Source organism: Flavobacterium sp. GW823-FHT06G12 (assembly GCF_058794775.1).
The window spans coordinates 1,076,302-1,191,644 of record NZ_JBXAHE010000002.1 but is presented as its reverse complement, the minus strand read 5'-3'; the positions used below and the strand labels follow the sequence as shown (position 1 = coordinate 1,191,644).

The window sequence follows — 115,343 nt, the reverse complement described above, 5'->3', positions numbered from 1 at the left end:
TCGATTTGCAAATGTTTTTTTTCTAGGTTCTGAGGTTCTAAGGGACTAAGGTGCTAAGGTTTTTATTTCTTCTTGCTTGCTTTGGCCAAAGGATTAAAATCTAAACAAAGTTGAAGCCAATACTCCATATCCTGATTTCTTGTCCAGCCAATTTCGGTAATAAAAACATGGTTTTTCATTGGCTTTTCTGTATTAGGCATTGGCAATACATCATCTCTTTCTATGGCCTTTAAATAAGCCGAATCATCTATTCTGCATAGCAAAAGATTTTCTCCAACTTTTTTATCTAAACGAGTTCCACAGCATAATTTGTTATCTACCATGAAAACAATACCACCAAACATTTTCTTTTCAAAAAAGTCTGCTTCTTTATATTGGAGAAACGTTCTAATTCTCTTTGCATTATCTTCGTCGAAAGCCATATATTTATATTCTAAGATTCTGAGTTACTAAGATACTGAGTTTAAAATTCTGTTCAATAAAAAAGCTCAAACTAAAAGTTTGAGCTTTGTATATAAAAACCTTAGCACCTTAGTCCCTTAGAACCTCAGCACCTCAGATTAAACAATCGCCTTCACAACTGCTTTTGGAGCTTCTTTACGAGTTCCGTCGAAACCGTCTACACCAGAAACTGTTGTATATTTCAATACATATTTTTTACCTGGGTTGATGATTCCGTATGCAGCCTGGCACATTAAGGTTGCTTCGTGGAAACCGCAAAGGATTAACTTTAATTTTCCTGGGTATGTGTTTACGTCTCCAATGGCAAAGATTCCCGGAATGTTAGTTTGGTAATCTAATGCATTGTTTACTTTGATGGCATTTTTCTCGATTTCTAATCCCCAGTCACCGATTGGACCTAATTTTGGTGTTAATCCGAAAAGTGGAATGAAATAATCGCATTCGATTTTTCGGTGTGCTCCGTTTTCTTCGATATCTAATGATTCAACATGCTCAGCACCGTTGATTCCGATAACTTCTGCTGGAGTGATTAATTTGATTTTTCCAGCTGATTTTAATTCCTGCACTTTTTCTACTGAATCAAGAGCTCCTCTAAATTCGTTTCTTCTGTGGATTAAAGTTACTTCTGAAGCTACATTTGCCAAGAAAATTGACCAGTCTAATGCTGAATCTCCTCCTCCTGCAATTACAACTCTTTTGTCTCTGAATTTCTCAGGATTCTTGATGAAGTATTTCACTCCTTTATCTTCATAAAACTCGATATCTTCGATAAGTGGTTTACGAGGCTCGAAACTTCCTAATCCTCCAGCGATTGCGATAACCGGTGCGTGGAATTTAGTTCCTTTGTTTGATGTTACAATGAAAGTTCCGTCTTCTTGCTTTTCAACTGTTTCAGCACGTTCTCCTAAAGTAAATCCTGGCTCAAATTGTTTGATTTGTTCCATTAATCCGTCAACTAAGTCTCCGGCTAATACTTCTGGGAATCCAGGAATATCATAAATTGGTTTTTTTGGATATAACTCTGATAGCTGTCCTCCTGGTTGTGGAAGAGCATCTAAAATGTGGCATTTTAATTTTAACAATCCTGCCTCAAATACGGCAAATAAACCTGTTGGGCCTGCTCCAATTATAAGTATATCTGTTTTAATCATTATGTTGTTGTTTATAATCATTCTTAATAACGCAAAGAAACGAATAAATCCTTGTACTTTCAATGATTTTTATCATTAATTTCTTTCCGAAACCTTTTTTACTCTTTATTTTTTAATCTCATCGTTCATCGGGTTAAAACCCGACACTACAATATGAAACGTTCCTCTGGAACTTTTACGATTCTTTATTTTTTAATGAAGAGGTAATCTCATTCATTCTTTTAACCTTTTCTTCAAAATTACCTTTTAGGGTCTTTCGATATTCATTCAGATTCTCAACCATTTGATTGATATCTTCAGGAATTACTTCTTCAAAAAACTCGCGCAATCTCTTTGCTGTTGTTGGCGATTTTCCATTTGTTGAAATGGCGATTTTTACGTTTCCTTTCGTGACGATTCCGCCCAAATAATAATCACATAAATCTGGCGTATCGGCAATGTTGCAAATCAAATAACGCTTTCTGGCTAAATCGTAAACCCTTTTATTTACTTTCAAATCGTCTGTGCAGGCAATTACCATGTGACGCTTTTTGAGCATTTTCTTTTTGAACTTTTTTTCCGTCAATTTAATTGAAGGATGTTTTTCTGCTAAAACCTTAATTTCTAAATGAAAATCAGGTGCAACTACCTCAACATTAGCATTCGGACTTGATTTTAGCAAGAAAGAAAGCTTTTCCAGACCTACATTTCCTCCACCTACAATCAAGACATTTAAATTGTGAAGCTTTAGAAATATTGGATATAATTCGTTTTGTTCCATTTTAATCTTTTTTCATCTAAACAAAATTAGATGATTTACCAACGAATTGTTCCTAACGGAACATATAATTCTAATGAATGATTTCTTTTGATAGAAATTCTTCGTAAAATCCTTTTAGTTTATTGCTTTCTCTGACAACTTCCCCTAGAACAATAATCGCTGGAGAACCTAATTCTTTTTGTTTTACAACTTCTAAAATTGAATCTACTGTTCCAACTCCAACTTTTTCTTCTGCCGTTGTTCCGTTTTGGATGATTGCAACTGGTAAATTTCCTTTATCTTCTTTTTGAAACAAATCGATTATTTGAGGCAATTTGTGCATTCCCATCAAAATCACGACTGTTGCAGAAGATTGTGCAGCCAAAGCTACATCTGACGATAATTTTCTATCAGAAGTCGTTCCTGTAATTACCCAAAAGCTTTCTGAAACTCCCCTTTTTGTGATTGAAATTCCCTGACTTGCGGGAACGGCAACGACTGATGAAATTCCTGGAACTACGATAGTTTCAATTCCGAAGCTTTCTGCAAAATCAATTTCTTCTCCGCCTCTTCCGAAAATAAATGGATCTCCGCCTTTTAGTCGAACTACATTTCCGTAAGTCAAAGCATTATCCACAATCAATTGATTGATTTGATCTTGTGTGTAAGCATGATTTCCGATTCTTTTTCCAACAAAAATCCGAATCGCATTTTTAGGTGCATAATCCAGAATTTCTTCGTTGGCCAAGGCATCATACAAAACCACATTTGCTTCAGCCAATGCTTTTACAGCTTTCAGCGTCAGTAAATCGGGATCGCCCGGACCTGCACCGACTAAAGTTATTTTAGGTTTTATATTATGCATTTGCTAATTCCTGTGCTCTGAAAGTTTCGATTTTATCAAAGAAAACTGTTGCTTGTGCAATGTAATCTTTAGCGAAAGCTTCAGACGGTTCATTTTTATTGATTTGGTAAACCAAGTCTTTAAAAGTTGAGTTTAATTCGATTTTACTAGTTTCAATAAAAACAGTATCAAACAAGTCTACAATTCCTGCGTGGTGGTTTGTTTTTTGATTTTCTGCCAATAACAATGCTTTTGCACCATTTACAAATCCTGCGTAAGCATGGTAAATTGCATCTGACCATTTTTTCTCGTCGAAAGATTCCTGAGCCAAAATCAGTTTCTCTTTAGCTTCAAACAATAATGTCGCTACTAAATCAATCACAACTCCGGCACATTCTCCAACTCCAACCGCTTTTACGTAATTGTCTGCATTACCCCAATCTACAAAATCAGCTTCTGTTAAATTGGTTACATCTGCGTAAGGTTTTAAGATTTCGTAGAAATACTTTTCTCCTTTTGTATCATAATAATCAAGGAATTTTTGTCCGCTTCCATTCGCATCAAAATCATTTAAGATGGTACGTAATGCATCAGGACCTCTACGACTCGGTACTTTGATTACTTTATCAGCAAAACGTCCTGCTCCGTTTCCTAATCTTCCTCCTCCTAATAAAACTTGTAAAGCCGGAGCTACTAGTTTTCCTGAGTTGATAGACATTCCCTGGAATCCAATTGCAGACATATTGTGTTGTCCACACGCATTCATACAGCCTGAAATTTTAATTTCGATTTCGCGGTTGTTTAAATACTGAGGATATTCCGCACTTAAAACTCTTTCTAATTCTTCTGCAATACCGGTACTACTTGCAATCCCCAAGTTGCAAGTATCAGTACCCGGACATGCCGTAATATCTCCAACTGAATTATATCCTAATTGAACAAAGTCAAGTTTGGCTAATTCTTGATAAAAGAAAGGAAGATTCTCTTCTTTTACGTGACGTATTACAATATTTTGACGCAATGAAAAACGTAGTTCGTTTGCTGCGTAATTTTTAATTAAAGCAGCTAATAATCTCGCTTTATCAGTATAAAAGTCTCCTAATAGAACTTTAATTCCAATAGCATAATAACCGTCTTGTTTTTGTTTGATTACATTCGATTTTTTCCATGCTTCATAAGCTTCTGTATCTTCGATTGTAACTTGTGGAACTTCTAAAACTGGTTCTGGAATTGGTCCGTCAAAAGCGGTTGTATCAATTTCGTATGTTTCAAAAGCGATCGCTTTTTTCTCTTTTTCAACCAAATCAAGGAAAGCATCTTTCCCCATTTCTTTGATTAAGAATTTCATACGCGCTTTCATTCTTTTGGCACGTTCTCCGTATCTATCAAAAATACGGATGATTCCTTCTGCTGTTGGAATGATTTCGTTTACCGGAACAAACTCCGAAAGCAATTCAGCATGCGCTGGCTGAGATCCTAAACCTCCACCAAACATGATTTTGAAACCTTTTTGTCCGTCTTTAATTTTCGGAATAAATCCTAAATCGTGTAAGTAACTCAAAGCCGTATCTTCGTCTGAAGATGAGAACGAAATTTTGAATTTACGTCCCATTTCCTGACAGATTGGGTTTCTCAACAAATATTGAAAAAGTCCGTGTGCATAAGGCGAAACATCAAATGGTTCGTTTACGTCAACACCCGCTAATTCGCTTCCTGTAATATTTCTAACTGTGTTTCCACAAGCTTCACGAAGTGTAATATCGTCTTTAGCCAAATCTGCCCAAAGTTCTGGTGTTCTGTCTAAACTCACATAGTGAATCTGGATATCCTGACGCGTTGTAATGTGTAAACGTCCTGTAGAATATTCATCAGAAACCTGTGTAATACGCACTAATTGCTCGCTGGTCACTTTACCGTAAGGCAATTTGATACGAATCATCTGAACGCCTTCCTGACGCTGACCGTAGATTCCACGCGCTAAACGAAGGCTACGAAAACGCTCATCATCAATTTTTCCTCCACGGAATAAGTGAATCTTTTTTTCTAATTCGATAATCTCCTTCTGAACTACCGGATTTTCTATTTCTGTTCTAAAACTTTCCATTTCTCTTTAGTTGTTGGTTGTCAGTTGCTGGTTGTTGGTTTGCTGGCAGATAACTATCAACCAAAAACCATCAACTATCAACTAGCGAATGAATCCTACTCCTGCTGTTGTGTTAGTTGCTGTATCAATTAAGATGAAAGCTCCGTTTGATTTGTTTTCGTTGTATGAATCAAAGTATAACGGTTTGCTTAATTTGATCGTTACTTCTCCAATTTCGTTGATTGCCAATTGAGAAGCTTCTGTCGTTCCTGAGTAATCTGTAGCAATTGTATTTTTAATGCTTTCTACTTTTGCTAAAACTCTGTTTGTATTATGCTGAACTAAATATTTAGTTCCTGCAACCAGTTTTTTACTGTCCATCCAGCAAACTGTCGTTGTAATGTCTTTTTCAATTTTTGGAAGCTCGCTTGATTTTACAATCATATCACCTCTTGTTACATTGATATCATTTTCTAATTCGATTGTGATTGAAGAACCTGCAACGGCTTCATCAAATGTTTTATCGAAAAAGTGAATTTTAGATACTTTTGATTCTGTTAAAGATGGAAGAACTGTTACAGCATCTCCAACTTTAATTGAGTTTCCGTATAATTTTCCTGCGTAACCTCTAAAATCGTGGTATTCTTCTGTTTTTGGACGAATAACGGTCTGAACTGGGAAACGTGCTTTTCCAGCTTCGTAAACATCATGAGAATGTAATCCTTCTAAATGTTCTAAAACTGTTTGTCCGTCATACCAAGGCATATTTTCAGATTTATCAACTACGTTTCCTCCATTAATTGCACTTAACGGAATGTAACTTACGTTTTGTTCCTTGAAAGTACTTTTTGCATTTAATGCCTGAAAATCAGCTTTGATTTTATTGAAAACTTCTTCTGAGTAATCCACTAAATCCATTTTGTTAATCGCAACAATTACTTCTTTTACTCTCAATAAATTATTAATGAAGAAGTGACGGTAAGTCTGCTCAATTACACCTTTTCTGGCATCAATCAAAATGATAGAAACCTGAGAAGTCGAAGCTCCTGTAACCATATTTCTTGTATATTCTACGTGACCTGGAGTATCGGCAATAATGTAACTTTTCTTTGCAGTCGAAAAATAAATATGCGCAACATCAATCGTAATTCCTTGTTCTCTTTCTGCTACTAATCCGTCAGTTGCCAAAGAAAAATCAAGATAATCGTATCCTTTTTGTTTACTGCTTTTTTCGATTGCTTCTATTTTATCAGTCGTCAATGATTTTGTATCGTACAATAATCTTCCGATCAAAGTACTTTTTCCGTCATCTACACTTCCTGCTGTTGCTATTTTTAAAACGTCCATTCTGTAATATTTTGTTTCAGGTTTAAAGTTTCATGTTTTGTGCGAAACTTAAATCTGTATGTTTTTGTTTTCTTGATTTTACTTTTAAACTTCGTTTCGAATTGCATTCATAATTCAAAACTCATAACTCATAATTATTAAAAGTATCCTTGTTGTTTTCTCTTTTCCATTGCAGCTTCAGAACGTTTGTCATCGATTCTGGCACCTCTTTCAGAAATGGTTGATGATCTGATTTCTCCAACTACTTCTTCGATTGTTGCTGCGTAAGATTCAACAGCTGCTGTACAGCTCATATCTCCAACGGTTCTGAAGCGAACAATTCTTTCTTCGATTTGTTCGTCTTCTTCTTGGTACACAAAAGGAGAATGCGACCAGATTAAACCGTCTCTCAAAAAAACTTTTCTTTTATGCGAGAAATAGATTGACGGAATCTCGATTTTTTCTTTTTCGATATAACTCCAAACATCCAATTCTGTCCAGTTTGAAATTGGGAAAACACGAACGTTTTGTCCATTTTCTATTTTTCCATTTAAGATATCAAACAACTCAGGTCTTTGATTTTTTTCGTCCCATTGTCCGAAATCATCACGAACAGAGAAAATACGTTCTTTAGCTCTTGCTTTTTCTTCATCACGACGCGCACCACCAATACAAGCATCAAACTTAAATTCTTCAATTGCATCCAAAAGTGTTGTAGTCTGCAAGCTGTTTCTACTAGAATATTTCCCTGTTTCTTCAACCACTTTTCCTTCATCAATAGCATCCTGAACATTACGAACGATCAACTCTAAACCTAATTCTTCTACCAATTTATCTCTGAAAGCAATGGTTTCAGGGAAATTGTGCCCTGTATCAACGTGTAATAGAGGAAACGGAATCTTAGCAGGGAAAAATGCTTTTTGCGCTAAACGCACCAATGTAATAGAATCTTTTCCTCCTGAGAAAAGTAAAACCGGTTTGTCAAACTGTGAAATTACTTCTCTGAAAATGTATATCGCTTCACTCTCTAAAGCGTTTGTTTTTAATACTGAACTCATTGTTTTTTTGTTTGATATTTTTTAGTTTCAAGTTTTAGGTTTCAGGTTTCCTGGTCTAAAAATCTCCACTCTTTATTCTATTTTCTTTATTCTCTCTTCAACGGATAAAAATCTATTGTTTTTACCACATCTTCCCCGGATTAAAATCCGGTGCTACAATATGAATCGTTCCTTCGGAACTTTAAATCTAAATTCTCTATTTTCTTGCTTCTTGTATCTTGTTTCTAAAAATCTAGACTTACTCTTTCTTAGCACTGTGAAGCCCGCACTCTTTATGGCTTGATTCCCACCACCATCTTCCAGCTCTGATGTCTTCGCCAGGAAAAATTGCTCTTGTACAAGGCGCACATCCAATACTTACGAAACCTTGTTTGTGTAAAGCGTTCTGCGGAACATTATTTTCTGACAAATACGTTTCAACTTCTTCTAAAGTCCATTTTAATAACGGATTGAATTTGATGATTTCGAAACCTCCGTCGTATTCAAACAAACTTAAATCTTGTCTGTTTTCCGATTGTTCTGCTCTCAATCCCGTAATCCAAACTGAGTTTCCTGCCAAAGCTTTTCTCAACGGAACAACTTTTCGAATAAAACAGCATTCTTTTCTGTTTTCAACTGAATCGTAAAAGCTATTTGGACCTTTTGTTTTCAGAAGATTTTCTACCGAAGCTGCTTCTGGAAAAAAAACTTCAATTGGTTTTTTATATTTTTTTAATGTTTTATGAAAAACATCGTAAGTTTCCTGAAATAATCTTCCTGTATCTAAAGTAAACACCGTAATATCTGTGTTACTTTTTGCAATAAAATCGGTAATTACTTGATCTTCCTGACCAAAAGATGTCGAAAAAATTACTTTTTCTGGAAACTCTTTTGCTAAAAAAACTAAGGTTTCGTCAAGCGAAAGAGCTGCCGTTTTCTCTAATAATTCTTGTACAATAATCGCACTCATAATTCTTTTCCTTTCTAAAACTATCTTTTACAATAATTTAGATAATGTTTTTAAACTCAATAATATAATCAGAATTCCAACTGCAACCATCATTGGTTTTCTTTTGATTTTATTTACCAAATAAGCTGCTATTGGTGCTGAAATAACTCCTCCTAAAATCAATCCGATAATGATCTGCCAGCCGTGAATTCCGCCAAAAAGCATGAAAGTAATTCCGCTAGCAAACGAAATCGCAAACTCAGCTGCATTTACTGACCCGATAGTATATTTCGGGTTTCTTCCTCTTCCTAATAATGTTGAAGTTACAATTGGCCCCCAGCCTCCTCCTCCAACAGAATCCATAAAACCTCCAAACACTGCTAAAATTCCTAGTTTCTTAGTTTTCTTTTTTACAACACTTTTTCTAAGAGCCTTTCTGATAATTACAACTGCCAGAATAATCATGTAAACCGCAATAAATGGCTTAATAATATCTCCGTCAATAACATCTGATAATAAATAAGCCCCTGTGATCGATCCTAAAACTCCAGGAATCAATAGATGCTTTACCAGTTTTTTATTGATGTTTCCAAAGCGGTGGTGCGAAAGCGCCGATGCTCCAGTTGTAAACATCTCTGAAACGTGAACTGCCGTACTACTCAAAACTGGCGAAACTCCATAAGCCAATAAAAATGATGTAGAAGTTGCTCCATATCCCATTCCTAAAGCGCCATCTACTAATTGTGCAAAAACACCAATTAAGAAAAACACTAAAAGGTTTTCATCAAATCCCTGAACGAAACCATCCCATGAAAATTCAGCGTGATGATTATAAATTAATGTAATTGCCAAACCTAACAACAAAACAACAGGTATTACGACCCACAATTTTTCCTTTAATAAAGAATCAGACTTTACTATAGTGTTTTCTAACTTAAGTTCATTTTCCATATTTCTAAGAATGTTTTTTATTCTCAAAAATCCATTACCCTATCGGCTTAGTAGATTACTTTGCAAAAGTACTATATATTTCGAAATATCAAAACAATATATTTACTTTTTTACATCAGCTATCATCTTATAAACCAAGATAAAAGACATTCAAAAAAGAATTAGTGATTATTTTAACAAATTAAATGTTGCGACTTATTATTTTAACAACACATTCAAATTTTGTGATTCACAAAAATACATATTTAATCTCTACAAAATCTATAGGATAATTATAAAATTGTTTTTACTTTAGCGGCAAATATTTTTTCATGGATTTTCAGATTGGTCTCGTAATAGCAGGTTTAGTAGTTGGTTTTATTGTTGGGTTAACAGGTGTTGGAGGAGGCTCTCTTATGACTCCTATTTTATTGTATTTTGGAATTCCGCCAACAAAAGCAGTTGGAACAGACTTGCTTTATGCTGCTTTCACAAAAGCCGGAGGAATATTTGTACACAACAAAAAAGGAAACATCAACTGGAAAATTACAGGCTGGCTGACTTTAGGAAGTGTCCCTGCAGCTTTAATTACATTATGGGTTTTAAACAGCATTAAAACGGATATCGAAACTATCAATAACGTTATTAAACACAGTTTAGGCTGGGCTTTATTGTTTACTTCGGTAGCTATTATATTCAAAAAGAAGCTTTTAGTATTCTCTCAAAGACATGCTGGAGATAAATTTCACAACGAAAGCACAACTCAAAATATGCTTACTATAGGAATTGGAGTTTTATTAGGAGCAACCGTAACTTTAACTTCTATCGGCGCTGGGGCATTAGGAACAGTGACTTTATTTTTCCTTTATCCATTATTGCCAACGCCACGTTTAGTCGGAACTGAAATTGCACACGCTGTTCCCTTAACTTTAGTTGCTGGTCTTGGACACGCTTCTATGGGAAATTTAGATTTAGGTTTATTAGGACAATTATTAATGGGGTCGCTTCCTGGAATCTATATGGGAAGCATGCTAAGCGGAAAAGTTCCCGATCAATTTCTTAGAAATGCAATTGCTGTAATGCTTTTTATGGCTGGGTATAAATTGATATTTTAATATAAACAGAAATAAAAAAAGACCATTTCTAATTGAAATGGTCTTTTTTTATTGGTTTAAAGCAAATTTCTAAAACGCAATATCTGCTAAAGAATTACTTTCTAATATTTTAAGCGTATTATCACGAACTTCTGTCATTAAACGTCTTGCGGCACAGGTAGTTTCATCATCGCAGTCATCACATCTTTCGTAGAAATTATGGCTCGCACAAGGCAGTAAAGCGATTGGACCTTCTAGAATTCGATAGACTTTCGCCATGCTAATATCTTTTGGATCTTTGATTAAATAATAACCTCCTCCTTTTCCTTTTTTAGCACCAAGAAAACCTGAATTTCTTAGCAACAACAAAATACTTTCTAGAAATTTAATTGAAATATGTTCACTTTTCGCAATTTCAGCTATTTGTACTGGCTCATTGTTTTCGCGTCTGGCTAAATAAGTTAAAGCTTTAATTCCGTATTTTGTTTTCTTTGAAAGCACTAATGTAAAATTTTGATTGCAGAATTTAATTTCAAATCAAACTCTTGCAAATTATTGAATAACAAAAGTATGCTTTTTGTTTGAACTATCACAAAGAATAAAGTTAAATTCTACTAAATCTATCAGATTACTTCCTTTTGTCCAATTAAATCTAAAGAATAAAAATTTTCCATATCTTGTTCTAAATCTTTTTTCTCCACAACATAAGTTTTAGAAAAAGAGTCATGCCAAAATCTTGCTGATTTACTTAAAAAAGATAATGCCTCAAAAGGGATTAAACGACATAACGTTCTAATGAAAATAATCTTGAAACTTGGTTTTAGTCCATTTTCATCTACTACAACACTTCCTGTAACAATTTTTCCAATTGTTCTTCCAAAAAGACCTTCAAAAAATAAATAATAAATTATTGCAAAAGAAAGATAAGTTCCTACTACTCCAAGGCTTATCATAATTTCTACCCAAGCATCATAAGTGTTCCATTGAAAAACATTTCCCATAATTACAATCAGAAGTGTAAAAACAAATATGCCTACTGAAATAAAAACAAAATCAATAATACCATTAAAGAAACGATCACGATCAGACGTTAACAATTTCTTTTCCAGCAAATATGTAGGGTTAGACATTTTTCGTTTTAATTATTTAATTTTCTAGGTTCACAAAAATATATCTTTTGCGGAATTAATTACAAAAAATTACTACAAATAAGAAAAGCATTTTCTTTTTCTTGATACAAAAGATGATCCTGATTTTCAAAAATTAAATTTGAAATTCCGAGTTCTGAAAACCATTCACATTTTGGAATATTTGAATCCTTCTCTCCAAAATAAAGTTTGATTTTACAATTGGGAACTTCATTTTCAAAACGCAATCTTGTCGAAGAAACAGCTACTAACTCTGTAACTTTTAAACCTCTTAAGCAAGCTTTCCAAGCAATTGTTCCACCAATGCTAAAACCTAAAACCGAGACATTTTCCCTCTCAAAATCCAATAAGTTATTTACTGCTTTTTCAATTCCGCCATTCAAAAATTGATTATGGATTTCCTTTTCATCACTTGAAGAATCAATCTGAGCTAATTTTAAAACATCATAATATTGAACATCAAATTTGGGTTCTAAAATTTCGATATAATTCTGAATCCATTCAGGATTGCCTCCAAACAAATCTGACAGCAAAAGCAATCTTGGTTTTTTCATATGTTGCAAAACTAAATTAAGAAAAGTGGTTCTTTCAATAACAAAGAAAGGGCTATTTCAAAAAAAAATAGCCCTTCAAAAGTATTATATTTTATGTTTAAGCCAACGCTTGTTTTAAATCTGCAATCACATCTTCAACAGTTTCTAAACCAACAGAAACACGAACAAGACCTTGTGTGATTCCAACTGCTAATTGATCTTCTTCAGATAATTTGCTGTGTGTTGTAGAAGCTGGATGCGTTACAATTGTTCTTGTATCTCCAATATTTGCCGATAATGAACAAAGTTGAATTGCGTTCAAGAATTTTCTTCCTGCTTCGATTCCGCCTTTAATCTCAAATGCAATGATATTTCCACCAGCTTTCATTTGTTTTTTAGCAATTTCGTATTGTGGATGCGATTTCAAGAACGGATATTTTACGCTGTTTACATTCGGGTGACTTTCTAAAAACTCAGCGACTTTTAATGCATTTTCGCAATGCCTATCTACACGAACAGCTAAAGTCTCTAAACTTTTTGACAGAACCCAAGCATTAAAAGGTGATAAAGCTGGACCTGTGTTTCTAGAAAACAAATAAATCTGTCTGATTAATTCTGCATCTCCAACTGTTACTCCACCTAAAACACGACCTTGTCCGTCAATTAATTTAGTTGCTGAGTGAATTACTAAATGTGCTCCAAATTTAATTGGCTGCTGTAAATATGGCGTTGCAAAACAATTGTCGATAATTAAAATCAAGTTGTGTTTTTTAGCAATATTTCCCAACAATTCTAAATCGATTACATCTACTCCAGGATTTGTTGGAGATTCGGCGTATAATATTTTGGTATTTGGCTTAATGAAACTTTCGATTGTTTCGGGCTTATTGATTTCAAAATAAGAAGTTTCGATATTCCATTTTGGAAAATAAGTCATAAACAAAGCGTGAGTAGAACCAAAAACACTGCTCGCAGAAACAATATGATCTCCAGAGTTTAACAAGGCGGCAAAAGTAGAATATACTGCTGCCATTCCTGTTGCAAATGCATAACCAGAATCGGCACCTTCCATTTTGCAGATCTTGTCCACAAACTCTGATGTGTTCGGGTTACTGAAACGGCTGTAAATATTTCTTTCTTTTTCTTCTGTGAAAGAAGCTCTCATATCTTCAGCATCTTCAAAAACGAAGCTTGATGAAAGGTACAAAGGCACCGAATGTTCTAAATATTGAGATCTTTCTAATTGTGTTCTGATGGCTTGTGTTTCAAAACCAAATTCTTCTGTATTCATTGTGTGTTGTTTTTTTGTTTTTTTGTTTGCTTCGCCAGTTCGGCTTCCAGCCTCGTGTCAAGTCTCAGGTTTCAAGTTTTAAAAACTGAAATCTAAACCAAAAACAAGTCAATTATTTATGCGCAATCTGAGCATTTTCTAATTATCTAATTGACTAATTATCTAATTTATAAAGCTTCGTTGTTCAAGACAACTTTGTATCTAATTGTCGCTGTTGGCTCAACCGTTTTGGCTACCGAACAATATTTCTCAAAAGAAAGTTGCGCTGCTTTTTTTGCTTTATCAGGATTGATTTCTCCTTCTAAATAAAAAACCACATCGATTTCTTTAAAAGGTTTTGCCTCTTCGATTTGCACTCTTGTTCCTTCAACCTCAGCGTTGAAAGAAGTGATTTCTTGACGCTGTTTTTTTAAGATCGAAATCATATCAATAGCGCTGCAACCCGCAACTCCCATCAATACCAATTCCATTGGGCTTGCACCCAAATCGCTTCCGCCAAATTCGGCTCTGCTGTCAACGTCAACTACGTGTCCGCGTTCATTTTTTACTTTAAAATGAAATGCGTCATTTACTCTGTTTAAAGTTACTTTCATTGTGTTGTTATTTTTTTTGTTTTTTTATTCTGTATTTGAATCAATGTTTTTTATTCTTTCAATAACATTGATTTTGTTTTCTATATCAATATGAAAACAGTTAGATAGCAAAATGACAAATCCCAAAATCCATATAACTGCTACCCCTAAAACCATTTTCTTATATGAAAATTTTGATTGGGAATTTTCATCTAAATCTTTAAAAAAAGGAGCAAAAAAAAAGACTCCTACAAATGAATTCCAGATTAAAGAAAAAATCAACATAAAAGTAATTGAATCATTCCATCCAGGAACAATAACAGCTTCGCTCTTTTTATCTGGATTCACGTATATACCAATTATTCTACTGTTTTTTAACTTAGAAAACAATTCTTCTTGACCTTCAAGATTACTGCCTCCGTATCCAAAATAGATTCTATCCCCTAAATATTTCCTTCCCTCAATTTCATAGGAATATCTGATAGCAATTTCATAAACGTCTGTTCCTTTGCGTGAGTGAACATCAAAATCTGTTTGCTCAATATGAGCCAAAATTTTAGTCCATTTTTTTGCCTGCTCATTCCTAGCAAAACAATATAATGTATATGCCAAAACTCCCAAACCAACTATTAAAAATGGAAATGTAAATAAGCTGATACAGCCTCCTCTTTTAAAAAATTCTTCAATTTTCAATAGCTAGCTTTTTCTAGTTTAAAATCCGTTTACCCTTTATCAGATAATCTCAAAATATCTCCGAAAACTCCCCTTGCTGTTACCGCAGAACCTGCACCAGCTCCTTGAATAACGATTGGACGATCTCCATAAGACTCTGTATAGATTTCGAAGAAAGAATCTGAACCTTTTAATCCGCCTAATGCAGTATCTTTTGGCACTGAAACTAATTTAACTTCTAGATTCCCTTTGTCATTCTGCAAATCTCCAGACAATTCACCAATGTATCTTAAAACATGGTTTGGCTGTTGTTCTGCTTTTATTTTAGCATAAATTGGATCGAATTCTTTTAATTTCGTCAAGAAATCGGCAGCGCTTCCTTCACGTAAGTGCTCTGGAATTAAGTTTTGAATTGAAATTTCTTCAAACTCGTTTTGCAAGTCTAATTCTCTAGCTAAAATTAATAATTTTCTACCAACGTCATTTCCGCATAAATCTTCGCGCGGATCTGGTTCTGTATATCCGTTATCAATTGCTTCCTGCAAAATTTCGCTAAATGGAGCATCTTTCGCAGAGAAATTATTGAATAAATAACTCAATGTTCCAGAGAAAACTCCTTTAATTTTTGTGATATTTTCTCCTGAAAGGTGCAATAATTTAATGGTATCAATTAATGGTAATCCCGCACCAACATTGGTTTCGTATAAATAGTTCTTTTGGTTTTCTGCCAAAGCTTTTCTCAATTCCTTGTAGAAACCATAACTCAAAGTATTAGCCACTTTATTTGAAGAAATCAAATCGAAACTGCTTTCTACAAGTGGAATATAATTCTCAACGAAAGTCGCACTTGCGGTGTTATCAATCGCAATTAAGTTTTCTAAGTGATGTTCATTCGCGTAAGCAATAATATCTTTGATTGTATAAGCCTCACCTTTAGTTGCAATTTCATTCTTCCAATTACTGTTAACACCGTATTTGTTTAAAAGCAATTTTTTAGAATTCGCTATAGCGAAAACATTCAGCTTAATGTCTTTACGTTTTTCGATTGCTGCAGCCGATTCTAAAATCTGATTGATTAAAGTTCCACCAACTAATCCGTGACCAAAAATCGCAATATTGATTTTCTTCGAAACTCCAAAAATCTCTCCGTGAATTACGTTAAGCGCTTTATTTAATTCCTCTTTTTTAACAACCAAACTCACGTTTTTACCCGTTACCGTGTTGTTGAACAAAATCGGAACAATTTTATTTTTGATTAAAGCCGTATATGGTTTGTGAAAAGTACTCAAATCCTGACCAATAATCGAAATTACAGATACATTATCTGTAACTGTGATTTGATTTACATCTTTAGAATAAAAGTCATTTTCAAACTCTTTTTCTAATTCAACCATCGCAAGAGTAGCTTTTTCTGTTGCTACCACAAGTCCAATTCCTCTTTCTGAAGAACCTTGCGAAATGATACTCACACTGATATTGTGATCACCCATTACTTTAAAAATTCTGGCATCTACTCCAGCTTTTCCAAGCAGTCCGCGTCCTTCAAGATTTACAAGAGAAACATTTTCTAAAACAGAAAGTGTTTTAATTCCTTCTTTAGAAGAATCTGATGTAATTAAAGTTCCGCGATTTTCGTGGTTGAAAGTATTTAAAATTCGTAACGGAATGTTTTTTTCTAATAACGGAATAATCGTTTTTGCATGCAAAATTGTAGCTCCAAAATTTGCCAGCTCATTTGCTTCATTAAACGATAAATATTCAATTTTCTTAGCATCGGCAACTAAATCTGGATTTGCCGTATAGATTCCATCTACGTGCGTGAAGTTCTGTAATTCTTCTGCATTTAAATAATTTGCAATTAACGAAGCGGTATAGTTACTGCCATTTCTACCTAAAGTAGTTGTGTCGTTGTTGTTGTTTGAGCCAATGAAGCCTGTAACTATATTAACCGTTTCGCCGTTATGTTCTTTAAAATAATTTACTACGTTTTTCTTTGAAAGCTGCTCTAAAGGCTGTGCATCACCAAATTTAGAATCGGTTTTCAGCAAATCTCTTGTATCTACAAAATTGGCAGGAATTCCTTTTTCCTGTAAAATTGCTGTCAATAATTTAGCTGAAAGCAATTCTCCTTTTGACAAAATCTGATCTTTGATTTTTTTGCTGTAATCTCCAATTAAGCTTACACCTTCAAAAAGCTTGTCTAAAACGCTAAATTCTTCAGACAAATCAACTTGTGGGTAATCTGATATTTGATATTTTTTAAAATTCTCTAATAATTCTTTGTAACTGCCGTTTTTAGCAGCAATGCTTAAGATAAATTCTAATTCGTCAGTAGCATTTCCTCGTGCAGAAACTACAACGGCAATTTTTTCACCTTGATTTACTTTATCAGAAATGATTGAAACAACTTTGTTAAGTCCTTCTCCGTTTGCTAACGATTTACCTCCAAATTTTAATACTTTCATTTTATTTCTTTATTGTTTCTGCCTTAAAAATGTCGGCAAGTAAATGATCTAATTGTTTGTACTCGATTAAAAAAGCGTCATGTCCGTGAACCGAATCAATTTCGCTATAGAAAACATTGTCTTTAAACTTCTTCAATTCTTCGTAGGTTTCTACATTTTCTTTTGCTGTAAAAAACAAATCTGAATTGATTCCGACAATGTGAATTGAAGCTTTTGTTTTAGACATTAAGTTTTCAAAACTTTCACTATTTCTAGTAATATCAATTGTTTTAAGCAACTGATTCATTAATTTATAAGAAGACAATTGAAATCTTTTCTGCAATTTTTTTCCGTGATGCGCCAGCCAGCTTTCGATATTAAAAATCAAAAGGTCTTGATTAATCGTGCGCTGAAATTTTTCTTTGAATGATTCTGGCGAACGGTAGCACAGCATTGCGTGAATTCTGGCATCTTCGATTGGTTTTGAAGAATTGTTTAGAATTTGCTCTTGTAAAAAGCAATTGGCAATAAGCCAATCAGTCGATTTCCAGTCACTCGCAATCGGAATAAGATTTTCTGTAATATTTGGTGCTAATGCTAAAATTTCCCAAGCAATTCCGCCACCAACAGAACCTCCGATAACTGCAAAAAGCTTTTCGATATTTAACGTTTTTACGCCCTCGATAAAGATTCTTGCAATGTCTCTGGCTGTAAAATCTAAATAGTTGTCAATTAAAAAGGAATTGCTTCCGTTTCCTGGAATATCGAAAGCCAAAATGGTATAAACAGCAGTATCAATGGTTTTGCCTTCACCAATCAAGTCATTCCACCAGCCGTTTTCGCCAGTAACTTGCGAATTTCCAGTTAAAGCATGGTTAACCAAAACAATAGGCGCGCTGTGCAAAGGTTGTCCTGCCAGCGTAAAACTTAATGGTATAGAATGATAAGTTGCACCACTTTCTGTGATGAAATCTTGAATTATAATGGGATTTGGTATATTTTCCAATTTCAAATCTGTTGTATTATTGATTTGTATATGGAAATATTAGAAAGAAAAACTAGGTTTAACTAGAAAAAATCTTGTTGTTATCTTTCCACGTTTGGCGTGGTAGAATGTAGCACCTTCTTCGTTTTACCGAAGGGTTGCTAAGGCTTCATCGGGTCTAATCCCTCGTCCTTTCTTTATAACATTTCAATACGTGTTTGAACTTAACGGTGCAAATTAACTACTAATTTCTCAAACAAACAAATTTTATCTAAAAGTGTTTGTTAAATTTCTGAGACTTATTTTAGCAAAAACTATTATACGCAAAAATTTACCGAACAAAAATGCCCAGTAAAATTAAGCAGGTTTTACCCTAAATTTATGATGCTTTTCCGTTTAGATAAAAAGCGTTTCATTTTCTTTTGAATACATCAAAAACAATAAAGAATTTGGCACTTTTTTCTCAGCGCTTTTATCTTCCTCTGTGATTCCGAATCTTGGATGAGCCAATTCATTTGTTGGCGGCGGATTACTATTTTTTGTCCTTCTGTTTTTCAATTTAGAAATTTTTTCTGCGAAGTAGTTCAATTTGCTCATGATATTAAGTTTTAGTTAAGTTGTGTTTTATAATCTTTATTTCTCGTTTATCTTTTTGTTAAGTCATTTTCTAGAATAAAAAAACCCTTTTGGATTTTTAGATACCAAAAGGGTTTAAGTTTTTAAACTCATTTATACTTTTAGTATCAACAGACGTTCACGCAAATAAGCGCGACAGCAAACATCTTAGTGTTCATCTGTAAGGATTTATTCATCTGTGATTTATATTGTATTTTATTTAAATTCTGCATTTGTTGTAAATTAAAAAGCCTCCTAAAATATTTCTTAGGAGGCTTTTACTATATTATTATTGTATTCTTACAATTTTTTAGCAATAGACACCCCCGCCTCGGTCTTAACCGAAATGGCACAAAACATTTTGTTGACTTTTAAGTTCATTTGATTTCTAGTAGTTTTTGGGTATAACAAATATGCAAATATTTTTCTTATTACACAAATAAAATTCAAGAATTTAATTACAAAATCCGTTGAAAATGTGTTTTTTAACGTTAAAAAACATCTTACAAAAACGAAAACGAAATAACACAAGTAAAAAACTTACAAAACAAGCCAATTTTCCTTCATAATTCCATTTGACAAATCAATTTATCAAAGAACTTTTTTCTCTTTTATATTTTTTTTAACTAAAAAATTACAGCCAAACGGCTTCTTTACTCCTAATTCGCTCCGCAATTTTCAGAATATCGGTTATAATTCCTCTAGAAATTGCTTGTTTGCAAGGTGGAGCGCTCTGAATTACGATTGGAATATCTGCATAAGATTTAGTGAAAATTTCAAAAATGGTATCAGAACCTTTTAATTGTCCTATTGGAGAATTTATTGGTTCCGAAATTAATTTGACTTCTAAAGTGCCTTTTTCTACATCAAACTCTCCTACATATCTCAATACATGATTTTCTGCTTGAGTAATTTTGGCGATTTTAAAAGATTTATCGACAGCATCTTTGTTTAGCACTCCATTTTTCTCCAAATGCTCTTCGGTTATAAAGGGCTTGATTGTAATGTCTGAAAACTCAAAATCTTTTCCTATTTCTCTGGCCAATATCAGAAGCTTTCTTGCAGAATCGTTTCCAGACAGATCTTCTTTAAAATTAGATTTCATTAAACCTAAAAGGCTCGCATCTTTCAAAACAGACGAAAACGAAACATCTTCTGATGAAAATCGATTAAAGACATAACTCAAATTATCAGAGAAAACCCCTCGAATCGTAGTGATTTTTTCTCCAGAATAATATAGATCTCTTAAGGTCTGCAAAACAGGAATTCCAGTTTCAACCGACGTTTCGTACAAAAACTCCTTGTCATACTTTTTAAGATCTGCTCTTAGTTCTTTATATAAGTCAATCGGAAGCGTATTGGCTTTTTTGTTTACTGCTACAATATTGAATCCGTTTTTAATTAACGTATTGTAATGCTTCACCAATTCATCGCTGGCTGTTGCGTCTACAGCAATCAAGTTTTCGAATTCATTTTCTTGTGCAAATTCGACAATATCTTCTACTTTAAAAGGAACAGCCAATTGTCTAAAATTGGTTTCCCAAGCATAACCAACACCTTCTTTCTCAAAAAAGGCAACCGTCGAATTGGTTATTATTGGAAAATGAAAATCGACGTTTTTACTTTCCAGAAAAAACTCTTGACTTTCAATAATTTGATTAATCAAAGTACTTCCGATATTTCCAATTCCGAAAAGGATAATGTTTATTTTAAGCTTTGACATAATTTCTAACATTTTAATTTTTTAAAACCATATAAGTGATGTAAGTTCATTTAATATCCAAACGTTTATCAAGGTAGACGCACTGCAGTGCGTCTCTACAAAATGCACTTATATTCCCTATATGGTTTAAATTTTATAATGGTGTTTTTCATAAAAAATTACCTTTAGCAAAACCACTCGCTAAAGGCAATTTTTCAAACAAAAAACAAAAAAACCTAATTTTTATTGATGCTGAATTGAGAAAGCGAAACGTTCTCAAAAACAGTCTGAAGATCAGCAATTAAATCTTCAATATCTTCAATTCCCACAGACAGACGAATCAAATCTTTAGAAACTCCAGTTTCTATTTGTTCTGCTTCTGTCAATTGCTGGTGTGTTGTACTTGCTGGGTGAATAATCAGTGATTTTGTGTCACCAATATTGGCCAGCAAAGAGAACAATTTTGTATCGTCTACCACTTTCTTAGCTGCATCAAAACCTCCTTTTAATCCAAAAGTGATAATGCCGCTTTGACCTTCTGGCAAATATTCTTTAGCCAGATCAAAATATTTATTTGATTTTAAACCTGGATAATTTACCCAGACTACCTCATCTTGTTTTTCTAACCATTCAGCTAGAGCCAAAGCATTTTCACTGTGTTTCTTGATTCGAATTGGAAGTGTTTCTAGTCCCTGAATAATCTGAAAAGCATTAAATGGACTCAAAGCAGAACCAAAATCACGCAGACCTTCTATTCGAGCTTTTGCTATAAAAGCCGCATTTCCTAAGGCTTCATGATATACTAATCCGTGGTATCCTGCAGATGGCTCGGTAAATTCCGGGAATTTTCCGTTTGCCCAATCAAAGTTTCCAGCATCAACGATAACGCCTCCTAATGAAGTTCCGTTTCCTGCGATATATTTAGTTAAGGAGTGAATTACAATATCGGCACCATATTTAATTGGGTTTAATAAATAAGGTGTCGCAACTGTATTGTCTACTATAAATGGTACTTTGAATGCTTTGGCTTCTGCCGAAATTGCTTTTAAGTCTAATACATCTAATTTTGGATTTCCTAGAGACTCAACAAAAAAAGCTCTTGTGTTTTCTTTTGCTGCTTTGGTGAAATTTTCTGGTTTTGAAGGATCTACAAATGTGGTAGTAATTCCTAATCTTGGCAAGGTAACTTTTAGAAGATTATAAGTTCCTCCGTATAAACTATTTGACGCTACGATATGATCTCCTGCTTTTAGCAAAGTCAATAAAGTTGTAGAAATTGCCGATGCTCCAGAAGCCGTAACAACAGCTCCAATTCCGCCTTCAAGCGCTGCAAGACGCTGTTCTAAAATATCGTTTGTCGGGTTGTTTAATCTCGTGTAGATAAATCCAGCTTCGGCAAGACCAAATAAATTGGCTGCATGATCGGCGTTATTAAATACATATGATGATGTCTGATAAATAGGCACGGCTCTTGTTCCTGCGTTTTTAGTTACGTCGTGTCCTGCGTGTAATGCGTTTGTTGCAAATTTTTGTGTGCTCATGATTTCTTAGTTTTTAGGTATTTTTAATACGTTTTATATTGTAATTGATATTGATTTTTAAAATTGATTTAAGCTAAAATATCTTCAGCTTCTTCTTCAAGATCATATAAATGAAATAGTAATGATTTTTGTGTTTTTGTCTGCTGTGCAGGATCATATTTTAGCGTTTCAGTCGATGTCTCTTCCGAATTATTATTTCTTAATAAGTATTGAAATGCGATTGTATTTATATCTAGTGTATTCATGATTTAAAATTTAAAATGTTGGAAATAAAAAAGCCCTTTCGGATGGCGACCAAAAGGGCTTATAGTTTAACTATAACAAAGATTGTCTCTTTCACTTTTGGCAACAGCAAATTGGGATGCACATTTGCATCATCTTACAACACATCATATTTCTTTTTGCTATTGTTTTCATTTTTATTTAAAATTTGAATTCTACTATTTTTTAAATTCGACTAATTCGATAGAGTAAATGTAATAAGTATTTTTTTAACGACCAAATTAAAATTGAAATTTTGTAATATTTTTTTTTGAAATTTCTTTCAAGCCTTTCAAATAAAGACTTGAAAGAAATTTATTTAATTAGAATTTAAAGCTCAAACGAGCAAAACCAAATCTTCCGTTTAATCCGAATTGAGAAACTGCTCTTGAATACGCAAACTGATTCGCATTTGTCAAATCTGTACTTGGCGCTGGCGACAAAGTTGGCGTTGTGTTTGTAAATGCAGGAGTTGCAGGATTATTTCTGTCTGGATAAACATCTCCTATATTATTAACTCCAATTGTAGCTCTAAAATGCTTGTTGATCTGATATCCTAAAGATAAATCTGTAACCAATTTTGCGCTGTATTCCGGATGTTCGTACACAGAAGAAAATCCGTCTAAATTCACATCTGTTGCTCCTGGGTCTGTAACTTTTCCGAAATAGCTGTTTCTTAAATAAATATCCAGTTTTTTAATGCTGAATGTTGTCATCAAATTGGCCTTTACTTTCGGAATTGCTTCTTCTAAATATACTCGGCTTGATTCTGGAAAGAATGAATAAATATACGGTTCTCCACCTGCATCTACGATAGATTTTGGAATATGCAAATCGCCTACTCTTTTGGTTTCGTTGAAACTAAATGCAAAATCGTTTCTAATTGTGAAATCCTGAATTACATCGTATTTCTGAGAAATTACCAAATCAATTCCTTTTGTTTCAGAATCAATTCCGTTTGTCCAGAATGAAGCTCTTTCTACTCCTTTCAAATCAAATGCTTGCTGAAATAAAGTCAACGCCTCTGCCTGTTCTGGCGAAGTTGCAGCACCAATTTGCGCATCTGTTGGTCTAGAATATTGTCCAGACAATACAATTCTGTCGTTGATTCTTGTAAAATAAGCATCAGTTGCAATGGTTATGTTAGCTTCAGGAATTTTGAATGTAAATCCTGTACTGATGCTTTTTGATTTTTCTGGTTTTAAACTTTCAATTCCAATGCTTTTTGCTGCTTGCGAATCGTTTGTAAAATACCCCACTTGATATGGAGAACCGTTTATAAACTGAGTAGAACTTGACTCAAAATATCTTTGCTGTAAAGACGGCGCTCTAAAACCTGTCTGTCCAGAAATTCTCCAATTGATATTATCATTTAATTTTAAAAGAGAAGCCAGTTTAAAAGTGACCGTATTTCCAAAATCCGAATAATTTTCATAACGCGCAGCTCCATTTATAAGCCATTTTTCAGTGGCATTCAATTCTAAATCAACATAAGCAGCACCACTTTTTCTGTTTTTTTCTTTAGCATCCGAAGGCTGAAATCCTGAAAATCCTTGCGCTCCTGCTCCACGTTTGTTTCCAAAGAAGTCAGTTACTATCAATGGTGAATTGCTTGGCAAAATTCCAGAAACTAAATTTCCGTTTACATCATACAATCCGTAAGAAGCTTCTTCTCCTGCTTTAATTTCGTAGTTTTCATATCTGAATTCACCTCCAAAAGCAACATTCAGTCCAGAAAGAACGTCTAGTTTTTTACTAAAATCCAAATTGGTTGTGCTTTGTAAAAACGAAACTTTTCCTGCATCAAAACTAAAAGGAGAATTTGTCCCTAAAGTTGCATTGATGGAATTATTTACATCATAATTAAAAGAGTTTGTTCCTAAATTTGTGCTTAAATCAGTATCAAATCCAAATAATTGCGTAGTTACACCAACTGCTGCAGAAGCATCTAAAATTTTTGATTCAATTTCCGGCAAAAATCCGTTTTGGTACACTTGAGTGAAAGTTCCAGAACCATTTGGCAATCTATTAAAGGCATATGATTTTCCGCTTCTATACGATATTCCACCAAAAGAATACAAAGAAGTTGTTTCTGTTAAAGGATATTTTGCATTGTAATATGCTTGTCCTGAAGCCAATTCTGACTGACCAACACTCATATTATAATCACTTCTCTGCTGTCCTCTGTAAGCTAATTCATTATTAGTAACATCAAAATTCAAAGCGGTCTGCATCTGCGCAATTGTCGATGCCGATGCAATAGCACTTTGTTGAGCTGTTGTAAAATAACCTACTTGTGGAGCATATTGTTTTAAAGAAGACAAAATCTGAGCTGAATTTGTAGTCGTATTAATGTTGCTAAACAAAGAGTTAATTTCTACACCATCTTGTGCCGCTCTATTTTCTACTGCATTGTAAGCATTAAAAATAGCATTGCTTCTAATTCCTGCTCTGCTTGTTGCTTGTCTTGTTACGGCAGTTCCTGTAATGTTCAAGAAACTTCCTGGTTTGCCTAATGAAGTTCCGTAGTTTAAATCGATTTGGGCAGTTTGTCCGTCTGCTCCTCCTTCAAAATTATTTGATCCCGAAGATAAATTTGCTCCATATTGAATTCCTCCTGTTAGATAATTAGCGTTTTTCTTTAGAACAATATTAATAACTCCCGCAATCGCATCAGAACCGTATTGTGCGGCAGCTCCATCTCTTAAAACTTCAATTCTTTCTATGGCAAAAGACGGAATGGCATTTAGGTCTGTTCCAACAGATCCTCTTCCTGGCGATCCGTTTATGTTTACTAAAGCACTTGTGTGTCTTCTTTTTCCGTTTACTAAAATCAGAACCTGATCTGGCCCTAATCCTCTTAATTGTGCAGGATCTACGTGGTCTGTTGCATCTGCTGTAGATGTTGGGTTACTCGTAAACGACGGCGCAACATAATTTAAAATTTGAGTTACGCTTGTTTGCGGTGCTCCTTTTGTTATTTCTGATACATTAAAAACATCAACCGGAACTGGCACATCTGTTTTTACTCTGTTTTTACTTCTTGATCCAATAATAGTAACTTCAGACAGTTCGTTGTTTTTTAAACTATCCTGCTCTTTTTTATTGTCCTGAGCATAAAGTCCTGAAAAAGTCACAAGACCTAAAACGATTAGTACATTTTTCTTCATTTCTTTTTTTACTGATTAATTATTGTTTTTGGCTTAAAAAAAATCTTACAGGTTTGTTTTTGGCATAAAAAAAACCTCTGCGGTTCGGCAGAGGTTCTATTTATATTTTATTGAAAAATAATTACAATAGCGTCTCTGCGGATAACTCCGGCATCTTACAAGACATCATATTGCAAACTGTAAATTTCATTTGTTTCTTTTATTTTAACGGGGCAAAGTTGCAAACTATTTTTTAATCGACCAAACAAAAAACAAATTATTTTCTATTACCCTATCAAAATAGTATGTTATTGTTAAATTTCTGCTAGAAAAAATAAAAAAAGTTGAACTTTAATTTGCAAATCAAAATGGTTTCATACCTTTGCACCCGAAACAGAGGAAAAATTTGAACTGATTGCAACCTCTTCATAATGAAATGGTTTCGTTATGAATGCTGAAAGATTTGTTTCAGCAGTAAAAAATGCTAAAGCAGAAACTCTCCTTTAGCCCTTTTTAGCAATTATTTTTCCCGCTTAATTTTAAATTAAAACATTATTATTACATTATTATGGCTTATTTATTTACGTCAGAATCTGTTAGTGAAGGGCATCCAGACAAAGTTGCAGATCAAATTTCGGATGCATTAATTGACAACTTTTTGGCATTTGATGCTGACTCAAAAGTAGCTTGCGAAACGTTAGTTACAACTGGTCAGGTTATTTTAGCAGGTGAAGTAAAATCGAATACTTATCTTGATGTTCAGCAAATTACACGTGAGGTAATCCGTAAAATTGGATATACTAAAAGTGAATATATGTTTGAAGCGAATTCTTGTGGAATTCTTTCAGCTATTCACGAGCAGTCTGCAGATATTAACCAAGGTGTTGACAGAGCTAAGCCAGAAGAACAAGGTGCTGGTGACCAGGGAATGATGTTTGGTTATGCTACAAACGAAACTGAAAACTACATGCCATTGGCATTAGATTTATCTCATAAATTATTACAAGAGTTAGCAATTTTAAGACGTGAAAACAAAGAAATCACTTATTTACGTCCGGATGCTAAATCTCAGGTAACTTTAGAATACAGCGACGATAACAAACCAACTCGTATTGATGCGATTGTTATCTCAACTCAGCATGATGATTTTGATGAAGAAGCTGCAATGTTGGCTAAAATCAAAAAAGATATTATCGAAATCTTGATTCCAAGAATTATCGCTAAAAATCCAGAGCACGCTCATTTATTTAACGATAAAATCAACTACCATATTAACCCAACAGGAAAATTCGTAATTGGAGGACCTCACGGAGATACTGGTTTAACAGGAAGAAAAATCATTGTTGATACTTACGGTGGAAAAGGTGCTCACGGTGGTGGTGCATTCTCTGGAAAAGATCCAAGTAAAGTAGACAGAAGTGCTGCTTATGCAACTCGTCATATCGCTAAAAACTTAGTTGCTGCTGGTGTTGCTGACGAAATCTTAGTTCAGGTTTCTTACGCAATTGGAGTTGCTGAACCAATGGGAATCTTCATTGAAACTTACGGAACTTCTAAAGTAAACTTAACTAACGGTGAAATCGCTAAAAAAGTAGAAGCTATCTTTGATATGCGTCCTTACTTTATTGAGCAAAGATTAAAATTAAGAAATCCTATTTATAGCGAAACTGCTGCTTATGGACACATGGGACGTAAACCAGAAACTGTAACTAAAACTTTCTCTGCTCCAGGCGGAAACGAAAAAACAGTTACTGTTGAATTGTTTACATGGGAAAAACTTGATTTTGTTGACCAAGTAAAAGCTGCATTTGGATTGTAATTCAATCTAAATTTTAAATACTAAAAAGGCTGTCTAAAAATTTTTAGACAGCCTTTTTCTTTACTTCTATACTTCCTAAAACTAGTAAGTTCCGTTACTCATTTTAGTTAAAACTTCTTTCATTTGATTTGCAGTTTCTTCATCAACATCACTAGTAATATATTTTACTGCTAAAACCTGTGTTTCGATAGCTTTTTGTGCCTGTCCATCTTTATAATACAATTGTGCTAAAGTGTCTAAATAGTATGGATTGTTTTTAGATATCACCAAGCTATATTCAGACCATTTAATAGCGTCTTTAATAAAGTTTGAATTCTGTGGCTTTAATACTACTGTCCATGCTGCATTATTACAAATATCTGAGTGGTAAAGTTTAAACGAATTCCAACCATCATAAGAATAACTTGAGCTAGAATCTAAACCTGAAAAAATAGCGTCTAATTTTTCTATTGGACTTACTCCAGCCAAAGTTGAATCAAAATAAGCATTAAACTCTCTTAAGTAAGTTGTATTCGAACCATCTTTTTCTTCAATCTGACCTAAATAGTAAAAGTAATTTCTATAAACATCAAAATTACCTTTTCCAGATGCAATAATTCTTTTATAAAGCGAATTAATTTTTTCTTTATTTATTTCTCCCGAAACGCCATCTTGAGAAAGATAAATGTTTTGCTGTAAGGCATCTGAAATTTCAGAAACTACGTTTCCAACACTGTGAATTTCTCCTTGTTTATTATTAAAATCTGTACGATTGCTTTCAATATCTTCTGAGTGATTTAGCAAATAATCAATTGCTAAGAAATCTGTATCGTTTAGAATTCTATCTGTACCGAAAAGCTGTTTTGTAAATCCTTGGTTTTTGATTTCTTTAATAATCGTTTCTACCAAATACATATTTGCAGCTTTATCTTTTTGATGTGATTCAATTAACTTTTTCCAAGTTTCAGTCACCTCTTTTTGGTTTAAAGCCGTTTTTGTAATTACAAATTCAGTCGAATTAGGATCGTTTACTGAATAATCTGAATCATAATCATAAGATGTTTCTAATAAGGCTGCCTTATTAAAAGCTGCGATTAAATCTGAGTCTGAAGCTTTTTTGTTCTTTAACACTTTGTCTATAGAAAGGAAAGCATTTGCTTTTTGAAGTTTTCTATAAAAATCGCCATAATAGCTAAACTGATATTGCTGTGCTGTTAAATCTGATTTTGCAGCGGCAAGTACATCACCGTTTCCGTTTAAAACCAATACGCTTGGATCATTCGTAATTTTATTATTTTTTAGCCATTTTTTATCATCGGCTCCAGCCAAATAATAATTGTAAGTATCATACAGTGCATTATACGAATCGTACATATTATATCCTGTCTGAGTTTCCTGTTCTTTTACAAAAGCATTAAAACCTTCCTTAGCCGATTTATTCTTGCTGTCAACCACAACTACCAAAAATTTATTGTTAGCTGTTTTTGTCGATTCTAGAGCCTTTTTTAGATTGTCTTCGATTTTTAGTTTAAAATCGTATTTGGTATAAGAAGCAGGAGTATCAAGAGGATATTCTGCTGCTGGTACCGCAGTAGTATCAACTGGCAGACTATTATATATACTGTCTACTACAGCGCTTCCATAAGAATCATAAAGCGAATCTTTCCCTGGATAAGTCCAGTTTGAAATACTTTCAGTTTGTATTGGAACCACTGTTGGAGCTTTAACAGGCTTTTCCTCTTTTTCATTTACAAATACCAAAGGATCTTTTCCTGCTTGATCAGAAATTCTCAATTCTTTCGTATTCTTATCAAAAGATCCTGCAAGATTCAAATCGCTAAGAATTGCCAAATCATAGTTGATCGTTACTTCTGAAACATCTTTTGGCAATGTGTATTTATTAACATCACTTTTTCCATTATAATCTTCGTAAACCAAATAAAGGAAATCCGTTTTTTCTATTTCAAAATCTAAATCTGTTTTGATATATTCAGGATCTACTTTCGTTTTTATATCTGAAAGCCTCTGATATTGAACTGCTTCTGTTCCTTTTTGAGTTCCTATATAAAAAGAATAATAAGACGGATTCAAAAACTTAATCTTAATTTTTTTTGCTTTTTTATCCTTAACAAAAGAAAGATCAAATCTATTATCGACGGTATTTTTACTTTTTAAGAAAACCAAAGAATCACCTTTAATTTCATATCCTCCCGAATAAAAAACCAATTCGTATTTATTATCATCCAATAAATTTAATTTGATTTTTCCTCCTTTATTTGTAGATAAATAAGTTCCCTTTTCTAATCCATTTGTTTGGGCAAAAGAGATAGAAATTCCAGCAAACAGGAGTGATAAGCTCCAAATAAAATTGCGCATAACTACATATTTTGTTGTTAATAATATAGCGCAAAGATATCTGATTCTCCTTTAAACAAATCACAAAAAATCATAATATTTGCAGTTAAAATACTACAAATTGTATTTCATAGAAAATATGATGTAACGTGGCTGTACAGTGTATTGTGAGACTCTTGTAGAGAACTGCGAGAAGCTGTCATCATTAAGATATTTTGTGTTCAACAAATTGGTTGCCGAAATTTTATATTCCCATTTGCTGTTTTTCTTTTGATAAATTAAACTGGCACTTAAGAAATCATATTCGTTATCGACTGTTTTATCTCCATTATAATAGTGATAGAATTCATATTCTGAAACAAAAGAGAAACTATCTAAAAAATAGTAATCTAACTTTGCAAAAGGCTTGTCGGTATAAAAAGTGGAACCACTATATTTATTAATTAAAAGATTATATCCAAATTCGATATTGGGAAGGTTTTTATAATTAGTAGAAGCTTTTACAGTATAGCTCTGAACAAAACTTTCTGTTGTTCTCAAGTCATCATTTTGAATGTTATTAAACTTTGACCAGTTTAAACTTGCATTAACAGAAGCTTTGTAGTTTTTTAAAAATGAACGTCCATAAGCTCCCATTCCTGAGAAAGTTTCATCTGCCAAATTAGAATTATATGGAACAGAAGATTGATTGATTCCGTCAAAATCTGCTTTTGTTTTAATCGCATCTACCTTTTTTGTATAAGTCGCATTGGCAAAAATGTTCTCAAAATTAAACATGTTATATTTGAAATAACGAAGCGTATGCACTTGCGAAGTTGCATTTTCTAAGAAACGATTTCCATGAAATAAACTACTGTAATCAGACAAAACATATCCCGCAGCTAATTGGTTAATATCTGTAAAATCATTCGTTAAAGAGAAATTATAAGTAAGCGTTTCAGATTTTTTAATTTGGTACAATGCAAAGAAATCTGGCAGTATTTTGCTAAAACTTTGAGAATAATCTGTTCTCTCTTGTCCGTTTGTCATTTGATACGTATGCAGGCTTACTCCTGGCGTCAATGTAAATTTTCCAGTTAGAATTTTATAATGAAAACCTACGAACGCATCATTGAACCTATAATCTACATCATTATTATTTTCAGGATTATTTAAATCATTTCTGCCTCCATTATCTAACATTTGAAAAATATGAGAATTGAAATTCTGATAAGAATAGGTGTTTCCTAAAGTAACATTGAAATTACTTTTGGGAGTTACCATGTAATAGTAATCCAGTTTAGCATCGAGCTTATTCGTTTTTACAAAACGATCCTGATTGTAATCATTTCTAGATTGTGTAACATCATATCCTGACAAGGCAAAAGGAAGTGTTTGCAGGTTAGCATTATAAAACGGATTCTCATCTTGATACAAATGCTGCATTTCAAAAGCAAAAATATTTTTAGCGCTTTGCGTGTAATACAAATTCAAATTCTGATTAATTGAAGTCGGATCTTGTTTTTTAGTGGTAAAAATATCTTCCGAAGTTGCTACATTCTGCACAATTTGCTCTCTAAACAAATCTGAATATTCTTCTTGTTTAGTAAGTTTGGTCAAAATATCATAATCAAACTGAAATTTGTCGTTTGGCTTATAGGTTGAGCTTAATTTAAAAAGTCCCAAATTATTTTTTTGACTTGTATTTTCGTTATTTTTCTGCTGATCTCCAGAATCTAAAATTGTGGTTTGCGATTTGGTTTCCAATTCTGTTTTTGAAGTTGATAGAATTCCAAAACCGCTTATATTCCAAGCTTTATTAATCGAATAAGCAAAGTTTGTAGCTCCGAATTTAGTTTCAATTTCTTTTGCACGATTATTTCGAAGCAATGAAATTCCCAAATCATTTGAAGAAACATTAAAACTGCTCCCTCCTTTTTTCATCAAGTTTTTAAACCCACCCGTAAACTTAAAATAATCTTGTGCCGTAAGAGGCAATTCGCCAATATTATTAAAATTGGTAATTAAATTAATGCTGTATTTCGGGCTGTAATAAAACAGTTTCGGATTAATGATATATCGGCTATCCAATTCTGCAACACCAATTCCTGCGGTAACGTCTCCAAACCAAAAATTCTTTTTCCCTTCTTTCAGTTTAATATTCATTGCCACATTATCCTGATCGTTTTCAAGTCCTTTTAATTGACTAATTTCATTATAATTTCTTAAAACCTGAACTTTATCAATAGCATCAGCAGGAATATTTTTTACGCCTAATTTTGTATCTCCGTCAAAAAAGTCTTTTCCTTCCACCATTAATTTGCTGACTTTTTTTCCTTCTACTTCTATTTCTCCGTCAGCATTTACCTCAACTCCTGGCAGTTTTTTTAGAACATCTTCAAGCTTTTTTTCTGTTCCAGATTTAAAAGAATCAGCATTATAAACAATCGTATCTCCTTTTATAGAAACGGGCATTTCGCGAACAATTTCTACTCCTTCCAACTCTATTCCTGCTCCATCCAAAACAATATTCTGAGTCATGTTTTCAGCTTTTGTAGATACAGCAATTTCCTTAGATTTCATTCCCAAATAACTCACTTTAATAGTATAAGCAGTATTTGGCTTTAAAGTGAGCTGAAACTTTCCTTTGTCGTTCGTAATTCCATACGAATCCATTGCTTTGGTTCCGTTATTAATAGCCATGATATTAGCCATTTCTAACGGATTTTTCTGTTCATCTTGAATAAGACCGTCAAAACGAACACTTTGTGCAAAAGAAAAAGAAGTAATTAAAAAGGCGACGAAAAAATATAGCTTGTTCATTAAAAAAGGATGCTTAGAATAAATAATAAAGGCTTTGAGTTATCTTCCTGGGGGAGGAGGAGGTCCGCCAGCACGACCGCGGTTCATCTCTCTAAATTCTTCCATTTTTTTAATTACTGTTTCGTCATATTCTTTTTGAGAAATTACTTTTCCTTTTTTAGAAGGTTTTATATCCACTTTCTCTTTAGCATTCAAAACAATTTTCGAGCATAAAATTGTAGTTGTTCCATCATTAATTTCTAAAATTAAACCAGGAAGCCCCCAATAATTTTCTGGCCCTTGATTAATCGGAATTTCTGGTGTATACCAAGCCGTTACCACAATTTCTTTTGGCATTTCAAAGTTGTCTGCAAAGTTGGTTTTAGTATCTCCTGACGTCTTTTTAGCTTCGTCCTTTTTATCATCGTTATTCTTAGGTCTAAAGTTTCTAAAATCGGTTTTGCTTGCTTGTTTTACTGCTGTCGCTTTATAACAATTATATCCTCCAATTTGTTTGGTTTCTTGTTCTAATTTCCAGTTTAGCTTTGGCAGCGAATCAACAACAAGAAATTCTTTGCCCATAAATTCTTTATCTACGGTATACGTTTTTGTTTTTACGTCTTTATAAAAAGTTCCTCCGCCTCCCGTAAGAGAGCCAAACATCATTCTAAAACCTCCTTGCTGTTGGCCAGGCGCTTCTAGTTTTTCTTCTTCTTTATAAATTGATGCTGCTTTATCGAAATTTAATATGAATGTTTTTTCTAGCATTTTTTTCATGCGCTCCTCCATGTTTTTCTGCATCTCTGGCGTGATGTCTCTATTTCCGCGCATTCCTTCAAATTTTGGCGCTTGAGTTTTCGATTCGTAAACAGCCATTCCTTGAAAATCTTTTTGCGCTTGAATTTGTGTTGAAACAAGCATCAAAGTCATATAAAAAAATATCTTTTTCATTTCGTTTTTCTTTAAGTGAGCAAATTCAATAAAACTTACATTCAAATGTATTATTAATTTTAAAATTCAAAAAACTAAATATATTAATCGCATGATGGTATAGATAGAATCGTCTATTTTTTAGACTATTAGTATAAAAAAAGGTTTAAGCCTTAAAATTGATGTTTTAATGCGAGTTTTTTGTAATTTGGTAATCTTGTAAATCAATTTTCTAATCTGTAAAACCGTGCAAAAAATTTTATTCTCCATACTTCTTTTCTGCACTTTTCATGCGCTTTCGGCTCAGGATTTGAAAATAAATCCGACCTTAATTTCGCAGTACAAAAATACTTCAGATGAATTTTTAGGATATGATTCATTTGGGTATTCTTATCAGATAACAAACAACGTTTTTAGTAAAATTAAAGGAAAAGAAATTTTCGAATACAAGAATGTATCTTTGGGAAAAATCACAAAAGTTGATCTTCAGAATCCGTTAAAAATTGTTTTGTTTTATGAAGATTTTAATAGCGTTGTCTTATTAGATAATCAATTAAATAAAATGACTGAAATTAACTTTTCGCAGAATACAACCCCAATTGTAGTAAGCGCAATCGGAATGTCAACACAAAATCAACTATGGATTTACAACACTTTAAATCAGCAGATTGGTCTATTTGATTATTTGAAAAATGAATATAAAACGGTTTCAATTCCGTTGACTGAACCAATTCAATATTATCAAACCGATTTTAATGCTTTTTATTGGATTGATAAGAAAAACAACTGGTTCTCTTGTGATATTTTCGGAAAAATCACTTCGTTAGGAAAAATAACCGATTTTGATAAAATTGCCATTGTTAATTCTTCGCAATATCTTTTCAGTAAGGATAATTTATTGTACTTTAAAGGGTTTAACAAAGTAAATTCAGATGTAATTTCTGAGATTAAAATTTTAGAAAAAAGCTTTGACAATTTTTATTACAAAGACCAAATTTTATCTATTTTTACAGCTACAGATATATCAAATTATAAAATCGTAACACCGTAATGCACATAGCAATAGCAGGAAATATAGGCGCAGGAAAAACTACTTTGACCAAATTATTGGCGAAACATTTCAAATGGGAACCTCATTATGAAGATGTAGTTGATAATCCGTATCTAGATGATTTCTACCATCAAATGGAACGTTGGTCATTTAATCTTCAGATTTATTTCCTTAATAGCCGTTTTCGTCAAGTGCAGCAAATTCGCGAAAGCGGAAAAAAGATTATTCAGGATAGAACGATCTATGAAGATGCACATATTTTCGCACCCAACTTATATGCAATGGGATTAATGACAAGCCGTGATTTTGAAAATTATACGTCTTTATTCGAATTAATGGAATCTTTAGTTAAAGCTCCAGATTTGTTGATTTATTTAAGAAGTTCTATTCCTAATTTAGTGGGGCAAATTCACAAACGCGGACGCGAATATGAAAACTCTATTTCTATAGATTATTTGAGCCGTTTGAACGAAAGATACGAAGCTTGGATTCAGACTTATAGTAAAGGGAAATTACTAATCATTGACGTTGACAACATTAATTTTGTTGACAATCCTGAGGATTTAGGAGATATCATTAATAAAATTGATGCTGAATTGAACGGATTGTTCTAAAAATATAGTTTATATACGAATACGAAAAGCCTCTAAAAATATTTTAGAGGCTTTTTCTGTTTTAAGAAACTTTGTCAAAGTTTTAAACTTTGACAAAGTTGTTATTTTGCAGCTTCAACTTTTGCTAAAACTTCTTCTTCAGTTCCTTCAAAAACTTCAGTTGTTGTTTTTCCGTCTACTGTTTTAGTAACAGTTCCCGTAGTTTTTCCGTTAATATTTTTAACCTCAACACGAACCGATTGGCTTTCTGTATGAGCATATTTTCCGTTTGCATCAAAATGAGCCAGACATTTTGCTGTTTCTTCTTCAGAACAACCTTTTTCTTTACACATTTTAATACATTCTTCTTTTGTCATTCCAGACATATCGCCACATTTAGACATTCCTGCATGCATTTCTGTTTTAGCACAGCAAGAAGCTTTTCCAGCGATATCTGATGATTCGTGGCCTTCTCCTAAAATTGGAGCAATTACCAATCCAATCAAGCAAGTTAATTTGATTAAAATATTCATTGATGGCCCAGAAGTATCTTTAAACGGATCTCCAACTGTATCTCCGGTTACCGCTGCTTTATGTGCATCAGAACCTTTATAAGTCATTTCTCCGTTGATCATAACTCCTGCTTCAAAAGATTTCTTAGCATTATCCCAAGCACCTCCAGCATTGTTTTGGAAAACTGCCCAAAGCACTCCAGAAACCGTAACTCCTGCCATATATCCTCCTAACATTTCAGCAATTAACTGATTGTTGTCTGAGTAAACTAATTTTCCTAAAAGAACAATTAAAATTGGGAAACCAATCGTTAAAATCCCTGGAAGCATCATTTCTCTTAATGCTGCTTTTGTAGAAATTTCAACACATTTTCCGTATTCTGGTTTTCCTGTTCCTTCCATAATACCAGCAATTTCTTTGAACTGGCGACGAACTTCATACACCATATCCATTGCTGCTTTTCCAACAGAATTCATTGCTAAAGCAGAGAAAACTACCGGAATCATTCCACCAACAAATAACATCGCTAAAACTGGCGCTTTAAAAATATTAATTCCGTCGATTCCTGTAAAAGTTACATACGCAGCAAATAAAGCCAATGAAGTTAAGGCTGCAGAAGCAATTGCAAATCCTTTTCCTGTTGCTGCAGTTGTGTTTCCAACTGAATCTAAAATATCTGTTCTTGTACGAACTTCTTTTGGTAATTCGCTCATTTCTGCGATTCCTCCAGCATTATCAGAAATTGGTCCGAAAGCATCGATTGCCAATTGCATTGCTGTTGTAGCCATCATTGCAGAAGCTGCTAAAGCTACTCCATAGAATCCTGCTAAAGCATACGAAATCCAAATTGCCACCGCAAACAATAATACGGTTGGGAAAGTAGAAATCATTCCGGTTGCCAAACCTGCAATTACGTTTGTTCCCGCTCCTGTAGATGATTTTTGAACAATTGCCATAACTGGTTTTGTTCCTAATCCTGTATAATATTCTGTTACTGATGAAATAGCGCCACCTACAACTAATCCGACTAATGTAGCGTAGAAAACACGCATTGATGAAATCGCTTTAGAACCTTCTCCAAAGAAAGTCATTTGCATTGTTTCAGGAAGCATGTGCTGTACTAAGAAGAAACAAGCCACAGCGGTTAAAACAATAGAAACCCAGTTCCCTATATTTAATGCTTTCTGTACTTGTGCTTCTTTAGCATTGTCATCTGAGATTTTTACTAAAGTTGTTCCGATAATTGAAAATAAAATTCCGAAACCGGCAATTGCCATCGGAAGTAAGATAGGTCCAATTCCGCCAAAAGCATCATTGATACTTCCACCCATATCTTTTATCACATAGTTTCCAAGAACCATTGCAGCCAAAACAGTTGCTACATAAGAACCAAATAAATCGGCTCCCATACCTGCAACGTCTCCCACGTTATCTCCTACGTTATCTGCAATTGTAGCTGGATTACGAGGATCATCTTCTGGAATTCCAGCTTCAACTTTCCCAACTAAATCTGCTCCAACATCGGCTGCTTTTGTGTAGATTCCACCACCAACTCTGGCAAACAAAGCGATTGATTCTGCACCAAGCGAAAATCCCGCTAATGTCTCTAAAACAACTGTCATTGTATCTGTATCTTTCCAAACTCCACCAGAGAATAAATGAAAGAAAATGATGAAAAATGATGTCAAACCTAAAACGGCTAATCCGGCAACGCCTAATCCCATTACGGTTCCACCGCCAAAAGAAACTTTTAGAGCTTGCGGTAAACTTGTACGAGCCGCCTGTGTAGTTCTAACGTTTGTTTTTGTTGCGATTTTCATTCCCATATTTCCTGCTAAAGCAGAAAAGAATGCACCAAAAATAAAAGCAATTACGATTAATAAATGTGTTTTTACTCCTGGAATAAAAGTAATTCCTGCCAAAGCTAAACTGGCAATAATTACAAAGATGGTTAATAGTTTATATTCGGCTTTTAGAAAGGCTAAGGCTCCTTCGTAAATGTAATCTGAAATCTCTTTCATCTTACCGTCTCCAGCGTCTTGTTTTAAAACCCAAGTCCTTTTTATTCCCATGAAAAGTAATCCTAAAACTGCCATTATAATTGGCAGGTAAATCATAAATGCATTCATAATATATTAATGGTTTTGGTTAATAGTCAACAATCTAACTGAAACGAATTTAAACAAAAAAGCAATACTCCTGACGGCAGTATTGCTTTTTTTATAATAGAATAAGGTTAAAATTATTTAATGCTAAATAATCCAGCCGGTTTATTTTCAATGTCATCAAAACGTTTTGTACACTCAGCGATAATGTCGTAAGCTTCTTTTACGTCTCCCCATCCTTCTACATCTACTTTTTTATTTTCAAGGTCTTTGTAAACTTGGAAAAAGTGCTCGATTTCTTTTAATAAGTGAGCGTTAATATCAGAAAGATCGTTTAATGAATTCCAGATTGGATCTGAAACTGGTACACAAATAATTTTCTCGTCTGGTCCCTTATCATCTGCCATGTGGAATACACCAATTGGTTTCACTTCCATAACACATCCAGGAAAAGTTGGTTCGTTTACCAAAACTAATACGTCAAGAGGATCACCATCTAAAGCTAAAGTTTCTGGAATAAATCCGTAATCAGCTGGGTACATCATTGAAGAGAATAACATTCTGTCAAAACGCATTCTTTTAATTTCAAAATCGTACTCATATTTATTTCTGCTTCCTCGTGGTATTTCGATTAACACATCGAAAGTCGTTAATTTGTCTGCGGTCATTTTCGTTTTTTAATGTTTCTATAATTTCGGTTGCAAAAATAACTAAAGAATCTAGTTTTACAATAAAAAACAAGGTTAAATTATGCGCATTAAAGTTTAAAAAACAAGCATTTAATAGGTAATACTTCGATTTCTCTTCTTTAAATAATAATGCCAAAGTAAATAAGTTGCATAAGATCGATACGGACTCCACTCTTCTGCGTGAATTTCCATTTCTTGTTTGTCATGAATATCTAGCAATTCTTTAATCGTATTTATTACTGCTATATCGCCAAGAGGAATTAAATCGGGTTCTTCTAAACAAAACATTAGATAAATATCAATTGTCCAATTGCCTATTCCTTTTAGTTTAATGAGCTCTTCGCGAACTTGTTTTGCTGATTTTGAAGCTAAACTTTCGATATCTAATTCTTTGTTTAAAACCGCTTCCGCTAAAATCTTAATGTATTTTGTTTTCTGGCGACTTACTCCCAAATTTCTAAATTCCTCATCGGTCAAAACAGCCATATTTTCGGGATTGCAAGTTTTGTAAGCTTTGATTTTTAAAAATGTGGCCTTCGCCGAATCTATAGAAACTTGCTGTTCAAGTATTAATAAAACCAAAGTTTCAAATCCAGGAGGACGTCTTGGAATTGGAGGCAATCCGTATTTTTCAATAATTTCTAGAAATACAGGATTTTTATTGGTTAAAAAATCGATGGCTTCTTGCATGGTGTTAGATTTCGAAAGTAAATCAAAAATAAGAAAAATGAAATTAGTTCTCGTAAAGACGCCAAGTCACTAAGTTTTTTTCACACAGATTTTGCGGATTTAAGCAAATTTATTTTTTCAATCTAAAACAATTATAATCTGCGTTTATCAGCTCAAATCCGCAAAATCTGCGTGAAAAAAAATATTAGATAAAAAAAGTCGCAAAGATTTAAAACCTTTGCGACTTTGTAACTTTGAGCCTTTGCACCAAAAAACAATTAGAAATAAAACCCGAAAGATCCTTTAATTGCAAATTTATGTGCATCTGGCATATCTAGATAATTTCCTCTCCAAGAGAAATCAAGACGGAAAACTTTAAAGATATTTCCAATTCCTGCATTATATTCCCAGTATACTTTTTCAGGAGCGTTATAAGGCAATCCTGAAGCATTGATGGCGCGATTGGCATCAGAAATAGTTCCGTGAACGGCTCTAATTCCAATAAACTCTCTCCAGTTCAGTTTTCTCATAAATGGAATTCTGGCAAACAATCTTCCGCCAAAATCATGATTCCACTGCAAGGTTGTATATTGATCTGTAACGAATTCATAGAAATTCAAGTTACTGAATGTATTTTCGATTGTAAAATAAGTCTGGTTACCCGGAATTACACTCATCAAACCTAACGGAATTGTACCAAAAGTTTTTCCTGTTTCGATTGTAATATTTGTTCTTCCTAAAGGCCCGATAATAATTGGCTGTCTATAGAAAACTTGAATTTTTTCGTACGCAAAATCACTATCGAAAACTCCTTTTAATCCGTAACTGAAATTCACGAAGAAATGGCTAAAAGGACTATCAACTAAACTCCTTTCTACACCATAACCAATCGTTTTTCTGTTTGGCATAAACTCAAACTGAATATTGGCCTCAGATTGTTTTACCATACTTTCAACAACTCCTGCTGGATTTGCTGCAGTTGGTAAAGTTGTATAATAATCTAAACTAAAGGTCTTCGATGCCGATTCTAATGTTCGATATGAAAGTCCTGCCGAGACAATAAAATTCTTTTTAGGCTCCATTTCTACAGAAATGTTACTCAAATTAATATTGGTCAATTTCCCATTACTTCCAGTCGTAAACAATGCCGAAGAGGCAAAACTTCGTCCTAAAACGTCATTTGTAGTGGTTAAACTGGCACCAATCTGCTCGATGTCACGCCTGTTTCCTCCAGAAATGATAACTCGGTTTTTCTTGTCAACCATCCATTTTCCGGAAACTCCGTATTTGAATTTATTATCATCAAATCCGTAAGCGGTATAAGCTTGAAGACGCCATGGATCATTTGGTCCAAAATAGGTTCTTCCTCCTACTCTCAATCTCAAACCTTCGACTTCGTTATATCCAAAAGTTGAAAATATTGGTCCGTAATCGAAGTTTTTAAATTCGATGTAACCACTTCCTAAAATAGAGACCAAGTTATACAGCTGCTTAAATCGCTTGACGGTCTGCAGTGTATCAAGCATTTTATAAATTCCCTGCTCGTCTTTATTTAGCTTTTCGAAACGATTTTCTTCCCAGAACTCAGGCGGTCGTTCGTAAACGGCATTATCAATAAAATTGACTTCTTCTTTATAAAACTTCTCTGGCTTCTGAATGTTGAATTTATGATTGCGGTATAAAGTGGTTCTTTTACCATAAACTCCTTTTGATTTTTCTTTTTTATTTAAAGCAAAATCAGACATCATGTAATCACGTGTCAAAAGGAAAACTGAATCATTTTCTACTTCAAATTCCTGTTCAATATAAATATCTTTTACCCAGTTAATATTGGCGCTTTTCGTCACACCCATATTAATTTTCTTGATCGCAAAAGTGGTATCGTTAACCCAAAAATCTCCCTTAAAAGTTAATTCGTTTTTACGTCTAGGATAAAAAACAATATTGTAGCACCATTTTTTGTCTATAAAAGCACTGTCTTTTAAAACATAATTATAGACATCGATTCCTGTTCTTGAAAGCGGACTTGTAAAACTCTTATCAAAGAATTTCAGGTGATTGTCATAAATATTATAGTCAGAATAAAGGTCTTTAACGAAAGATAAAATCTGCTGATTTCCATTGAAACCAGACATTTTATTTCCGGTAAGATTTTCTTTTACCTTTTTTAACTTATTATCTCCGTAAACATCATAAACCGATTCGTTGATAAAAATCGGTAAATAGGTTTTTCCAGTAACATCTGAAGTATCAACGTGATTAAAGATAAACTCCATTCCTTTAAAAAGCTTATTCTTCATGAAGGCACTATCAATAGTGTTCATGTCAAATTCCACTTTTTCATACTTCTGCATTTGATATTGATTAAACAGGTATAATCCGTTTTTACGTTTTCTTTCCCAGATTTTTCGCAAAATATCCAATGCCGGATTATTCTTCTTAGAAGTTTTTCCAGTATAAATTACAACTTCGTTAAGCACTTGCTCTTCGAACAAAATAATTTTAAAATTATAATTAACTGCTTTGTCTAAAGGAACTTCTTTATCTGAAAATCCTGCTGAAGTAACCAAAAGTGCGGTATAAGTATTTGGTGATTCTAAATAAAAACGACCGTCTTCATTGGAAACAATCCCAATATTAGAACCTTTAAAAACTACATTTGCAAAAGGTATTGGCTGATTCGATTTGTCCAAAACAACTCCACTCACTTTGGTTTGTGCAGTAACAACATTCGCAAATGCAAATACAATATATAAGAGAAGTAGAGTTAATTTGTTCATTATAAAGTAAAAAAAAACTTCACCAATCCATGTTTGTCTGATGAAGTTTTATGAGTATTTTGTATTTGTATTATTTATATAATACTTTTTTAACTGCTTTTACTACATCACCTGCATTTGGCAACCAGTCTTTAAGCAGTACTGGAGAATAAGGTGCAGGAGTATCTGCTGTTGTAATACGTTGAATTGGCGCATCAAGGAAGTCGAATGCTTGTTCTTGAACGATATAAGAGATTTCAGAAGAAAGGCTGGCAACTGGCCAAGCTTCTTCAAGAATTACTAAACGGTTTGTTTTTTTAACCGATTTTAAGATCGCATCTTTATCCATTGGACGAACTGTTCTTAAATCGATAATCTCACAAGAAATACCTTCTTTTGCTAATTCATCAGCAGCAATAAAAGCTTCTTTGATGATTTTTCCGAATGAAACGATAGTTACATCTGTTCCTTCACGTTTAACATCAGCAACACCTAGAGGAATTGTATATTCTCCGTCTGGCACTTCACCTTTGTCTCCGTACATTTGCTCAGATTCCATGAAAATAACTGGATCGTTATCACGGATAGCTGATTTTAAAAGTCCTTTTGCATCATAAGGAGTTGAAGGAACAACAACTTTTAAACCTGGAGTATTAGCAAACCAGTTTTCTAAAGCTTGTGAGTGAGTAGCTCCTAATTGACCAGCAGAAGCTGTTGGTCCACGGAAAACGATAGGCACATTAAACTGTCCTCCTGTCATTTGACGCATTTTAGCAGCGTTATTTATAATTTGATCAATACCAACTAAACAGAAGTTGAATGTCATATATTCTACAATAGGGCGGTTTCCGTTCATTGCAGAACCTACTGCAATTCCTGAAAATCCAAGTTCAGCAATTGGAGTATCGATTACTCTTTTTTCACCAAACTCAGCAAGCATTCCTTTAGAAGCTTTGTAAGCTCCATTGTATTCTGCAACCTCTTCTCCCATTAAATATATGGATTCATCGCGACGCATTTCTTCGCTCATTGCTTCACAAATGGCCTCTCTAAATTGTATTGTTCTCATATTTTATATTGTATGTTGAATTTTCTGAAAAGCAAAAATAAATATTTTAAATAACTTAAATGCAAAAATTGAATTTAAAATCGCATGAACTTCTATCTGTTCTCTGGTTTTAACTTTTTAAACTTTATTGTGATATTAACGAAATCGATATAATAACGTACAATTCACACTTAATCTATTCCAGAATATTTTTTTAGACAAACTTTTATTCATTTGTTTAATTCTTATTTTCTTCAAATTCACTCATAATAACGTAAAAAACCAAAAATTAGTATTTATCAGACAAAAATTAATCTGTTCCTCAACTATCAGTTATTGCAAAATTCCTAACAATCAGACAAAATGAGTATTATTTTATTTTTAGATTCCGATGAAAATCATTCAAAACTGAACAATCTGCGAAATCGTAATAGTTTTAAAAAATATTATGCATGCATAGTATAATTATTCCAAATTAAATTCTAAATTTGTAAAAGCATATTATAAATTCAAAATATATACTTATGAAAATACTAGTTTGCATCAGCCATGTGCCTGATACTACTTCAAAAATTAACTTTACCAACGGTGACTCAGAATTTGACACTAATGGAGTACAATATGTAATTAACCCTAACGACGAATTTGGTCTTACACGCGCTATCTGGTTCCAAGAGCAACAAGGTGCAAATGTAACGGTTGTAAACGTTGGAGGTCCTGATACTGAACCAACTTTGCGTAAAGCATTAGCAATTGGTGCAAACGAAGCAATTCGTGTGAATGCAAATCCAACTGACGGATTTTTTGTTGCTAAGCAATTAGCAGAAGTTATTAAAAACGGAGGTTATGATCTTGTAATTGCTGGAAAAGAATCTTTGGATTACAACGGAGGAATGGTTCCTGGAATGATCGCAGGAATTTTAGGTTCTAACTTCTTAAACTCTTGTACAGCTTTAACAGTTGATGGAAACAATGTAAAAGCAGTACGTGAAATTGACGGTGGAAAAGAAACAGTAAGCACTACTCTTCCATTAATTATTGGAGGACAAAAAGGTCTTGTTGAGGAAAAAGATTTACGTATCCCGAACATGAGAGGAATTATGACTGCAAGAACAAAAGCTTTAACTATCCTTGAGCCAGTTGATGCAGCTGTAAATACAAAAGCAGTGAAATTTGAAAAACCAGCTCCAAAATCAGCAGTGAAATTAGTTTCTGCAGATAATTTAGATGAGTTAATCAATTTATTACACAACGAAGCGAAGGTAATCTAGTATTCAGTAATCAGTTTTCAGTCTCTGTTTTCAGTCTCAGTTTATGAACTTGAAACCTTAAACTTTAAACTTTAAACAAAAAAAATTATGTCAATATTAATATATGCAGAATCTGCAGAAGGAAAATTTAAAAAAGTTGCTTTCGAATTAGCTTCTTATGCTAAGAAAGTAGCCGAATCATTAGGAACAACTGTTACTGCTTTAACAGTAAACATCAGCGACGTAAGCGAGTTAGGCAAATATGGAGTTGATAAAGTTTTAAAAGTAAGCAATGATAAATTAGCTGGTTTTAATGCAAAAGCTTACGCTGATGTTATCAAACAAGCTGCTGAGAAAGAAGGAACAAAAGTAGTATTGCTTTCTTCTACAACAGACAGTATTTACCTTTCTCCACTAGTTGCGGTAACTTTAAATGCTGGTTTCGCTTCAAATGTAGTTGGGTTGCCAGTTAGCACTTCTCCTTTCCAAGTAAAAAGAAATGCTTTCTCAAACAAAGCTTTCAATATTACAGAAATCAGTACAGATGTAAAAGTTCTTGGTTTAGCTAAAAACTCTTACGGTCTTTTTGAAAGCGCAGGAGCGGCTGCAGCAGAAGATTTCAATCCAACAATTGGAGACAATGATTTTGGTGTAAAAGTAGAATCTGTAGAAAAAGTTTCTGGAAAAGTTTCTATTGCTGATGCAGATATCGTAGTTTCTGGCGGACGCGGACTAAAAGGTCCAGAAAACTGGGGATTAGTAGAAGATCTTGCTGCTGTTCTTGGTGCCGCAACGGCTTGTTCTAAACCAGTTTCTGATTTAGGATGGAGACCTCACAGCGAACACGTTGGGCAAACAGGAAAACCAGTTGCAACAAACTTATATATTGCTATCGGTATTTCTGGAGCTATCCAACACATTGCTGGTATTAACTCTTCTAAAGTAAAAGTAGTTATCAATAACGATCCTGAAGCTCCTTTCTTTAAAGTGGCTGATTATGGTGTAGTTGGAGATGCTTTTGAAATTGTACCACAATTAACAGAGAAATTAAAAGCTTTTAAAGCTCAGCACTCTTAACACAAAGAATTCTCTTTAAAAATATTGCTGCCTAAAAACAAGATGTTGTATCTTTGTTTATAGGCAGCTTTTTTGTTCCATATTTTTTGATTAAAATTGCAGCTTTATTTTTTAAACCAAAACAGTATTAAAATAAGGTCCTAAGTGCCTTTTTTACAAACATATATGAGTCTAGTAAAATTATCCATAAAAGGAATTTCATACAGTCAAACTCAAAATGGCGCTTATGCCTTAATTTTGAATGAAGTGGATGGCGAAAGAAAACTACCTATTGTTATTGGTGCTTTTGAAGCCCAGTCAATCGCTATTGCTTTAGAGAAAGAAATAAAACCGCCACGTCCATTAACACACGATTTATTCAAGAATTTTGCTGAAAGATTTGACATTGTAGTTAAGCAAGTTATCATTCACAAATTAGTTGACGGTGTTTTTTATTCAAGTTTAATTTGCGAAAGAGACAAAATCGAAGAGATTATAGATGCTAGAACCTCTGATGCTATTGCCTTAGCATTACGTTTCAATGCTCCTATTTTTACTTACAAAAACATTTTAGACAAAGCAGGAATTTATCTAAAATCGAATACTGCAGAAACAGATTCTGGCGCTCAAGAAATTGATGATGTTCTTTCCAATCCTGAAACTTTTGGACACGAAGAAGAAAGCAACCAATCTGGAGACGTTTACGCAAAACATAGTTTACAAGAACTAAACGAGCTTTTAGATCAAGCCGTTTCTCAGGAAGATTACGAAAAAGCAGCAAAAATTAGAGACGAAATCTCTAGAAGATAAATTTTAATGTTTAATCGTTAAACCGTTTATTCGTTAAATCGATTAAACAAATTTACAATTAAACAGATCCACGATTAAACGATTAAACAAAGATGAAGCAATACTTAGATTTAGTAAAACACGTTTTAGAAAACGGCAATCAAAAAGGAGACCGAACTGGAACTGGAACAAAAAGTGTTTTCGGTTACCAAATGCGTTTTGATTTAAGTGAGGGCTTCCCAATGGTTACAACAAAAAAACTTCATTTGAAATCGATCATTTACGAATTGCTTTGGTTTTTAAAAGGCGATACAAACGTAAAATACCTTCAAGAAAATGGAGTCAAAATTTGGGATGAATGGGCAGATTCTAATGGCGATTTAGGACCTGTTTACGGTCATCAATGGCGTAATTGGAATAGTGAAGAAATAGATCAGATTTCTGAATTAATTAAAGAATTAAAAACAAATCCGAATAGCAGAAGAATGTTGGTTTCTGCATGGAACCCATCGGTTTTGCCAGATACTAAAAAATCTTTTGAGGAAAATGTAGCCAATAACAAAGCAGCTTTGCCTCCTTGTCATGCTTTTTTCCAATTTTATGTAGCAAGTCCAGATCCTGAAAAAGGAGAAACAAAAGGAAAATTATCTTGCCAATTGTATCAGCGAAGTGCCGATATCTTTTTAGGAGTTCCTTTTAACATTGCTTCTTATGCATTGCTAACTATGATGATTGCACAAGTATGCGATTTAGAGCCAGGCGAATTTATTCACACTTTTGGTGACGCACATATTTACAATAATCATTTTGAGCAATTGGAATTGCAATTGACACGTGAACCAAAACCATTACCAAAAATGATTTTAAATCCTGAGATTAAAAACATTTTTGATTTTGATTTTAATGATTTCACACTTGTAGATTACGATCCACACCCTGCCATTAAAGGAAGTGTTGCAGTATAAAAAACAAAAATCCGCTTTAATAGCGGATTTTTTTATACAACTAAAACACTGTTTTCACTTCCAGCGTAATCATTCCATTTATAAGAATCGGCTTCTGGATCATTTACATAATTTCCGTCAATCAGATACTTAAATTCATAAATAGCATCTTTAACCAAGTCATAAGTTGCTTTAAAAGTTCCATTTTTCAATTTACTCAGAGTTCCTTCTTCAGCATTCCAATTATTGAAATCTCCAACAACAGCTGCCGAATTTGCATCTTTAGCATCTATTGAAAACGTCACTTTACATACGGGTTTCGTTTTCACAAATTGTTTCTTTAAAGACATAACTATTTCGTTTTTAGATTTATACATCTAAAATTAATTAAATTCAATGAAACACTAACTACCTTCAGAAGCGATTTATGATAATACCAAAAACAGCTTAATATTTTCGCTTTATCTGCAATTTAAAGTGGTTAAAATTTTGTTTTTCAAATTCTTATATCTGCAAAAGGCAAATATTCCATATTCAAAATATTGACTTTCGAAAATAAATTTTAACTTTATAATCTCATTTTTATCTTATGGAAAAAGAAGTACACGAACAATACGAATACGCTAGACGCCGATTAAGACAAAAAAAGGTCTTATATTTTCATTTTGTTCTTTTCCTGCTTGGAAGTTTATTTTTATTTATTGCCAATAAATTTTTTGGATTTGGAGAGGGCACAACACAAAATTGGTGTATTTGGGGTATTACAATTTGGCTTTTCCTTTTTATTCTACATTTTATAAAGGTATATATAACGGACCGTTTTATGAATAAGAAATGGGAAAGAGAACAAATTGACCGATTAGTTGCTTTACAGCAAAAAAGAATCAGTCAGCTAGAATCTTCTATTAATGAAGAGAATGAAAATAAAATTTAGTTAAGCATACCATGATTATAATGATAGCGGCTGCAGCCGAAAATAATGCGCTTGGAAAAAACAACGAATTAGTATGGCATTTGCCAAATGATTTTAAAAGATTTAAATCGCTTACTACTGGTCATCATATCATTATGGGAAGAAAAACTTTTGAAAGTTTTCCAAAACCGTTACCAGATCGCGTTCATATTGTAATTTCTCGTCAAGAAAATTACAACCCAGAAGGATGTATTGTAGTAGACAGCATTGAAAAGGCAATTGCGCTATGTCCTGAAAATGATGATAGTTATGTTATTGGCGGTGGAGAAATTTATAATCTTGCTCTTCCGTTTACCGATATTATTGAATTAACAAAAGTTCATCATTCGTTTGATGCAGATGCTTTTTTTCCGAAAATCAATAAAAATGAATGGATTTTAGTCGAATCTGAAGAAAATTATAAAGATGAAAAGCATCTTTATGATTACACCTATGAAACTTACATTAGAAAATAAATAAAAAACATCCTCTTTTAAGGGAGGATGTTTTTAAATAATTGATTTTGAAGCCTAACTCGCTCAAGAAAAATTTTGTTTAAAAAAAAATCACAAATGTCGAGAAACATTTGTAAAACTGAATAACATTTAATGTTATTGGGACCTAAATCCCAAAGGCCTTTAATAACAAATACCACTAAGATATTAAAGGCAGAAAATTAAAATTTCCAAAAACAAATTTAATCCTAAGAACGTACTTTGCACTTAAATATAGTATTTCCCCCCAAGAACAATACTTTACAAACTCTTTCAAGAACAAATGAATTACCAGCGCAAAAAAGTAACCACTTGTTTAAGTTATAGCAACTTTATCAATCATTAAACTTTAATCATTTTTACTTGAACAAAGTTGCTCATAATACCGTGATTGTACAATACCGCGTTTTAGGGATTTTGGCAAAATCCCTAAATTTAGGGATGCCAAAACAGCCTGTAAATCTGTTCTAAAACAAACTCTGCAAAACATTTATTTTACAAATTAAAAAACTCAATTACAGTTAAACTAGATTGTTTATATTTGCCTAAATAAAAAAAATGTCTGAAAAAGTAACTCCGTATAAAGACTCTACCTTAGGTAAAAAAGAGCAAGTAACCCAAATGTTTGATACCATTTCTGGGAATTACGATAATTTGAATCGTGTAATTTCATTTGGAATTGATGTTAAATGGCGCAAAAAAGTATTAAAGATCGTATCAGACAAAAAACCAAAAGTCATTTTGGATATTGCAACAGGAACTGGCGATTTAGCAATTTTGATGGCACAAACTAATGCTGAGAAAATTGTTGGTCTTGATATTTCTGCCGGAATGCTGGAAGTTGGAAAAAAGAAAGTTGAAGAAAAAAAGCTTTCTAATGTTATTGAACTAGTTTTGGGAGATTCTGAAAACATGCCATTTGAAGACAATTATTTTGATGCTATTACTGTTGGCTTTGGTGTGAGAAATTTTGAAAACTTAGAAAAAGGTTTTGCAGAAATTTTAAGAGTTTTAAAACCAAACGGAGTATTTGTTATATTAGAAACTTCTGTTCCAAATAAATTCCCTTATAAACAAGGTTATAATTTTTACAGTAAAAATATACTTCCTCTAATCGGAAAATTATTTTCTAAAGATAATGATGCCTATGGTTATTTATCCGAATCGGCGGCAGCTTTTCCTTATGGTGAAGCCTTAAACAATATTTTAAGAAAAACTGGGTTTATAGATGTTGTGGCAATGCCCCAAACTTTTGGTGTCGCAACAATTTATTCTGCATCTAAAAAATAGTATGAAAAAAGTTGTAATCTTATTTTTATTGGTCTTAACGACAAAAGGACATTCTCAATTTGCTAAAAATATGTTTAGCAAAGATCCTATCATTAATCTTGAAAACTGGCAAAAGCAGCGCATCTACTTTGGCTATTATCTAGGTTTTAATAGTTTCGACTTTAAATTTGACTACAAAACTCCTGTACAGCAAGACATTCAGGTTAAAAAAACTACTGGTTTTAATGTTGGTGTTGTAGCCGATTTAAGACTTCAGGAATATATCAACCTGCGTTTTGAACCTGGTTTGTATTATACTAAACGAGATTTATATTTTCCTGGAATAAGCAACAAAGAGACCGACTATTTAAGAGAAGTAAATAGTACTTATATTCACTTCCCTTTATTATTGAAATTTTCTGCCTTGCGTACAGGAAATATACGTCCGTATTTAGTTGGCGGTATGTCTACAACTTTAAATTTATCTAGCAATGCTAAATCTCAAGACGATAACTTTGAGCAAAAATTCAGAGTAAAACAATGGACTGCTGCTTATGAGTTAGGTTTAGGGATTGATATTTTTACCGAATACTTTATTTTTTCTCCTTCTGTTAGAGGAATGTTCGGCATAACAGATGAACTTATTAGAGATAAAACTCCAGACAGCCCTTGGACTGGAAATATCGATTCGATGAAATCTAGAGCTATTTTAATAAATTTCACTTTTCATTAAAACAAAATATCAACTATTTCGTTTAAATTCACTAAGAATAATTGCTGTTGCAGTAGCTACATTTAAACTTTCCGTTTTTTGAAGCTCTCCAAATCTAGGAATTGTTAGACGATTAGTTATTATTTTTTCAATTTCTCCAGAAATTCCGTTGGCTTCATTACCCATAATAATGATTCCTTCTTGAGGCAATTTGGATTGATAAATATTTTCTCCGTCCATAAAAGTTCCAAAAACTGGCAGTTTAGTTTGAGCAAGAAAAAGTTTTAAATCAACATAGCTTACATTTACTCTGGTAATTGATCCCATGGTAGCTTGTACGACTTTCGGGTTATAAATATCTACCGTTTCTTTAGAACAGACAATCTGCTTAATACCAAACCAATCGCATAGACGCAAAATAGTTCCTAGATTTCCTGGGTCTCTAATATCGTCTAGCGCCAAAATCAAGCCTGAATCGATTGCCTTCTTTTCGGCTGGAATTTTAAAAACCGCCAAACAAGAATTTGGAGTCGACAAAGCACTTATTTTTTTCAGTTCTTGTTCATTAATAAGTGTTCGTTTTGAAGCTTGAACCGTTTCAAAATCATTCAATGTGGTGTATAAATGTTCTAATTCAAAATTGGATTGCAGCAATTCTTGAATTACTTTTACTCCTTCAGCAAAGAATAATTGATTGGCAAAACGCTGCTTTTTTTGATGCAAACTAGAGATAAGCTTTATTTGGTTTTTACTAACCATAAAATAATGTACTTTTGAATTAAATATTAAAAAACACTTGAAAAATAATTCCACAAAAATAATAGCATTTCTTCTAATTGCAATATTAATTTGCGCTTGTAATGCCGTAAAAAGAGTTCCCGATGGAAAAAACCTTCTTGTAAAAAATAATATTCTAGTTAACGGAAAATCGACAAGTGACGAAACAGCTTCAAACCAAATGTACCAAAAACCAAATGGTAAATTATTAGGTTATAAGCTTCGATTAAATTTATACAATTTAGCCAATTTAAATCCAGATTCTACTTATCAGGCAAAATTTAAAAACAATCCTGGAAAGTATGAGCGTATGTCTAAAATTTTTTCTGCAAAACAAGTAGATCGTCTTGGGCAATCTTTTTATTATAAAGGAATTCATGAATTTCTAAAAAACACTGGCGAACCACCTGTAATAATTGACACTTCAAAAACCAAAAAATCATTATTACGTTTAAAATACTACTATTTTAACAATGGTTTTTTCAATGTTCAAACAGGCTATACAATTGATACTGTTGGTATAAAAAGAGCCGCAATTAATTACAATATTACAACAGGACCTGCTTATAAATTGGATACTATTAGAACCAAAATAATGACTCCTGCACTAGACTCATTATATAGAACTAATAATGAGCCTTCCCTATTAAAATCTGGAAATCAGTACAAAACTACAGATTTTGAAGAAGAGAAAAACCGTATTACAACTTACTTTAGAAATCACGGAGCTTATTATTTTCAACCTACTTATGTAACTTTTGACATTGACACGATTGGCAAAAAAGCAAAAGCCGATGTCACCTTAATTATTAATAACAATAATATTCAGGAAAAAGATTCAAGCCGTACCGAGCCTTTTAAATTATATAAGATTAGTGATGTAAATATCTACACCGATTATTCTGCTGCCAATGCTAAGAAAAAACCAACAGATAGCGTAAGTTACAACAACTTTAACCTTTACAGTTACAAAGGGTTAAAATATAGACCGCGCGCCATTACTGATGCTATTTTTATTACAAAAGGAAGTACGTTTGCCGATTTTAGAACAACTCTTTCTTCTCGTTCTTTAAACAATTTAAGGATTTTCAATTATCCTTCTATTCAGTACGAAGTAGACAAGAGAGATTCTACAGCACAATCTCTTATTGCTAATGTTTATTTGACTCCGAGAAAAAAATACAGTTTTGGAACTACTCTTGACGTAACACACTCTAACATTCAAGATTTCGGAATTGGAGCCAGTGTTTCTGAAACGATTCGAAATGTATTTAATCGAGCAGAGACCCTTGAAATTTCAGCTCGTTTAAATATTGGTTCATCTAGAGATATGGCTAATCCGAACAATAATTTCTTTAACGTTTCGGAATATGGTTTGGATATGAAATTGAATTTTCCGAGAATTTTACTGCCTTTTGGAACCGAGAAAATCATTCCAAAAAGTATGATTCCGTACACTTCTATATCATCTGGTTTTTCCAAACAGCGAAATATAGGCTTGGATAAAGAAAACTTCACAGGAGGTATCTCATATAATTGGAGCCCAAAACGTCATAATACTGCAAAACTAGAATTATTGAACGCACAGTTTGTTCGAAACTTAAATCCAGGGAATTACTTTAATGTATATACATCTTCTTATGATGATTTGAACGGTATTGGAAAAGACTACAATGTCAACCCTGACAACTGGGGAGAAACTACAGAAGAACAAGCAAGAAAAGATCTAACTATACCTAAAGGAACAACAGGATTTACTAATGATGTTTTAACAAACAAAACTGCTTTAACACCAAGTGACGCACAATACCAGGAAGTTTCAAGTATAGAAGAAAGACGAATTCGTTTGACTGAAAATGATTTCATTCTAGCAACAAGTTTTTCTTTTACCAAAACAACTAAAAAAGATTTAGCAGATAACAACTTCTATCAATTTAGAACAAAAATAGAATCAGCTGGAACTTTATTGACTCTGGTTTCTGAAATTGGAAATCTTCAAAAAAATTCGAAAGGAAACTATGAGATTTTCAACCTAGAATATTCAGAATACGTTAAAACAGAGTTTGATTATATCAAGCACTGGGATTTTGGAAAAGAAAAAGTTTTAGCCGTTAGAAGCTTCTTTGGAATTGCTATTCCGTTTGGAAACTCAAATTATATTCCGTTTTCACGAAGTTATTATGGTGGAGGCTCTAATGATAATCGTGCTTGGCAACCTTATGCTTTAGGACCAGGAAGCACAAATGCTGTAAACGACTTTAATGAGGCCAATATGAAACTTGCAGCCAGTGCCGAATTTCGTTTCAAACTTTTTGGAGATGTAAAGGGAGCATTGTTTGCAGATGCCGGAAATATCTGGAATGTCCTCGATAATGTTACAGATTCTAAAGCAAAATTTGACAACTTAAACGATTTAGAAGAAATTGCTTTGGGTACAGGATTTGGTTTAAGATACGATTTAAGCTTTTTTGTTATTCGTTTAGATTTAGGCTTTAAGACTTATAATCCGGCGCATGAGAAGGGAGATCGATGGTTTAAAGAATATAATTTTGGACACTCAGTTTTAAATTTTGGTATAAATTATCCGTTCTAATGCTAATTAATTCTTATTTTTGCAACCTAAAAACTAAAAACAACTATAAAAAAAATTACAATGGCACATAACATTAAACCAGGAGTAGCTACAGGAGATCAAGTACAAGAGATCTTTAATTATGCGAAAGAGAAGGGTTTTGCTCTTCCAGCAGTAAACGTTACTGGATCTAGCACAATTAATGGAGTTCTTGAAACTGCAGCGAAACTAAACGCGCCAGTTATCATTCAATTTTCTAACGGAGGAGCTCAATTCAACGCTGGAAAAGGATTATCAAATGCAGGTGAAAAAGCAGCAATCGCGGGAGGAATCGCAGGAGCAAAACATATTCATACTTTGGCAGAAGCTTACGGTGCAACTGTAATCTTACACACTGACCACTGTGCAAAAAAACTTTTACCTTGGATTGATGGTTTATTAGATGCTTCTGAAAAACATTTCGCAGAAACAGGAAAACCATTATTCAGCTCTCACATGATCGATTTGTCTGAAGAGCCAATCGAAGAAAACATCGAAATCTGTAAAGAATACTTAGCTAGAATGAGCAAAATGGGTATGACACTAGAAATCGAGCTTGGTATTACAGGTGGTGAAGAAGATGGTGTTGATAACTCTGATGTTGACAGCTCAAAATTATATACTCAACCAGAAGAAGTAGCTTACGCTTACGAAGAATTATCTAAAGTAAGCCCTAAATTTACAATTGCTGCTGCTTTCGGAAACGTTCACGGTGTTTACAAACCAGGAAACGTAAAATTAACTCCAAAAATCTTAAAAAATTCTCAAGATTTCGTACAAAACAAATTCAACACAGGACACAATCCAGTAGATTTCGTATTCCACGGAGGTTCAGGTTCTACACTTGAAGAAATCAGAGAAGGAATTAGCTACGGAGTTATCAAAATGAACATCGATACAGATTTACAATTTGCATACACTGAAGGAATCCGTGATTACATGGTTAAAAACCTTGACTATTTGAAATCTCAAATTGGAAACCCAGAAGGTCCAGATGCTCCAAACAAAAAATATTATGACCCAAGAAGATGGGTACGTGAAAGTGAAGTTACATTCAACGCAAGATTGGAACAAGCTTTTGCTGATTTAAATAACGTAAACACGCTTTAAATTTTAGATTTCTGATTTTAGATTTCAGACTTCTAAAAGCCTGAAATCTAATTTCTGAATCAGATTAAAAATCTAAAATCTAAATCTACATTCTAAAATTAAAAAAATGGCTTGGTTTAAAAGACAAGAAAAAGGGATTACGACCGCGACAGAAGACAAGATGGACGTTCCGAAAGGATTGTGGTACAAATCTCCTACTGGAAAAATTATTGATGCTGACGAATTAGCGAGAAATTTATTCGTAAGCCCTGAAGATGATTTTCACGTTCGAATTGGAAGCGCAACCTATTTTGAAATTTTATTCGACAACAACGAATTTGTTGAGTTAGACAAAAACATGACTTCTAAAGATCCTTTGCACTTTGTTGACACAAAGAAATATGCAGACAGATTGAAAGACGTAATGGAAAAAACTCACTTAAAAGACGCTGTACGCACGGGAGTAGGAAAATCTAAAGGAAGAGAACTTGTAATCTGCTGTATGGATTTCGCTTTTATCGGTGGGTCTATGGGAGCGGTTGTTGGTGAGAAAATCGCAAGAGGTATTGATCACGCTATCAAAAACAAACTTCCTTTTGTAATGATTTCTAAATCTGGTGGGGCTCGTATGATGGAAGCTGCTTATTCTTTAATGCAATTAGCAAAAACTTCTGTAAAACTGGCTCAATTAGCTGAAGCTAAATTACCTTACATCTCTCTTTGTACAGATCCAACAACTGGAGGAACAACTGCATCTTACGCAATGTTAGGAGACATCAATATCTCTGAACCAGGCGCTTTGATTGGTTTTGCTGGTCCTCGTGTTGTTCGCGATACTACAGGAAAAGATTTACCAGAAGGTTTCCAAACTGCTGAGTTCTTATTAGAGCACGGTTTCTTAGACTTTATCACGCCAAGAAAAGAATTGAAAGATAAGATCAACTTATATATCGATTTGATTCAAAACAATGATATTAGATAGTTTTAAAACTACTTAAAATAGAAATCCCAAGAAAATTGCTTCTTGGGATTTTTTGTTTTTAAACCAAATAAATTATATAAGTATATTTAATCATTTTCTGCAAGGTTTTCAAAACCTTGTAGGTATTAATTTGATGCAGAATATTTTTTCTAAATTAAAATCTTAAGTTAAACCTACAAGGTTTTGAAAACCTTGCAGGAAGACTTGTAAAAATCCTACTATTAACTAGCCTTTTTCAAATCCTTCTTCAATTCCTTCTCAGCGATTTTAAAGACTAATTTTTCACGCCAAATTGCATAACGTTCTCTAAAAACTACTTTTATAGCACTATCTACAGCTCCATGCATAAATAAACTCCAAACGCTGGCTATTTTTCTAGAAACAGATTGATCCCATGCGCGAAGTGTTAGAGAAAAAGAACCATCTATATAACGCATCCAGTGCCACATTCCTGTTGGCATGAATAAAGTATCTCCATGCTCGAGAAAAACTTCATAGCCTTCTACTCCTTTCAACGCTGGAAATTTTTCAAAATCGGGATTAGCAACATCATAATCTTCTAATGCATAAGTGGTATTTGGAAGACAGTAAAGTCTTTTCTTCCATTTGTTATCAAATAAGATAATATGCTTTCTTCCGCCGAAATGAGTGTGAAAAAGATGTGGCAAATCGATATCATAATGCAAAAAAGTAATTGCCTTAGAACCGCCAAAAAACATAGCAGGCATGCTTTCTATAAAACCGCCCATTAATTCTTTGGGAACTTTTACATCGTCAATTAATTCGGGTCTGTGCTTGAAAAGATTGAAGAAAAAAATACGCAATTGGGTTGGTTCACGCTTTATCAAATCCAGATATTCTCCAAATTTCATGCTCGCAATCGAAGCATTGATTACTTTTTTTGGATCTGCCTTTGAATTATCTACAAGTTTAACCTCTATATCTCCAGCAATCTGCTTGAAATACTCTGTTGACCATTTTTCTCTTGCCGGCCAATCTTTTGTAAGTCCCTTTATGATTAAAGGTTTTCTTTTATCTAGGTAATTCTTTTTAAAATCTTCCTTAGAAATCGACTCAACAGCATCAACAGATTTAAGATTAAAGCTCATTTATCTTGTGTTTTAATTTGTTGTCTATCAAATGTATCTAATTATTCCCACTCAACAAAATTTACAATTAAATAACACAAAAACAATATTTTACATTCCTGTTCGAATGGCTTCTACAGGATCTAAATTTGCCGCTGAAATAGCAGGAAGAATTCCAGAAACCAGACCAATAAAAGCAGCCAAACCGGTTCCTAAAAGAATATTTCCTAAACTTAAAACAAATTCAAAATCTAGCAGTTTTGTCAGAGCAAAAGCAATTCCCCAAACCATCAAAAGACCAATTATTCCACCAATAACAGACAAAATAACGGCTTCAAACAAAAACTGGAATAAGATAAATTTATTTTTTGCTCCTAGAGATTTCTGAATTCCGATAAGATTTGTTCTTTCTTTAACCGAAACAAACATAATATTTGCAATTCCGAAACCACCAACAAGAAGAGAAAATCCGCTGATGATCCAGCCCACAAAATTCATCTGCCCCAAAATTCCATCAATAAAATCAGTAAATCCAGAAAGTACATTAATAAAGAAATTATCCATTTCTCCCGCTTTCATTCCGCGTATTGCTCTAAGTTTTTGAGCTATTTCTGCTTTATAAGCATCCATATCTACGCCTTTTACAGGTTTTAAAACAATTACTGGCGTCATAGAATCACTATCTCCGTACATTCTTCTTAAAAAATTTGCTGGAAGATAAACCGAAGTATCATTACTGTCTCCAAAGAATCCAGCTCCTTGTTTAGCCATTACGCCAATTACAGTAAATCGCTGTCCATATAAACGAATATTTTTTCCTATTGGATCGCTAGAACCAAAAAGTCCATCAGCTATATCATATCCTAGAACAATAACGGGAGTTCCCGAATTTGATTCAGATTCATTGTAAAACCTTCCTTTATCAAAACTCAATCCGTCTATATCGACCATTTCGCTTGACGACGGAATAATATTTACATCGCTAACAGTTTTAGAATCGTATTTTAAACTTTCTCTATTTACAAAAAGCTGGTATCCGACTTGATCGGTATCATTCATTGAATTTTTCAATCCGATATACTCGTCATATTTCACATTTGGAAACTGTTCTCTCTTCCATTGTGGAATTTCAGACGGCCCAAAGCAATATTTCATTAAATAAATTGTATTTTTATCTAAACTGCTCAAATCTTTTGAGATTTTTTTGTCTAAAGAGTCAACGGCAGCCAAAACAGCGATAATCGAAAAAATACCGATTGTTACACCTAATAGCGATAATAAAGTGCGTAATTTATTATTTCGCAAAGCATTGATGGCAAAGCTCAGACTTTCCTTTAATAATCTCAGATAAACGATCATATTTTTGTATTTTTCAATAAAGTAAAATTCAATAATTTAAATTCAATAACCTAATAAAAGTTAACTTACTCATCAGTAGATTTTTTTAGCATTTTGTTACACTAATTTTTTTTAATATAATATATAAAAAAACTACTTTTGCAGTCTCAAAATCATAACTACACAATGAGCACAACAAAAAAAATACAATCGGCATTAATTTCTGTTTTTTCTAAAGATGGATTAGAACCAATTGTTAGAAAATTACACGAACAAAATGTAACACTTTATTCAACTGGAGGAACTGAAGATTTTATCAAAAACCTTGGTATTCCAGTAGTTCCTGTTGAAGATATTACTTCTTTCCCTGAAATTCTTGGAGGAAGAGTAAAAACTTTACACCCAAAAATCTTTGGAGGTATTTTAAATCGTCAGGATAATGAAAGCGATGTTCAGCAAATGAAGGAATTTGACATTCCTCAGATTGATTTGGTAATTGTTGATTTATATCCTTTCGAAAAAACAGTTGCTTCTGGAGCAAGCGAACAAGATATTATTGAAAAAATTGACATTGGCGGAATTTCATTAATTCGTGCTGGTGCAAAAAATTTCAAAGACACTGTAATTGTGGCTTCTGTAAACGAGTACAGTTTACTTTTAGATTTGATTACAGAGCAAGATGGAGCAACAACTTTGGAGAACAGAAGATTGTTAGCTACTAAAGCGTTCCACGTTTCATCTCACTACGATGGAGCTATTTTTAATTATTTCAATACAGACGAGACTATTTACAAAGAAAGTATTGCAAACGGTCAAGTTTTAAGATACGGTGAAAACCCTCACCAAAAAGGATTCTTCTTTGGAGATTTTGATGCAATGTTCAAAAAACTTCATGGAAAAGAATTATCATACAACAATTTACTTGATGTTGATGCTGCAGTTAATTTAATTGCTGAGTTTAAAACTGACGGACCAACTTTCGCGATTTTAAAACACAACAATGCTTGCGGATTGGCTTCAAGAAAAACAATCAGCGAGGCTTATTTGGCTGCTTTAGCTTGTGATCCTACTTCAGCTTTTGGAGGAGTGTTAATTTCTAACACAAAAATTGATTTAGAAACAGCACAAGAAATCAACAAATTATTCTGCGAAGTAGTAATCGCTCCAGCTTATGATGATGAGGCTGTTACGGTATTACAAGAGAAGAAAAACAGAATTATATTAGTTCAAAATGAAGTTGAATTACCAGCTCGTCAAGTAAGAACTTGTCTTAATGGTTTGTTAATTCAGGACAGAAATAATATTACGGATAATAAAGAGCATTTAAAAACCGTTACAATTACAGAACCTACTGCTCAAGAGATCGAAGATTTGATCTTTGCTTCTAAAATCTGCAAGAATACAAAATCAAACACAATTGTATTTGCTAAAAACGGAACATTGATTTCATCAGGTACAGGTCAGACTTCAAGAGTTGACGCTTTAATTCAAGCTGTTGACAAAGCAAAAGCTTTTGGATTTGATTTAAATGGAGCTTCGATGGCTAGCGATGCATTTTTCCCATTTCCGGATTGTGTAGAATTAGCTAAAAAAGCAGGAATAACTGCCGTAATTCAGCCAGGAGGTTCGATTAAAGACGAATTAAGTATAAATTATTGCAACGAAAATAATCTTGCAATGGTATTTACAGGAACTCGTCATTTTAAACATTAATTTGTTTAACTTTGTTCGATAAATAATTTATAACATTTTAAACCCCTAAAAAACTTATGGGATTTTTTGATTTCATGACCGAGGATATTGCGATAGACCTTGGAACCGCAAACACTTTAATCATTCATAATGATAAAGTTGTCATTGATAGTCCGTCTATCGTTGCACGTGATAGAGTATCAGGCAAAATCATTGCTGTTGGTAAGGAAGCCAATATGATGCAAGGTAAAACACATGAAAACATCAAAACTATAAGGCCTTTGAAAGATGGTGTAATCGCTGATTTCGATGCTTCGGAAAAAATGATCAATATGTTCATTAAAAGTATTCCTGCATTGAAAAAAAGAATGTTTACCCCAGCTTTACGTATGGTTGTATGTATTCCTTCTGGTATTACTGAAGTGGAGATGAGAGCGGTGAAGGAATCTTGTGAGAGAGTAAACGGAAAAGAAGTTTACTTGATTCATGAGCCAATGGCAGCGGCAATTGGTATTGGTATTGACATTATGCAACCAAAAGGAAACATGATTGTGGATATTGGAGGTGGTACAACAGAAATTGCTGTTATCGCATTAGGCGGAATTGTATGTGACAAATCTGTAAAAATTGCAGGTGACGTTTTCACAAACGATATCGTTTATTACATGCGTACACAACACAACTTATTTGTTGGAGAAAGTACTGCTGAAAAAATTAAAATTCAAATTGGAGCGGCAATCGAAGATTTAGATGGCCCACCAGAAGATATGTCAGTTCAAGGTAGAGATTTGCTTACTGGTAAACCAAAGCAAGTTGATGTTTCTTACCGTGAAATTGCAAAAGCATTAGACAAATCTATTCAGCGTATAGAAGATGCGGTAATGGAAACATTATCTCAGACTCCGCCTGAATTAGCAGCAGATATCTACAACACTGGTATCTATTTAGCTGGTGGTGGATCTATGTTAAGAGGTCTTGACAAACGTATTTCTCAAAAAACAGATTTACCTGTTTATATTGCCGAAGATCCTTTAAGAGCTGTTGTTCGTGGTACAGGAATGGCCCTTAAAAACATTGCTAAATTTAAAAGTATCTTAATCAAATAAGATCAAAATAAAAATCAATTTACTTTTATAAGGGTCAAATTCTTACTATTTGACCCTTGTAAAAACTGAAACCTTTAAGCATATCCTGAAACAAAATAACCAGACAAGAAATGCAGCAAATATTTAATTTCATTATAAGAAACAGTAATCGATTGCTGTTTTTGCTGCTTTTAGGTATATCGTTAGGACTCACGATTCAATCTCACTCTTACCACAGAAGCAAAATAATCAGTTCTGCAAATTTCTTAAGCGGAGGTGTTTATGAAAAAATCAATCGTGTTAATGAATACATGAATTTAAGAGCTGAAAACGACGAACTTGTACTTGAGAACGCAAGATTAAAAAGTCTTTTATTTAATAAAGAAGACACAGCCAAATTACCTTTACCAGATACTATTAAAGGGGTAAAACCTGCTGATATCATTGTATCAAAAGTAATTCATAACACATACAGCACACACGAAAACTTCCTTACTTTAAATTCTGGATCCAATGACGGCGTAAAACCAGATATGGGAGTAATAAACAGTTTAGGAATTGTTGGTATTGTAGATGACACATCACCTAGATATTCTACTGTTGTGAGTATTTTGAACATGAAATCTCAGATTAATGCCAAGTTAAAAAAATCAAATCATTTTGGTTCTTTAACATGGGATGGAAAAAGTACTGGATTTGTACAGCTAAGAGACGTTCCAAGATTAGCTTCAGTTAGAAAAGGAGATACAATTGTAACAGGAGGACAATCTGTAATTTTCCCTGAAGGAATCAACATTGGAACCGTTGAAACAATTTACAAAGAAACCCAAACAAGTTTTTATGTTATAAAAGTTAAGTTATTTAACGATATGACAAACTTAGGACACGTCTATATTATCAAGAGTAAGGACAGAGAGGAACTTATTAATTTAGAAAACAAAGAAAAAAATGAATAGCGCTCTGTTAGTCAATATTTTTCGATTTATTATGTTACTGGCAATTCAGATTGTTATTTTCAACAATATGAATTTCTTAGGATATATAAGTCCGTTTCCGTACATCTTATATATTATTCTGTATCCAGTAAACAGCAACAAAGCGGGATTGATTATTTCTAGTTTTTTCTTAGGATTAGTAATGGATATGTTCTGTAATTCTGGCGGAATACATGCAACTGCTTGTGTTATTTTAGCATATTACAGGCCTTACATTTTTAAATTTTCTTTTGGTTTAAGTTATGAATATCAAACCATTAAACTGAATGAATCTTTAACCCCGGAACGATTTTCATTTATTTTAGTGTCCGTTCTATTGCATCATACTGTATTGTTCATTCTTCAAGCTTTTCAATTTAATTTTATTTGGGATGTTTTACTCCGAATTTTGTTTAGCTCGATATTTACAATAATTACTTCAATCATAATAATTTATCTTATTAAGCCCAATAAACGATGAGAAAAGTCCTGCTGCCCACTATAATTATTATTGCAGCGTCTTTGCTAGTGATTAGGATTTTTTACCTGCAGATTATTGATGATTCTTTTAAACTGAAATCGGAAAATAATGCGATAAAAAAGGTCTATGACTATCCTGAGAGGGGTTACATCTATGATCGTAACGGAAAGCTTCTTGTTGCAAATCAGGCTTCTTACGATATTATGGTTATTCCTAGAGAAATAAAAAAAGATCTTAATATTGCCGAGTTCTGTGCTCTTCTAAACATTACTGAAGAAGAATACCACAAACGTATTGAAAAAGCAAAGGTCTACAGCCCAAGGCTTCCTTCTGTGTTTTTATCTCAGCTGAATAAAAATGAGTTTGCGGCTTTTCAGGAAAAAATTAGGAAATACGAAGGCTTCTATTTCCAAAAAAGATCTTTACGTGATTATGAAGTAGATTACGGAGCAAATATATTTGGCTTTATTACTCAAGTAAATGAAAAACAAATTGCTAAAAATCCATACTACAATAGTGGGGATTTAATTGGAAAGCAAGGTGTAGAAGAAAGCTACGAAGAAACTTTACGTGGTATAAAAGGGGTAAAATATATTCAGAAAGATAAATATAACCGAGAAATTGGTCCTTATAAAGAAGGAAAATACGATACTATCGCCGTAGCTGGAGAAGACATTAATTTAACGATTGATGCCACACTTCAAAAATATGGAGAGGAATTGATGATTAATAAAAGAGGTGGTATTGTGGCAATTGAACCTAAGTCGGGGGAAATTCTTGCTTTAATTACCGCTCCTTCTTATGACCCTGGTATTTTGGTAGGACGTCAAAGATCTAAAAACTACACCCTTTTATATAACGATTCTATTTCGAAACCTTTATATGACAGAGGGCTTTTGGCAGAGTATCCTCCAGGTTCTCCATTCAAAATCTTGACTGGTTTAGTTGCACTTCAAGAAGGCGTAATCAATGAGCAGACTACTTTTATGTGTCATCACGGATTTAGTTATGGTGGAGGCCGATTCATGAAATGTCACGGTTTTGGTCCGCACCAATTGCACAACGGAATTTACAATTCTTGTAATACTTATTTTGGACAGGCCTATATGCTTACCATCAACAAGTACAAAGATCCGGGTCAAGCCGTTGATGTTTGGAGCAGTCACGTAAAAAGTTTTGGATTAGGTCAGTTCATGGGTTATGACTTACCAACTGGAAAACGAGGAAATATACCAACCTCTAAAACTTATAAAAGGATTTACCCTAACGGAGGATGGAGAAGCTCAACCATTGTATCAAATGCAATTGGTCAAGGAGAGGTTTTAATGACACCTATTCAATTAGCCAACATGATGGCTACTGTTGCAAATCAGGGTTATTATTATACTCCTCATATCATTAAAAAAATTGAGGGAGAAAAAATCGACGAAAAGTTCACCACAAAACATGTGACTACGGTTGATCAAAAATATTTCCCACCGGTTATCAGTGGACTATTTGATGTCTACAACAAAGGTACAGCTTACAGTCTTCGAGTAGAAGGAATTGATATTTGCGGAAAAACAGGTACTGCTGAGAACTTTGCCAAAATAAACGGTAAAAGAACCCAGCTTAAAGACCACTCTATATTTGTTGCTTTTGCCCCAAAAGACAATCCAAAAATTGCCATTGCAGTTATGATTGAAAATGGAGGTTTTGGAGCAACAGTTGCGGGTCCGATTGCCAGTTTAATGATTGAAAAATATCTAAGAAAGAAAATTACAAGAACAGACCTAGAAATAAGAGTATTAAACAAAAGCTTACTTTCGGAATATGCTAAAGTAGGCGGAATAAGTGATGCTCTTAAAATTGAATCTGTGCCAAAAGATTCTGTTTTACAAGCAAAAATTGTTAAGCCAAAAGCACCAGTTACAACGGCACCAAAAACTGAAGTTAAAAAAACAGCAGTAGACACAACTAAGAAAAACTAAGAAAGATTATTTCAAATGAAAAATCAAAGTGTAAAAAATAATATCGATTGGATAAGTGTCTTTATCTACATTGCGCTGGTAACTTTAGGTTGGCTCAATATATATTCGTCTTCTTTATTATCAACCGATGGAACTTATCAAAAACAGCTGATTTTTATCTGCTGTACTATTCCATTGATATTTGTTGTACTTTTTGTTGATGGTAAATTTTACGAAAAATATGCCAGTATAATCTTTGGAGTTTCCTTATTATCTCTTGCTGGATTATTTCTCTTTGGAAAAACCATAGCAGGACAGCGATGCTGGTACGCGATAGGAAGCTTTACTTTACAGCCTTCTGAGTTTGCAAAAGCAGCTACTTCTTTGGCATTGGCAAAATATTTAAGTGATACACAAATTAATTTAAAAGAAACGAATAGACAAATTCAGGCTTTAGCAATTATGCTATTACCTGTAATGCTTATTCTACCACAGCCCGATCCTGGAAGTGCTTTAATCTATAGTGCTTTTATCCTTGTTTTATACAGAGAAGGCTTGCCATCTTGGTACGTTTGGACTGCGTTTATAACTATCGTTCTTTTTGTTCTTACTTTAGTTTTAGAACCATATGCTGTTATTGGAATGGCTTTTATCGTGTTGGCTATTATACATTTTAAAGGCAGAGTAGTTGACAGAAATATTATTTTAAGCGGAATTTTACTGGTCTTAATTTCTGGATTTGTTTTCTCTGTTGATTACGTATTTGACAACGTTTTTAAACAGCACCACAGAGATCGTTTCAATATTTTACTAGGTAAAACTGTAGATATGAAAGGGATTGGATACAACACCAACCAATCTGAAATTGCCATTGGATCTGGAGGATGGATCGGAAAAGGTTTTCTTGAAGGCACACAAACCAAAGGAGGATTTGTACCTGAGCAACATACCGATTATATTTTTACAACTGTTGGCGAAGAATGGGGTTTTGCAGGCTCTTTTGTAGTTATTTTACTTTTTGTCTGCTTATTGCTTAGAGTAATTTACTTAGCAGAAAGACAGAAGACAAAGTTTAGTCGGGTTTACGGCTATTGTGTCGCTGCAATTCTATTTATACACTTCTTTGTAAATATTGCAATGGTAATCGGAATTTTCCCTACAATTGGGGTTCCTCTGCCGTTCTTTTCATATGGAGGTTCTGGACTCTGGGGATTCACCATTTTGCTGTTTATTTTCCTTAAAATGGATGCTAATAAAGTGAATGAATGGTAATATTTAAAATATTCAATTTTTAAATACCCAAGTTCCAATTAGAAATTACTTTTATACAACTAAAATAATTTAACCTAAAGCTGTAATTACGTTTTCAAAACTAATTACAGCTTTTTTGATTTTACACTTACTTCATTAACTTCGATTTTATTTGCTAAGCAACATATAAATCATGTAATATAAATGTCGATAATAACTAAACAATAAGCATAAAAAAATCCGAAGTTCTTCGGATTTTTATTATTCTTTTTATTGATTATATCTGTTCGTTTGGTGTCTTTTTAAGTAGTTTTATTAGAACCGGGAACGTTGAAATTATAATGATAATAATAATGATGTACTCAATATGTTTCTTTAAATCTATTCCTTGTTTTAAGAAAATGCCATATAAATAATGTCCGGCGAAAATTAATATAAATGACCAAAGAAAAGAACTTAAAACATTAAAGAACATAAACTTTTTCTTGTCCATCGAAACGATTCCTGCAACAATTGGAGCAAAAGTTCTAAAGATTGGCAGGAAGCGCGCATAAATAATTGCTTTGCCACCATACTTTTCAAAGAAATCTTTTGACTGAAGCAAGTATTTTTTCTTAAACCAGAATGTATCTTCTTTTTTAAACAAATAATAACCACTCTTTGCACCGAACCAATAACCAGTCATATTACCTAAAACTCCCATTATTGCAACTGCAGTAGCCAGAAGAAATACATTCACAAAATCATTCGGAATATAGGCAACATTCTCAATTAAATCACGACTGTAAATACCTGCCAAAAAAAGTAAACTATCTCCAGGCAGAAAAAAACCTGCAAAAAGTCCTGTTTCAGCAAAAACTATAAACAGAACAATAAACAACCCAATCTGAAAACCTCCGACGCTTAAAGTAATATAAAATTCAGGGTTTAATAACTGGGTCCATTCAAAATTATTCATAAAAGGGGAATTGGTTATCTATATAAGTTCGTGAAAGTAACAATAATTTACCTTAACCACAATAAAATGCAGTATTTTAAACATAAATTAACTATTAAAAAAAGCCCAGACTCTATTGTCTGGGCTTCACTTTATGTTATTCTCTTACATACTTGCAACAGCTATGCAAATTATCATAATCTTCAGTTGTTGCTTTAACTTCCTTAGTATCATGACCTGCCTTTGCAATTGCTTTATTTAAGTCCGAAGGCGAACATTTCTCTTCGTTTAAAATAACCGAAAGTTGATGCGAACTTACATCCCAACTTGCAGTTTTTACGCCAGGAACACCATAAGCCGCTTTTTCAATTCTTTTCTTGCATTGTTCGCAATTGCCATTTACTTCTGTCGTATATTTTAAGTTCTTATTTTTCTTAGTTTGAGCTTGAGCTGAAAAACCTAAAAAAACCATCATTGCGATTAAAACTATCTTATTCATTGTATTTAATTTTATTGTTATTGAAATTGATTTTTGATATTGTTATTTAATTTTAAATCTAAGTCCCGCATAATACATCTGTCCAAAAATTGGAGCGTATGCTATCGAAGCATCAAAATTAGGTCCAAAAGGATCATTTGCTCCTAAAATTGCTTTTTGCTGTTTGTAGTTGCCAATATTTTCTCCTCCAATATATACTTCAAAAACAGACGAAAAAACACGAGTTACTTGCGCATTCATCACCGCATACGCTGGCGAAAAATCAGGAAATTGATCTTCTACTGGGTTCGATGCAGTATAAGGCAATTGTTGTTTACCTGACCAATTATAAGTAAAATCAAATCTCCATTGCTTATCATTGTTCATCGTTGTTTCATATTCTAAATTTCCTAAGAAACGATGTTTTGCTTGAAGCGGACGTTGAAATGTTCCTCTTAAATAATCAGTTTGTATATCGTAGTATTTGTAAGCTGTTCTCAAATTTAAATTATGAACCAACTCATAATTAAATTCAACCTGAAGACTATTAGCAAAAGAGCTTCCTTTCAAGTCATAAAACAAAACTTGCTGCGGACTTTGCATTACATCTACAATAGCTTGATTTTGGAAATCGGTACGATATAAATCAAAACCAGCGTCGGCATTTCTATTAAAAAGACGGAATTTCTGTGAAAAACTCACGCCATAATTCCAAGCAATCTCTGGATTCAGACCATATACTTTTCCGTTAGAATCTAAAATTGAGAATGTTCTTGAACTAGCAAAAAGTTGCTGATTTTCGGCAAAAATATTAGCAGAACGTTTTCCTCTTCCTGCAGAAAAACGAATTACTCCATTTTTCCAAGGATTATATCTCATGTGCAATCTTGGTGTAACAAAAAAACCTAATCGGTTATGGTTGTCCACTCTTCCACCCAAAATCAAACTGAAATTATCGGTATTATCATAAGTATACTCAAAGAAAGCACCAACCGAATTATCAATTCTGCTTACATCGGTTACGTTTACAAATTCCTGATATTGGTCGTAAGTAAAATTCAAACCCGTTGAAAACTTATGCATCGTATTATTGATGATCGAATTGAAAATCAAATTAGAATAAAAACTATTCTGTTTGATATCGTACTGATTTAAACCATAATAAGAATCTTGTTTGTGGCTATTAAAAGCATTTTGAAATCCGATACTTTGATAAGGCATATCTTTAAATACATATCCGATTTTTGTCGAAACATCAAATCGTTCTGTATTAATTTCAGAACCCCAATGATTGGTCGTTCCGCGATCACGATCTTTATCAAAGTCAACTTCTCCTGTTTGCTTTTTATCATTCATATATCTGAAATTGATAAAACTAACCAAACCACTTTCTGGATCGTAATATTGATAACGATTTAAAACATTGATTTGTTTTCCTAACGGATTATCCAAAAAACCATCATTATTCATATCGTTTTTTGCAACACGCGCATTTCCATGAACAAATAAACTGGTTGCCCATTTGTCTGATAATTTTTTATTGAAATGGGTATTCAATTCAAAACGAGAATCGGTTGAACCATAAGCATTCAGAAAAAACGGAATATCATTTAAGGGTTTTAAAAGCTCTGTATTAATTTGGCCAGAGATACTTTCATAACCATTTACAACACTCCCCGCTCCTTTGGTAATCTGAACACTTTCAATCCATGTTCCAGGAGTAAATGATAATCCGTATGCTTGAGAAGCACCTCGAACAGAAGGAATATTTTCTTCTGTAATCATTAAATACGGACTAGTCAATCCAAGCATCTTGATTTGCTTAGTCCCTGTTAAGGCATCAGAAAAATTGACATCGATTGACGGATTGGTTTCAAAACTTTCTGCTAGATTACAGCAGGCCGCTTTAAGCAACTCTTTACTAGTAATAACAGAAGTATTGGCTGTTAACGTATAGGATTTTTTAATTCCTTTTTGCTTTTTAGTAATTTTCACTTCTTCTAGATCTTCTTGCGAAAACACAGATACAGAAAGCAAAAACGCTACAAAAAGCATTATATTTTTTTGCATAAAAAATGATTTTAATGTTGAAAAGAATTACATTCTTGCATTTTGCGCAAAGCAAAAGCAATTAAAATGTAAATACGAAGTCTTAATCAAGACTTGCAGTGCATCTTAACATTAAAATCAGGAATAGAAAATATACTGATGGTATAATTTAAATAAGGGGGGCGCATTCGCATCGGCATAATACGAAAGAACTTCTTTCTTTTTAAAATTTGGAATTTCTAAAAAGACAAGAGGCTTGTAATCTTGTATAACTGCAGGGAAAGCAAATTGAAAAAAGAAAAATTTAATCGTCGCATCATCAGATTTCTTTTCAAAATGAACAACTTTATCTTTGCAGCAAGAATTTTTTTTCTCTTTAGAACCGCAACATTTCTTTTCAACAACAGGCTCTGCCGTAGTTTTTAAAGATACTGAAGCAATTTCTCCTCCACAATAGTGCACATCAAAAGCAAACCCAATATTGGAAACCAATAAAAGGAACGCTAAAAATAGACCTGTACACTTTTTTAAATTCATACTGCAAAGCTATTCAAAAACTGCCTATAAAAAACTAAATCAAATGTTATTTTTTAGTTTTTTGAAGCTGATAGTAAAATCCGGGAATAAACAATAGCACAAAAATTGGCTGAATTATAAATCTTCTAACATAAAAAAGAAGCCAAGCGCCATCTGGAAAAAAGTTCAGTATGATGTAAAATGAACTCAAAAGCAAAACCAAAAAGAAGATGTAGACAATCAGGCTAAACTTAAGAATATCACGATCCTTAAACAAGGCATAAATCAACCAAAGAGATAACACGGTATTTAAAAAATAGCGAAGAAAAAGCGACCAGAAAAGTCTTAAATTCTGCACTACAGGATAAGGACTTGAATTGAAATCTGCTTCAAAATATTTTAGAAAAGGATCGTAAAACAATTTTCTTTCAAATGTTCTAATAATGGCAAAACCTATAACAACTATAATTGCTGTAAAGATTTTAAGCTTATTTTCTTTTAAATTACTTAGCATACTTTGAAAATCTATTGATCCAGAAAACCCATAAAATAAAAACATATCCGTAAATCACTAAAGGAAAAAAAGTTCCATGCAGAAATCGGTAATATTGAGGAAAGTTATACGAAAGGACAATCAAAGCCGCAATTCTTAGAATATTAAACATATAAATAGATACAACTCCAAAAAATATAAATAGTAATGTTTTTTTTAAGCCTCTCGAAAAAGCTGCTACAAACGAAACAAAGAGTATCATCACACTTACAGCATTGCATCCCTCTATAATACGGGCTATAAATCTTCCATTTAATATTATCTCCAGCCACGGATTTTGCGAACTTTTCTGAATTATGATATCATAATTAAAAAGCTTTAGCAGCTGTTCTGCATTTCGTCCAGCCATTGTGGTCACAGCATCAAGCTCTTCAGCTTGGTAGCTATTTAAATAAAATTTATAAAGCAGTGTAAGGACAATATATGTCAAGAAAAAGATGCTTACAAAAACGAGAAATGGCTTAAACTGGACTAAATATTTTTTCAAGAGATTTTTTTTTCAAATTTATGTATTTTTTGAGTTTAGCTTTAAATACTTTTGCATAAATTTTTACATTATGACATTTCAAGAATTACAACCAAAAATAAGCGCAATTATCTCTGAAAATGAATCAAATAGAGATGAAAAATTATTGGCAATATGCCAACTTTTGAACGAAAACGTAGAGTATTACAACTGGGTCGGATATTATTTTGCCAATCATGACGCTAAAACTTTACATTTAGGACCTTATGTTGGCGCTGAAACAGACCATACCGTTATTCCGTTTGGAAAAGGAATTTGCGGTCAAGTAGCCGAGAGCAATGCTAATTTTGTTGTTCCAGACGTTAAAGCTCAAGACAATTATATTGCTTGCAGTTTAACTGTAAAATCAGAAATTGTTGTGCCTCTTTTTGTTAATGGAGTAAATATTGGCCAAATCGATATTGACAGCCACGTTATTGATCCTTTTACAGAAGCCGACGAAAGATTTTTAGAATTTGTAAATCAAGAAGTTGCTAAATTATTCTAGAAGAACTATTTTTAAGAGAAAAAATAGCACAGAATGAAAAGAAACTTCCTTCTCTTTTTGCTTCTAACAATTTCAGTTCATCTGTCTGGGCAAATTAATTTGGTTTCTAAAAAGATTTTTTTAGACTCCTTAAATCGTGAATGCACTCCAGAAAACTATGCCTATACAAGAGTAATTACCAATTATTCTCAGAAAAGCATGCGTTATGTTGTAACTGACTTTTATAAAAATGGAAGAAAGAGAATGACGGGCTCTACTTTGGATCGCGATGTTTTAAAAAAAGACGGAGAGTTTATTTACTATTATAAAAACGGAGCAAAAGAAACCGTTGTCAATTATTCTGAAGATCACAAAAACGGAAAAGAGATTAATTGGTACGATAACCAAAATAAAAAGTGTGAAAAGCAGAATCTTTGGGATCCGAAAACTAAAAAAGCACAAACTTTGATTCTTAATTGCTGGGATGAAAATAAAAGTCAGACCGTCGTTGATGGAAACGGAGATTATGAAGAAACCGATTTATTTGTAACACAAAAAGGAACTCTCAAAGACGGATTGAAACAAGGCGTTTGGGAAGGAAATGATGTGGCTCGAAAAATTACATTTGTAGACAATTACGATCGGGGAATTTTAATTTCGGGAGTAAGCACTGATGCCAACAATGTAAAATTCTCTTATTCTTCTTTAAGTGAAAAGCAATCTGGCAAAAAAGCTCCGAAGTTAAAGTAAAAGAACAACCGAAATCAAAGAAAAAGGGGATCGCAAATCATTAAAAACAAATTTCTTACCCCTAATTTTTAGATTCTTTTATTTTTTTTTGATTTTTCTGTTTTTTTAATCTAATTTTGCACCCGTCTTACAAAAGTTGTATGACATACATAAAAATCATTAAAACAATATTGGAATGTATTTAACTAAAGAAAAGAAAGAAGAAATCTTCGCACAACACGGTGATGCAAAAAACACTGGTAAAGCTGAAGGTCAAATCGCGTTGTTCACTTACAGAATTTCTCACTTAACTGAACACTTGAAAAAAAATCGTCACGATTACAACACTGAGCGTTCTCTTGTACTATTAGTAGGTAAAAGAAGAGCTTTGTTGGACTACTTGAAAAAGAAAGATATCAACAGATATCGTGAGATTATCAAAGTATTGAATATCAGAAAATAATCAATATAGAAAAGAGGTGCGAAAGTGCCTCTTTTTGTTTTTACATTATAGCTATTTATAATAAGCACGTTACAAGAAAAAAAGTTTGGTTTTTCATTGGGTTTTAGATAACAACAACTACACACAACAACAACTACAACACAACTAAAACCCATTGTATAATCAAAAAGGAAAAATTTATGATTCCACAAGTTTCACAAGAAATTATCGATTTAGGAGATGGAAGAAGCATCTCAATCGAGACTGGTAAATTAGCAAAACAAGCCGATGGTTCAGTTGTTGTACGTTTAGGAAACTGTATGCTTTTGGCAACTGCAGTTTCTGCAAGAACATCTAACCCAGGTGTTGACTTTTTACCATTAACGGTAGATTACCGTGAAAAATTTGCTGCTGCAGGACGTTTCCCAGGAGGATTTTTCAAAAGAGAAGCAAGACCAAGCGACAGCGAAGTATTAACAATGAGATTAGTTGACCGTGTTTTACGTCCGCTTTTCCCAGACGATTACCACGCAGAAACTCAGGTTATGATTCAATTAATGTCTCATGACGATAACGTTATGCCAGACGCATTAGCTGGTTTAGCAGCATCTGCTGCATTAGCTGTTTCTGACATTCCGTTTTACAACTTAATCTCTGAAGTACGTGTTGCACGTATTGACGGAAAATTAGTAATCAACCCAAGTAGAGAAGAATTAGAAAAATCTGATATCGATATGATGATCGGAGCTTCTATGGATTCTGTTGCAATGGTTGAAGGTGAGATGAAAGAAATCTCAGAAGCTGAAATGGTTGAAGCAATTAAATTTGCTCACGAAGCTATTAAAGTTCAAATTGTTGCTCAACAAAAATTAAGAGCAAAATTAAACTCTCAAGAATACAGAACTTACGAAGGTGAAATTGAAGACGAAGCTGTTTACGCTAAAGTAAAAGCCGCTGCTTACGATAAATGCTATGCAATTGCTCAAGAAGCTTCTGGAAAAGCTGAAAGAGGCGAAAAATTTGCTGCTGTAAAAGAAGAAGCAAAAGCTTTATTTACTGAAGAAGAATATGCTGAAAATGCTGACCTTGCTGGTTTAGTTGGAAAATATTTCTACAAAACAAACAAAGAAGCTGTTCGTAACGTAATTCTTGAAAAAGGAATTCGTCTAGACGGTAGAAAAACGACAGAGATCAGACCAATCTGGTGTGAAACTGATTATTTACCATCTGTACACGGATCTTCTTTATTTACTCGTGGAGAAACTCAAGCTTTGGCAACAGTAACTTTAGGAACTTCTAAAGAAGCTAACCAAATCGATTCTCCATCTGAACAAGGTGAAGAGAAATTCTACTTACACTATAACTTCCCTCCTTTCTCTACTGGTGAAGCAAAACCATTAAGAGGAACTTCAAGAAGAGAAGTTGGTCACGGTAACTTAGCTCAAAGAGCTTTAAAAAATATGATCCCTGCTGATTGTCCTTATACAATTCGTGTTGTTTCTGAGGTTTTAGAATCTAACGGTTCTTCTTCTATGGCAACGGTTTGTGCTGGAACAATGGCTCTTATGGATGCTGGAGTTCAAATGATAAAACCAGTTTCTGGTATTGCTATGGGATTAATTACTGACGGTGAGAAATTTGCTGTATTGTCTGATATCTTAGGAGATGAAGATCACTTAGGAGATATGGACTTTAAAGTAACTGGAACTGCTGACGGTATTACTGCTTGCCAAATGGATATCAAAATCGAAGGATTACGTTATGACATTATGGAACAAGCTTTAGCACAAGCTCGTGACGGACGTTTACACATTTTAGGAAAATTAACTGAAACTATTGCAGCGCCAAGGGCAGAAGTGAAAGCTCACGCACCAAAAATCATTACAAGAACTATTCCTGGAAACTTTATTGGAGCATTGATCGGACCTGGTGGAAAAGTAATTCAAGAATTACAAAAAGCTACTGGAACTACAATCGTAATCAACGAAGTAGACGAGCAAGGTGTAGTTGAAATCTTAGGAACTAATCCTGATGGTATCAAAGCTGTATTAGCTAAAATTGATTCATTAACTTTCAAACCACAAGTTGGTGAGGCTTACGAAGTTAAAGTAATTAAAATGCTTGATTTTGGAGCTGTAGTAGAATATACTGCTGCGCCAGGAAACGAAGTATTGCTTCACGTATCTGAATTGGCTTGGGAACGCACAGAAAATGTTGCTGATGTAGTTAAAATGGGAGATGTTTTCCAAGTGAAATACTTAGGAGTTGACCCTAAAACTAAAAAAGAAAAAGTGTCTAAAAAAGCACTTGTTCCAAGACCTCCACGTGAGGACAAAAAAGAGTAATCAGATCTTAGTTTACTAAAGGTTTATTCATAGAAAACCCCAATTCATATTTTTGAATTGGGGTTTTTAAGTTTTATAATTCAAACTTCGGGATTACCCATTTTATGCAAATGTGTAAAATGAGAAAACATCATTTGCAATAACGTTTTATGATGATAAGGCTGTTTGTATTCTTTTGTTGTTTCTTCAATTATTGAATTTATTTCACTGTAGTTGGTATGGCAGATATTAGGAAAAAGATGGTGAGCTGCATGACAGTTTGAACCACCGCTTAAAAACCTTGCCCAACTTTTGTCTGCATTCCAATCGCAGCTTGTATGAAGCTGATGGACTGCCCATGTGTGTTCAAGAAATTCTCCCTCTGGCTGCGGATAATCTGCGCCATCAAAAAAATGTGTTCCTACAAGCATTATAATAAAAACCATTGATGTAAAAGCACTGGCAGTAAAATAACTCAAGACAATAAAACTCCACGAAAAACCACAATATAATATTGGAAAAAGCAACACTAAAGAAAAATAAAATATTTTATACAATATAAATCTTAGATACAATTCAACCTTTGGAACACCTCTTTTCATCCAATCATATTCATTGGAAAACAAATAAACCCAATCACTCATAAAAACAGAATGGAGCAACGTAAACATATAAACAAATGGCGCATAATAAGCCTGGTATTTATGTTTTGGCTTCCAAGAATGTGTTGGACTTAATCTCAAAAAGGGATTTTTATCAATATCTACATCGCTTCCTTCTACATTTGCATACAAATGATGTGAACGAATATGTCTCAATCCCCAAAGCAATGGATCGATACCAACGGTAAGAAAACTAAAAAAATGCAATACCGAGTTTATTTTTTTGTTTTTGAATGCCATATTGTGAGAAGCATCATGTCCAAAACTAAATCCTATCAATAATCCTGATAATTGAAAAACCACATACAGAAGCCAAAAACTTATTTTATTTATGGATTCACAAAAGAGCAATGAATAGGAGAAATAACAAATCAATGTCCAGAATAATCCTTTAAACCAAAATCTGAAATCTCCGTAAGAAATATTTTTGCCTTGAAGTTTTTGATGAACACGATGTTTTAGAGTAGAAAAAAAGAGTTTTTCTTCTTCTGATTTATTGAAATATTTAGCTTTCATAAAGTGTCTTTTTTAAAATTACAAGACAAACCTATTGCATTTATCGCGTATCAATTTGCGCAAACCAATTAAAGAAATATTTATATTTGCGATTATCGCAAATTATGAAACATCAGGAATCTTTTTTAAAAGCAATTAGACAAAAAGCGCCTAAGTCAGTTTCTTTAATAGAAGAAATTGCAGGCATTTTAGAAATTAGTTATGACGCCTCTCATCGAAGGATTTCAGGAAAAAGCAAATTCTCTATTGATGAAACAATTAAACTGGCGGAACATTTCAACATTTCGCTAGATAATTTATTCTCAAATAAAGAAAAGGTGGTTATTGAGAAAACAATCGAGATTGAGAACTTAAAAGACATGCTTCATTATTTCAAATCATCATCTGAAAATATTGAAGCATTAATAAAAAATAAGACAGCAACACTTTTCTATTCAGCAAAAGACATTCCGCTGTTTTATTTTATGGATGGTACAATTTTATCCAAATTTAAAGCCTTTGTATGGCTGAATCTATTAAACTCAAATCAGAAAAAAGTTGCTTTTGAAAATTTTGTAATTGATGAATCATTTACAGAATACATGCAAAAATTAAAAGAAATATACGAGAATACTCCTGTAAATGAAGTATGGAATGACACCACCATAAACAGTAGCTTGCAACAAATTCTATATTTTTATGAGGCTGGACTTTTAAATCTAAAAAGTGCAAATGCTCTTTGTTTAGATTTAAAACGAATTATTAGCTTAATAAAAGAAAAATGCAGCAAACCCAATAATCAGTTTTCGATTTATTATAATGAGCTAATATTATTGAATAACAACATGCTTATAGAAACAGAAGAAAAGCTGACGATGTTTGTACCTTACACTCTTTTAGGGTATTTTATAACCGACAATAAAGAAAGCTGCAAGAATGTTCATCAATTTTTCAAACAGCAAATTACAAATTCTATACCCTTAGGACAATCTGGAATAAAGGAGCAAAATCTTTTCTTTAATCGAGCCATTCGAAAAATAGACTATTATCTAGAAAAAATAAATTCTCAGGTAGACTTATTGTTTTAAAAAAATTGAAAAACCCCAAATTCTTAACCAAATTAGGGTTTTTCAACCTTATGCATTTCTTCATTTTTTACATTTCCTACAAAAGGAATCTATTTCGTATCAAATTTAAAATTTACTATTGCAAAGTCATTTTCGAATATTTTTAATAAATATTCTAAATTTTAATAGTTCTATAACGCCTTTTAAGAGGCTGTAGCAACTTTTTATCACAATTTAACAAATTAGCGTTTTATTTGTAACCTTTTTTTTATACTTTTGAAATCTTCCGAAAACAACTAATAAAACCATTAAATCCTTTGAAAAATTACCAAAAAAAAATCGTTTTTCTCATTTTATTTGAATTATTCTTAAACATTCATCCTATCCAGAGTCAAACTAGTAATGATATCAATACTTACAATTGGTTTGATACTACTGTTGGCAGAATTAATTTGGATATTAATAATGGGATACCACACACCAATTCATTTCGAACTTTAAGCACTGACATCCATTTGTATTTAATTAATAAATACGAATCAGGAAAAGTTACGTACGAAAACCAAACTTATTATGATGTCAAACTCAAATATGACATTTATAGAGATATATTGGTTTTAAACCCTGATGGAGGGTCAGAAAATATTGGTATAAATCTAATACAGAATAAAGTTAGTTCGTTTTCTATACTTGATAAAAACTTTATCAAAAGAGAAAAAAAGAGCGAAGATATACCTGAGTTTACAACGGGTTATTACGAGGAAAGCAAAATTGCTCCAGAATTGGTCTTGTATATCAAACACCATAAAGATATGCAGAAAACAATTTACGAAAGCAGTCTTTACTTTACCTTCAAAGAGAACAACTCCTATTTTATTGATTTAAAAGGTAAAATTTATGCAATAAGAGGCAAAAGCGACCTTGTTAAATTATTTCCAGAACAGAAAAAGCAAATCAATGGGTTTTATTTATTGAACAGAGAACTAAGAAATTCCGATTTAGATCAATTCATGAAAAATTTGATGAAATATACATTTAACTCTCAGTCAATATCAAGCAAATAAAACAAATGAAAAAATTTTTACTCTCCTTACTTATCGCGTTCTCTTTTCAATTGTCTTTTGCACAAAATACGAATGAGAAATTATCTATCACTTTTAAAGACGAAACTTTAACCAATGCGCTAAAACGTATTGAAGAAGCAACTGCATATAAATTTTACTTTGATCCAACTTGGGTTAATGCTGAAAAAGGACTGATCTCTGGAACTTATACAGATGCAAAAATCGATGATGTGCTTAATAAAGTATTAAGCAAAACAGATTTGAATTATATCATTCTGAAAAACAAAGTAATCTTTACACTAAACAGTACAATTCACGATACTTTGCCTGCAAATTATTTTACTGATGCTCCTGTTGAAACAAATCAGAATAAAAATACTGATAGCGAGAATCCTGTATTTCACCAGCAATACGATTCTTTAAGCAGCTATACCGTAAATAAAAAATCTGCAATTGTTTTTATTGGTAAAGAAAACAAAGAAGCTACTAAAAAGTCTTTTACCGTTTCTGGAACAGTTAGAAACGAAGAAACAGGTAAAGCTGAACCAAATATTTATATTAAAGTTCGAAATAAAAACATAAATACTTCTACAGACCCTGACGGAAATTATACTCTACAACTTCCTAGAGGTATAAATATTATTGAAATCAAATCATTAAGCCATAAAGAAGTGGTAAGAACTTTAATGGTTTATGATGATGGTGCTTTTGATGTTAATATCAACGAAAAATCAAACCAACTTGACGAGGTTGTAATTAAAAAGAAAGGACAAAAACCTACTGAAACTACTGTTTCTGGTTTGGTTTCTATTGACATTGAAGGAATCAAGAATGTTCCTTTAATTCTTGGTGAAAGAGATATTCTTAAAGTAGCGACTACTTTTCCTGGGATTAAAACCACAGGTGAAGGTTCTGCTGGATTTAATGTTAGAGGTGGAAAAGATGATCAAAACTTAATTCTTTTGGACAATGCTGTATTATATAATCCGCAGCACTTTTTAGGATTCTTCTCTGCTATTAATCCATACACTACGAAGAAAGCCGATATTTACAAAGGAAGTATTCCTGCAGATTTTGGAGGAAGATTATCGTCTGTGTTTGATATCGCTACCAAAAATGGTAATCAGGAAAAATTTTCAGGAGAGGGAGCAATTGGTCCTATTACTTCGAATCTTACGTTAAGTGTTCCAATCGAAAAAAACAAATCTAGTATTATTGTCGGAGGACGTGCAACATATTCTGATTGGATTTTAAAAGCGCTTGATAATGAAGATTTAAAAAACAGTCAAGCAGGATTTTATGATGGAATTTTTAAATACAATAATGCAATTAACGCTAATAACAATTTAGAAGCTACAGCATATTATAGCCACGACCGTTTTAGTTTAAGCTCTGACTCTATTTACAAATACAGCAACAGATTAGCTTCTATTAAATGGGATCACACTTTTAACAAAAAAAATAAAGCTGCTTTCATTTTCACAAACAGTGAATACAAATTCAATATTGACTACGATTCAGATGATATAAATTCATTTGATTTTGGTTATAAAGTAAACGAATCGCAATTACAGGCAAAATTCACTTACCAACTTAACCCAAAACATACTTTTTCTTATGGAATTGCTAGTAAACTATACAATATCTCACCAGGATATCAGCATCCTACCAAACCAGAAGCTACTTTAGTTGCTACAGATATTGAAAAAGAAAAAGCATTAGAATCTGCAGCATATTTATCTGACAGTTATAAATTCAATGATAAATTACTTATTGATCTTGGATTAAGGTATTCTTATTACATGGCATTAGGTCCTGGTGATGTAAATACTTATGCTCCTGGTTTACCATTGAGCGCCGAAACAGTGACAGGAACAACAACTTATAAGAATAATGAAGTCATAAAAACATACGGCGGACTAGAGCCTCGTATTGCTGCACGTTATTTCCTTACAGATGATTTCTCTGTAAAAGCAGGTTATGATGTAACTCGTCAGTATATCCATTTATTATCTAGTAATGTTACTCAATCACCAACAGATACTTGGAAATTATCTGATTCTAATGTAAAACCTCAAACCGCTCAACAGGTTTCGTTAGGATTATTCAAAACATTAAAAGATGAAGAATACGAAGTAAGTTTAGAAGGATATTATAAAAAATCTAAAAACATTCTAGATTACAAAGTTGGTGCGCAATTATTGCTTAACCAAAATGTTGAAACCGAACTTTTACAAGGTGAAGGAAAAGCATATGGAGTTGAGTTATTATTAAAGAAATCGACTGGAAGATTAAACGGATGGATTGGATATACTTATTCTCGTACTTTTATCAAATTAGACAGCCAGTTTAGTTCAGAAATCGTAAATAATGGAGAATATTTCCCTGCTAACTTTGATAAACCTCATGATTTAAGTGCGATCTTAAATTATAGATTTACAAAACGTTACAGTTTATCAACTAACTTCTTATATCAAACCGGAAGACCTATAACGTATCCTATTGGTACTTTCCATTACGGAAACTCAGAATATACTTTGTATAGTGATAGAAATGCTTATAGGATTCCAGATTATATTCGTTTAGATATTGGAGTTAACATTGAAGGAAACCATAAAATTAAAAAGCTAGCACATAGTTTCTGGAATATTTCTATTTACAACGTTCTAGGAAGAAACAATCCGTATTCTATTTATTTCGTAACAGATCCAAATGGAAAAGTAAAAGGCTATAAAACATCTATTTTCTCAATCCCAGTACCAAGTATTACGTATAACTTCAAATTCTAATACGAGTAAATGAAAAATCACAATCTATATAAGATTATTATTTTACTTGTTACTGCTATTGTAATTAATGGCTGTACAGAAGCATATCCATTGGTAACCAATAGATTTGAAGATGTACTGATTGTTGAAGCCAATCTAACGAACGAGCTCAAAAACCAAGAAGTAAAACTTACCAAATCTGCAAGGTTCGAAGATGAAAATTATCTTCCAGAAAGTGGAGCAGAAGTTTTTATTACTGACGATGCTGGCAATAAATACAATTTCAGCGAAAATTCAGATAAATATGTTTCAGATATAGAGTTTCAAGCTGTTCCTAATACCAAATACCAATTACACATTAACACCAAAGATGGCAGATCTTTTGAATCAGCTCCAGAAATACTGACAACTATTACACCTATGCAAAGTGTAGTAGCAGCAGTTGAACAAAAAGATGATATTACTGGTGTTGGTATTCGTGTAAACAGCTATGATCCTACCAGTACATCAACATATTACAGATTTGAGTACGAGGAAACCTATAAGGTTATTGCACCAAAATGGCTGCCAATAAAATTGGACTACAATAATGGAGCTCCTATTTTGGTCCCAAACTCACCAGACACCAAAACCTGTTATGGTTCGAAAAAAAGTGTAGGCTTTATGTTGCTAAACACAAACAATCTAAAAGAAGATCGTGTAGATTATCGAATCCGCTTTATTAGCAATCAAGATTACATTATCACGCACAGATATAGTATTTTGGTTAAACAATATGTAGAAAGTCTAGCTGCTTACAGTTATTACAATACATTGAACAAAACAGCTGTCTCAGGAGGAACTATAACTTCTCCTTTGCAGCCTGGTCTTTTATTGGGTAATTTAAGATCAATTAATGGCAACAGTAAAATAACAGGATATTTTGATGTGTGTTCAGTATCTACAGAACGAATTTATTTTAACTGGGAGGATTTATTTCCGGGTAAATTTCCCCCACCCTATGCCGTAGACTGTACACAGTTTTGTTATGCAGAATATCCTAACAGCCCTGTTCCCTGTACACATTGCTGTTATTATATGCAAGATCTTCCTCGAGGAGTAATAACCTATTATTCAGGAGATGGTATCAATACGCTTGAAACATTTTGGGTTGACGCACCATGCGGAGACTGCACTACAATTGCATCTAACATAAAACCACCTTTTTGGGTAGATTAATAAAGAATTATCTATTTTTTTGAAGATCAAATCAACTTAAAAAGAACATCGAAAAATGAAATTTCAAATCATAAAAAATATAATCCCACTAGCTCTTCTCTCAACCCTTTTTTATGGTTGTTCAGAAGCATATCCGTTAGTGACAAACAGGTTTGAAGAAGTAATTATAGTAGAGGCCAGCCTAACCAACGAGCTAAAAAAACAGGAAATAAAATTGACCAAATCAGCAAAATTTGAAGATGAAGGCTACCTTTCTGAAAGTGGCGCAGAAGTTTTTATTACCGATGATGCTGGCAATCAATATAATTTTAGTGACGATTCAGAAAAATATGTTTCAGATATAGAATTTCAAGCTGTTCCAAATACTAAATATCAATTACACATTAACACCAAAGATGGCAGATCTTTTGAATCATCCCCAGAAATACTGACAACTATTACACCTATGCAAAGTGTAGTAGCAGCAGTTGAACAAAAAGATGATATTAATGGCGTTGGTATTCGCGTAAACAGCTTTGATCCTACAGCCACATCAACTTATTACAGATATGAATATGAGGAAACGTATAAAGTTATTGCCCCAAACTGGCTGCCTATTAAACTTGTATGGAATAATGGGCCTGTATTTGAATCAAACTCGCCAGATACTAAGACTTGCTATGGTTCTAAAAAAAGCGTAGGATTTATGCTAGTAAACACAAATACGCTAAAAGAAGACCGCGTAAATTATTTAATTCGCTTTATTAATGACCAAGACTATATTATCACACACAGATACAGCATTCTAGTTAGACAATATGTAGAAAGTCTTGCTGCTTACAACTATTATAACACATTGAATAAAACGGCAGTTTCTGGAGGAACCATTACTTCTCCAACCCAGCCAGGTCTTTTATTGGGCAATTTAAGAGCTATTAATGGTGACAGTAAAATATCAGGATATTTTGATGTGTGCTCTGTTTCTACGGAACGAATTTATTTCAATTATAAGGATTTATTTCCAGATAAATTCCCACCTCCGTATGTTATTGATTGCACACAATATTGTATTGCAGAATCTCCTTTTAATCCTCCTCCTTGCACACACTCGGCCCCCCATTATTTAGACGATTTGATTCTCGGAAAAATAAGCTATTTTTCAGGAGACGGTGCTAATACTATTACAACTTATTGGGTTGACGCTCCTTGCGGAGATTGCACAAAAATTGCCTCTAACATCAAACCTCCTTTTTGGGTAGATTAAACAAAGTCATCTAGTTTTTAAAAGATTCAATCAACTTAAAAAGAACATCAAAAAAATGAAATTTTACATCATAAAAAATATAATCTTCCTTGCCCTTCTTACAATCCTTTTTAATGGTTGTACAGAGGCATATCCGTTAGTAACAAACAGATTTGAAGAAGTAATTATTGTAGAAGCCAATATAACCAATGAACTTAAAAAGCAAGAAATAAAACTTACCAAATCTGCAAAATTTGAAGATGAAAACTACCTGTCTGAAAGCGGAGCAAAAGTTTTCATTACTGATGATGCCGGCAATCAATATAATTTTAGTGAAGATTTAGATAAATATGTTTCTGACACGGAATTTCAGGCAGTTCCAAATACTAAATACCAGCTACATATTACCACTAAAGACGGTAGATCTTTTGAGTCATCGCCAGAAACTCTAACCACCATAAATCCTATACAAAGTGTAGTGGCTACGGTTGAAGAAAAAGATGGTGTAAATGGTGTTGCTATTCACGTAAACAGCTTTGATCCTACCGACTCATCAACTTATTACAGATACGAATACGAGGAAACCTACAAAGTTATTGCGCCAAAATGGAGACCTACAAAAATTGATTGGATCGTAAGCACGCAAACTCCTGTTTTCCTTCCAAATTCACCCAGCACTAAAACTTGTTATGGTTCTGGAAAAAATATAGAATTAATGCTACAAAGTACAAACAATCTAAAAGAAGATCGTGTAGACTATTTAATTCGATTTATTAACGACCAAGATTACATTATTACACACCGATATAGCATTTTGGTTAGACAATATATAGAAAGTCAAACAGCATACAATTATTACAATACATTGAAAAAAAGCGCTGCATCTGGAGGTACTATTGTTTCTCCTACTCAGCCAGGCTTTTTATTGGGAAATTTACGAGGTATTAATAATGACAGTAAAATATCTGGATATTTTGATGTTTGCTCTGTATCGACAGAACGAATTTATTTTAACTATGAAGACTTATTTCCAGGTAAATTTCCTCCACCTTATGTAGAAGAATGTAAAGAGTTTTGCTACTCAACAGATGAGTCTTTAGTTCCTGACCCTTGCACGAACTGGGGACATTACGCTACTGATTTATCATTAGGGAAAATAACCTATTATTCGGGAACAGGAACAGGTTTGACCTTTTGGGTAGATTCTCCATGTGGAGACTGTACAACAATTGCATCGAGTATTAAACCTCCATTTTGGGTGGATAATTAAAAATTCCCTTTTTACAATAAAACCAGAATCAGATTAAAAAGAATAGATTTAAGCCATGAAATTTCATTTAATAAAAAATACAATCCTTTTAGCATTTCTAGCAGTCCTTTTTAGTGGCTGTACAGAAACATATCCGCTTTTAACTAACACTTATGAAGAAATAATAGTAATTGAAGCAACATTAACAAACGAACTTAAAAACCAAGAAATTAAAATCACTAAAACTTCAAAATTTGAAGATACAGAAGTTGCCGTAGAAAGTGGCGCTAAAGTCGTTGTTAGAGACGACCAAGGAAACGAATATCTATTTGTAGAAAGTTCAGGAGTATATAAATCTCAGGTAGCTTTTCAAGCTCTTCCAGATGCTAAATACACATTAGAAGTCACTACTAAAGATGGGAAAATTTATCAGTCAAGTCCGCAAACCTTGACAAAGGTAAATCCAATCCAAAGTATTGTTCCTGCACTTGCAGTAAATAAAGACAATGAAACTGGTGTTCAAATTAATGTAAATAGCTACGACGCAACAAGATCTTCAAAATACTATAGATACGAATATGAAGAATCTTATAAGATTGTTGCGCCAAGATGGTCATCATTAAAAATTATTTCGACTAGCGCACAAACTGTTGCTTTAATTAATAACGATCCAAATACCAAAACATGTTATTCTACAAATAAGTCTACAGATATTATTTTAGCAAACACTAATGATCAAGCAGAAGATCGTGTAAACCTTCCAATACGATTTATTGAAGAAAACAATTACATTATTGGCCATCGATATAGCATTTTAGTAAAACAATATATAGAAAATATGGAAGCCTATACTTTCCACAAAACCATGAGAGACATTGCAAGCTCTGAAAGTATTTTGTCTCCAAAACAACCGGGATTAATTTCTGGAAACATAAGATGCATTAATGATTCGGCTACAAAAGTCATTGGTTTTTTTGATGTAGCGTCCTATTCTGAGCAAAGAATCTTTTTTAATTATAGTGACTTTTTCCCAAACAAACCAATTCCTTATTTTAATAATTGCGATGATATTACTTATAAATTTTGCTTTGGCGGAGAGGATTGCGAAGGAGAAACCATGATTTTTAATATAAATAGTAATTTAAACACCTATATAGGGAATAGTGGCATCATTTACACTATGGTCGACTCTGTATGCGGAGATTGCACATCATTTTCATCAAACATAAAACCTTCATTTTGGATAGACTAAAACATTTATTTTTATTGCTTGTATTAATTAATACACAATTTAGCAGAGCACAGCAAACAATTACTTTAGATGAAACGGTATACGTTCATTCTAATGCTACATCATTTGTTACAGGAGAAACTTTATTGTACAAAGTTTACTGCCTAAAATCGTCTGATAAAACGCCAAGCAACATAAGCAAAATAGCTTACGTAGAAATTGTTGACAACAACCACAAATCTGTTTTTAAAACTAAAATTGCACTCGAAAATGGAGTTGGACAAGGAGATTACTTTATTCCGACAACTGTAAAAACAGGTAATTACAAATTAGTTGGATATACCAACTGGATGCTAAACAAACCAATCTCAGAATTGTTCCAACTAGATATCAACATCATCAATCCGTATAAAACAGATGAGAAGACTAATGCCGAAAAAGTTTTAACTAGCAGCACAAAATCAAATGCTTCAGAAAATTTAAAAAACGACAACATAACTCTTAATTTGAATAAAAAATCGTTTACAAATCGAGAATTGGTTGATTTAAAAATTCAATCTTCTAATGCCGATTTCAAAAATGGAAATTATTCGCTTTCTGTTAGAAAATTAGACAACATTCCTTCTTCAGACAAAATTTCTGCGGTAGGTTTTGCTTCTAATCCATCTTATCCGATTGCGTTGGATACACAAAAACAAGATCAAAAATTAGTGTTGCCAGAACTTAGAGGAGAGATTATCGCTGGAACAATTTCAGCAAAAAATGGTACCGATAAGATTGCAAATATTTCTGTTGGATTGTCTATTCCTGGAAAATCTTTTGCTTTCAAAGTTGTAAAAACCGACATGTACGGTAACTTTATTTTCAATGTTGGACAAACATATTACACATCAAATATCATTTTGCAGATCATAGACGAAAAAGCAAGCGGTTATAACCTTGTTGTAAACAATAGTCCAGAAATAGATTACTCTAAATTATCATTCGAAAAAAACACGAGCCTATCTTATACCTTCAAAGAAAGTTTGCTAGAAAGATCTGTTTCTAGCCAAGTTGAAAATGCATATTTCTACAAAAAAGTAGACAATATAGAAAAAGCGCCTACAACAGATGCATTTTACTATCCGCTTGCAAAAGAATATGTTTTAGATGATTATACTCGTTTTAAAACTTTAAAGGAAACAATTACCGAGGTTGTTGTTGAAATTTACTCTAAACAGAAAGACAATAATCTTTATTTGCACGTAACCGACCCGAATGTTTTCCCGCAGCTTCCTGAATCTGCGCTTGTTCTTGTAGATGGAGAATATTTAGAAAATGTAAACGACTTGGCGCTATACAGCATGAAAAATGTCTACAAAGTCGAGCTTATTATAGGAAGATATTACATTGGGCCAAGATCTTTTAACGGATTAATTAGTTTTACAACTTTCAATAAAGATTTTAAAAACACTCAAACAGGAAGTTTTATAGCAAAACCAACTGTTTTGAGACCGCAGCCTAAAAAGATTTACAACAAAGTAAAATATGAAAGCGGTTCTGATAATGATAGAATTCCAGATTTTAGAAATCAATTGCTTTGGAATCCTAATGCTCAACTAAACAGTGATGCCGATACTTCATTCTATACTTCAGATTTATCTGGAACTTTTGAAATTAGATTGGAAGGTTTTACCAAAAATGGAATTCCAGTGTCTGTTACAGAAAATATTGAAGTTCAAAATACTGCTGTAAATTAAAATTTAGTTTTTTCAAAAAACATAACACTCACAAAACCTGCCCATTAAAGGCAGGTTTTTATTTTTTCCAAAATATTTTAAAAATATTTTTATTATATTGTAACTTTTTTGATACTCATTACGTATAACCATTTGTACACTTTAAAAATAGGGAGACAACAACATGAGACAACTTAAAATCACCAAGCAGGTAACTAATCGTGAAACTGCATCGTTAGATAAATATCTACAAGAAATTGGAAAAGTTGACCTAATTACCGCTGATGAAGAGGTAGAATTAGCACAAAGAATAAAGGCTGGTGATCAAAGAGCTTTAGAAAAACTAACAAAAGCCAACCTACGTTTCGTAGTATCTGTGGCTAAACAATATCAAAATCAAGGATTAACTCTTCCTGACTTAATTAATGAAGGAAACTTAGGTTTAATTAAAGCGGCTCAACGTTTTGATGAGACTCGTGGTTTCAAATTTATTTCTTACGCTGTATGGTGGATTCGTCAATCGATTCTTCAAGCTTTAGCAGAACAATCTCGTATTGTACGTTTACCATTAAATAAAATTGGTTCTATCAATAAAATCAACAAAATGTATGCTTTATTAGAGCAATCTAACGAGCGTCCACCTTCTGCTGAGGAAATTGCAAAAGAACTTGACATGACTGTAAACGACGTAAAAGAGTCTATGAAAAACTCTGGACGTCACCTATCTATGGATGCTCCTCTTGTTGAAGGAGAAGATTCTAACCTTTATGACGTATTACGTTCTGGCGAATCTCCAAATCCAGATAGAGAATTAATTCACGAATCTCTTCGTACTGAAATCGAACGTTCTTTAGAAACATTAACTCCAAGAGAAGCAGATGTTGTTCGTTTGTATTTTGGCCTTGGCGATCAGCACCCAATGACTCTTGAAGAAATTGGTGAAACTTTCGACCTAACTCGTGAGCGTGTTCGTCAGATTAAAGAAAAAGCAATCCGTAGATTGAAACACACTTCTAGAAGTAAAATCCTTAAAACTTATTTAGGATAAGACAATATTTGTTTCAGTTTTAAAGTTTCAGGTTGCTTTTGTAACTTGAAACATAAAACTTGAAACCTTTGTACCGCAAACAACAGTTTGATTGACTGTTCGTTTTTTGATTGATGATTGAAACTCCGGCTGATTACCGGAGTTTTTTATTTTTATCATTTAGCTGTAAGTTTTTTTTTAACGCAAAGAACACAAAGTTTTTTCGCAAAGTTCACAAAGATTTTATTTAAGCATCTCAAGCAAGACAAAGCTCACAAAGCTTTGTGAACTTTGTCTTCTCAAATAATTTCAAACAGAAACTTTGTGAACTTTGCGAAAAAACTTTGCGCTCTTTGCGTAATTCTTAGCGAACTTTGCGGTTAAACTTTATCTTTGCAATAAAACAACACACAATGAAAAATACACTTATTGCTCCTTCAGTTCTTGCTGCCGATTTTGGCAATTTACAGCATGATGCAGAAATGATTAATAACAGTCAGGCTGATTGGTTTCATATCGATATTATGGATGGGGTTTTTGTTCCGAATATCTCTTTCGGAATGCCCGTTTTAGAAGCAATTTCAAAACATGCAAAAAAGTATATTGATGTACATTTAATGATTATTGATCCAGATCGTTACATAAAAACTTTTGCCTATTTAGGAGCAAATGGGCTTACTGTACATTATGAAGCTTGCACACACTTACACAGAACACTGCAAGCAATTAAAGCAGAAGGAATGAGGGCTGGTGTTGCCATGAATCCGCATACCAATGTTGACTTATTAGAAGACGTTATTAATGACATCGACGTAGTTTGCATTATGAGTGTAAATCCTGGATTTGGAGGACAATCATTTATCGAAAACACTTACGACAAAGTAAAGAAGCTAAAAGCACTTATTACTCGTAAAAACGCTTCAACATTAATCGAAATTGACGGCGGTGTAACCAGCAAAAACGCAAAACAATTAGTCGAAGCTGGAGCAGATGTTTTAGTGGCCGGAAGCTTTGTTTTTAAAGCTGAAAACCCAACAGAAACCATAGCAGATTTAAAAAGTCTTACTGCTTTTTAAATTTTCAAAAATAAAAAAGAAGAGTCTGAAAATTATTTTTCGGACTCTTCTTTTTTATTACTAAAACCTACTTAGGTTCAATCCAATAAGGATTTGCTTTAAGTTTTTCTACAACATATTGGATAACTTTCTGAGCTTTCAAACTATTTCCAGAGCTATCTAATGGTGGCGAAATAACAGCAATTCCAAATTTTCCAGGACATACAGCCAATATTCCTCCTCCAACTCCACTTTTTGCTGGAAGTCCCGAATTAAACAACCAAATTCCAGAATTATCATAAAGGCCTGCAGTTGCCATTACAGGTAAAGTATACATTACAGTTGTCTGATTAACCACCTTATTCTTTGTAACAGGATTAACGCCTCCATTTGCCAATGTGGCCGCCATTGTAGCGAGATCCTTTACATTTACGTTCAATGCACATTGTTTCGTATAAAGATCTGTTGCTTGTACTGGATCAAAATATATTCTGTTATAAGCCAATAACAAATGTGCAATAGCTTGATTTCGTAAATTATCCCCAGCTTCACTTATATAAACAGGACGATTTAGAGAAAGCTCTCTTCCAGCAAAGTCACTCTGAATTTTCTGGATTTCTTTCCATTTTGCTATAGAATCATTACCACGAATAAGGCTCGTAGTTGCAATAGCTCCAGGATTTACAAGAGGATTAATTTTATCACCTTTATGCATTTCTATCGCAACAATAGAATTAAATGGTAATCCTGTGGCATTTACGCCTATTTTGTCTTCTAAAAACTGTGATCCTTCTTGCTCAATTACTTTTGCCATAGTAAATACTTTCGAGATACTTTGAATTGAAACCATTGACGTTATATCGCCTTTTGTATATATGGCTCCCTCTGCAGTAACAAGCGCAATACCAAAAATATTAGGATCAACATTGGCTAGTTCTTTAATATAATCAGCATTTTTTCCTTCTTTTACATCTTTAAATTTATTAAAGGCATCGTTAAGAGTATTTTGTATATTTTGTTTATTCAGTATTGTTTGGCTATAACCGTGGTTTATGATAAAAGCAATCATTAAACCAGCAAAAATCAATTGCTTGTTCATTTTAAAAAAAGGCATTCTTATTTCTATTCTAGATTAATTTATAGGTAAACAGTATTTAATTAAAAATCCTTACTGCTTTTTAAGTTTTTAAGATTTGGGAAGAAATCAATTCCAGTCATTTTTTCTAAAGTTTCGATTGGAACAACAAAATCGTAAATTGATTTATCACTTTTTTCGTTTGGCACTAAGAAAGCAATTGCCTTATGCTCTGTTCCAGATTTAGCTAAAACAATTTTATAAAAGTATTCAGGAACAGCAACTTTCTCTATTCCTATTTTTTTATCCGAATCCTTCAGAATTCCGCCAGTTACAACATAAATATCATTATATTTTCCTGCCCAATAGCGCGTTTTTTGCTCTATTCTATTCCAAATTCCGGCATTAAATTCTTTCTTTTGAGGTGAAATATTCGAAGTATAAAAAGTATCATTATAAGCATCTTTACTAAACTCCATGTCTCCAGCGGGGCAAAGATGTCCTTTATCATAACCAGAATTTTTATAGTTTCTCCAATCTGCAGAACCAGTAGTTACTTTTGGATCTTCAATAAAATAAGGTCTTTTATAATCGTTATTTTTTAAATATTCCTTTTTTAATTCATAAGCCACCCATTCTGCCTGTTCAAACTTTTCATTATAAGAAAGCGTATAATATTGATGCTTTACAATCTGTTTCGTTGTCGAAGTTGGCAAATAAGCTACGGTATAAGAATCATTGCTCGTAGAATTTCCCTTAAAAGAAATCACATCATTACTTTCGTTTTCTTCTCTTATATTTTCTTTCTCTACATTCTCCTTCTTGCAAGACAACAGCACGAAACTCATTAAAAACACATAAAGCAACTTTTTCATAAATAAAAATATTAAGCGATAAACGTACAAAAAAAACGCTCCATAAATTCAAAATTTACAGAGCGTTTTTTAACAAATTAAATTCTTCTCGAACTTAAGACTTCACTAGTTTGTCCTTTTTCATTTTAGGATTAACTGTATTTTTCACCAAACCTTTTGTCTGCAAATCATCTAGTACATTTAATGCTTCTTCTACATAAACATCTTTAGATAAAGCTTGATGCCATGCATCTCTTTTCTCTTTTAAAGATGCATCAGCTTTCATTTCATCTTCTTCATACGGAAGCGATTTAAAGATCAAATCGTTTTTGTAATCAGAAATTGGTTTGTATTTTTTTCCTTCGTTTTCAACTTGCTCTTGAGTTTCTTTAAAACTCTTAATATTCAAGCTGTAAACATTCTCTTTGTTTTTAACATCAATCCATTTTGCATTATCATCAATTAATTTAAACTGAGGATTTTGAGCAATTCTGTTTTTACTGTTATTGATAGCTTTAGCAAAATTCTCATTAGAATTCCAAGTGCTATAATCTGCTGGATCAATTTTGTCCCAAGGCATTGCATTGTCAATATCTCTCTCACCCATTTTTAAGTAAGCATAACGATCTGGCATTACAACATCACTATGAACTCCTTCAAGCTGGGTAGATCCTCCATTTATTCTGTAAAACTTCTGTCCGGTAATTTTCAATGCACCAAGATCTCCATAATTTGCATTACGCACAAACTGATTTAAATCTAATACATTTTGAACCGTTCCTTTACCGTATGTTTGTTTACTTCCGATAATTACACCACGTTTGTAATCCTGAATTGCAGCTGCTAAAATTTCAGATGCAGAAGCAGAAAAACTGTTTACCATGATAACAAGTGGTCCATCCCACTCGATTTTTTTATCTTTATCGTATAAAACTTCTTTCTTTTTACCTGCAGATTTTACTTGAACAATTGGTCCTTCTTCAATAAATAAACCTGCAATATCAACCACAGTAGAAAGAGATCCTCCACCATCATCACGAACGTCTAAAACAATACCATTGATGTTTTCTTTCTTTAGTCTCTCTACTTCTTTAGCAATATCTTTTCCTGCATCACGTCCGTCTTTGTTTTCAAAATCAATATAAAACTTAGGAAGATAAATTACTCCATATTTTAAACCGTTTTTCTCAACAACACTAGACTTCGCATACGTTTCTTCAATTTCAACAACATCACGAATGATAGAAATCACTTTGATAGAACCATCAACTTTTTTAACTGTCAGTTTTACTTCGGTTCCTTTGTGACCTTTAATTTTTTTCACAACATCATCCAAACGCATTCCAACAACATCTACAGGCTCCTCATTTCCTTGAGCAACTTTTAAGATTAAATCTCCTGCTTCAAGTTGTTTTCCTTTCCAAGCTGGACCTCCAGAAATTAATTCATCAATTTGAGTAAAATCATTTTTCTTGGTCAAACGAGCTCCAATACCTTCTAATTTTCCACTGATATTTACATCAAAACGATCTTTTTCTTCTGGTGCAAAATAGCTTGTGTGCGGATCAAAACGAGCCATGATAGAGTTCAAATACACAGAAAACCAGTAGTCTCTATTTAAATCTTTAATTACACTAAAATTATCATCTAGAGATTTTAAAGAGCTTTCGCGAGTTTCTTTTTCTAAAGTTTCAAAAGATTTCTCTTTGTAAGCAGGATCTTTTTTCTTCTTCTCTTCTTCAATTTTTTGTTTTGTTACTAAAGAAGAAAGAGTCGATAATTTAATCTGTTTTCTCCATCTTTCATTAATCTCTGTTAAGTTTTTTGCATACGGCATTTTTTCATAATCCGCATCAAAATTCTCATCTACATTATAGTTAAATGGCTGACTTAAAATCGTTTTGTAACGTTTTTTACTTTCTTCCATACGCTTCATTAACCTTGTATAAGTAAGGTTGAAAAAAGTAATATCTTTATTCAAAAACTGATCATCCAACATTAATTCATACTGTTTGAATTCGTCAATATCAGACTGAAGGAAAAATCTTTTTGAAGGGTCTAAAGCATCAATATAATCCTTGAAAATACCTTTAGAAAATTCGTCATTTATTTCTGCTGGGCTATAATGTCCTTTTTCAATAACAAATGCTAGTAATTCTAAAAGTGTCTTGTCTCTGTTCGGATCTGGGTCGATTGTCCTATCGGCATTCATCTTAAATGCAAACAATGTAAGCGATAAGCACAATACGGCTATGAGTATCTTATAATTTCTTTTCATAAACTTTATAATAGCATTCATCAATTTTTTTATCTAAGTTACGTTAAAAACTATGCCACGAGAGCTAACGCTTCGATAATTTTTTGTTAAAGATATAAAAATGTTTAATTCGTAAAAAAGTTCTTTACCTTAGTTGACAAATTTTGCACTATTTGTGACTTCTCACAAATAATTGTGATTATTTTTGTTTTTAAAATCTTACAATTGTTAAAACTACACATAATATTTATTAAATGAAAGCTGAGAAACCAATTATTTTGGTAACTAACGACGATGGTATTTTAGCTCCTGGAATTAGAGCCTTAATTAGCGTCATGGAAACAATCGGAGACGTTATTGTTGTTGCGCCAGACAAACCTCAAAGTGCCATGGGACACGCAATCACAGTCAACAATACTTTGTTTATAGATAAAATTTCAAAAGACGATGACACAATTGCAGAATACAGCTGTTCTGGAACTCCTGTAGATTGTGTAAAATTGGCAGTAAATGAAATCTTGAAACGTAAACCTGACTTATGCGTTTCGGGAATAAACCATGGATCGAATTCTTCTATCAATGTCATTTATTCTGGAACTATGAGCGCTGCTGTAGAAGCAGGAATTGAAGGCATTCAGGCAATTGGTTTTTCTCTTTTAGATTTTGATTGGAACGCCGATTTTGAACCAATCAAATCTTTTGTGAAAAAAATTACTTTAGAAACTCTGGCCAATAAACTTCCTCCAGGAGTGGTTTTAAATGTCAATTTTCCGAAACTAAAAGAATCTGAAATTAAAGGAATAAAAGTTTGTCGTCAAGCGAAAGCCTACTACGCGCAAAAATTTGATAAAAGACAAACTCCTTTTGGAAAAGATTATTACTGGCTTGCCGGAAAATTTGTAAACGAAGATAAAGGCGAAGACACAGACGAATGGGCTTTGGCAAACGGATATATTTCTGTTGTTCCAGTACAATTTGATTTGACAGCACATCATTCTATTCAGCAACTTAACACTTGGAAATTAAATGACTAAAGAAGTGCTAATCGGTTTTTTGATCGGAATTTTTACGGCTCTTTTGGGAAGCTATTTGTTTATTACTTTTTTCACAACATTTGATATTTCGTCAGGAATTGAGATCATTAGAGAACATGGATATCTTGGAAAAATAATCACTCTTGGAACACTTTTAGATCTTGCCGTATTTGCTATTCTGCTAAAAAGAAATAAAGAATATATGGCTCGAGGTGTAATTTTAGCCGTGATTGCACTGGCTATTTCGACATTAGTTATTTAAATCTTATCTTTGCTTTGTTACCGCTATTGCGGATTTACAACTTTAGCACATTTACAAAAAAACCAACATGAAGTATTACATAATTGCAGGAGAAGCCTCTGGAGATTTACATGGTTCTAATTTAATGAAAGCATTATATGTTGAAGACCCTGAAGCAGAAATTAGATTTTGGGGCGGAGATTTAATGCAAAAAGTAGGCGGAACTCTAGTAAAACACTATCGCGATTTGGCTTTTATGGGTTTTATTGAAGTGGTTTTCAATTTAAAAACCATATTAAACAATATCAAAATCTGTAAAAAAGATATCTTGGAGTTTCAGCCAGATGTTATTATTTTTATTGATTATCCTGGTTTTAATATGCGAATTGCAAAATGGGCAAAAGAATTAGGCTATAAAACGCATTATTATATTTCTCCTCAAATTTGGGCTTGGAAAGAAAACAGAATTAAAGCCATCAAACAAGATGTTGATAAGATGTTTGTGATTTTGCCTTTTGAAAAAAGCTTTTACGAAGACAAACATCATTTTCCGGTAGATTTTGTTGGACATCCGCTTATTGATGCCATTCAGAATCAGCCTGCTTTTGATGAAGCTTTATTTAGAAAAGAAAATAATTTAGGCGAAAAACCAATTATTGCCGTTCTACCGGGAAGCCGTAAGCAGGAAATCACCAAAATGTTGAGCGTAATGCTAAGTGTTGTTGATGATTTTCAGGATTACGAATTTGTAATTGCTGGCGCTCCAAGTCAGGAATATGAATTTTATCAGCAGTTTCTAAAAAACAAAAACATCGCATTTGTTTCGAACAGAACCTACGATTTACTTCGTTCTTCAACTGCAGCTTTAGTAACTTCTGGAACTGCAACTCTTGAAACGGCTCTTTTTAAAGTTCCAGAAGTAGTTTGCTATAAAGGAAGCGAAGTTTCGTACCAGATTGCAAAACGTATTATCACTTTAAAATACATTTCTCTTGTCAATTTAATTATGGATCAAGAAGTTGTAACCGAATTAATTCAAGGAGACTGCAATAAAAAACGAATTAAAGAAGAACTTCAAAAATTATTAGAACCTGACTATCGCAATAAAGTGCTACATAATTACGATATATTAGAACAAAAATTAGGCGGAGTTGGAGCGAGTAAAAATACAGCAAGACTCATTGTTGCCGATTTAAAACAAAATAAGTAACTGATTTTGAAAAGAATTGTAATTTTCCTCCTTTTAGCAATTGCTTTTACTTCTTGTAAATCGACTTCGACAGCGGTATCAAAAAGTGGCACAAAAAGCGAATCAAAAAAAGAAAACAAAGCTTTGGTTAATACTTTAATCGAAAAAGCAACTGATAATATTGGTGTTCGCTATAAAGCAGGAGGAACTACAAAAAGCGGTTTTGATTGTTCTGGACTTGTTTACACTACTTTTGAAAGTGAAAACATCCAACTTCCAAGAAGTTCTTATGATCAAGCAAAAATTGGAAAAATCATTCCGCTAAATGATGCAAAAAAAGGCGATTTAATTTTCTTTAAAACCAACAAAAGCAGACAAATAAATCACGTCGGATTAATCACAGAAGTTAATTCTGACGAAATTAAATTTGTTCATTCCTCTACTTCTAAGGGTGTGATTATTTCTTCTACTAAAGAAGCTTATTACAAAAACTCTTTTGAACAGGTAAATAGGGTCCTTCCATAAAAATTCATTTTTTGTTATTTTTCCTACAAATATTTAATACTTTTAAATCATGAAAGTATTAGATTTTCCGTTAGTAAAAATTACAATAGCCTTTATACTTGGCATAATTGCCTCGTATTATCTACATTTTTCAATATCGATAATTGCTTTTCCGCTTTCGCTGAGTTTTATTGCATTCTTTGTTGTTTTCTTTTGGACCTTAAAACGGAATAAAAAATCCTCTCTATTTGGTATTCTCAGTTGTGGTTTAGCCTTTTTCATCGGAACTTTTACCCTTATTAGTCACACTGAAAATCTTCAAAAAGACAATTACACTCATTGTAAATCTGCTTTTAAAAGCAAACAATCTACTACTTTAATTCTTAGAGAAAAATTAAAAAGCAACGATTATAGCGATCGGTACATTGGTTTAATAAAAACAATCTCAGGAAAACCTTATTCGGGAAAAGTAATTGTAAATGTTCAGAAAGACAGCAGCAAGAATCATTTGGTTATAGGAAATAGCATTAAAATTCAAACAGTTTTACAGCAAAACAAACCAAGCAAAAATCCCAATCAATTTGATTACAGCAGATATTTGGCCAACAAACAAATCTATGCGCAGGTTTATTGCCAGAAAAAAGAAATTCTAGTTAATAAAGTCATTCAAAAAGACATTTGGTATTATTGCGCCAGACTTCATTCTAGAATAATCTCTAATCTAGAAAAATCAAATTTCAATCAAGCCGAAATGAATGTTGCCTTGGCATTAATTTTAGGCCAACAGCAAGAGATTTCACAAGGTATAATTCAAGATTATCAATATTCTGGAGCTACCCATGTTTTATCTGTTTCAGGGCTTCATGTGGGCTTTATAATGCTTTTTATCACTTTTATACTGAAACCAATTCCAAACACAAAAAAAGGTTCATTTTTTAAACTAGCTTGTATTCTAATTTCCTTAGCCGGTTTTGCTGTTATTTCTGGTTTATCGCCTTCCGTTTTGCGATCTGTAGTCATGTTTTCCTTTCTTGCAATTGGAAATCATTTACGTCGAAATGGCAATATCTATCATACTTTATTAGTTTCAATCTTACTGATATTACTTTTTGAACCGTATTTCTTATTTGATGTCGGTTTTCAGTTAAGCTATATCGCTCTTTTTTTCATTCTTTGGCTACAGCCTATTTTAAAGAATATTTATAACCCGAAAAATAAACTAACAATTTACATTTGGGAAGCCTTAACGGTTTCTTTTGCAGCACAAATTGGCACATTGCCTTTATGCCTTTACTATTTTCATCAATTTCCTGGATTGTTTTTTGTTACCAACATCATAATCCTTCCAGTTTTATCTTTCATCATGATAGCTGGAATTGTGGTTATGATTATAGCTATTTTTACCAGCCCACCATTATTTATTACAATCATTTTTGAAAAAAGCATTTGCCTTTTAAATCTCATGATTCATGCTGTTGCTTCTATTGATTCTTTTGTCATTCAAAACATCAGTTTTAATCTGTATCATTTATGGGCATTTTCATTCTTTATAATTGGCACAATCGTCTGGATTAAAAAACCAAGTTTTAATAAATTGCTATTTGTATTCGTCTCAATTATTACGATCCAGCTTGCTTTTATTTTCACCAAAATAGAAACGGAAAATGAAGAAGAATTAATTGTTTATAATGAAAAAAATAACACTCTAATTTCTGAGCGTTTAGGAAGAAACCTTTTGCTTTTCACAAGAGATACTCTTAGTGAGAACAACAGAAACATAAAATCGTATCTCGTAGGAAATTCAATTTCATTGCCTACAACCAAAGAGATTAAAAATGTACTCTATTTTAAAAAGAACAAGATCCTCATAATTGACAGCACTAAAACTTATTCGGAAAAAATTAAACCCGATATTTTAATTCTTACTCAGACTTCAAAAGTAAACTTAGATCGATTGTTGCAAATTCTTCATCCGAAAATTGTTATTGCTGATGGATCAAATTCGAACTCTATTCAGAAATATTGGAAAAATAGCTGTCTCAAAAAAAATATCCCTTTTCATTCAACAAAAGAAAAGGGATACTATAGATTATGATTTATTCTGGATTTAAAATTAAATTCGATTCGGAGATCCACGATTTAACACCTGAAGCATTATAACCGATAAGTCCTAATTTATTAAAATTGGTTTTTCCTTTCCTGCTGGTTACTTCTGAAAAACACACTTGCGGAATATCTTCTATACCAAAAGCATTTTTTAATCGTAAAATCTGCTCTCTAGCAGCATCTGAAATTGAAGAATCAGAAATATCAAGCTTGACAAGAATAACATTTTTACGCGACCATTCTTCGAAATCACGAGTAGAAAAAATTTCATTTTGCAACTGAGGATTTACACCTTGGCTAGTAAAAAAAATCAGCAATGGTTTTCTCTTTTCTGCGCTCACAGTTACAGCATCATTAATATCTGTTTTCCATATTATATTTTGAGAATTCATATAAAATGGACTTAAAAAAAATAGTAGAATAAGTAATTTTTTCGGCATATAATTTTGGTTTTGGTTATGTTAATAAATCTAAAATAATACAAAAACAGAATCCGATAACGATTTTAATAAATTAAAAACCAACTTATAAGCATTAAAATCAAATTGATAATAAATAGGCTATTTTTTAATAAATGTGAAATAAACACAAATAAAAATAATCAAATTATCGATGTATTTTTTAGAACAAAAAAAATCCCCCTCTGAAAAACAGAAAGGGGACTAAAAAAAATTAAAATAAAAGTCGAATGAAATCGTTTACTATTCTGATGGATGTAAAATTGCATTTGATTCTGCAATCCAAGCTTTCGCTCCTCCAGGTTTGTAGGCTATTTTTCCTAAAGCACTAAATGTCGTTTTGTTTTTTCTTACCGATGCCATTGCAAAGCATACTTCTGGAAGATCTTGAACTCCAAATGCATTTTTTAATTTCACATTCTGTTCGCGATCGCTATCTGAAGCATTCATATCAGACAAATCTAATTTTACTAAGACCACGTTATCACGTGACCAAACAGCAAAATCAGGCGTTTTAAAGATTTCATTTTGGAGATTTTCTGGTACACCTGAGGCAGTGAATAAAATCAACATTGGTTTTTTCTGGTCATTACTTATCGCAATAGCATCTGTCATGTTTGTTCTCCATGCTAAATTTTGCGCCTGCGTCATAAATGAGCCTAAAAAAAACAGTAGGATAAGTAGTTTTTTAATCATATAAATTGGTTTTGGTTAGATTAGCAAGACGAAATTAACATTATATTTTAATTTTCCAATTTTTATTAGCATAAAAAATACATTATATGTTTTTTTAAATATAATAAAATACCAAATACTCAATTAGAGACAATTTTACAAAGAGTTTTTCCTACTAAACAAAAAAAGTCCCTTACAGTGTAAGGGACTTTTCAATATTTTTAAATCTAATTTATGATTTCTTAGGGTGTACTATTCCTTCTGCAACAGTTAACCAAGCAGATGGTCCACCAGCAACATATCCTGTCTTACCAAGACCTTTAAAATTAACTCTTCCATCCTTTGTTTCCGCACTTGTAAAGAAAACAGTTGGAAAACCCTGAATACCAAAAGCTTGTTGCAATTCATTGTTCTGACTTTTAAGCTCTGGAGTCTGCGCAACAGATCTCGGATAATCTAATTCAACTAAAACTACATTATCTGCTGCCCATTTCTTAAACTCTGCAGTCTTTAAAACTTCATTTTGCAAACGAATACACCAACCACACCAATCACTTCCTGTAAAGAACATTAGCATAGGTTTTTGTTCTTTGTTACTTATAGTAATTGCCTCTCTAACATCTGTATACCATTTTAATTCTTGCGCCTGAAGATTTGCGGCTCCAATTAAAAACAAAGCAATAAGTAGTATTTTTTTCATAGTGAGAAATTTTACACAAATTTATACAAAAAGTTGTTACAATATAATTATTTAACTTCTTGCATTAATCTTCTGATTAGTGGCGTAACTACAATTAAAACGATTCCTGCAATTAAAGAATATAATGCTAACTGATAGTATCCATCTGTATAAGCGATAAGCTTAGTCATTAATGTAGTTCCTGTATTAGCATTAGATATTTCAGCTCCTAATTTTCCAGCTGCAAACTGGCCAAATGCACTCGACAAGAACCAAAGTCCCATCATCATTCCGAACAATCTTTTAGGAGATAATTTTGTAATTACCGACATTCCGATCGGACCAATACACAATTCTCCAAGAGTATATACAAGATATCCTAAAGCAAAAACATCTAGAGAACTTAATCCATCTGCATTTACAAAAAACCTGGCGCTGTAAAAAATAAAGAAACCTGCAGCAAGCAAAACAAAAGACAAACCAAACTTAATAACCGTATTAGGTTCAATTTTTCGCTTAGCCATAAATATCCATAACAATCCTACCAACGGACTAAAAATAACAACATACAATGAGTTGATACTATTATTTACTACGTTTGGATCAATGTTAAAAAACAATAACTTGTTAGATAAATTATCTTTTGCAAACAAAGACAATGATCCACCAGATTGCTCCGAAATTGCCATAAACATAAAGTACCCAAAAATGAATACAAATGCAGCTAAAAGTTTTCGCTGTTGTTTTCCATCCTTTAGCATTATCAATTCATATGCAAAATACACTAATGCCGCAATTCCCATAGTATACATAAAGTACTCTGTAAAATCAGAATTGATAACCATTATATAAACTAATGGTATTACAACAAAAGAACCAACATAAACCGCTATTTCATAAAGATTACGTTTTTTGGGCGCTTGATTTTCTAATGGAGAATTTCCAATTGGCGCTAAATGTTTTTTCGTTAAAAGAAAAGTAATAACTCCAATTACCATAACAATTGCTGCAGAAAGAAAGCAAAGGCTCCAAGAATAGTTCTTTCCTAAATAAATAGGAATTGCACCACCAAGCATTCCTCCAATATTAATTCCTGCATAAAACAATCCATAACCAGCATCTCGACGACCATCACTTTCATGATACAACTCACCTACCATCGAAGAAACGTTTGGTTTAAAGAAACCTGTTCCGATGATAGAAAGCGTTATTCCGTAGTAAAAGAAATCATGTGGCGAAGCAGCAATAAGCAAATTCCCAAGAATCATAACGATTCCTCCAAAAAGTAGTGATTTCTTAAATCCTAAGATTTTATCTGCAAAAATACCTCCAATAAATGTAAATGCGTAAACAAAAGCCTGAATCGCTCCATATTGAAGATTTGCTTTTCCTTCTACTAAACCTAGCTGGTCTACCATAAAAAAAGCTAAAACCCCTCTCATTCCGTAGAAACAAAAACGTTCCCACATTTCAACCAAAAACAAGTACCACAATTGTTTTGGGTACTTGCCTTTAAAATTTTGAATTTCTTCTAAAGTAATATTGTTCTCCATTTTATCTAACACCGTGCATTAATTTCTTCAATAGTGGCGTTAAAGCAAATAATAAAATTGCAGCAATACCTGTCAAAACAACAAAAACCATAAAGAACTCATATAAGTTATGGATTTCAAATCCTGCAAAAATTGGATTTTGAGCACTAATTTGATGATGATCCAATAAAGCTATTTGATCTGCTGAAAGCGTTATTTTTTTATCTAAAACCGCTTGTAAATCAATCCCTAATTCTTTTGCTTTTGCAAATTTATCACCTGTTGCAGGCAAAATAGAACCTAAAGTTCCTCCTAATGCATATCCAGATGCATTTGATAAAAAGAATACCCCATATAATAATGACGCAAAACGTTTTGGAGATAATTTACCTACCAATGATAAACCAATTGGAGATAAGCATAATTCTGCACATGTGTTTAAGAAATATAATAAGATAAGCCATTTTACTAATAAAAGTCCAGAAGTTCCGATATAAGAAACCTGAGTAGCGATCATTAAGAAACTCATAGAAATTATTACTAATCCTGCAGCAAGTTTTACTGGAGAAATCGGTTCTTTGCCTCTAGCTCTTAAAGTATCCCAAAGAATACTAAATGGAACTGCTAAGAACACAACAAACATTCCGTTAAAAATTTGAACCATCGATGGCGGCATTGCCCAGCCAAAGAAATGTCTGTCTGTTTGGTTATCAGCAATGAAAGTCAAAGATGAACCCGCTTGTTCAAATGCTGCCCAAAAGAAAATAATAAAAAACGAAACGATATAAATTACAATAATTCTATCTCTTTCAATCTTAGTTAAAGAAGTATCAGAAATAATTAATCCTGCTAATGCCAAACCACTTGAATAAATCAGAGTATAAATCAAATTCTGACCTACAACATAATGAAAAAAGAATCCTAAAGCGATAAAAGCAATTCCCGCTCCTATTAAAGCTTTTGTAGAAAAGTTTGCTGTTTGCGCTTCTCCTTCTTCAAAATCTGAAGCATCATTTTTAGAAGGAAGTCCTCCTAATGCTTTTCCTTCTGGAGAAACTACATATTTATTCTTTAAGAAGTAAAATAAAATTGTACCTAATAACATTGCAACAGAAGCCGCCATGAATCCCCATCTAAAAGCATGAATATCTCTAATTCCGCCCGCATCTTTAACATCTCCCAATAGAGGACAGATTGACTGGCCTAAAAAAGCTCCGATGTTAATACCCATATAGAAAATAGTAAATGCACTATCTAATTTTGTTTTTTCTTGTTTTGGATACAAACTTCCAACCATACTAGAAATATTTGGCTTAAAGAATCCGTTACCAAAAACAATTACACCTAAAGCAGAATACATAACGATTTTTGCTAAGTCTAAATTAGACTCAAAAATGCTTCCACTAGTAAACAAAAGCATTTGCCCAATCGCCATCAATAACCCTCCTAATAAGATACAGTTTCTGTTCCCTAAATAACGATCGGCAACAAAACCACCTAGCATTGGCGTTAAATAACAAAGTCCAAGGAAACCTCCGTAAATTAAAGATGCTTCTTCTTCCTTCATCAATAATGAATTTACAAGAAATAAAGTCAATAAAGCTCGCATTCCATAAAAATTGAATCTCTCCCACATCTCCGTTCCAAACAATACCCAAAGCCCTTTTGGATGCGCAGTTTTTACTTGTGTTTCTCCCATATTATTCACTATTTTAATTAGGTTATATATTTAGATTATAGATTTTCTTTGATGAAATTGGTCATTTTTGTGTAAAGCTGAATTCTAGTATTTCCACCATAAATACCGTGGTCTTTATCTGGATAAATTTGAGAATCAAATTGTTTATTTGCCTGAATTAAAGCTTCCATCATTTGCATCGTATTTTGAACATGAACGTTGTCATCTCCAGAACCATGAATCAACAAGAACTTCCCTTTCAATTTACTAACGTGATTAATTGGAGAGTTTTGATCGTATCCGCTTGCATTTTCCTGTGGAGTCTGCATGTATCTTTCTGTGTAAACGCTATCATAAAAACGCCAGTTTGTAACTGGAGCAACTGCAATTGCCATTTTAAACACATCATTTCCTTGGAAAATACAGTTAGATGCCATAAATCCACCATAACTCCATCCGAAAATTCCAATTCTTGAAGCATCCACATACGGATAAGCACCAATTACTTTTGCAGCATCAATTTGATCTTCAACTTCATATTTTCCTAATTCCTTTTGAGTCACTTTTTTGAAATCAGCTCCTTTATAACCTGTACCTCTTCCGTCAACACAAGCAACGATATAACCTTGCTGCGTTAATGAAAGAAACCAATAATCATTAGAATTGTTCCATTGATTATTTACCTGCTGAGATCCTGGACCAGAATATTGGAACATGAAAACAGGATATTTTTTTGAAGGATCAAAATCTTTTGGTTTTAAAATCCAAGCATTCAATTCGTTTCCTTTTGCAGTTTTTAAAACAAAATATTCTTTCGAAGGAAGATCATACGCTTTTAATTTATCAGCAAGAGCTTGATTGTTTTCGATAACCTGAATTTCTTTTCCTGTTTTAGCCTCGTTAAGAGTATAAGTTGTAGGCTGTGTATTACTTGAAAAAGTATTAATAAAGTATTGGAAATTTGGACTAAAAGTCGCTTTACTTGTTCCTACTTTAGAAGACAAACGTACTTTGTTTTTTCCATCTAAACCAATTCTGTAAAGATCTCTGTTAATTGAACCATTTTCTGTAGATTGGTAGAAAATAGTTTTTGTTTTCTCGTCGAAACCATAGTATGAAACCACTTCCCAGTTTCCTTTTGTAACTTGATTTTTAAGTTTTCCGTTTTTATCATATACATAAATATGATTAAAACCGTCCTTTTCGCTAGTCCAGATAAAACTATTGTCTTTTAAGAAAGTTAAATTATCTGTAATATCTACGTAAGCTCTATCTTTTTCATTTAAAACTACTTTTGGAGCAGCTGTATTGCCGTCAATAAACAATAAATCTAAATTATCTTGGTGACGGTTTAAAACTTGCGCAGAAAGCACATTTGCATCATTTGTCCACTGCATTCTTGCAATGTAGAAATCATTGTAATTTCCTAAATCTACTTTCTTTGAAGTATTTCCAGCAGCATCATATATATGTAATGAAACTACAGAGTTTTTTTCTCCAGCTTTAGGATATTTAAAAGTTTCGATTTTTGGATATAAATCTTTGTGAAAAATTGACATTGAGTATTCTGGAACTTGGCTTTCGTCAAAACGAATATAAGCTAGTTTTTTACTGTCTTTACTCCAATCAAATGCACGAACAAATGCAAATTCTTCTTCGTAAACCCAGTCAGTAATACCATTAATGACAGCATTTTTCTTTCCGTCTGTTGTTACAGCAGTAGATTTTTTTGAAGCAACATCATATATATATAAGTTGTTTTCTTTAGCGTAAGCAATTTTGGTTCCGTCAGGTGAGAATGTTGGCTCTTGAATTTGAAAATCAACAAGTTTAGTTAGAGATTTAGCTGCGATATCATAAAGAAAATAATCAGCAGTAAAAGAGTGACGGAAAATTTTAGATGAATTACAAGCAATTAAGATCTTTTTTTCAGAGGCATCAAAAGTATAGCTGTCAATTCCGTCGGCAAGTTCTTTGTAGTTTTTTGTATCAATAAGATTCGATACTTTTTTCAGCGTTGCAAAATCGTATAAATCAATCTGCATGCTTCTGCTCGCCATATCAACATTTAAAACAGTATATTGATTAGTATTTTTTAGCGATTGCAGCTCATCCATCCCTTTGGCCCGGAAAGTTCCGCTAAAAACATTTTCGACAGTTATTTTTTGCTGCCCAAAAACAACCGCAGTCAAAAATAAAAGTACTGCAGTAAATTTACTTGTATTCATTAGAATTATTTTAAATATAAAAAGAGCCCAATTTTAGTAAAAAAAATAAACATAATACACATTTTAAGTGTTAAATGTTAAAAAAAATAACGATTGCGTACTTTCATGTCTGAAATAGATTGCAATCAAAACTCTTAAAATAGTATCTTTGCCGCAACAATATTATTTAATACATTGAGAATGAACAACGCTGTTGCCGGATTTTCTAAATTATCCAAAAAAGAAAAAATTAACTGGATTGCAAATGAATATTTTTCGAATCCTGAAGAGGCGCAAAATATTATAAGAAATTACTGGAATTCAGACGAAAAGCTTCAGCAACTTCATGACGAATTTATCGAAAACACTATTACAAACCTTTATATACCACTTGGAGTTGCTCCTAACTTTTTGATCAACGGAAAGTACAAAACAATTCCGATGGCTATCGAAGAAAGTTCTGTAGTTGCAGCAGCTTCAAAAGCAGCAAAATACTGGTCAACTAGAGGCGGGTTTAAAGCTACGATTATCAACACAGAAAAAATTGGTCAAGTCCATTTTACTTATAACGGAGATGCAGAAAAATTAACTCAGTTTTTTGATCAAATAAAACCTAAATTCTTTTCTGAAACGCAAAGCATTACCAAAAATATGCAACAGCGAGGCGGTGGAATTTTAGATATTAAACTAAAAGACAAAAGAAGCTTATTAGAAAACTACTACCAGCTTCATGCTACTTTTGAAACCAAAGACAGCATGGGAGCCAATTTTATAAACTCTTGTTTAGAGCAATTTGCTACCACTTTAAAAGAAGAAGCTCAAAATTCTGACTTATGCCAAAATGGTGAAAACCTAGAAGTCATCATGAGCATTCTTTCTAACTACGTTCCGCATTGCCTTGTTAGAGCCGAAGTTTCTTGTGCTATCGAAGAATTAACAGAAAAACACATTACCAATCCTCAAGAATTTGCAGAACGTTTTGTTCAAGCCGTTCAAATTGCAGAAGTAGAACCTTTTAGAGCGGTCACTCATAACAAAGGCATCATGAATGGTGTTGATGCCGTTATTCTGGCAACAGGAAACGATTTTAGAGCTGTAGAAGCTGGTGTTCATGCTTATGCTGCCAGAAATGGTCAATATGCAAGTTTATCGCACGCTAAAATCGAAAACGGAATCTTTACTTTTTGGCTTGAAATTCCACTTGCAGTTGGTACGGTTGGCGGTTTAACTTCTTTACATCCATTAGTAAAATTGTGTTTAGAAATTTTGGAAAAACCTTCAGCTCCAGAATTAATGAAAATTGTGGCTGTTGCAGGTTTAGCACAAAATTTTGCAGCATTACGCTCGTTAACTACAACAGGAATTCAAGAAGGCCATATGAAAATGCACCTTAACAACATTATCAATCAATTTGAAGCTACAGACGAAGAGCGCCATTTAATTAAAGCACACTTCAAAAAAACAGCCGTTTCTCACAGCGCTGTAGTAGAATTTATTGAGAATTTAAGAAAATAATTTAGGAGCCAATCCCGCTATTCGTTGCAATCTTTTGCTTTTATAAACAAAAAAAGCAAAAGGATTTTCACTGCTATCGGGGCTAAAAAATAAAGCATGAAGAAAACATTTTACAGTAACGGAAAACTTTTTATTGCGGGAGAATATCTCGTTTTGGATGGAGCAGATGCATTTGCGTTGCCAACAAAATTTGGTCAAGATTTAGTAATTGAGGAACTAGAAAACAACCAAATCGAATGGAAAAGTTATGATCAAGACAAGCATTTATGGTTTGAAGAAACTATTTCATTTGATGAAGTTGTAAAAAGCTCGGATCCGCAAATTGATACTGTAAAATCTACGCTGATCAATATTCTTCATGCAGCTTATGCATTGAACCCAAAATTTATTGAAAGCTCTAAAGGATACAAAGTAAGCACACATTTGAGTTTTCCAAAAAACTGGGGATTAGGCACTTCTTCTACTCTTATAAATAATATTGCGCAATGGACAGAAACCAATGCTTTTACGCTACTAAAAAATAGTTTCGGCGGAAGCGGCTACGACATTGCATGTGCACAAAACAACACGCCAGTTTTATACCGAATAAAAGATAATTTTGTAAAACAAGTTGAGTTTAATCCTGACTTTAAAGAGCATATTTACTTTGTTTATTTGAATAAAAAACAAAACAGTAAATCGGCTATTTTTTCATACAACAATCATAAAAATAGTCATTTGGCCGATCGCGTTGCAGAAAACAACAAAATTACAAATGCTATTTTACACGCTAAAACATTAAACGAATTTGCTTCTGCAGTTCAGAAACACGAAATTCATTTGAGCAAAGTTTTAGAAATGCAAACCATAAAAGAAGCTGTTTTTCCTGATTTTAATGGCGTCATTAAAAGTCTAGGTGCTTGGGGCGGAGATTTTGTAATGGTAGTTTCTAAGGAAAATCCGAAAGAATATTTCTTTAATAAAGGATATCAGACTATTTTGACTTATGAAGAAATGATTTTATAAAATCAATTTCAAAAACTATCAATTAACCTTTTTAGCGTTTTTAAGATGTTTTGTTTCCAAACGGCGAACAGATTTGCTTTCTTGCTCATTTGACTCAATAAGTCTGTTATGCAAGCGCTCTGCCATTTTTTCGATACTGTTTGTAATAGAATCGTAAACAACTTCCATACGACGGTGTTTCTCTTCTTTTACAGCTCTTAAAACATCTTCTACAAAAACCTTATCATACTTTTCAGCAACAGAGTCATGTGTGTTCGTTAGTCTAATCACATAATCGTTACTCAAAATTGTAACTTTAAAATGTTGTTCTTCGTTACTCAAATAATATTTCCCACCCAATTCATCAACATTGATGTCGGTGCTGCCCACTTTTAAAAGCTCGATAATAATACCATAAATATGACTTTCTATTTTGGTATATACTCTTGGCTTTTTTCTAAAAAATTTAAAAGTAAAAAACATTTAAATAATCAATTATTAAAGCATTTGTTATTTGGAATCCTATTCTTTCTTATTCCACATTTTAGGCAAAAGCTAAAAATATGTTAAAATAAAAAATCGAGCAAATTAACTGTAATAATTTGAAAATCACAAGTTTTTTAAATTAAATTTCGACAATCTCTATATACTTTTAGAAATTTAATAGTAAAAAAAGGACAAGCTGTAATTGTTAATATTCTAAAAAAGAAAAACCCGAAACACAAAAAGTGTTTCGGGTTTTTATAATATAAATTACTTTTTAATTAGTAATTAAATTGTAATCTGTTATCTTCAATTTTAGCATTGTTTTTCAAAGCTGGTAACACTCTACTTGCATCATTAGCGCTTTGAGCTTTTACTTTCTCTACGTAAGCAGCGTGATTAGCAATTGCAGGAGCTTTTACAGTTTTGATGTTTTTAACAACATAAACACCTGTATTTCCTTCAATTGGAGCAGAGATTTTGTTTGCAGTCAAAGCAAAAGCATTACCTACAACTTGTGGCTCTTGTCCAACTCCACCTGGAAGAACTGGGTTATCTAGAGTTACGTCTGTAGCTTGCTGAACTGCAACTCCTGCAGCTTTAGCAATAGCCTCAATGCTTGAACCTTGCATTTTAGCTTTTAATAATTCTGCTTTTTTCTTATTTTTTAAGATTGGCTCAACATAAGGTCTTGCCATATCAACAGAAACTAAACCAGATTTGTTTTCGCCTTTATATTGTGCAATAACGTGTCCGATGTTTGCAATTTCAAAACGTTTTACATCTCCTTTGTCAGTTTCTTTATCAAAAGCCCATCTTACAATGTTACGTTGGTTACCTAATGGTCCAAACGCTTCATCCATAGCTTTTGCATTAACTGGCTGAGCAACTTTTAAACCTAATTCTTTAGCTGCAGCATTGAAATCTTTATTAGCAGCATCCATTTCAAATTTAGTTGCTAACGTAAATACTTTATCAGAAGTAGCTTCAGATGGCTCGATTTTTTGAGCAATTGTAGCTAAACGAATTCCGTCTTGTTTGTCTGTAATTTTGATAATGTGAAATCCGAAAGGAGTTTCTACTAAACCAACTTTACCAATTCCGTTGCTGAATACAAAATCATTGAAAGGTTTTACCATTTGGTTTGGCCCAAAGTATCCTAAATCACCACCTTGTTGTGCAGATGAATCATCAGAACTTGTAAAAGCTAACATCATGAAGCTATCAGGATTAGCTTGAACTTGAGCTAAGATTTCTTCAGCTTTAGCTTTAGCTTCTTCTTTAGTTCTTTTCTCTTTCGGGTTTGGAGTTTGAGATCCTTCGTATCCAATTAAGATATGACTTGCTTTTGCATTAACCCCAGCTTTAAATCCTAAAGATTTAGAGATTGCATAGTATCTTCCATAAACATATGGTCCGTAAATTGCTCCAGCTGGCAAGCTGAATAATTTGTCAGCATCAACTGCTGGCAATGCATTTTTAGGAACGTAAGTAGAATCATAAGGAACATCAGAATTTGCATTTACAAATTCTGCAACGTTTGTTGCGTTTTTAAATCCTGGCAATGTATCGTTTTTACCTGTTTTTGCGTTGTAAACAACACTTCCAGATAATAATGCAGTCAATTTAGCTTTAATTTCAGCTTCATCTTCTTTAGAAGCTTTATCTTCAACTAAAACATACTGAATCTCACGAGTAGCATCAGCTTTGAATTTTTTCTCGTTTTTCTTCATGTAAGCTACGATCTCATCATCAGAGATTTTAACTTCACTATCTTTAATAGAAGAATAAGGAGCAGCTGCATATGCAAAACTCACTTTATTAGTTTCCATTTCATACTTTAATTTTCCTTCACTAGCAGTTGTGTAAAGTCCTGATTTGATTAAAGTATTATAGATTTGAAACTTAGCATTCAATTCAGCATCTTTCTCTTTTTGAGAGATGTATTGTGCTGCTTCTGGGTTTGTTTTAAAATAATCTTTAAACTTAGCAACATCAAACATTCCTGCTGCATTTAAGAACATTGGGTTTTTACCAATATTTGGATCTGATTTCAAAACCTCTAAAATGTGTTTTTCACCAACTCTCAATCCTAATTTATCAAATTGAGATGACAATAAAGCGATTGAAACTTCTTGATCCCAAACTCTGTTTGCAGCTTCAGTGGAAGTTATTCCTTGTCCACTTTTTTCAACATTACTAACTTTAACTCTAAAGTCTTCAAATGAAATATCTTTTCCATCGATGCTTCCTACATCTTTTGAACTTTGACCAAATGTTCCTCTTGTAAATAGATCTTGTATTATAAATGCAAATAATGCAAGTGCAATAACTCCTATCAATAAAGCGGAACGCTGTCTAATTTTTGCTAAAACTGCCATTTTATTATCGTTAATTTTATATTCAGTTTGCGAAAATACAATTATCTAGTTAATAACAATACAACTAGCGTTTTATTTTCAACATTTTTTTTCATTAATTTAAAAAATCACTCTTTAATTGTCAATTTGACTAGTTCTATTTTCTTATTTGACGCCTCTTCAATGCGAAAATGAAACTTATCTACTACAATTTTATCTCCTTTTTGTGGGATTTCTTTTGTATGATTGACTATAAAACCTCCTAAAGTTTCATAAGAATCTTCTTCTGGAATCATTAATTTATAGGTCTCATTTAAATACTCAACATCTAATCGCGTTGAAAACAAATACTTACCTTCTCCAATTTCTTCTTCAATCAATTCTTCATCTAAATCGTGCTCGTCTTCAATTTCCCCAAAAAGTTCTTCTACAATATCTTCAATTGTAACAATGCCTGAAGTTCCTCCATATTCATCTAAAACTACTGCAACATTTTTTCGTTTTTTGATCAATAAATTCAAAACATCCTTAATAAATATCGTTTCTGGAACAAATTCAACCGTCATCAAGACTGATTTTATAGTAGACGGCTTTTTAAACAAATCAAAAGAATGGACGTATCCAACAATGTCATCGAGTGAATTTTGACTTATGATGATTTTAGAATAGCCTGTTTCTATAAATAAAGCTTTAAGATCGTCAACACTATCGAACAAATCTATATCTACAATTTCTGTTCGAGGCGTCATAATCTCTCTCGCCTTAACAGCAGAAAATTCTAAAGCATTTTGGAAGATTTGAATTTCAGAATCTACTTCTTCGTCTTCTTCAACCGTGCTCATTTGCTCTGTTATGTAATTTCCAAGCTCAATTCGGCTAAACAAATGAATTTGACTTCCTTCTGTTTTAAAAAACTTACTTAGCACAAAATCGGCAATCCAGATAAAGAAAGTAGAGATATAGTAAAATAATCTGTAGAACAGATAAGCTGGAAGAGCCAGAATTTTAATTAAAGAATTGGCATAAATTTGAAAAAAAACTTTCGGAAAAAATTCTGAAGTCAGCAAGACTATAAATGCCGCAAGAAGTGTTTGAATAAGAATATTCCACCAATCAGAAAAAACAAAGCCAAAATAAGTCATCCAATTCAAAATCAGATCACCCATAAAAAAACCGTAAATCACCAAAGCTACATTATTGCCAATTAACATGGCAGCAATAAATTTGGACGGATTTTCGGTTAGCTTTGTTAAGATTCGAGACAAGAAATCGTCTTGTTTCTTTTCTATTTCGAGATAAATTTTGTTGGCGGATGTAAAAGCTATTTCCATCCCAGAAAAAAAGGCGGCTAGTATTAAACAGATTATTATAATACTAATTTCCATTTTTTATTGCTTTTTATTTCGATCATTATACTTATTAAGAAATCTTCTCCTAAAGAAAAACATAAAAACAGCCATTCCTGCAATTACGAAATAAAAAGGATAACTCTCATCTCCTTCATTAAGTTTTACGATACCATCATAAGTAAAGAAAACTGCAAAAAGGATGTAAACGTATTGTGTATATTTTAAATAACCCATAATATTATAATTCTTCGTTGGATTCAATTTCGCCCGTTACACGCTGCGAATTGATCACTTTAAAATCTTTGCTAAAATCTATTCCCTGACCATGAGAAACTCCTTTTTTATCGGTCAATTTAAATTTTCTCTCTGTATAAAACCATTCGTTTTTCTGATCGAAATATAACTGTTCTGTTTCTAAAATCTGCCCAGCTTCTGAAGTAATCTTTACTTTTCCTATCAAATCAATAATCCCAGTGTTTTTATATGAAACCGCATAGTTACCTTTTATAAAGGTTCGTTTTTGTCTTTTATCATATAAAGTAACATCGATTCCTTTAGGAAATTCTGTAAACGGAAAATCAAGATTTGAATAATCTAACATTTTCGGACTTATCAAAACACCAGTAATACGGCCAGAATCTGTGTATTTAATATTTACAGTATCGGCATCGCTGGCAGGGACAAATTCTGAGAAGTTAATTTTCTGAACTTCTTTAAAATTACTTTCGCATCCAAAAAACATTGTCACAGCAATAACTGTGACAACTATTAGACTATATCTTTTTGGTAAATTCATTTGCCAAATGTAGTAAATTGTAATGAGCTTCTAAAAGATAATATATTTTGTTTATTGGTATTTACTCTTCACAAACCATTTATCATTGAAAGAGAAACTCACACTAAAATTAACATAATTTTCTTGAACTAAATCTGCTGCCGTTGTACCACGTTTACCAAATTCAATTCCGAAATTCACATTTGAGAAAGATCCTGGAATCGGGACTCCTGCTCCTAATGTCATACCAACATCTTTAATTGATTCGTTATTAACAATTAAACCAATTTTTTCATATTTCAAACCAGCTCTATAAGTAATTCTGCTCATATAACTAGTAAAAGAAGCATAATTTGGAAGGTAATATCCTCCAATTGCATATTTAGAATAGCTTTCGTATCTTACATTGCTTGCAGAGTTATAATAATTTGCTAACTGTCCGTCTCCTTGAAACGTCATGTTTGCTCCTACAAGCCATTTTCTAGCTTCACCAACACCCAAACCAATACTCAATTTGTTTGGAAGTTTTAATTTTGTTGTTTCTGTTGGAATTACATAAGGATCTGAATCGCCTTGAACCGAAATAACTCTTGTATTATCTGAATTCAGGTTACTAGCAAAAGAATAACTCAAACTAGAAAACACACTAGTTTTTTTGTTGATTTTTTTCTGATACATTGTTCCAAAACTAAATCCAACACCTGAAAGTTCTGAAGTATTAACCTCTGCCGTTCCGTTTTGAACACCAGTAATTGCTTCTATACTAGTAGTTGTAATTTTACCAAAATTATATTGCGCATCTACCCCAACGTTCCAACCACGCATTATTTTGTATGATAAACCGAAATATACTTTATTGACACCACCTTTTCCGTCAAGCTGAGAACTTGTCGCTCCTTCTGTTGCCGAATTATCTTCACGAATTTTGTAACCTACTGAACTGACAGGAATCAAACCAAATGAAGCACCAAATTTTCCCATCGGAATTCCTAATGCTAAATAATCAAAAGTAGAGCGTTGTGCTTTTTCTGATTGCGAAGTCGTTTTTAAATTAGAAGTCGCATATGTTCCTCCAACTGTAAAAGTTGTCTGAATTAAACTGGCATAACTTGCCGGATTATCTAAATTTAAGTGAATCGTGTCTTGCTCTACTGCAACTCCAGCCATAGATCTGTTTTCAAGTGTTCCCTTGAATCTCACATCTCCTATCCCGAAAAAAGAATAAGGTGACGCAGTACCTTGTTGAGCGAATGAAACGAACGATATAAGCAAACAAGCGCTTAGTATTACTTTTTTAATCATTGTCGATTTTATATTGATATGTTTGGCTCAAACTCTCCAGAAGGAAATTTGAATTGGCAAATATGGTATTTTTTAATCGTTTAGCCAAAAAATCTGCATCGCCTCCCGTTAAAATTATGATAAAATTTGAAAACTCTTTGCGATATTCATCGATAAAACCGTCAATCTCATAGACGAAACCGTTGACAACACCAGAATGAATGGCTTGTGCCGTCGAGTTTCCTACATAAGAATCGGGTTCTTCTAAAGTAAGTAACGGCAGTCTGGCCGTAAAATTATGCAGTGATTCATATCTCAAACGAAGCCCTGGAGAAATGGCTCCTCCTAAATAACTATCATTTTCGTCGATAAAATCGTAGGTAATGCATGTTCCAGCATCTATAACCAAACGATTTTGTTTTGGAAATTGCAGTGTCGCTCCTGCTGCCAAAATCATTCGGTCTATACCCAAAGTTTTTGGTGTTGCATATTTATTATGAAAAGGAAAAACATCTTCGTGAGTGAAAAAATGAACTTTCAGCCTATTTTCAAAAGTTAAAAAAGACTTTTTTTCGATACTTCCAACAGAAGCAACAACCAAATCGGAGCATTTTGGATATTTTTCTAAAATATTTTCAATTTTTTTTTCGATTTCATTTTTATCAAAAACAAAATTTTCTAGAGAAGTATTATCCTCAAATACAGATGC

Annotated in this window: 99 protein-coding genes and 1 riboswitch (1 of these 100 running past the window's edge); of the genes, 42 read left to right on the top strand and 57 right to left on the bottom strand. The window is 33.0% G+C overall.

The genetic code is table 11. The annotated features are described in order from the left end of the window. Positions 1-62: 62 nt before the first annotated feature. The 9 genes from AC1Q5Z_RS12080 to AC1Q5Z_RS12040 all read right to left on the bottom strand — a co-directional run bounded on the left by AC1Q5Z_RS12080 (position 63) and on the right by AC1Q5Z_RS12040 (position 9,542). Positions 63-422 (bottom strand): RNA methyltransferase, encoded by a 360-nt coding sequence (locus AC1Q5Z_RS12080; protein WP_343587919.1) that lies wholly within the window; start codon positions 420-422, stop codon positions 63-65. Positions 423-560: 138 nt separating this feature from the next. Continuing rightward, the gene (locus tag AC1Q5Z_RS12075) at positions 561-1,613 is read right to left on the bottom strand and encodes an NAD(P)/FAD-dependent oxidoreductase (protein WP_044047573.1); all 1,053 of its coding nucleotides are present in this window, start codon (positions 1,611-1,613) and stop codon (positions 561-563) included. Positions 1,614-1,788: 175 nt separating this feature from the next. Next, on the bottom strand, positions 1,789-2,373 hold the full coding sequence (locus AC1Q5Z_RS12070; protein ID WP_343587914.1) for a precorrin-2 dehydrogenase/sirohydrochlorin ferrochelatase family protein: 585 nt from the start codon (positions 2,371-2,373) through the stop codon (positions 1,789-1,791). Between the two features lie 70 nt (positions 2,374-2,443). Further along, positions 2,444-3,217 (bottom strand): uroporphyrinogen-III C-methyltransferase, encoded by a 774-nt coding sequence (cobA, locus tag AC1Q5Z_RS12065; protein ID WP_343587911.1) that lies wholly within the window; start codon positions 3,215-3,217, stop codon positions 2,444-2,446. Continuing rightward, positions 3,210-5,300, bottom strand: coding sequence for a ferredoxin-like domain-containing protein (locus tag AC1Q5Z_RS12060; RefSeq protein WP_492444994.1), 2,091 nt, complete (start codon positions 5,298-5,300; stop codon positions 3,210-3,212). The genes cobA and AC1Q5Z_RS12060 overlap by 8 nt, the downstream gene beginning before the upstream one ends. A gap of 81 nt (positions 5,301-5,381) precedes the next feature. Further along, positions 5,382-6,626 (bottom strand): sulfate adenylyltransferase subunit 1, encoded by a 1,245-nt coding sequence (locus tag AC1Q5Z_RS12055; RefSeq protein ID WP_073407993.1) that lies wholly within the window; start codon positions 6,624-6,626, stop codon positions 5,382-5,384. Positions 6,627-6,763: 137 nt separating this feature from the next. Further along, the gene (gene cysD / locus AC1Q5Z_RS12050; RefSeq protein WP_008466601.1) at positions 6,764-7,663 is read right to left on the bottom strand and encodes a sulfate adenylyltransferase subunit CysD; all 900 of its coding nucleotides are present in this window, start codon (positions 7,661-7,663) and stop codon (positions 6,764-6,766) included. 238 nt (positions 7,664-7,901) lie between these two features. After that, positions 7,902-8,612 (bottom strand): phosphoadenylyl-sulfate reductase, encoded by a 711-nt coding sequence (locus AC1Q5Z_RS12045; protein ID WP_343587898.1) that lies wholly within the window; start codon positions 8,610-8,612, stop codon positions 7,902-7,904. Between the two features lie 27 nt (positions 8,613-8,639). Further along, on the bottom strand, positions 8,640-9,542 hold the full coding sequence (locus AC1Q5Z_RS12040) for a sulfite exporter TauE/SafE family protein (RefSeq protein WP_492444991.1): 903 nt from the start codon (positions 9,540-9,542) through the stop codon (positions 8,640-8,642). A gap of 311 nt (positions 9,543-9,853) precedes the next feature. On the opposite strand from AC1Q5Z_RS12040, the gene AC1Q5Z_RS12035 reads away from it, so the two are divergent. Further along, positions 9,854-10,636: a sulfite exporter TauE/SafE family protein gene (locus AC1Q5Z_RS12035; RefSeq protein ID WP_198854632.1), complete on the top strand. Its 783-nt coding sequence runs from the start codon at positions 9,854-9,856 to the stop codon at positions 10,634-10,636. 69 nt (positions 10,637-10,705) lie between these two features. On the opposite strand, the gene AC1Q5Z_RS12030 is transcribed toward AC1Q5Z_RS12035, so the two are convergent. The 13 genes from AC1Q5Z_RS12030 to AC1Q5Z_RS11970 form a co-directional block, all read right to left on the bottom strand. Next, a complete protein-coding gene (locus AC1Q5Z_RS12030) occupies positions 10,706-11,116 on the bottom strand; it encodes an RrF2 family transcriptional regulator (protein WP_125722103.1) in 411 nt (136 codons plus the stop codon). A gap of 122 nt (positions 11,117-11,238) precedes the next feature. Then, a complete protein-coding gene (locus AC1Q5Z_RS12025; RefSeq protein ID WP_492444988.1) occupies positions 11,239-11,745 on the bottom strand; it encodes an RDD family protein in 507 nt (168 codons plus the stop codon). A 59-nt stretch (positions 11,746-11,804) separates the two neighbouring features. Continuing rightward, a complete protein-coding gene (locus tag AC1Q5Z_RS12020) occupies positions 11,805-12,317 on the bottom strand; it encodes an alpha/beta hydrolase (protein WP_492444986.1) in 513 nt (170 codons plus the stop codon). 97 nt (positions 12,318-12,414) lie between these two features. Next, positions 12,415-13,587 carry a trans-sulfuration enzyme family protein gene (locus AC1Q5Z_RS12015; protein ID WP_343705402.1) on the bottom strand — a complete coding sequence of 391 codons (1,173 nt, stop codon included), beginning with the start codon at positions 13,585-13,587 and terminating at the stop codon, positions 12,415-12,417. Positions 13,588-13,754: 167 nt separating this feature from the next. After that, positions 13,755-14,180 (bottom strand): OsmC family protein, encoded by a 426-nt coding sequence (locus AC1Q5Z_RS12010; RefSeq protein WP_201998804.1) that lies wholly within the window; start codon positions 14,178-14,180, stop codon positions 13,755-13,757. 24 nt (positions 14,181-14,204) lie between these two features. After that, on the bottom strand, positions 14,205-14,852 hold the full coding sequence (locus tag AC1Q5Z_RS12005) for a DUF3592 domain-containing protein (protein ID WP_343587887.1): 648 nt from the start codon (positions 14,850-14,852) through the stop codon (positions 14,205-14,207). Between the two features lie 29 nt (positions 14,853-14,881). Beyond that, the gene (thrA, locus tag AC1Q5Z_RS12000; protein WP_343587885.1) at positions 14,882-17,296 is read right to left on the bottom strand and encodes a bifunctional aspartate kinase/homoserine dehydrogenase I; all 2,415 of its coding nucleotides are present in this window, start codon (positions 17,294-17,296) and stop codon (positions 14,882-14,884) included. 1 nt (position 17,297) lies between these two features. Then, positions 17,298-18,281 (bottom strand): alpha/beta fold hydrolase, encoded by a 984-nt coding sequence (locus AC1Q5Z_RS11995; protein ID WP_343587882.1) that lies wholly within the window; start codon positions 18,279-18,281, stop codon positions 17,298-17,300. A gap of 77 nt (positions 18,282-18,358) precedes the next feature. Beyond that, a riboswitch (SAM riboswitch) is annotated at positions 18,359-18,466 on the bottom strand. 190 nt (positions 18,467-18,656) lie between these two features. Further along, the gene (locus tag AC1Q5Z_RS11990; RefSeq protein WP_198854638.1) at positions 18,657-18,857 is read right to left on the bottom strand and encodes a hypothetical protein; all 201 of its coding nucleotides are present in this window, start codon (positions 18,855-18,857) and stop codon (positions 18,657-18,659) included. Between the two features lie 652 nt (positions 18,858-19,509). Then, positions 19,510-20,598, bottom strand: a complete 1,089-nt coding sequence (locus tag AC1Q5Z_RS11985) for a homoserine dehydrogenase family protein (protein WP_492444982.1) — start codon at positions 20,596-20,598, stop codon at positions 19,510-19,512. A gap of 215 nt (positions 20,599-20,813) precedes the next feature. Then, positions 20,814-22,118: an O-acetylhomoserine aminocarboxypropyltransferase/cysteine synthase family protein gene (locus AC1Q5Z_RS11980; RefSeq protein ID WP_343587878.1), complete on the bottom strand. Its 1,305-nt coding sequence runs from the start codon at positions 22,116-22,118 to the stop codon at positions 20,814-20,816. 68 nt (positions 22,119-22,186) lie between these two features. Next, a complete protein-coding gene (locus tag AC1Q5Z_RS11975; protein ID WP_177211093.1) occupies positions 22,187-22,363 on the bottom strand; it encodes a hypothetical protein in 177 nt (58 codons plus the stop codon). Positions 22,364-22,702: 339 nt separating this feature from the next. Next, complete coding sequence (locus AC1Q5Z_RS11970; protein ID WP_343587876.1) at positions 22,703-25,549, bottom strand: TonB-dependent receptor plug domain-containing protein; 2,847 nt, start codon at positions 25,547-25,549, stop codon at positions 22,703-22,705. 547 nt (positions 25,550-26,096) lie between these two features. Between AC1Q5Z_RS11970 and metK the strand changes: the two genes are divergently transcribed. Continuing rightward, positions 26,097-27,347 (top strand): methionine adenosyltransferase, encoded by a 1,251-nt coding sequence (metK, locus tag AC1Q5Z_RS11965; RefSeq protein ID WP_492444979.1) that lies wholly within the window; start codon positions 26,097-26,099, stop codon positions 27,345-27,347. 81 nt (positions 27,348-27,428) lie between these two features. Here the strand turns inward: metK and AC1Q5Z_RS11960 are convergent, their stop codons facing one another. From AC1Q5Z_RS11960 to AC1Q5Z_RS11950, 3 genes are all read right to left on the bottom strand, one after another. Then, on the bottom strand, positions 27,429-29,702 hold the full coding sequence (locus AC1Q5Z_RS11960) for a hypothetical protein (RefSeq protein ID WP_492444977.1): 2,274 nt from the start codon (positions 29,700-29,702) through the stop codon (positions 27,429-27,431). Between the two features lie 93 nt (positions 29,703-29,795). Further along, complete coding sequence (locus tag AC1Q5Z_RS11955) at positions 29,796-32,483, bottom strand: carboxypeptidase-like regulatory domain-containing protein (RefSeq protein ID WP_492444975.1); 2,688 nt, start codon at positions 32,481-32,483, stop codon at positions 29,796-29,798. A 39-nt stretch (positions 32,484-32,522) separates the two neighbouring features. Further along, complete coding sequence (locus AC1Q5Z_RS11950; protein WP_198854645.1) at positions 32,523-33,413, bottom strand: GLPGLI family protein; 891 nt, start codon at positions 33,411-33,413, stop codon at positions 32,523-32,525. A gap of 226 nt (positions 33,414-33,639) precedes the next feature. Between AC1Q5Z_RS11950 and AC1Q5Z_RS11945 the strand changes: the two genes are divergently transcribed. Together AC1Q5Z_RS11945 and AC1Q5Z_RS11940 are read left to right on the top strand one after the other, a co-directional pair. After that, the gene (locus tag AC1Q5Z_RS11945; RefSeq protein ID WP_492444973.1) at positions 33,640-34,443 is read left to right on the top strand and encodes a hypothetical protein; all 804 of its coding nucleotides are present in this window, start codon (positions 33,640-33,642) and stop codon (positions 34,441-34,443) included. Next, the gene (locus AC1Q5Z_RS11940; RefSeq protein WP_111367772.1) at positions 34,443-35,057 is read left to right on the top strand and encodes a deoxynucleoside kinase; all 615 of its coding nucleotides are present in this window, start codon (positions 34,443-34,445) and stop codon (positions 35,055-35,057) included. Before AC1Q5Z_RS11945 ends, AC1Q5Z_RS11940 begins: the two co-directional genes overlap by 1 nt. Before the next feature lie 101 nt (positions 35,058-35,158). On the opposite strand, the gene AC1Q5Z_RS11935 is transcribed toward AC1Q5Z_RS11940, so the two are convergent. The 5 genes from AC1Q5Z_RS11935 to AC1Q5Z_RS11915 all read right to left on the bottom strand — a co-directional run bounded on the left by AC1Q5Z_RS11935 (position 35,159) and on the right by AC1Q5Z_RS11915 (position 42,840). After that, positions 35,159-37,678, bottom strand: a complete 2,520-nt coding sequence (locus tag AC1Q5Z_RS11935; protein WP_343587860.1) for a sodium-translocating pyrophosphatase — start codon at positions 37,676-37,678, stop codon at positions 35,159-35,161. Between the two features lie 113 nt (positions 37,679-37,791). Then, entirely contained in the window at positions 37,792-38,322 is a 531-nt protein-coding gene (locus tag AC1Q5Z_RS11930) for an inorganic diphosphatase (protein WP_111379450.1), read from the bottom strand. Between the two features lie 111 nt (positions 38,323-38,433). Beyond that, positions 38,434-39,033, bottom strand: a complete 600-nt coding sequence (locus AC1Q5Z_RS11925) for a DNA-3-methyladenine glycosylase family protein (protein ID WP_492444970.1) — start codon at positions 39,031-39,033, stop codon at positions 38,434-38,436. 257 nt (positions 39,034-39,290) lie between these two features. Next, positions 39,291-41,792, bottom strand: coding sequence for a DUF5686 and carboxypeptidase-like regulatory domain-containing protein (locus AC1Q5Z_RS11920; protein ID WP_343587856.1), 2,502 nt, complete (start codon positions 41,790-41,792; stop codon positions 39,291-39,293). Positions 41,793-41,862: 70 nt separating this feature from the next. Further along, positions 41,863-42,840 (bottom strand): pyruvate dehydrogenase complex E1 component subunit beta, encoded by a 978-nt coding sequence (locus AC1Q5Z_RS11915; protein ID WP_008466560.1) that lies wholly within the window; start codon positions 42,838-42,840, stop codon positions 41,863-41,865. Positions 42,841-43,343: 503 nt separating this feature from the next. Here AC1Q5Z_RS11915 and AC1Q5Z_RS11910 point away from each other — a divergent pair. The 4 genes from AC1Q5Z_RS11910 to AC1Q5Z_RS11895 all read left to right on the top strand — a co-directional run bounded on the left by AC1Q5Z_RS11910 (position 43,344) and on the right by AC1Q5Z_RS11895 (position 46,879). Next, positions 43,344-44,090, top strand: coding sequence for an electron transfer flavoprotein subunit beta/FixA family protein (locus AC1Q5Z_RS11910; protein WP_281634704.1), 747 nt, complete (start codon positions 43,344-43,346; stop codon positions 44,088-44,090). An 87-nt stretch (positions 44,091-44,177) separates the two neighbouring features. Continuing rightward, positions 44,178-45,146: an electron transfer flavoprotein subunit alpha/FixB family protein gene (locus tag AC1Q5Z_RS11905; RefSeq protein ID WP_343587852.1), complete on the top strand. Its 969-nt coding sequence runs from the start codon at positions 44,178-44,180 to the stop codon at positions 45,144-45,146. A 165-nt stretch (positions 45,147-45,311) separates the two neighbouring features. Beyond that, a complete protein-coding gene (locus AC1Q5Z_RS11900; RefSeq protein ID WP_008466556.1) occupies positions 45,312-45,935 on the top strand; it encodes a bifunctional nuclease family protein in 624 nt (207 codons plus the stop codon). Positions 45,936-46,027: 92 nt separating this feature from the next. Then, entirely contained in the window at positions 46,028-46,879 is an 852-nt protein-coding gene (locus tag AC1Q5Z_RS11895) for a thymidylate synthase (RefSeq protein ID WP_343587849.1), read from the top strand. A gap of 32 nt (positions 46,880-46,911) precedes the next feature. Here AC1Q5Z_RS11895 and AC1Q5Z_RS11890 read toward each other — a convergent pair whose 3' ends face one another. Beyond that, the gene (locus AC1Q5Z_RS11890) at positions 46,912-47,208 is read right to left on the bottom strand and encodes an isoamylase early set domain-containing protein (protein ID WP_198854650.1); all 297 of its coding nucleotides are present in this window, start codon (positions 47,206-47,208) and stop codon (positions 46,912-46,914) included. A gap of 239 nt (positions 47,209-47,447) precedes the next feature. Here AC1Q5Z_RS11890 and AC1Q5Z_RS11885 point away from each other — a divergent pair, with 239 nt between their 5' ends. The 4 genes from AC1Q5Z_RS11885 to porT all read left to right on the top strand — a co-directional run bounded on the left by AC1Q5Z_RS11885 (position 47,448) and on the right by porT (position 50,306). Then, positions 47,448-47,792 (top strand): 2TM domain-containing protein, encoded by a 345-nt coding sequence (locus AC1Q5Z_RS11885; protein ID WP_111288290.1) that lies wholly within the window; start codon positions 47,448-47,450, stop codon positions 47,790-47,792. 11 nt (positions 47,793-47,803) lie between these two features. Further along, positions 47,804-48,286: a dihydrofolate reductase gene (locus AC1Q5Z_RS11880; protein ID WP_278019680.1), complete on the top strand. Its 483-nt coding sequence runs from the start codon at positions 47,804-47,806 to the stop codon at positions 48,284-48,286. Between the two features lie 576 nt (positions 48,287-48,862). Beyond that, positions 48,863-49,594, top strand: a complete 732-nt coding sequence (gene ubiE, locus AC1Q5Z_RS11875) for a bifunctional demethylmenaquinone methyltransferase/2-methoxy-6-polyprenyl-1,4-benzoquinol methylase UbiE (RefSeq protein ID WP_198854652.1) — start codon at positions 48,863-48,865, stop codon at positions 49,592-49,594. A 1-nt stretch (position 49,595) separates the two neighbouring features. Then, on the top strand, positions 49,596-50,306 hold the full coding sequence (gene porT / locus AC1Q5Z_RS11870; RefSeq protein WP_198854653.1) for a type IX secretion/gliding motility protein PorT/SprT: 711 nt from the start codon (positions 49,596-49,598) through the stop codon (positions 50,304-50,306). Between the two features lie 9 nt (positions 50,307-50,315). On the opposite strand, the gene AC1Q5Z_RS11865 is transcribed toward porT, so the two are convergent. Next, on the bottom strand, positions 50,316-51,044 hold the full coding sequence (locus AC1Q5Z_RS11865) for an RNA methyltransferase (RefSeq protein WP_343587843.1): 729 nt from the start codon (positions 51,042-51,044) through the stop codon (positions 50,316-50,318). Positions 51,045-51,081: 37 nt separating this feature from the next. On the opposite strand from AC1Q5Z_RS11865, the gene tamL reads away from it, so the two are divergent. The 3 genes from tamL to accD all read left to right on the top strand — a co-directional run bounded on the left by tamL (position 51,082) and on the right by accD (position 55,744). After that, on the top strand, positions 51,082-53,655 hold the full coding sequence (gene tamL, locus AC1Q5Z_RS11860) for a translocation and assembly module lipoprotein TamL (RefSeq protein WP_343587841.1): 2,574 nt from the start codon (positions 51,082-51,084) through the stop codon (positions 53,653-53,655). Positions 53,656-53,715: 60 nt separating this feature from the next. After that, positions 53,716-54,783 (top strand): class II fructose-bisphosphate aldolase, encoded by a 1,068-nt coding sequence (gene fbaA, locus AC1Q5Z_RS11855; RefSeq protein WP_012023542.1) that lies wholly within the window; start codon positions 53,716-53,718, stop codon positions 54,781-54,783. A 106-nt stretch (positions 54,784-54,889) separates the two neighbouring features. Further along, positions 54,890-55,744, top strand: a complete 855-nt coding sequence (gene accD, locus AC1Q5Z_RS11850; RefSeq protein WP_111367748.1) for an acetyl-CoA carboxylase, carboxyltransferase subunit beta — start codon at positions 54,890-54,892, stop codon at positions 55,742-55,744. Between the two features lie 221 nt (positions 55,745-55,965). Here accD and AC1Q5Z_RS11845 read toward each other — a convergent pair whose 3' ends face one another. Together AC1Q5Z_RS11845 and AC1Q5Z_RS11840 are read right to left on the bottom strand one after the other, a co-directional pair. Continuing rightward, on the bottom strand, positions 55,966-56,853 hold the full coding sequence (locus AC1Q5Z_RS11845) for a cupin-like domain-containing protein (RefSeq protein ID WP_343587838.1): 888 nt from the start codon (positions 56,851-56,853) through the stop codon (positions 55,966-55,968). 90 nt (positions 56,854-56,943) lie between these two features. Next, positions 56,944-58,191 (bottom strand): ABC transporter permease, encoded by a 1,248-nt coding sequence (locus AC1Q5Z_RS11840; RefSeq protein ID WP_343587836.1) that lies wholly within the window; start codon positions 58,189-58,191, stop codon positions 56,944-56,946. A gap of 165 nt (positions 58,192-58,356) precedes the next feature. Between AC1Q5Z_RS11840 and purH the strand changes: the two genes are divergently transcribed. From purH to rodA, 6 genes are all read left to right on the top strand, one after another. Continuing rightward, entirely contained in the window at positions 58,357-59,883 is a 1,527-nt protein-coding gene (purH, locus tag AC1Q5Z_RS11835; protein WP_281634694.1) for a bifunctional phosphoribosylaminoimidazolecarboxamide formyltransferase/IMP cyclohydrolase, read from the top strand. Between the two features lie 56 nt (positions 59,884-59,939). Further along, positions 59,940-60,968 (top strand): rod shape-determining protein, encoded by a 1,029-nt coding sequence (locus AC1Q5Z_RS11830; protein WP_008466528.1) that lies wholly within the window; start codon positions 59,940-59,942, stop codon positions 60,966-60,968. 110 nt (positions 60,969-61,078) lie between these two features. Beyond that, positions 61,079-61,903: a rod shape-determining protein MreC gene (gene mreC / locus AC1Q5Z_RS11825; RefSeq protein ID WP_198854663.1), complete on the top strand. Its 825-nt coding sequence runs from the start codon at positions 61,079-61,081 to the stop codon at positions 61,901-61,903. Continuing rightward, entirely contained in the window at positions 61,896-62,402 is a 507-nt protein-coding gene (locus AC1Q5Z_RS11820) for a rod shape-determining protein MreD (RefSeq protein ID WP_198854664.1), read from the top strand. Before mreC ends, AC1Q5Z_RS11820 begins: the two co-directional genes overlap by 8 nt. Then, positions 62,399-64,372, top strand: a complete 1,974-nt coding sequence (gene mrdA / locus AC1Q5Z_RS11815; RefSeq protein WP_198854665.1) for a penicillin-binding protein 2 — start codon at positions 62,399-62,401, stop codon at positions 64,370-64,372. Before AC1Q5Z_RS11820 ends, mrdA begins: the two co-directional genes overlap by 4 nt. 15 nt (positions 64,373-64,387) lie before the next feature. Then, positions 64,388-65,623, top strand: coding sequence for a rod shape-determining protein RodA (rodA, locus tag AC1Q5Z_RS11810; protein WP_198854666.1), 1,236 nt, complete (start codon positions 64,388-64,390; stop codon positions 65,621-65,623). A gap of 256 nt (positions 65,624-65,879) precedes the next feature. On the opposite strand, the gene AC1Q5Z_RS11805 is transcribed toward rodA, so the two are convergent. From AC1Q5Z_RS11805 to xrtF, 6 genes are all read right to left on the bottom strand, one after another. Then, positions 65,880-66,560: a DedA family protein gene (locus AC1Q5Z_RS11805; RefSeq protein ID WP_343589930.1), complete on the bottom strand. Its 681-nt coding sequence runs from the start codon at positions 66,558-66,560 to the stop codon at positions 65,880-65,882. Positions 66,561-66,696: 136 nt separating this feature from the next. After that, positions 66,697-67,038 (bottom strand): heavy-metal-associated domain-containing protein, encoded by a 342-nt coding sequence (locus tag AC1Q5Z_RS11800; RefSeq protein WP_111426071.1) that lies wholly within the window; start codon positions 67,036-67,038, stop codon positions 66,697-66,699. Positions 67,039-67,080: 42 nt separating this feature from the next. Further along, the gene (locus tag AC1Q5Z_RS11795; protein WP_492444960.1) at positions 67,081-69,087 is read right to left on the bottom strand and encodes a TonB-dependent receptor plug domain-containing protein; all 2,007 of its coding nucleotides are present in this window, start codon (positions 69,085-69,087) and stop codon (positions 67,081-67,083) included. 117 nt (positions 69,088-69,204) lie between these two features. Continuing rightward, the gene (locus AC1Q5Z_RS11790) at positions 69,205-69,603 is read right to left on the bottom strand and encodes an HYC_CC_PP family protein (protein ID WP_198854669.1); all 399 of its coding nucleotides are present in this window, start codon (positions 69,601-69,603) and stop codon (positions 69,205-69,207) included. Positions 69,604-69,649: 46 nt separating this feature from the next. Then, the gene (locus AC1Q5Z_RS11785; RefSeq protein ID WP_198854670.1) at positions 69,650-70,096 is read right to left on the bottom strand and encodes an exosortase F system-associated membrane protein; all 447 of its coding nucleotides are present in this window, start codon (positions 70,094-70,096) and stop codon (positions 69,650-69,652) included. Continuing rightward, on the bottom strand, positions 70,086-70,622 hold the full coding sequence (gene xrtF, locus AC1Q5Z_RS11780; protein ID WP_198854671.1) for an exosortase family protein XrtF: 537 nt from the start codon (positions 70,620-70,622) through the stop codon (positions 70,086-70,088). The genes AC1Q5Z_RS11785 and xrtF overlap by 11 nt, the downstream gene beginning before the upstream one ends. A gap of 70 nt (positions 70,623-70,692) precedes the next feature. On the opposite strand from xrtF, the gene AC1Q5Z_RS11775 reads away from it, so the two are divergent. The 4 genes from AC1Q5Z_RS11775 (at position 70,693) to AC1Q5Z_RS11760 (ending at position 74,643) form a co-directional block, all read left to right on the top strand. Then, positions 70,693-71,148: a GAF domain-containing protein gene (locus AC1Q5Z_RS11775; protein ID WP_492444957.1), complete on the top strand. Its 456-nt coding sequence runs from the start codon at positions 70,693-70,695 to the stop codon at positions 71,146-71,148. A gap of 33 nt (positions 71,149-71,181) precedes the next feature. Continuing rightward, positions 71,182-71,877: a toxin-antitoxin system YwqK family antitoxin gene (locus AC1Q5Z_RS11770; RefSeq protein ID WP_198854673.1), complete on the top strand. Its 696-nt coding sequence runs from the start codon at positions 71,182-71,184 to the stop codon at positions 71,875-71,877. Between the two features lie 175 nt (positions 71,878-72,052). Then, positions 72,053-72,319 carry a 30S ribosomal protein S15 gene (gene rpsO, locus AC1Q5Z_RS11765; RefSeq protein ID WP_012023524.1) on the top strand — a complete coding sequence of 89 codons (267 nt, stop codon included), beginning with the start codon at positions 72,053-72,055 and terminating at the stop codon, positions 72,317-72,319. A gap of 179 nt (positions 72,320-72,498) precedes the next feature. Next, a complete protein-coding gene (locus AC1Q5Z_RS11760) occupies positions 72,499-74,643 on the top strand; it encodes a polyribonucleotide nucleotidyltransferase (protein WP_492444954.1) in 2,145 nt (714 codons plus the stop codon). 80 nt (positions 74,644-74,723) lie between these two features. On the opposite strand, the gene AC1Q5Z_RS11755 is transcribed toward AC1Q5Z_RS11760, so the two are convergent. Further along, positions 74,724-75,800, bottom strand: a complete 1,077-nt coding sequence (locus AC1Q5Z_RS11755) for a fatty acid desaturase family protein (RefSeq protein ID WP_492444952.1) — start codon at positions 75,798-75,800, stop codon at positions 74,724-74,726. Between the two features lie 104 nt (positions 75,801-75,904). On the opposite strand from AC1Q5Z_RS11755, the gene AC1Q5Z_RS11750 reads away from it, so the two are divergent. From AC1Q5Z_RS11750 to rpe, 10 genes are all read left to right on the top strand, one after another. Further along, entirely contained in the window at positions 75,905-76,867 is a 963-nt protein-coding gene (locus tag AC1Q5Z_RS11750) for a helix-turn-helix domain-containing protein (protein ID WP_198854676.1), read from the top strand. A 296-nt stretch (positions 76,868-77,163) separates the two neighbouring features. Further along, positions 77,164-77,910, top strand: coding sequence for a hypothetical protein (locus AC1Q5Z_RS11745; protein WP_198854677.1), 747 nt, complete (start codon positions 77,164-77,166; stop codon positions 77,908-77,910). Positions 77,911-77,915: 5 nt separating this feature from the next. After that, complete coding sequence (locus AC1Q5Z_RS11740) at positions 77,916-80,699, top strand: TonB-dependent receptor (protein ID WP_492444950.1); 2,784 nt, start codon at positions 77,916-77,918, stop codon at positions 80,697-80,699. Between the two features lie 9 nt (positions 80,700-80,708). Further along, complete coding sequence (locus AC1Q5Z_RS11735) at positions 80,709-81,896, top strand: DUF4249 domain-containing protein (protein WP_488754882.1); 1,188 nt, start codon at positions 80,709-80,711, stop codon at positions 81,894-81,896. 55 nt (positions 81,897-81,951) lie between these two features. After that, positions 81,952-83,139 (top strand): DUF4249 domain-containing protein, encoded by a 1,188-nt coding sequence (locus AC1Q5Z_RS11730; protein WP_492444947.1) that lies wholly within the window; start codon positions 81,952-81,954, stop codon positions 83,137-83,139. A 55-nt stretch (positions 83,140-83,194) separates the two neighbouring features. After that, on the top strand, positions 83,195-84,388 hold the full coding sequence (locus AC1Q5Z_RS11725; RefSeq protein WP_198854681.1) for a DUF4249 domain-containing protein: 1,194 nt from the start codon (positions 83,195-83,197) through the stop codon (positions 84,386-84,388). A 55-nt stretch (positions 84,389-84,443) separates the two neighbouring features. Continuing rightward, on the top strand, positions 84,444-85,619 hold the full coding sequence (locus tag AC1Q5Z_RS11720; RefSeq protein WP_492444945.1) for a DUF4249 domain-containing protein: 1,176 nt from the start codon (positions 84,444-84,446) through the stop codon (positions 85,617-85,619). After that, on the top strand, positions 85,607-87,337 hold the full coding sequence (locus tag AC1Q5Z_RS11715) for a hypothetical protein (RefSeq protein ID WP_198854683.1): 1,731 nt from the start codon (positions 85,607-85,609) through the stop codon (positions 87,335-87,337). Before AC1Q5Z_RS11720 ends, AC1Q5Z_RS11715 begins: the two co-directional genes overlap by 13 nt. 163 nt (positions 87,338-87,500) lie before the next feature. Then, positions 87,501-88,364, top strand: coding sequence for a sigma-70 family RNA polymerase sigma factor (locus AC1Q5Z_RS11710; protein ID WP_007804760.1), 864 nt, complete (start codon positions 87,501-87,503; stop codon positions 88,362-88,364). 392 nt (positions 88,365-88,756) lie between these two features. Next, a complete protein-coding gene (gene rpe / locus AC1Q5Z_RS11705; protein ID WP_492444939.1) occupies positions 88,757-89,419 on the top strand; it encodes a ribulose-phosphate 3-epimerase in 663 nt (220 codons plus the stop codon). Between the two features lie 67 nt (positions 89,420-89,486). Here the strand turns inward: rpe and glsA are convergent, their stop codons facing one another. The 3 genes from glsA to AC1Q5Z_RS11690 form a co-directional block, all read right to left on the bottom strand. After that, positions 89,487-90,497 carry a glutaminase A gene (gene glsA / locus AC1Q5Z_RS11700; RefSeq protein WP_492444938.1) on the bottom strand — a complete coding sequence of 337 codons (1,011 nt, stop codon included), beginning with the start codon at positions 90,495-90,497 and terminating at the stop codon, positions 89,487-89,489. 59 nt (positions 90,498-90,556) lie between these two features. Next, positions 90,557-91,348 (bottom strand): DNA/RNA non-specific endonuclease, encoded by a 792-nt coding sequence (locus AC1Q5Z_RS11695; protein ID WP_343588713.1) that lies wholly within the window; start codon positions 91,346-91,348, stop codon positions 90,557-90,559. A gap of 94 nt (positions 91,349-91,442) precedes the next feature. Continuing rightward, positions 91,443-93,626 (bottom strand): carboxy terminal-processing peptidase, encoded by a 2,184-nt coding sequence (locus AC1Q5Z_RS11690; protein WP_198854687.1) that lies wholly within the window; start codon positions 93,624-93,626, stop codon positions 91,443-91,445. 212 nt (positions 93,627-93,838) lie between these two features. Here AC1Q5Z_RS11690 and surE point away from each other — a divergent pair, with 212 nt between their 5' ends. The 5 genes from surE to AC1Q5Z_RS11665 all read left to right on the top strand — a co-directional run bounded on the left by surE (position 93,839) and on the right by AC1Q5Z_RS11665 (position 98,647). Next, positions 93,839-94,618 (top strand): 5'/3'-nucleotidase SurE, encoded by a 780-nt coding sequence (surE, locus tag AC1Q5Z_RS11685; RefSeq protein ID WP_492444935.1) that lies wholly within the window; start codon positions 93,839-93,841, stop codon positions 94,616-94,618. Continuing rightward, positions 94,611-94,880 carry a hypothetical protein gene (locus AC1Q5Z_RS11680; protein WP_198854689.1) on the top strand — a complete coding sequence of 90 codons (270 nt, stop codon included), beginning with the start codon at positions 94,611-94,613 and terminating at the stop codon, positions 94,878-94,880. The genes surE and AC1Q5Z_RS11680 overlap by 8 nt, the downstream gene beginning before the upstream one ends. Positions 94,881-94,947: 67 nt before the next feature. Then, complete coding sequence (lpxB, locus tag AC1Q5Z_RS11675; protein ID WP_198854690.1) at positions 94,948-96,069, top strand: lipid-A-disaccharide synthase; 1,122 nt, start codon at positions 94,948-94,950, stop codon at positions 96,067-96,069. A gap of 6 nt (positions 96,070-96,075) precedes the next feature. Then, entirely contained in the window at positions 96,076-96,573 is a 498-nt protein-coding gene (locus AC1Q5Z_RS11670) for a C40 family peptidase (RefSeq protein WP_278019700.1), read from the top strand. 49 nt (positions 96,574-96,622) lie between these two features. Beyond that, positions 96,623-98,647, top strand: a complete 2,025-nt coding sequence (locus tag AC1Q5Z_RS11665; protein WP_492444932.1) for a ComEC/Rec2 family competence protein — start codon at positions 96,623-96,625, stop codon at positions 98,645-98,647. A gap of 1 nt (position 98,648) precedes the next feature. On the opposite strand, the gene AC1Q5Z_RS11660 is transcribed toward AC1Q5Z_RS11665, so the two are convergent. The 6 genes from AC1Q5Z_RS11660 to AC1Q5Z_RS11635 all read right to left on the bottom strand — a co-directional run bounded on the left by AC1Q5Z_RS11660 (position 98,649) and on the right by AC1Q5Z_RS11635 (position 105,908). Next, positions 98,649-99,098 carry a thioredoxin family protein gene (locus AC1Q5Z_RS11660; RefSeq protein WP_343588710.1) on the bottom strand — a complete coding sequence of 150 codons (450 nt, stop codon included), beginning with the start codon at positions 99,096-99,098 and terminating at the stop codon, positions 98,649-98,651. 261 nt (positions 99,099-99,359) lie between these two features. Next, complete coding sequence (locus tag AC1Q5Z_RS11655; RefSeq protein ID WP_198854694.1) at positions 99,360-99,812, bottom strand: thioredoxin domain-containing protein; 453 nt, start codon at positions 99,810-99,812, stop codon at positions 99,360-99,362. A gap of 211 nt (positions 99,813-100,023) precedes the next feature. After that, complete coding sequence (locus AC1Q5Z_RS11650) at positions 100,024-100,491, bottom strand: thioredoxin family protein (RefSeq protein WP_198854695.1); 468 nt, start codon at positions 100,489-100,491, stop codon at positions 100,024-100,026. Between the two features lie 47 nt (positions 100,492-100,538). Next, positions 100,539-102,023, bottom strand: coding sequence for a peptide MFS transporter (locus AC1Q5Z_RS11645; protein WP_286967892.1), 1,485 nt, complete (start codon positions 102,021-102,023; stop codon positions 100,539-100,541). A 1-nt stretch (position 102,024) separates the two neighbouring features. Further along, positions 102,025-103,701 carry a peptide MFS transporter gene (locus AC1Q5Z_RS11640; protein WP_492444929.1) on the bottom strand — a complete coding sequence of 559 codons (1,677 nt, stop codon included), beginning with the start codon at positions 103,699-103,701 and terminating at the stop codon, positions 102,025-102,027. A 35-nt stretch (positions 103,702-103,736) separates the two neighbouring features. Beyond that, positions 103,737-105,908 carry a S9 family peptidase gene (locus tag AC1Q5Z_RS11635; protein ID WP_492444927.1) on the bottom strand — a complete coding sequence of 724 codons (2,172 nt, stop codon included), beginning with the start codon at positions 105,906-105,908 and terminating at the stop codon, positions 103,737-103,739. Positions 105,909-106,088: 180 nt separating this feature from the next. On the opposite strand from AC1Q5Z_RS11635, the gene AC1Q5Z_RS11630 reads away from it, so the two are divergent. Next, the gene (locus AC1Q5Z_RS11630) at positions 106,089-107,402 is read left to right on the top strand and encodes a hydroxymethylglutaryl-CoA reductase, degradative (RefSeq protein ID WP_492444925.1); all 1,314 of its coding nucleotides are present in this window, start codon (positions 106,089-106,091) and stop codon (positions 107,400-107,402) included. A gap of 96 nt (positions 107,403-107,498) precedes the next feature. Continuing rightward, positions 107,499-108,407: a GYDIA family GHMP kinase gene (locus AC1Q5Z_RS11625; protein ID WP_492444923.1), complete on the top strand. Its 909-nt coding sequence runs from the start codon at positions 107,499-107,501 to the stop codon at positions 108,405-108,407. Positions 108,408-108,425: 18 nt separating this feature from the next. Here AC1Q5Z_RS11625 and AC1Q5Z_RS11620 read toward each other — a convergent pair whose 3' ends face one another. The 7 genes from AC1Q5Z_RS11620 to AC1Q5Z_RS11590 all read right to left on the bottom strand — a co-directional run. Continuing rightward, positions 108,426-108,869, bottom strand: coding sequence for a hypothetical protein (locus AC1Q5Z_RS11620; RefSeq protein WP_286967901.1), 444 nt, complete (start codon positions 108,867-108,869; stop codon positions 108,426-108,428). A gap of 281 nt (positions 108,870-109,150) precedes the next feature. Then, entirely contained in the window at positions 109,151-111,250 is a 2,100-nt protein-coding gene (locus tag AC1Q5Z_RS11615) for a peptidylprolyl isomerase (RefSeq protein ID WP_345157059.1), read from the bottom strand. Between the two features lie 107 nt (positions 111,251-111,357). Then, a complete protein-coding gene (locus AC1Q5Z_RS11610; RefSeq protein ID WP_343588705.1) occupies positions 111,358-112,614 on the bottom strand; it encodes a hemolysin family protein in 1,257 nt (418 codons plus the stop codon). Positions 112,615-112,617: 3 nt separating this feature from the next. Further along, complete coding sequence (locus AC1Q5Z_RS11605; RefSeq protein WP_198854704.1) at positions 112,618-112,812, bottom strand: hypothetical protein; 195 nt, start codon at positions 112,810-112,812, stop codon at positions 112,618-112,620. A gap of 4 nt (positions 112,813-112,816) precedes the next feature. After that, positions 112,817-113,374, bottom strand: coding sequence for an LPS export ABC transporter periplasmic protein LptC (gene lptC / locus AC1Q5Z_RS11600; protein WP_198854705.1), 558 nt, complete (start codon positions 113,372-113,374; stop codon positions 112,817-112,819). Positions 113,375-113,425: 51 nt separating this feature from the next. Then, on the bottom strand, positions 113,426-114,655 hold the full coding sequence (gene bamG / locus AC1Q5Z_RS11595; protein WP_198854706.1) for a BamG family beta-barrel-assembly machinery protein: 1,230 nt from the start codon (positions 114,653-114,655) through the stop codon (positions 113,426-113,428). Further along, positions 114,648-115,343 carry the 3' portion of a type III pantothenate kinase gene (locus tag AC1Q5Z_RS11590; RefSeq protein ID WP_343588704.1) on the bottom strand. 39 nt of this gene lie beyond the right edge of the window, so 696 of the gene's 735 nt are visible here — the last part of the coding sequence; the start codon falls outside the window, past its right edge; its stop codon occupies positions 114,648-114,650. The genes bamG and AC1Q5Z_RS11590 overlap by 8 nt, the downstream gene beginning before the upstream one ends.

What these genes read in the sequence shown, in the direction of transcription:
- accD (WP_111367748.1), top strand. Translation starts at nt 54,890, where the DNA reads ATGGCTTGGTTTAAAAGACAAGAAAAAGGGATTACGACCGCGACAGAA.
- metK (WP_492444979.1), top strand. Translation starts at nt 26,097, where the DNA reads ATGGCTTATTTATTTACGTCAGAATCTGTTAGTGAAGGGCATCCAGAC.
- AC1Q5Z_RS11840 (WP_343587836.1), bottom strand. Translation starts at nt 58,191, where the DNA reads ATGATCGTTTATCTGAGATTATTAAAGGAAAGTCTGAGCTTTGCCATC.
- ubiE (WP_198854652.1), top strand. Translation starts at nt 48,863, where the DNA reads ATGTCTGAAAAAGTAACTCCGTATAAAGACTCTACCTTAGGTAAAAAA.
- AC1Q5Z_RS11790 (WP_198854669.1), bottom strand. Translation starts at nt 69,603, where the DNA reads ATGAATTTAAAAAAGTGTACAGGTCTATTTTTAGCGTTCCTTTTATTG.
- AC1Q5Z_RS11845 (WP_343587838.1), bottom strand. Translation starts at nt 56,853, where the DNA reads ATGAGCTTTAATCTTAAATCTGTTGATGCTGTTGAGTCGATTTCTAAG.
- lpxB (WP_198854690.1), top strand. Translation starts at nt 94,948, where the DNA reads ATGAAGTATTACATAATTGCAGGAGAAGCCTCTGGAGATTTACATGGT.
- AC1Q5Z_RS11900 (WP_008466556.1), top strand. Translation starts at nt 45,312, where the DNA reads ATGAGTCTAGTAAAATTATCCATAAAAGGAATTTCATACAGTCAAACT.
- AC1Q5Z_RS12060 (WP_492444994.1), bottom strand. Translation starts at nt 5,300, where the DNA reads ATGGAAAGTTTTAGAACAGAAATAGAAAATCCGGTAGTTCAGAAGGAG.
- AC1Q5Z_RS11730 (WP_492444947.1), top strand. Translation starts at nt 81,952, where the DNA reads ATGAAATTTCAAATCATAAAAAATATAATCCCACTAGCTCTTCTCTCA.
- AC1Q5Z_RS12040 (WP_492444991.1), bottom strand. Translation starts at nt 9,542, where the DNA reads ATGGAAAATGAACTTAAGTTAGAAAACACTATAGTAAAGTCTGATTCT.
- rodA (WP_198854666.1), top strand. Translation starts at nt 64,388, where the DNA reads ATGAAAAATCAAAGTGTAAAAAATAATATCGATTGGATAAGTGTCTTT.
- AC1Q5Z_RS11905 (WP_343587852.1), top strand. Translation starts at nt 44,178, where the DNA reads ATGTCAATATTAATATATGCAGAATCTGCAGAAGGAAAATTTAAAAAA.
- AC1Q5Z_RS11890 (WP_198854650.1), bottom strand. Translation starts at nt 47,208, where the DNA reads ATGTCTTTAAAGAAACAATTTGTGAAAACGAAACCCGTATGTAAAGTG.
- bamG (WP_198854706.1), bottom strand. Translation starts at nt 114,655, where the DNA reads ATGATTAAAAAAGTAATACTAAGCGCTTGTTTGCTTATATCGTTCGTT.
- AC1Q5Z_RS12025 (WP_492444988.1), bottom strand. Translation starts at nt 11,745, where the DNA reads ATGTCTAACCCTACATATTTGCTGGAAAAGAAATTGTTAACGTCTGAT.
- cysD (WP_008466601.1), bottom strand. Translation starts at nt 7,663, where the DNA reads ATGAGTTCAGTATTAAAAACAAACGCTTTAGAGAGTGAAGCGATATAC.
- AC1Q5Z_RS11645 (WP_286967892.1), bottom strand. Translation starts at nt 102,023, where the DNA reads ATGGAGAACAATATTACTTTAGAAGAAATTCAAAATTTTAAAGGCAAG.
- AC1Q5Z_RS11775 (WP_492444957.1), top strand. Translation starts at nt 70,693, where the DNA reads ATGACATTTCAAGAATTACAACCAAAAATAAGCGCAATTATCTCTGAA.
- AC1Q5Z_RS11695 (WP_343588713.1), bottom strand. Translation starts at nt 91,348, where the DNA reads ATGAAAAAGTTGCTTTATGTGTTTTTAATGAGTTTCGTGCTGTTGTCT.
- AC1Q5Z_RS12070 (WP_343587914.1), bottom strand. Translation starts at nt 2,373, where the DNA reads ATGGAACAAAACGAATTATATCCAATATTTCTAAAGCTTCACAATTTA.
- AC1Q5Z_RS11770 (WP_198854673.1), top strand. Translation starts at nt 71,182, where the DNA reads ATGAAAAGAAACTTCCTTCTCTTTTTGCTTCTAACAATTTCAGTTCAT.
- AC1Q5Z_RS11635 (WP_492444927.1), bottom strand. Translation starts at nt 105,908, where the DNA reads ATGAATACAAGTAAATTTACTGCAGTACTTTTATTTTTGACTGCGGTT.
- AC1Q5Z_RS12010 (WP_201998804.1), bottom strand. Translation starts at nt 14,180, where the DNA reads ATGAAAGTAACTTTAAACAGAGTAAATGACGCATTTCATTTTAAAGTA.
- lptC (WP_198854705.1), bottom strand. Translation starts at nt 113,374, where the DNA reads ATGAATTTACCAAAAAGATATAGTCTAATAGTTGTCACAGTTATTGCT.
- AC1Q5Z_RS11740 (WP_492444950.1), top strand. Translation starts at nt 77,916, where the DNA reads ATGAAAAAATTTTTACTCTCCTTACTTATCGCGTTCTCTTTTCAATTG.
- AC1Q5Z_RS11820 (WP_198854664.1), top strand. Translation starts at nt 61,896, where the DNA reads ATGAATAGCGCTCTGTTAGTCAATATTTTTCGATTTATTATGTTACTG.
- AC1Q5Z_RS11880 (WP_278019680.1), top strand. Translation starts at nt 47,804, where the DNA reads ATGATTATAATGATAGCGGCTGCAGCCGAAAATAATGCGCTTGGAAAA.
- AC1Q5Z_RS11605 (WP_198854704.1), bottom strand. Translation starts at nt 112,812, where the DNA reads ATGGGTTATTTAAAATATACACAATACGTTTACATCCTTTTTGCAGTT.
- AC1Q5Z_RS12035 (WP_198854632.1), top strand. Translation starts at nt 9,854, where the DNA reads ATGGATTTTCAGATTGGTCTCGTAATAGCAGGTTTAGTAGTTGGTTTT.
- AC1Q5Z_RS11655 (WP_198854694.1), bottom strand. Translation starts at nt 99,812, where the DNA reads ATGATTAAAAAACTACTTATCCTACTGTTTTTTTTAGGCTCATTTATG.
- AC1Q5Z_RS11665 (WP_492444932.1), top strand. Translation starts at nt 96,623, where the DNA reads ATGAAAGTATTAGATTTTCCGTTAGTAAAAATTACAATAGCCTTTATA.
- AC1Q5Z_RS11895 (WP_343587849.1), top strand. Translation starts at nt 46,028, where the DNA reads ATGAAGCAATACTTAGATTTAGTAAAACACGTTTTAGAAAACGGCAAT.
- rpsO (WP_012023524.1), top strand. Translation starts at nt 72,053, where the DNA reads ATGTATTTAACTAAAGAAAAGAAAGAAGAAATCTTCGCACAACACGGT.
- porT (WP_198854653.1), top strand. Translation starts at nt 49,596, where the DNA reads ATGAAAAAAGTTGTAATCTTATTTTTATTGGTCTTAACGACAAAAGGA.
- mrdA (WP_198854665.1), top strand. Translation starts at nt 62,399, where the DNA reads ATGAGAAAAGTCCTGCTGCCCACTATAATTATTATTGCAGCGTCTTTG.
- mreC (WP_198854663.1), top strand. Translation starts at nt 61,079, where the DNA reads ATGCAGCAAATATTTAATTTCATTATAAGAAACAGTAATCGATTGCTG.
- AC1Q5Z_RS11750 (WP_198854676.1), top strand. Translation starts at nt 75,905, where the DNA reads ATGAAACATCAGGAATCTTTTTTAAAAGCAATTAGACAAAAAGCGCCT.
- rpe (WP_492444939.1), top strand. Translation starts at nt 88,757, where the DNA reads ATGAAAAATACACTTATTGCTCCTTCAGTTCTTGCTGCCGATTTTGGC.
- surE (WP_492444935.1), top strand. Translation starts at nt 93,839, where the DNA reads ATGAAAGCTGAGAAACCAATTATTTTGGTAACTAACGACGATGGTATT.
- purH (WP_281634694.1), top strand. Translation starts at nt 58,357, where the DNA reads ATGAGCACAACAAAAAAAATACAATCGGCATTAATTTCTGTTTTTTCT.
- AC1Q5Z_RS11935 (WP_343587860.1), bottom strand. Translation starts at nt 37,678, where the DNA reads ATGAATGCATTTATGATTTACCTGCCAATTATAATGGCAGTTTTAGGA.
- AC1Q5Z_RS11975 (WP_177211093.1), bottom strand. Translation starts at nt 22,363, where the DNA reads ATGAATACACTAGATATAAATACAATCGCATTTCAATACTTATTAAGA.
- AC1Q5Z_RS11940 (WP_111367772.1), top strand. Translation starts at nt 34,443, where the DNA reads ATGCACATAGCAATAGCAGGAAATATAGGCGCAGGAAAAACTACTTTG.
- AC1Q5Z_RS11690 (WP_198854687.1), bottom strand. Translation starts at nt 93,626, where the DNA reads ATGAATGCTATTATAAAGTTTATGAAAAGAAATTATAAGATACTCATA.
- AC1Q5Z_RS11640 (WP_492444929.1), bottom strand. Translation starts at nt 103,701, where the DNA reads ATGGGAGAAACACAAGTAAAAACTGCGCATCCAAAAGGGCTTTGGGTA.
- fbaA (WP_012023542.1), top strand. Translation starts at nt 53,716, where the DNA reads ATGGCACATAACATTAAACCAGGAGTAGCTACAGGAGATCAAGTACAA.
- AC1Q5Z_RS11625 (WP_492444923.1), top strand. Translation starts at nt 107,499, where the DNA reads ATGAAGAAAACATTTTACAGTAACGGAAAACTTTTTATTGCGGGAGAA.
- AC1Q5Z_RS11615 (WP_345157059.1), bottom strand. Translation starts at nt 111,250, where the DNA reads ATGGCAGTTTTAGCAAAAATTAGACAGCGTTCCGCTTTATTGATAGGA.
- AC1Q5Z_RS11985 (WP_492444982.1), bottom strand. Translation starts at nt 20,598, where the DNA reads ATGTCAAAGCTTAAAATAAACATTATCCTTTTCGGAATTGGAAATATC.
- AC1Q5Z_RS11950 (WP_198854645.1), bottom strand. Translation starts at nt 33,413, where the DNA reads ATGAAAAAGATATTTTTTTATATGACTTTGATGCTTGTTTCAACACAA.
- AC1Q5Z_RS11990 (WP_198854638.1), bottom strand. Translation starts at nt 18,857, where the DNA reads ATGAGCAAATTGAACTACTTCGCAGAAAAAATTTCTAAATTGAAAAAC.
- AC1Q5Z_RS12020 (WP_492444986.1), bottom strand. Translation starts at nt 12,317, where the DNA reads ATGAAAAAACCAAGATTGCTTTTGCTGTCAGATTTGTTTGGAGGCAAT.
- thrA (WP_343587885.1), bottom strand. Translation starts at nt 17,296, where the DNA reads ATGAAAGTATTAAAATTTGGAGGTAAATCGTTAGCAAACGGAGAAGGA.
- AC1Q5Z_RS11910 (WP_281634704.1), top strand. Translation starts at nt 43,344, where the DNA reads ATGAAAATACTAGTTTGCATCAGCCATGTGCCTGATACTACTTCAAAA.
- AC1Q5Z_RS11955 (WP_492444975.1), bottom strand. Translation starts at nt 32,483, where the DNA reads ATGAACAAGCTATATTTTTTCGTCGCCTTTTTAATTACTTCTTTTTCT.
- AC1Q5Z_RS11970 (WP_343587876.1), bottom strand. Translation starts at nt 25,549, where the DNA reads ATGAAGAAAAATGTACTAATCGTTTTAGGTCTTGTGACTTTTTCAGGA.
- AC1Q5Z_RS11925 (WP_492444970.1), bottom strand. Translation starts at nt 39,033, where the DNA reads ATGCAAGAAGCCATCGATTTTTTAACCAATAAAAATCCTGTATTTCTA.
- AC1Q5Z_RS12015 (WP_343705402.1), bottom strand. Translation starts at nt 13,587, where the DNA reads ATGAATACAGAAGAATTTGGTTTTGAAACACAAGCCATCAGAACACAA.
- AC1Q5Z_RS11650 (WP_198854695.1), bottom strand. Translation starts at nt 100,491, where the DNA reads ATGAAAAAAATACTACTTATTGCTTTGTTTTTAATTGGAGCCGCAAAT.
- AC1Q5Z_RS11960 (WP_492444977.1), bottom strand. Translation starts at nt 29,702, where the DNA reads ATGCGCAATTTTATTTGGAGCTTATCACTCCTGTTTGCTGGAATTTCT.
- AC1Q5Z_RS11865 (WP_343587843.1), bottom strand. Translation starts at nt 51,044, where the DNA reads ATGGTTAGTAAAAACCAAATAAAGCTTATCTCTAGTTTGCATCAAAAA.
- AC1Q5Z_RS11725 (WP_198854681.1), top strand. Translation starts at nt 83,195, where the DNA reads ATGAAATTTTACATCATAAAAAATATAATCTTCCTTGCCCTTCTTACA.
- AC1Q5Z_RS12055 (WP_073407993.1), bottom strand. Translation starts at nt 6,626, where the DNA reads ATGGACGTTTTAAAAATAGCAACAGCAGGAAGTGTAGATGACGGAAAA.
- AC1Q5Z_RS11930 (WP_111379450.1), bottom strand. Translation starts at nt 38,322, where the DNA reads ATGACCGCAGACAAATTAACGACTTTCGATGTGTTAATCGAAATACCA.
- AC1Q5Z_RS11630 (WP_492444925.1), top strand. Translation starts at nt 106,089, where the DNA reads ATGAACAACGCTGTTGCCGGATTTTCTAAATTATCCAAAAAAGAAAAA.
- AC1Q5Z_RS11805 (WP_343589930.1), bottom strand. Translation starts at nt 66,560, where the DNA reads ATGAATAATTTTGAATGGACCCAGTTATTAAACCCTGAATTTTATATT.
- AC1Q5Z_RS12045 (WP_343587898.1), bottom strand. Translation starts at nt 8,612, where the DNA reads ATGAGTGCGATTATTGTACAAGAATTATTAGAGAAAACGGCAGCTCTT.
- AC1Q5Z_RS11920 (WP_343587856.1), bottom strand. Translation starts at nt 41,792, where the DNA reads ATGAACAAATTAACTCTACTTCTCTTATATATTGTATTTGCATTTGCG.
- AC1Q5Z_RS11735 (WP_488754882.1), top strand. Translation starts at nt 80,709, where the DNA reads ATGAAAAATCACAATCTATATAAGATTATTATTTTACTTGTTACTGCT.
- AC1Q5Z_RS11710 (WP_007804760.1), top strand. Translation starts at nt 87,501, where the DNA reads ATGAGACAACTTAAAATCACCAAGCAGGTAACTAATCGTGAAACTGCA.
- AC1Q5Z_RS11610 (WP_343588705.1), bottom strand. Translation starts at nt 112,614, where the DNA reads ATGGAAATTAGTATTATAATAATCTGTTTAATACTAGCCGCCTTTTTT.
- AC1Q5Z_RS12080 (WP_343587919.1), bottom strand. Translation starts at nt 422, where the DNA reads ATGGCTTTCGACGAAGATAATGCAAAGAGAATTAGAACGTTTCTCCAA.
- AC1Q5Z_RS11915 (WP_008466560.1), bottom strand. Translation starts at nt 42,840, where the DNA reads ATGAGAACAATACAATTTAGAGAGGCCATTTGTGAAGCAATGAGCGAA.
- glsA (WP_492444938.1), bottom strand. Translation starts at nt 90,497, where the DNA reads ATGAACAAGCAATTGATTTTTGCTGGTTTAATGATTGCTTTTATCATA.
- AC1Q5Z_RS11660 (WP_343588710.1), bottom strand. Translation starts at nt 99,098, where the DNA reads ATGCCGAAAAAATTACTTATTCTACTATTTTTTTTAAGTCCATTTTAT.
- AC1Q5Z_RS11885 (WP_111288290.1), top strand. Translation starts at nt 47,448, where the DNA reads ATGGAAAAAGAAGTACACGAACAATACGAATACGCTAGACGCCGATTA.
- AC1Q5Z_RS11760 (WP_492444954.1), top strand. Translation starts at nt 72,499, where the DNA reads ATGATTCCACAAGTTTCACAAGAAATTATCGATTTAGGAGATGGAAGA.
- AC1Q5Z_RS11620 (WP_286967901.1), bottom strand. Translation starts at nt 108,869, where the DNA reads ATGTTTTTTACTTTTAAATTTTTTAGAAAAAAGCCAAGAGTATATACC.
- AC1Q5Z_RS11785 (WP_198854670.1), bottom strand. Translation starts at nt 70,096, where the DNA reads ATGCTAAGTAATTTAAAAGAAAATAAGCTTAAAATCTTTACAGCAATT.
- AC1Q5Z_RS11720 (WP_492444945.1), top strand. Translation starts at nt 84,444, where the DNA reads ATGAAATTTCATTTAATAAAAAATACAATCCTTTTAGCATTTCTAGCA.
- AC1Q5Z_RS11830 (WP_008466528.1), top strand. Translation starts at nt 59,940, where the DNA reads ATGGGATTTTTTGATTTCATGACCGAGGATATTGCGATAGACCTTGGA.
- AC1Q5Z_RS11980 (WP_343587878.1), bottom strand. Translation starts at nt 22,118, where the DNA reads ATGAGCACACAAAAATTTGCAACAAACGCATTACACGCAGGACACGAC.
- AC1Q5Z_RS11800 (WP_111426071.1), bottom strand. Translation starts at nt 67,038, where the DNA reads ATGAATAAGATAGTTTTAATCGCAATGATGGTTTTTTTAGGTTTTTCA.
- AC1Q5Z_RS11755 (WP_492444952.1), bottom strand. Translation starts at nt 75,800, where the DNA reads ATGAAAGCTAAATATTTCAATAAATCAGAAGAAGAAAAACTCTTTTTT.
- AC1Q5Z_RS11680 (WP_198854689.1), top strand. Translation starts at nt 94,611, where the DNA reads ATGACTAAAGAAGTGCTAATCGGTTTTTTGATCGGAATTTTTACGGCT.
- cobA (WP_343587911.1), bottom strand. Translation starts at nt 3,217, where the DNA reads ATGCATAATATAAAACCTAAAATAACTTTAGTCGGTGCAGGTCCGGGC.
- AC1Q5Z_RS12075 (WP_044047573.1), bottom strand. Translation starts at nt 1,613, where the DNA reads ATGATTAAAACAGATATACTTATAATTGGAGCAGGCCCAACAGGTTTA.
- AC1Q5Z_RS11795 (WP_492444960.1), bottom strand. Translation starts at nt 69,087, where the DNA reads ATGCAAAAAAATATAATGCTTTTTGTAGCGTTTTTGCTTTCTGTATCT.